At 59.6% G+C, this 113,814-nt stretch carries 104 protein-coding genes and 4 pseudogenes (2 of these 108 only partly in view); 49 read left to right on the top strand and 59 right to left on the bottom strand.

All coding sequences use genetic code 11. The features are described 5' to 3' along the window. From rapZ to RHP74_RS04820, 9 genes are all read right to left on the bottom strand, one after another. On the bottom strand, positions 1-293 hold the 5' end (the start) of the coding sequence (gene rapZ / locus RHP74_RS04780; RefSeq protein ID WP_145306962.1) for an RNase adapter RapZ. It extends 565 nt beyond the left edge of the window; 293 of the gene's 858 nt are visible here — the first part of the coding sequence; its start codon is at positions 291-293; its stop codon lies beyond the left edge, outside the window. Positions 294-295: 2 nt separating this feature from the next. Further along, on the bottom strand, positions 296-760 hold the full coding sequence (gene ptsN, locus RHP74_RS04785) for a PTS IIA-like nitrogen regulatory protein PtsN (RefSeq protein ID WP_056742951.1): 465 nt from the start codon (positions 758-760) through the stop codon (positions 296-298). A 12-nt stretch (positions 761-772) separates the two neighbouring features. Continuing rightward, positions 773-1,081, bottom strand: coding sequence for a ribosome hibernation-promoting factor, HPF/YfiA family (hpf, locus tag RHP74_RS04790; protein ID WP_007941242.1), 309 nt, complete (start codon positions 1,079-1,081; stop codon positions 773-775). Positions 1,082-1,155: 74 nt separating this feature from the next. Further along, positions 1,156-2,649: an RNA polymerase factor sigma-54 gene (locus tag RHP74_RS04795; protein ID WP_010463324.1), complete on the bottom strand. Its 1,494-nt coding sequence runs from the start codon at positions 2,647-2,649 to the stop codon at positions 1,156-1,158. Positions 2,650-2,833: 184 nt separating this feature from the next. Next, complete coding sequence (gene lptB, locus RHP74_RS04800; protein ID WP_010463322.1) at positions 2,834-3,559, bottom strand: LPS export ABC transporter ATP-binding protein; 726 nt, start codon at positions 3,557-3,559, stop codon at positions 2,834-2,836. Further along, positions 3,559-4,107 carry a lipopolysaccharide transport periplasmic protein LptA gene (lptA, locus tag RHP74_RS04805; protein WP_042932376.1) on the bottom strand — a complete coding sequence of 183 codons (549 nt, stop codon included), beginning with the start codon at positions 4,105-4,107 and terminating at the stop codon, positions 3,559-3,561. The genes lptB and lptA overlap by 1 nt, the downstream gene beginning before the upstream one ends. Further along, positions 4,094-4,666 (bottom strand): LPS export ABC transporter periplasmic protein LptC, encoded by a 573-nt coding sequence (gene lptC / locus RHP74_RS04810; RefSeq protein WP_010463318.1) that lies wholly within the window; start codon positions 4,664-4,666, stop codon positions 4,094-4,096. Before lptC ends, lptA begins: the two co-directional genes overlap by 14 nt. Before the next feature lie 7 nt (positions 4,667-4,673). Next, positions 4,674-5,198 carry an HAD family hydrolase gene (locus RHP74_RS04815; protein WP_007941249.1) on the bottom strand — a complete coding sequence of 175 codons (525 nt, stop codon included), beginning with the start codon at positions 5,196-5,198 and terminating at the stop codon, positions 4,674-4,676. Further along, positions 5,198-6,172 (bottom strand): KpsF/GutQ family sugar-phosphate isomerase, encoded by a 975-nt coding sequence (locus tag RHP74_RS04820; RefSeq protein WP_010463314.1) that lies wholly within the window; start codon positions 6,170-6,172, stop codon positions 5,198-5,200. The genes RHP74_RS04815 and RHP74_RS04820 overlap by 1 nt, the downstream gene beginning before the upstream one ends. A 277-nt stretch (positions 6,173-6,449) precedes the next feature. Here RHP74_RS04820 and RHP74_RS04825 point away from each other — a divergent pair, with 277 nt between their 5' ends. From RHP74_RS04825 to hisC, 10 genes are all read left to right on the top strand, one after another. Beyond that, entirely contained in the window at positions 6,450-7,259 is an 810-nt protein-coding gene (locus RHP74_RS04825; protein WP_010463312.1) for an ATP-binding cassette domain-containing protein, read from the top strand. Beyond that, a complete protein-coding gene (mlaE, locus tag RHP74_RS04830) occupies positions 7,259-8,056 on the top strand; it encodes a lipid asymmetry maintenance ABC transporter permease subunit MlaE (RefSeq protein WP_311098112.1) in 798 nt (265 codons plus the stop codon). The genes RHP74_RS04825 and mlaE overlap by 1 nt, the downstream gene beginning before the upstream one ends. Further along, positions 8,056-8,523: an outer membrane lipid asymmetry maintenance protein MlaD gene (gene mlaD / locus RHP74_RS04835; protein WP_010463308.1), complete on the top strand. Its 468-nt coding sequence runs from the start codon at positions 8,056-8,058 to the stop codon at positions 8,521-8,523. Before mlaE ends, mlaD begins: the two co-directional genes overlap by 1 nt. Positions 8,524-8,534: 11 nt before the next feature. After that, entirely contained in the window at positions 8,535-9,188 is a 654-nt protein-coding gene (locus RHP74_RS04840) for a phospholipid-binding protein MlaC (protein WP_010463306.1), read from the top strand. Continuing rightward, on the top strand, positions 9,185-9,490 hold the full coding sequence (locus tag RHP74_RS04845) for a lipid asymmetry maintenance protein MlaB (RefSeq protein ID WP_010463303.1): 306 nt from the start codon (positions 9,185-9,187) through the stop codon (positions 9,488-9,490). Before RHP74_RS04840 ends, RHP74_RS04845 begins: the two co-directional genes overlap by 4 nt. 114 nt (positions 9,491-9,604) lie before the next feature. Then, positions 9,605-9,844 (top strand): BolA family protein, encoded by a 240-nt coding sequence (locus RHP74_RS04850; RefSeq protein WP_007912386.1) that lies wholly within the window; start codon positions 9,605-9,607, stop codon positions 9,842-9,844. A gap of 22 nt (positions 9,845-9,866) precedes the next feature. Next, on the top strand, positions 9,867-11,132 hold the full coding sequence (murA, locus tag RHP74_RS04855; protein WP_010463300.1) for a UDP-N-acetylglucosamine 1-carboxyvinyltransferase: 1,266 nt from the start codon (positions 9,867-9,869) through the stop codon (positions 11,130-11,132). Positions 11,133-11,260: 128 nt separating this feature from the next. Continuing rightward, positions 11,261-11,896: an ATP phosphoribosyltransferase gene (gene hisG, locus RHP74_RS04860; RefSeq protein WP_007901570.1), complete on the top strand. Its 636-nt coding sequence runs from the start codon at positions 11,261-11,263 to the stop codon at positions 11,894-11,896. Positions 11,897-12,022: 126 nt separating this feature from the next. After that, positions 12,023-13,348 carry a histidinol dehydrogenase gene (gene hisD, locus RHP74_RS04865; protein WP_083375015.1) on the top strand — a complete coding sequence of 442 codons (1,326 nt, stop codon included), beginning with the start codon at positions 12,023-12,025 and terminating at the stop codon, positions 13,346-13,348. Between the two features lie 2 nt (positions 13,349-13,350). After that, positions 13,351-14,403 carry a histidinol-phosphate transaminase gene (hisC, locus tag RHP74_RS04870; RefSeq protein WP_311098115.1) on the top strand — a complete coding sequence of 351 codons (1,053 nt, stop codon included), beginning with the start codon at positions 13,351-13,353 and terminating at the stop codon, positions 14,401-14,403. Between the two features lie 74 nt (positions 14,404-14,477). Here hisC and RHP74_RS04875 read toward each other — a convergent pair whose 3' ends face one another. The 4 genes from RHP74_RS04875 to algW all read right to left on the bottom strand — a co-directional run bounded on the left by RHP74_RS04875 (position 14,478) and on the right by algW (position 19,240). Further along, positions 14,478-14,867, bottom strand: coding sequence for a hypothetical protein (locus RHP74_RS04875; RefSeq protein WP_304817625.1), 390 nt, complete (start codon positions 14,865-14,867; stop codon positions 14,478-14,480). A 279-nt stretch (positions 14,868-15,146) separates the two neighbouring features. Beyond that, positions 15,147-15,875, bottom strand: a complete 729-nt coding sequence (locus RHP74_RS04880) for a DUF4198 domain-containing protein (protein WP_010463290.1) — start codon at positions 15,873-15,875, stop codon at positions 15,147-15,149. Positions 15,876-15,887: 12 nt separating this feature from the next. Continuing rightward, entirely contained in the window at positions 15,888-17,993 is a 2,106-nt protein-coding gene (locus tag RHP74_RS04885) for a TonB-dependent siderophore receptor (RefSeq protein WP_311098116.1), read from the bottom strand. Between the two features lie 86 nt (positions 17,994-18,079). Next, a complete protein-coding gene (algW, locus tag RHP74_RS04890; RefSeq protein ID WP_010463285.1) occupies positions 18,080-19,240 on the bottom strand; it encodes a Do family serine endopeptidase AlgW in 1,161 nt (386 codons plus the stop codon). Between the two features lie 102 nt (positions 19,241-19,342). Here algW and RHP74_RS04895 point away from each other — a divergent pair, with 102 nt between their 5' ends. From RHP74_RS04895 to cysN, 4 genes are all read left to right on the top strand, one after another. Next, positions 19,343-20,101, top strand: a complete 759-nt coding sequence (locus RHP74_RS04895) for a Nif3-like dinuclear metal center hexameric protein (protein WP_145306953.1) — start codon at positions 19,343-19,345, stop codon at positions 20,099-20,101. A gap of 247 nt (positions 20,102-20,348) precedes the next feature. Next, the gene (gene cysD, locus RHP74_RS04900) at positions 20,349-21,266 is read left to right on the top strand and encodes a sulfate adenylyltransferase subunit CysD (RefSeq protein ID WP_010463281.1); all 918 of its coding nucleotides are present in this window, start codon (positions 20,349-20,351) and stop codon (positions 21,264-21,266) included. Positions 21,267-21,370: 104 nt separating this feature from the next. After that, positions 21,371-21,712, top strand: a complete 342-nt coding sequence (locus RHP74_RS04905) for a four helix bundle protein (RefSeq protein WP_010463279.1) — start codon at positions 21,371-21,373, stop codon at positions 21,710-21,712. 53 nt (positions 21,713-21,765) lie between these two features. Then, a complete protein-coding gene (cysN, locus tag RHP74_RS04910; RefSeq protein ID WP_010463277.1) occupies positions 21,766-23,664 on the top strand; it encodes a sulfate adenylyltransferase subunit CysN in 1,899 nt (632 codons plus the stop codon). 179 nt (positions 23,665-23,843) lie between these two features. Here cysN and RHP74_RS04915 read toward each other — a convergent pair whose 3' ends face one another. Genes RHP74_RS04915 through RHP74_RS04925 form a run of 3 tightly spaced genes read right to left on the bottom strand, consistent with a single transcriptional unit; the run spans position 23,844 to position 27,245 of the window. Next, a complete protein-coding gene (locus tag RHP74_RS04915) occupies positions 23,844-24,746 on the bottom strand; it encodes an acyltransferase (RefSeq protein WP_077747431.1) in 903 nt (300 codons plus the stop codon). After that, positions 24,747-26,846: a phosphate acetyltransferase gene (gene pta / locus RHP74_RS04920; protein WP_010463273.1), complete on the bottom strand. Its 2,100-nt coding sequence runs from the start codon at positions 26,844-26,846 to the stop codon at positions 24,747-24,749. Positions 26,847-26,906: 60 nt separating this feature from the next. Next, complete coding sequence (locus tag RHP74_RS04925) at positions 26,907-27,245, bottom strand: DUF3565 domain-containing protein (RefSeq protein WP_042932938.1); 339 nt, start codon at positions 27,243-27,245, stop codon at positions 26,907-26,909. Here RHP74_RS04925 and RHP74_RS04930 point away from each other — a divergent pair. The 3 genes from RHP74_RS04930 (at position 27,214) to RHP74_RS04940 (ending at position 29,596) form a co-directional block, all read left to right on the top strand. After that, positions 27,214-27,699: a peptidylprolyl isomerase gene (locus RHP74_RS04930; RefSeq protein ID WP_010463269.1), complete on the top strand. Its 486-nt coding sequence runs from the start codon at positions 27,214-27,216 to the stop codon at positions 27,697-27,699. The two genes, RHP74_RS04925 and RHP74_RS04930, sit on opposite strands and share 32 nt — an antisense overlap. 123 nt (positions 27,700-27,822) lie before the next feature. Then, the gene (locus tag RHP74_RS04935) at positions 27,823-28,305 is read left to right on the top strand and encodes a glutathione peroxidase (RefSeq protein ID WP_010463268.1); all 483 of its coding nucleotides are present in this window, start codon (positions 27,823-27,825) and stop codon (positions 28,303-28,305) included. Positions 28,306-28,492: 187 nt separating this feature from the next. Then, entirely contained in the window at positions 28,493-29,596 is a 1,104-nt protein-coding gene (locus RHP74_RS04940; protein WP_010463266.1) for an NADH:flavin oxidoreductase, read from the top strand. 116 nt (positions 29,597-29,712) lie between these two features. On the opposite strand, the gene RHP74_RS04945 is transcribed toward RHP74_RS04940, so the two are convergent. Continuing rightward, positions 29,713-30,912 carry a glycosyltransferase family 1 protein gene (locus RHP74_RS04945; protein WP_077747434.1) on the bottom strand — a complete coding sequence of 400 codons (1,200 nt, stop codon included), beginning with the start codon at positions 30,910-30,912 and terminating at the stop codon, positions 29,713-29,715. Between the two features lie 40 nt (positions 30,913-30,952). Then, the gene (gene cysZ / locus RHP74_RS04950; RefSeq protein ID WP_010463261.1) at positions 30,953-31,705 is read right to left on the bottom strand and encodes a sulfate transporter CysZ; all 753 of its coding nucleotides are present in this window, start codon (positions 31,703-31,705) and stop codon (positions 30,953-30,955) included. Between the two features lie 314 nt (positions 31,706-32,019). Here cysZ and trxB point away from each other — a divergent pair, with 314 nt between their 5' ends. After that, on the top strand, positions 32,020-32,982 hold the full coding sequence (trxB, locus tag RHP74_RS04955; protein ID WP_010463259.1) for a thioredoxin-disulfide reductase: 963 nt from the start codon (positions 32,020-32,022) through the stop codon (positions 32,980-32,982). Positions 32,983-33,076: 94 nt separating this feature from the next. On the opposite strand, the pseudogene RHP74_RS04965 reads toward trxB, so the two are convergent. The 5 genes and pseudogenes from RHP74_RS04965 to RHP74_RS04985 all read right to left on the bottom strand — a co-directional run bounded on the left by RHP74_RS04965 (position 33,077) and on the right by RHP74_RS04985 (position 38,541). Next, positions 33,077-34,359 (bottom strand): annotated as a pseudogene (locus tag RHP74_RS04965) (NAD(P)/FAD-dependent oxidoreductase). A gap of 150 nt (positions 34,360-34,509) precedes the next feature. Continuing rightward, positions 34,510-35,343, bottom strand: coding sequence for a transporter substrate-binding domain-containing protein (locus RHP74_RS04970; protein ID WP_077747458.1), 834 nt, complete (start codon positions 35,341-35,343; stop codon positions 34,510-34,512). 46 nt (positions 35,344-35,389) lie between these two features. After that, positions 35,390-36,118, bottom strand: a complete 729-nt coding sequence (locus tag RHP74_RS04975) for an amino acid ABC transporter ATP-binding protein (protein ID WP_010463253.1) — start codon at positions 36,116-36,118, stop codon at positions 35,390-35,392. Between the two features lie 69 nt (positions 36,119-36,187). Beyond that, positions 36,188-37,162, bottom strand: a complete 975-nt coding sequence (locus RHP74_RS04980; RefSeq protein WP_010463251.1) for an amino acid ABC transporter permease — start codon at positions 37,160-37,162, stop codon at positions 36,188-36,190. Positions 37,163-37,290: 128 nt separating this feature from the next. Beyond that, positions 37,291-38,541, bottom strand: a complete 1,251-nt coding sequence (locus tag RHP74_RS04985; protein WP_311098124.1) for an aspartate aminotransferase family protein — start codon at positions 38,539-38,541, stop codon at positions 37,291-37,293. 400 nt (positions 38,542-38,941) lie between these two features. Between RHP74_RS04985 and RHP74_RS04990 the strand changes: the two genes are divergently transcribed. After that, entirely contained in the window at positions 38,942-40,273 is a 1,332-nt protein-coding gene (locus RHP74_RS04990) for an IS110 family transposase (protein ID WP_304875483.1), read from the top strand. 164 nt (positions 40,274-40,437) lie between these two features. Here the strand turns inward: RHP74_RS04990 and RHP74_RS04995 are convergent, their stop codons facing one another. From RHP74_RS04995 to RHP74_RS05020, 6 genes are all read right to left on the bottom strand, one after another. Next, a complete protein-coding gene (locus tag RHP74_RS04995) occupies positions 40,438-40,776 on the bottom strand; it encodes a HopJ type III effector protein (protein ID WP_077750181.1) in 339 nt (112 codons plus the stop codon). Then, positions 40,769-41,065 (bottom strand): DUF1244 domain-containing protein, encoded by a 297-nt coding sequence (locus RHP74_RS05000; protein WP_008150700.1) that lies wholly within the window; start codon positions 41,063-41,065, stop codon positions 40,769-40,771. The genes RHP74_RS04995 and RHP74_RS05000 overlap by 8 nt, the downstream gene beginning before the upstream one ends. A gap of 97 nt (positions 41,066-41,162) precedes the next feature. After that, positions 41,163-41,534, bottom strand: coding sequence for a dihydroneopterin triphosphate 2'-epimerase (gene folX / locus RHP74_RS05005; protein ID WP_007970304.1), 372 nt, complete (start codon positions 41,532-41,534; stop codon positions 41,163-41,165). Positions 41,535-41,536: 2 nt separating this feature from the next. After that, entirely contained in the window at positions 41,537-42,112 is a 576-nt protein-coding gene (gene folE, locus RHP74_RS05010; RefSeq protein ID WP_010463237.1) for a GTP cyclohydrolase I FolE, read from the bottom strand. A 22-nt stretch (positions 42,113-42,134) separates the two neighbouring features. Further along, positions 42,135-42,845: a dihydromonapterin reductase gene (gene folM / locus RHP74_RS05015; protein ID WP_010463235.1), complete on the bottom strand. Its 711-nt coding sequence runs from the start codon at positions 42,843-42,845 to the stop codon at positions 42,135-42,137. A gap of 81 nt (positions 42,846-42,926) precedes the next feature. Then, positions 42,927-43,496 (bottom strand): antibiotic biosynthesis monooxygenase, encoded by a 570-nt coding sequence (locus RHP74_RS05020; RefSeq protein WP_010463233.1) that lies wholly within the window; start codon positions 43,494-43,496, stop codon positions 42,927-42,929. 210 nt (positions 43,497-43,706) lie between these two features. On the opposite strand from RHP74_RS05020, the gene RHP74_RS05025 reads away from it, so the two are divergent. After that, positions 43,707-44,666: a MerR family transcriptional regulator gene (locus tag RHP74_RS05025; protein ID WP_102594611.1), complete on the top strand. Its 960-nt coding sequence runs from the start codon at positions 43,707-43,709 to the stop codon at positions 44,664-44,666. Between the two features lie 2 nt (positions 44,667-44,668). Here RHP74_RS05025 and RHP74_RS05030 read toward each other — a convergent pair whose 3' ends face one another. Both RHP74_RS05030 and RHP74_RS05035 read right to left on the bottom strand, forming a co-directional pair. Beyond that, the gene (locus RHP74_RS05030) at positions 44,669-45,274 is read right to left on the bottom strand and encodes a hypothetical protein (RefSeq protein ID WP_010463228.1); all 606 of its coding nucleotides are present in this window, start codon (positions 45,272-45,274) and stop codon (positions 44,669-44,671) included. 54 nt (positions 45,275-45,328) lie between these two features. Continuing rightward, positions 45,329-45,808 (bottom strand): PAS domain-containing protein, encoded by a 480-nt coding sequence (locus RHP74_RS05035; RefSeq protein WP_154503143.1) that lies wholly within the window; start codon positions 45,806-45,808, stop codon positions 45,329-45,331. A 99-nt stretch (positions 45,809-45,907) separates the two neighbouring features. Between RHP74_RS05035 and RHP74_RS05040 the strand changes: the two genes are divergently transcribed. After that, positions 45,908-46,363, top strand: a complete 456-nt coding sequence (locus tag RHP74_RS05040) for a flavodoxin (RefSeq protein ID WP_311098132.1) — start codon at positions 45,908-45,910, stop codon at positions 46,361-46,363. On the opposite strand, the gene RHP74_RS05045 is transcribed toward RHP74_RS05040, so the two are convergent. Further along, positions 46,344-47,240, bottom strand: a complete 897-nt coding sequence (locus RHP74_RS05045) for a LysR family transcriptional regulator (RefSeq protein WP_311098134.1) — start codon at positions 47,238-47,240, stop codon at positions 46,344-46,346. The two genes, RHP74_RS05040 and RHP74_RS05045, sit on opposite strands and share 20 nt — an antisense overlap. A 96-nt stretch (positions 47,241-47,336) precedes the next feature. Between RHP74_RS05045 and RHP74_RS05050 the strand changes: the two genes are divergently transcribed. The 9 genes from RHP74_RS05050 to RHP74_RS05090 all read left to right on the top strand — a co-directional run bounded on the left by RHP74_RS05050 (position 47,337) and on the right by RHP74_RS05090 (position 61,546). Continuing rightward, positions 47,337-47,723, top strand: coding sequence for a CidA/LrgA family protein (locus tag RHP74_RS05050; RefSeq protein WP_010463220.1), 387 nt, complete (start codon positions 47,337-47,339; stop codon positions 47,721-47,723). Continuing rightward, positions 47,713-48,399, top strand: coding sequence for an LrgB family protein (locus RHP74_RS05055; protein ID WP_010463218.1), 687 nt, complete (start codon positions 47,713-47,715; stop codon positions 48,397-48,399). Before RHP74_RS05050 ends, RHP74_RS05055 begins: the two co-directional genes overlap by 11 nt. A gap of 131 nt (positions 48,400-48,530) precedes the next feature. Continuing rightward, complete coding sequence (locus RHP74_RS05060) at positions 48,531-49,313, top strand: class II aldolase/adducin family protein (RefSeq protein ID WP_010463216.1); 783 nt, start codon at positions 48,531-48,533, stop codon at positions 49,311-49,313. Beyond that, positions 49,313-50,215 (top strand): alpha/beta fold hydrolase, encoded by a 903-nt coding sequence (locus tag RHP74_RS05065; RefSeq protein ID WP_154503155.1) that lies wholly within the window; start codon positions 49,313-49,315, stop codon positions 50,213-50,215. The genes RHP74_RS05060 and RHP74_RS05065 overlap by 1 nt, the downstream gene beginning before the upstream one ends. Positions 50,216-50,326: 111 nt before the next feature. Further along, the gene (locus RHP74_RS05070; RefSeq protein ID WP_010463212.1) at positions 50,327-51,238 is read left to right on the top strand and encodes an SDR family oxidoreductase; all 912 of its coding nucleotides are present in this window, start codon (positions 50,327-50,329) and stop codon (positions 51,236-51,238) included. A 541-nt stretch (positions 51,239-51,779) separates the two neighbouring features. Then, positions 51,780-53,573: a DUF1302 domain-containing protein gene (locus tag RHP74_RS05075; protein ID WP_042932362.1), complete on the top strand. Its 1,794-nt coding sequence runs from the start codon at positions 51,780-51,782 to the stop codon at positions 53,571-53,573. A gap of 23 nt (positions 53,574-53,596) precedes the next feature. Continuing rightward, positions 53,597-54,964, top strand: coding sequence for a DUF1329 domain-containing protein (locus RHP74_RS05080; RefSeq protein ID WP_311098138.1), 1,368 nt, complete (start codon positions 53,597-53,599; stop codon positions 54,962-54,964). Positions 54,965-55,104: 140 nt separating this feature from the next. Next, complete coding sequence (locus RHP74_RS05085; RefSeq protein WP_311098140.1) at positions 55,105-57,660, top strand: LuxR C-terminal-related transcriptional regulator; 2,556 nt, start codon at positions 55,105-55,107, stop codon at positions 57,658-57,660. Between the two features lie 388 nt (positions 57,661-58,048). Next, the gene (locus RHP74_RS05090) at positions 58,049-61,546 is read left to right on the top strand and encodes a dermonecrotic toxin domain-containing protein (RefSeq protein WP_311098142.1); all 3,498 of its coding nucleotides are present in this window, start codon (positions 58,049-58,051) and stop codon (positions 61,544-61,546) included. A 52-nt stretch (positions 61,547-61,598) separates the two neighbouring features. Here the strand turns inward: RHP74_RS05090 and RHP74_RS05095 are convergent, their stop codons facing one another. Further along, positions 61,599-62,402, bottom strand: coding sequence for an IclR family transcriptional regulator (locus RHP74_RS05095; protein ID WP_010463197.1), 804 nt, complete (start codon positions 62,400-62,402; stop codon positions 61,599-61,601). A gap of 165 nt (positions 62,403-62,567) precedes the next feature. On the opposite strand from RHP74_RS05095, the gene hmgA reads away from it, so the two are divergent. The 3 genes from hmgA to maiA are packed head-to-tail and all read left to right on the top strand — an operon-like array spanning position 62,568 to position 65,828. Further along, complete coding sequence (gene hmgA, locus RHP74_RS05100; RefSeq protein ID WP_311098144.1) at positions 62,568-63,872, top strand: homogentisate 1,2-dioxygenase; 1,305 nt, start codon at positions 62,568-62,570, stop codon at positions 63,870-63,872. A gap of 3 nt (positions 63,873-63,875) precedes the next feature. Beyond that, positions 63,876-65,180 (top strand): fumarylacetoacetase, encoded by a 1,305-nt coding sequence (gene fahA, locus RHP74_RS05105; protein ID WP_010463193.1) that lies wholly within the window; start codon positions 63,876-63,878, stop codon positions 65,178-65,180. A 12-nt stretch (positions 65,181-65,192) separates the two neighbouring features. Beyond that, a complete protein-coding gene (gene maiA, locus RHP74_RS05110; protein ID WP_102594595.1) occupies positions 65,193-65,828 on the top strand; it encodes a maleylacetoacetate isomerase in 636 nt (211 codons plus the stop codon). Positions 65,829-65,942: 114 nt separating this feature from the next. On the opposite strand, the gene RHP74_RS05115 is transcribed toward maiA, so the two are convergent. After that, positions 65,943-66,746, bottom strand: coding sequence for a transglutaminase family protein (locus RHP74_RS05115; protein ID WP_311098147.1), 804 nt, complete (start codon positions 66,744-66,746; stop codon positions 65,943-65,945). A gap of 183 nt (positions 66,747-66,929) precedes the next feature. Here RHP74_RS05115 and RHP74_RS05120 point away from each other — a divergent pair, with 183 nt between their 5' ends. Then, positions 66,930-67,949 carry a Glu/Leu/Phe/Val dehydrogenase dimerization domain-containing protein gene (locus RHP74_RS05120; protein ID WP_311098149.1) on the top strand — a complete coding sequence of 340 codons (1,020 nt, stop codon included), beginning with the start codon at positions 66,930-66,932 and terminating at the stop codon, positions 67,947-67,949. A gap of 175 nt (positions 67,950-68,124) precedes the next feature. Here RHP74_RS05120 and RHP74_RS05125 read toward each other — a convergent pair. Then, a pseudogene (locus tag RHP74_RS05125) lies at positions 68,125-68,364 on the bottom strand (YebG family protein); the annotation flags it as partial. A 355-nt stretch (positions 68,365-68,719) separates the two neighbouring features. On the opposite strand from RHP74_RS05125, the gene RHP74_RS05130 reads away from it, so the two are divergent. Next, the gene (locus RHP74_RS05130; RefSeq protein WP_077750195.1) at positions 68,720-69,220 is read left to right on the top strand and encodes a phosphate-starvation-inducible protein PsiE; all 501 of its coding nucleotides are present in this window, start codon (positions 68,720-68,722) and stop codon (positions 69,218-69,220) included. Here RHP74_RS05130 and RHP74_RS05135 read toward each other — a convergent pair. From RHP74_RS05135 to RHP74_RS05145, 3 genes are all read right to left on the bottom strand, one after another. Next, on the bottom strand, positions 69,217-69,534 hold the full coding sequence (locus RHP74_RS05135) for a DUF3509 domain-containing protein (protein ID WP_010463182.1): 318 nt from the start codon (positions 69,532-69,534) through the stop codon (positions 69,217-69,219). The genes RHP74_RS05130 and RHP74_RS05135 overlap by 4 nt on opposite strands. 216 nt (positions 69,535-69,750) lie before the next feature. After that, on the bottom strand, positions 69,751-71,052 hold the full coding sequence (locus RHP74_RS05140) for an HAAAP family serine/threonine permease (RefSeq protein WP_311098153.1): 1,302 nt from the start codon (positions 71,050-71,052) through the stop codon (positions 69,751-69,753). A 62-nt stretch (positions 71,053-71,114) separates the two neighbouring features. Further along, positions 71,115-72,491 (bottom strand): L-serine ammonia-lyase, encoded by a 1,377-nt coding sequence (locus RHP74_RS05145; RefSeq protein ID WP_077750196.1) that lies wholly within the window; start codon positions 72,489-72,491, stop codon positions 71,115-71,117. Between the two features lie 135 nt (positions 72,492-72,626). Here RHP74_RS05145 and RHP74_RS05150 point away from each other — a divergent pair, with 135 nt between their 5' ends. The 8 genes from RHP74_RS05150 to RHP74_RS05185 all read left to right on the top strand — a co-directional run bounded on the left by RHP74_RS05150 (position 72,627) and on the right by RHP74_RS05185 (position 80,863). Then, positions 72,627-73,574, top strand: coding sequence for a LysR substrate-binding domain-containing protein (locus tag RHP74_RS05150; RefSeq protein ID WP_010463175.1), 948 nt, complete (start codon positions 72,627-72,629; stop codon positions 73,572-73,574). Positions 73,575-73,787: 213 nt separating this feature from the next. Further along, on the top strand, positions 73,788-74,195 hold the full coding sequence (locus RHP74_RS05155) for an HPF/RaiA family ribosome-associated protein (protein WP_010463173.1): 408 nt from the start codon (positions 73,788-73,790) through the stop codon (positions 74,193-74,195). A 265-nt stretch (positions 74,196-74,460) separates the two neighbouring features. Next, a complete protein-coding gene (locus RHP74_RS05160; protein WP_154503170.1) occupies positions 74,461-74,766 on the top strand; it encodes a DUF3649 domain-containing protein in 306 nt (101 codons plus the stop codon). Then, on the top strand, positions 74,763-76,343 hold the full coding sequence (locus tag RHP74_RS05165; RefSeq protein ID WP_311098156.1) for a PepSY-associated TM helix domain-containing protein: 1,581 nt from the start codon (positions 74,763-74,765) through the stop codon (positions 76,341-76,343). The genes RHP74_RS05160 and RHP74_RS05165 overlap by 4 nt, the downstream gene beginning before the upstream one ends. Beyond that, complete coding sequence (locus tag RHP74_RS05170) at positions 76,344-76,667, top strand: DUF3325 domain-containing protein (RefSeq protein WP_311098158.1); 324 nt, start codon at positions 76,344-76,346, stop codon at positions 76,665-76,667. Next, complete coding sequence (locus RHP74_RS05175; RefSeq protein WP_010463165.1) at positions 76,667-77,230, top strand: RNA polymerase sigma factor; 564 nt, start codon at positions 76,667-76,669, stop codon at positions 77,228-77,230. Before RHP74_RS05170 ends, RHP74_RS05175 begins: the two co-directional genes overlap by 1 nt. Next, the gene (locus RHP74_RS05180; protein ID WP_311098160.1) at positions 77,227-78,216 is read left to right on the top strand and encodes a FecR family protein; all 990 of its coding nucleotides are present in this window, start codon (positions 77,227-77,229) and stop codon (positions 78,214-78,216) included. Before RHP74_RS05175 ends, RHP74_RS05180 begins: the two co-directional genes overlap by 4 nt. A 217-nt stretch (positions 78,217-78,433) precedes the next feature. Beyond that, entirely contained in the window at positions 78,434-80,863 is a 2,430-nt protein-coding gene (locus RHP74_RS05185) for a TonB-dependent receptor (RefSeq protein ID WP_311098162.1), read from the top strand. A gap of 118 nt (positions 80,864-80,981) precedes the next feature. Here the strand turns inward: RHP74_RS05185 and RHP74_RS05190 are convergent, their stop codons facing one another. After that, on the bottom strand, positions 80,982-81,857 hold the full coding sequence (locus RHP74_RS05190; RefSeq protein WP_311098164.1) for an AraC family transcriptional regulator: 876 nt from the start codon (positions 81,855-81,857) through the stop codon (positions 80,982-80,984). Between the two features lie 138 nt (positions 81,858-81,995). Here RHP74_RS05190 and RHP74_RS05195 point away from each other — a divergent pair, with 138 nt between their 5' ends. Then, complete coding sequence (locus RHP74_RS05195) at positions 81,996-82,898, top strand: DMT family transporter (RefSeq protein WP_200667763.1); 903 nt, start codon at positions 81,996-81,998, stop codon at positions 82,896-82,898. 21 nt (positions 82,899-82,919) lie between these two features. Here the strand turns inward: RHP74_RS05195 and RHP74_RS05200 are convergent, their stop codons facing one another. The 4 genes from RHP74_RS05200 to RHP74_RS05215 all read right to left on the bottom strand — a co-directional run bounded on the left by RHP74_RS05200 (position 82,920) and on the right by RHP74_RS05215 (position 87,036). Beyond that, positions 82,920-83,429: a DUF2165 family protein gene (locus RHP74_RS05200; RefSeq protein ID WP_010463155.1), complete on the bottom strand. Its 510-nt coding sequence runs from the start codon at positions 83,427-83,429 to the stop codon at positions 82,920-82,922. 142 nt (positions 83,430-83,571) lie between these two features. Continuing rightward, positions 83,572-84,546 carry a D-glycerate dehydrogenase gene (locus RHP74_RS05205; RefSeq protein WP_145306917.1) on the bottom strand — a complete coding sequence of 325 codons (975 nt, stop codon included), beginning with the start codon at positions 84,544-84,546 and terminating at the stop codon, positions 83,572-83,574. Positions 84,547-85,365: 819 nt separating this feature from the next. Continuing rightward, the gene (locus RHP74_RS05210; RefSeq protein WP_311098167.1) at positions 85,366-85,743 is read right to left on the bottom strand and encodes a DUF6124 family protein; all 378 of its coding nucleotides are present in this window, start codon (positions 85,741-85,743) and stop codon (positions 85,366-85,368) included. A 324-nt stretch (positions 85,744-86,067) separates the two neighbouring features. Next, positions 86,068-87,036, bottom strand: a complete 969-nt coding sequence (locus tag RHP74_RS05215; RefSeq protein ID WP_145306911.1) for a LysR family transcriptional regulator — start codon at positions 87,034-87,036, stop codon at positions 86,068-86,070. Positions 87,037-87,306: 270 nt separating this feature from the next. Between RHP74_RS05215 and RHP74_RS05220 the strand changes: the two genes are divergently transcribed. From RHP74_RS05220 to RHP74_RS05235, 4 genes are all read left to right on the top strand, one after another. Further along, positions 87,307-88,818 (top strand): efflux transporter outer membrane subunit, encoded by a 1,512-nt coding sequence (locus RHP74_RS05220; RefSeq protein WP_010463146.1) that lies wholly within the window; start codon positions 87,307-87,309, stop codon positions 88,816-88,818. 175 nt (positions 88,819-88,993) lie between these two features. Further along, positions 88,994-91,186: an FUSC family protein gene (locus RHP74_RS05225; RefSeq protein ID WP_010463144.1), complete on the top strand. Its 2,193-nt coding sequence runs from the start codon at positions 88,994-88,996 to the stop codon at positions 91,184-91,186. After that, entirely contained in the window at positions 91,176-91,376 is a 201-nt protein-coding gene (locus tag RHP74_RS05230; RefSeq protein ID WP_007896379.1) for a DUF1656 domain-containing protein, read from the top strand. Before RHP74_RS05225 ends, RHP74_RS05230 begins: the two co-directional genes overlap by 11 nt. A 25-nt stretch (positions 91,377-91,401) precedes the next feature. Then, entirely contained in the window at positions 91,402-92,250 is an 849-nt protein-coding gene (locus RHP74_RS05235) for an HlyD family secretion protein (protein WP_010463139.1), read from the top strand. 28 nt (positions 92,251-92,278) lie between these two features. On the opposite strand, the gene RHP74_RS05240 is transcribed toward RHP74_RS05235, so the two are convergent. From RHP74_RS05240 to yaaA, 16 genes and pseudogenes are all read right to left on the bottom strand, one after another. After that, entirely contained in the window at positions 92,279-92,677 is a 399-nt protein-coding gene (locus tag RHP74_RS05240) for a hypothetical protein (RefSeq protein ID WP_010463136.1), read from the bottom strand. Positions 92,678-92,799: 122 nt separating this feature from the next. Beyond that, positions 92,800-93,624, bottom strand: a complete 825-nt coding sequence (locus tag RHP74_RS05245) for an SDR family oxidoreductase (protein WP_311098173.1) — start codon at positions 93,622-93,624, stop codon at positions 92,800-92,802. A gap of 33 nt (positions 93,625-93,657) precedes the next feature. Then, entirely contained in the window at positions 93,658-94,122 is a 465-nt protein-coding gene (locus tag RHP74_RS05250) for a hypothetical protein (RefSeq protein ID WP_010463133.1), read from the bottom strand. A gap of 201 nt (positions 94,123-94,323) precedes the next feature. Next, positions 94,324-95,775 (bottom strand): mannose-1-phosphate guanylyltransferase/mannose-6-phosphate isomerase, encoded by a 1,452-nt coding sequence (locus RHP74_RS05255; RefSeq protein ID WP_010463132.1) that lies wholly within the window; start codon positions 95,773-95,775, stop codon positions 94,324-94,326. A gap of 214 nt (positions 95,776-95,989) precedes the next feature. Continuing rightward, on the bottom strand, positions 95,990-96,643 hold the full coding sequence (locus RHP74_RS05260) for an alginate O-acetyltransferase AlgF (RefSeq protein WP_042932354.1): 654 nt from the start codon (positions 96,641-96,643) through the stop codon (positions 95,990-95,992). A 17-nt stretch (positions 96,644-96,660) separates the two neighbouring features. Beyond that, entirely contained in the window at positions 96,661-97,836 is a 1,176-nt protein-coding gene (locus RHP74_RS05265; protein ID WP_102595393.1) for an alginate O-acetyltransferase, read from the bottom strand. An 11-nt stretch (positions 97,837-97,847) separates the two neighbouring features. Continuing rightward, on the bottom strand, positions 97,848-99,413 hold the full coding sequence (locus RHP74_RS05270) for an MBOAT family protein (RefSeq protein ID WP_311098179.1): 1,566 nt from the start codon (positions 99,411-99,413) through the stop codon (positions 97,848-97,850). A gap of 213 nt (positions 99,414-99,626) precedes the next feature. Next, entirely contained in the window at positions 99,627-100,760 is a 1,134-nt protein-coding gene (locus RHP74_RS05275) for a mannuronate-specific alginate lyase (RefSeq protein ID WP_010463124.1), read from the bottom strand. Between the two features lie 11 nt (positions 100,761-100,771). After that, a pseudogene (locus tag RHP74_RS05280) lies at positions 100,772-102,219 on the bottom strand (alginate O-acetyltransferase). A 10-nt stretch (positions 102,220-102,229) separates the two neighbouring features. Continuing rightward, positions 102,230-103,818, bottom strand: a pseudogene (gene algG, locus RHP74_RS05285) (mannuronan 5-epimerase AlgG). A 26-nt stretch (positions 103,819-103,844) separates the two neighbouring features. Further along, positions 103,845-105,332, bottom strand: coding sequence for an alginate export family protein (locus tag RHP74_RS05290; protein ID WP_010463117.1), 1,488 nt, complete (start codon positions 105,330-105,332; stop codon positions 103,845-103,847). Beyond that, positions 105,329-106,735, bottom strand: a complete 1,407-nt coding sequence (algK, locus tag RHP74_RS05295) for an alginate biosynthesis TPR repeat lipoprotein AlgK (RefSeq protein ID WP_010463115.1) — start codon at positions 106,733-106,735, stop codon at positions 105,329-105,331. Before algK ends, RHP74_RS05290 begins: the two co-directional genes overlap by 4 nt. Positions 106,736-106,744: 9 nt before the next feature. Next, complete coding sequence (locus tag RHP74_RS05300; RefSeq protein ID WP_077748266.1) at positions 106,745-107,914, bottom strand: alginate biosynthesis protein Alg44; 1,170 nt, start codon at positions 107,912-107,914, stop codon at positions 106,745-106,747. A 36-nt stretch (positions 107,915-107,950) separates the two neighbouring features. Next, entirely contained in the window at positions 107,951-109,432 is a 1,482-nt protein-coding gene (gene alg8, locus RHP74_RS05305) for a mannuronan synthase (protein WP_370654476.1), read from the bottom strand. A gap of 227 nt (positions 109,433-109,659) precedes the next feature. After that, positions 109,660-110,976: a nucleotide sugar dehydrogenase gene (locus RHP74_RS05310; RefSeq protein ID WP_010463110.1), complete on the bottom strand. Its 1,317-nt coding sequence runs from the start codon at positions 110,974-110,976 to the stop codon at positions 109,660-109,662. An 808-nt stretch (positions 110,977-111,784) separates the two neighbouring features. Beyond that, entirely contained in the window at positions 111,785-112,564 is a 780-nt protein-coding gene (yaaA, locus tag RHP74_RS05315; RefSeq protein WP_010463107.1) for a peroxide stress protein YaaA, read from the bottom strand. Between the two features lie 265 nt (positions 112,565-112,829). Between yaaA and RHP74_RS05320 the strand changes: the two genes are divergently transcribed. Continuing rightward, on the top strand, positions 112,830-113,814 hold the 5' portion of the coding sequence (locus RHP74_RS05320) for a polysaccharide deacetylase family protein (protein WP_042932353.1). Its footprint extends 140 nt past the window's final position; the window shows 985 of its 1,125 coding nt (coding positions 1-985); the start codon lies at positions 112,830-112,832; the stop codon falls past the right edge of the window.

Below are 113,814 nucleotides of genomic sequence, written 5' to 3' on the forward strand. Positions count from 1 at the left end.
AGCAACGTTTCTTCGTCGGCGTCCAGGTACAGCACATCACACTTGATATGCCGGCTGCGGACTTCTTCAAGCAATTCCGGAAACCGCGACAGGTGACTAGGCAGGTTGCGAGCATCGATGGATACCGCGACCAGCGGTTGTGCCAGCTCGGTATGAATCAGCGCGCGCTCGGCCAGTTCCGGCAGCAATCCGGCGGGCAGGTTGTCGATGCAGTAGTAGCCGTTGTCCTCGAGAACATCGAGTGCGGTACTTTTACCTGAGCCGGATCGGCCACTGACGATGATCAAGCGCATGGTTAATGACCGTTTTGCTCGTCCAGGACAACCTGATACAAGGCTTCATTGCTCGGGGCGCTGCGCAGTTTTTCGCGCACTTCCTTGCGGTCGAGCATGCTGGCGATCTGGCGCAGTAACTCCAGGTGCGCATCGGTAGCGGCTTCCGGGACCAGCAGAACGAACAGCAGGTCGACCGGGGCGCCGTCGATGGCGTCGAAATCAATGGGTGCATCAAGGTGCATCAGGGCGCTGATGGGCGAGGTGCAGCCCTTCAGGCGGCAGTGGGGAATGGCGATGCCGTTGCCAAAACCGGTTGAGCCGAGTTTTTCACGGGCAATCAGAGCCTCGAAGACATCTTGCATCTCCAGATCCGGCACTTCTTTGTGGATAAGGTTGGCAATTTGCTCGAGGGCTTTCTTTTTACTGCCGCCCGGCACGTTCACGAGGGAACGGCCGGGGGTCAGGATGCTTTCAAGTCGGATCATGGGTTGGGAGTGTTAACGACCGGTCGCGCCCTGGAGGAGGCTTTGGGTCTTTTCCTTATGCTTTTTGAGTTGTTTATCCAGCTTGTCGGTCAGTGCGTCGATCGCCGCGTACATATCGGTATGCTCCGCGTTTGCGACCACTTCATTGCCGGGAATATGCAGCGTGGCTTCGATTTTCTGCTTGAGCTTTTCGACCGTCATTGTGACCTGCACGTTGGTGATCTTGTCGAAATGCCTCTCTAATCGTTCGAGTTTTTCGCCGATGTAGGTGCGAAGAGGTTCGGTCACTTCCAGTTGGTGTCCACTGATGTTGACTTGCATACAGCTTCTCCTTCGTTGCCAGTGCATAAAGCGGCAGGCAGAAATGCCTGCCACTGGAACGCTGTGGCGTGGCTCTACATCAACCGCTTGCGTTCGCTCGAAGGCGCGATCCCGAGGGATTCACGGTACTTGGCGACGGTGCGGCGAGCCACCTGAATGCCTTGTGCCTCCAGTAAACCAGCGATCTTGCTGTCACTCAACGGCTTTTTCTGATTTTCAGCAGCAACCAGTTTTTTGATGATCGCGCGGATCGCCGTGGACGAGCATTCACCGCCTTCGGAGGTGCTGACGTGGCTGGAGAAAAAGTATTTCAGTTCATATATGCCCCGAGGGGTATGCATGAATTTTTGCGTGGTGACCCGTGAAATCGTCGACTCGTGCATCCCCACCGCTTCGGCGATGTCATGCAGGACCAGCGGCTTCATCGCTTCGTCGCCGTATTCAAGAAAGCCGCGCTGATGCTCGACGATCTGAGTGGCTACTTTCATCAGGGTTTCGTTGCGGCTTTGCAGGCTCTTGATGAACCAGCGGGCCTCTTGCAACTGATTGCGCATGAAGGTGTTGTCGGCGCTGGTGTCGGCGCGGCGCACAAAACCGGCGTATTGGGCGTTGACCCGCAGCCGTGGCACCGATTCCTGGTTCAGCTCGACCAGCCAGCGCTCATTGTCCTTGCGCACGATCACGTCAGGGACAACATATTCGGCTTCACTGGACTCGATCTGCGAGCCCGGGCGCGGGTTGAGGCTCTGCACCAGCTCGATGACCTGGCGCAGCTCATCTTCCTTGAGCTTCATGCGACGCATCAGCTGGCTGTAATCGCGGCTGCCGAGCAGGTCGATGTAGTCGGTGACCAGGCGTTTCGCTTCGGCCAGCCAAGGCGTCTTGGCAGGCAGTTGGCGCAATTGCAGCAGCAGGCATTCGCCCAGGTTGCGGGCGCCAATGCCGGCCGGTTCGAATTGCTGGATGCGGTGCAGGACGGCTTCGATCTCGTCCAGTTCGATGTCCAGTTCCGGATCGAAGGCCTCGAGAATTTCCTCGAGGGTTTCGTCCAGGTAGCCCTGATTGTTGATGCAGTCGATCAGGGTCACGGCGATCAGACGATCGGTGTCGGACATCGGTGCCAGGTTCAGTTGCCACAACAAATGGCTTTGCAGGCTTTCACCGGCCGATGTGCGGGTGGTGAAATCCCACTCGTCGTCATCGTTGCTCGGCAAGCTGCTGGCGCTGGTCTGGTAGACGTCTTCCCACGCGGTATCAACGGGCAGCTCGTTGGGAATGCGCTCGTTCCAGTCGCCTTCCTCGAGGTTATCCACCGTCGGGGCGGTTTCCTGGTAGGAGGGTTCCGAAATGTCGGCGTTGGGGAGCTGTTCGGCTTTGTCGGCCAAGGGGTCGGCGTTATCGAAGTCGTCGCCTTCTTCCTGGCGTTCGAGCATCGGATTGGACTCCAGGGCCTCCTGGATTTCCTGTTGCAGGTCCAGGGTCGACAATTGGAGCAGGCGGATGGCCTGTTGCAGCTGCGGTGTCATCGTCAGCTGCTGGCCCATTCTCAAGACTAGCGATGGTTTCATGGCAGGGGCTTAACACCTTATTCGCCGGCGCACATGCGCCATCCACTACAGGGCGCCGGAGCGCCAAACATAAGCAAATTATATGCCCGAAACTGCAGCGTTTGCCTAGAGCGCTGTAACAATAAAAAAGTATTGATTTTTTATCGAGACGAGCGCTCGGACAATCAGCCAGACACCTTACTGCTTAAAGGCGGAATTCATGGCCCAGATACACTTCCTTAACCAGTTCGTTGGCCAGGATGGTGGCGGAGTCACCTTCGGCGATCAGTTGACCATCGTTGACGATGTAGGCGGTTTCGCAGATATCCAGGGTTTCACGGACGTTGTGGTCAGTGATCAGCACGCCAATGCCTTTGGCCTTGAGGTGGTAGATGATCTGCTTGATGTCGCCCACCGAAATAGGGTCCACACCGGCGAATGGTTCGTCGAGGAGGATGAATTTCGGGTTGGTGGCCAGTGCCCGGGCGATTTCCACCCGACGACGTTCACCACCGGACAGGCTCATGCCTAGGTTGTCGCGGATGTGGCTGATGTGGAATTCCTGCAGCAGGCTTTCCAGTTCCTTGCGACGCTCGGCCTTGTCGAGTTCCTTGCGGGTCTCGAGGATGGCCATGATGTTATCGGCGACCGAGAGTTTGCGGAAGATCGACGCTTCTTGCGGAAGATAGCCGATACCGGCCTTCGCACGACCGTGCATTGGCTGGTGGCTGACGTCCAGGTCGTCGATCAGCACGCGACCCTGATCGGCCTGCACCAGGCCGACGATCATGTAGAAACAGGTGGTCTTGCCGGCGCCGTTAGGGCCTAGCAGGCCGACGATTTGACCGCTGTCGATGGACAGGCTGACGTCACGCACGACCTGGCGGCTCTTGTAGCTCTTGGCCAGATGCTGAGCTTTCAGAGTTGCCATTAAGGAGCCTTTTTCGCGTCGTTTTTCGGCTTGGGCTGGATCACCATGTCGATGCGCGGACGCGACTCGGTAACCTTGCTACCCGTAGCACGCCCGGCGCTCGCAAGCTTTTTCTGGGTGTCGTAGACGATTTTTTCGCCCTGGGTGACGTTGTTGTCCTTGTCGACGACTTTTGCCTTGTCGATCAGCACGACGCGGTTTTGCGAGGCGTGGTACTGGATGGTCACGCCCCAGCCCTGAACAGGCTTGGTGTCGCCGGCCGTCTGCATCTGCTCGAAGTAGGCGAGGTTGCCCACCGAGGTCACCACGTCGATGTCGCCAGCCGGGGTACGGGTGATGGTCACGGTATTGCCGGTGACCTTCATCGAGCCCTGAGTGATGATCACGTCACCTTTATAGGTGGCAACGCCATTCTTGTCGTCCAGTTGGGCGTCGTCGGCCTGAATGCGGATAGGCTGCTCTTGATCGTTCGGCAGAGCCCAGGCGCTCACGCTTCCCAGTGCTGCGCCCAGACTGAGCAAAATAGGGAGAGTTTTAACGAGCCTCATACTGTCCTCTTACGTTCGATAGCAGGTGTATCCTGCTTTCTTTCAAATACGCTTTCATTCCGTTGCCTGTCGATACACCGCCAGCGCCGTCGATTCTAACGGGTTGATCGGTCTGCGCATATTGCTGCTGCGGGAACACCGTCATTCGGGTGGTGGTAATCAGGGTTCGGCGGTTTTTCTCGTCGAAACGGGTGATGCGCACCGAGTCGATCAGCTCGACCTGAGTGCCGTCCGGGTTGACTTCGCCGCGCTCACTCTGGACGTGCCACGGAAACTGCGTACCGCGAAACATGTTCAGGTCAGGGTTGGTCAGCAACGTCACCTCGCTCGCTTTCAGGTGTTCGACCTTGTCGGACGTCATTTCGTATTGCAGTTTGCCGTCCGGCAGGTACTGAACGCTGTGGGCGTTGAGGGCGTAATAGTCGATTGCGCTTTCATCGACCGTGACCACCGGCTTGTCGAGGAAGCGTTCCGGGCTGATGTTCCAGTAGCCGACCGCGGCGAACAGCGCCGCGATGCAGCCGAACACCAGGATGTTACGAATCTTTTTGCTCAGCATAATGGGCTCACAGGTACGCGGCGTTGGCCGCATCGAGGCGGCCCTGGGCGCGCAGGATCAATTCACAGAATTCGCGAGCGGCACCCTCGCCACCACGGGCCAGGGTGATGCCATGGGCGTGTTCACGCACGAAGCTGGCAGCGTTTGCTACGGCCATGCCCAGACCCACGCGGCGAATCACCGGCAGGTCCGGCAAGTCGTCGCCCAGGTAGGCGACCTGTTCATAGCTTAGGTTGAGTTGGGCAAGAAGTTCGTCGAGCACCACCAGTTTGTCTTCACGACCCTGGTAAAGGTGTGGAATGCCGAGGTTCTTCGCCCGCCGTTCGACCACCGGGGTCTTGCGGCCGCTGATGATAGCGGTCTGCACGCCGGCTGCCATCAACATCTTGATGCCTTGACCGTCGAGGGTGTTGAACGTCTTGAATTCGCTGCCGTCTTCGAGAAAGTACAGGCGCCCGTCGGTCAGTACGCCATCGACGTCGAACACCGCGAGTTTGATCTGTTTGCCACGTTGCAGCAGGTCCGTGCTCATTACATTACTCCCGCACGCAGCAAGTCGTGCATGTTCAAGGCGCCGACCGGGCGGTCTTCGCTGTCGACCACGACCAGTGCGTTGATCTTGTGGTCTTCCATGATTTTCAGGGCTTCGGCGGCGAGCATTTCGGCGCGAGCAGTCTTGCCGTGCGCGGTCATGACCTGATCGATGGTGGCGCTGTGGATGTCGATGCTGCGGTCCAGTGTGCGGCGCAAGTCACCGTCGGTGAAGATCCCGGCCAGTTTGCCATCGGCTTCCAGGATCACGGTCATGCCCAGGCCCTTGCGAGTCATTTCCATCAGCGCATCCTTGAGCAGCGTACCGCGCTGAACCTGCGGCAGCTCCTGGCCAGCGTGCATGACGTTTTCGACTTTCAGCAGCAGGCGTCGACCCAGCGCGCCGCCTGGATGGGAAAAGGCGAAGTCTTCAGCGGTAAAGCCCCGGGCTTCCAGCAGCGCAACGGCCAGGGCATCGCCCATGACCAGCGCGGCGGTGGTCGACGAGGTCGGTGCCAGGTTCAGCGGGCAGGCTTCGTGCTCGACGTGAACGTTGAGGTTGACCTCGGCGGCCTTGGCCAGCGGCGAGTCCGGGTTGCCGGTCACGCTGATCAATTTGATGCCCAGACGCTTGATCAGGGGCAGCAGGGTGACGATTTCATTGGTGGAGCCGGAGTTCGACAGCGCGAGGATGATGTCGTCGCGGGTGATCATGCCCATGTCGCCGTGGCTGGCTTCGGCCGGGTGCACGAAAAAGGCCGTGGTGCCGGTGCTGGCCAGGGTGGCGGCGATCTTGTTGCCGATGTGCCCCGATTTGCCCATGCCGACCACGACCACGCGGCCTTTGCTGTCCAGAATCATCTCGCAAGCGCGTACAAAATCTGCGTCGATATGGGGCAGCAAGCCTTGTACGGCTTCCAGTTCGAGGCGGATGGTGCGTTGTGCAGATTGAATCAGGTCGCTGGATTGGCTCATGTCAGAAATCGTATAGCCTGATGAAAAGGCGGCGATTATAGCGGTAATGATCAAAACCCTCACGCAAGTTCGTCACGCTTTGTCATTCCCTGTTACTGAATCCCTTCTGAACAAGGCTTTTTGCCTGTCAAGTTGCTGAACATGGGCCGGCGTGGGCCTTGGGCGCTTGGCCTTTGCAGTGATATAGTTCGCCGCCAGTTCGGCCTGCCCGTGGAGGCATGTGCTTTCGTCAGAAAGACAGGCGTCCGAGTGTGAGGCTGCATCGCAAGGAGTTTAGATGAGTGCCGATAACGCCTACGCGGTCGAGCTGAAGGGACTGTCCTTCAAGCGCGGTGCGCGCAGCATTTTCAATAACGTCGATATCCGTATCCCGCGCGGCAAGGTCACCGGCATCATGGGGCCTTCCGGGTGTGGCAAGACCACGCTGTTGCGGTTGATGGGCGCGCAGTTGCGGCCCACCAAGGGCGAAGTCTGGGTCAATGGCCAGAACCTGCCAAAGCTGTCGCGCAGCGATCTGTTCGATGCGCGCAAGCATATGGGTGTGCTGTTCCAGAGCGGCGCGCTGTTTACCGACCTCGACGTGTTCGAGAACGTCGCCTTTCCGCTGCGCGTTCATACCGAGCTGCCGGAAGAAATGATCCGTGACATCGTCCTGCTCAAATTGCAGGCCGTGGGGTTGCGTGGCGCCATCGAGCTGATGCCCGACGAACTGTCCGGTGGCATGAAGCGCCGTGTCGCGCTGGCGCGGGCGATTGCCCTCGATCCGCAGATCCTCATGTATGACGAACCCTTTGTCGGCCAGGACCCTATCGCCATGGGCGTGTTGGTGCGCCTGATCCGCTTGCTCAACGATGCGTTGGGCATCACCAGTATCGTGGTCTCCCATGATCTGGCCGAGACCGCCAGCATCGCCGACTACATCTATGTGGTGGGCGACGGCCAGGTGTTGGGGCAGGGCACTCCCGAGGAGCTGATGAACTCGCAGGAACCGCGGATTCGTCAATTCATGACCGGCGATCCCGACGGTCCGGTCGCATACCACTTTCCAGCGACGGATTACCGCGCAGATCTTCTGGGGAAGCGTTGATGCGCAAGATTTCACTATTGGAACGCGTGCGTCGGTTCGGCCATGCCGGCATCGATGTGCTGTCGGTGTTCGGCCGTTCGGCGATTTTCCTGTTTCATGCCTTGCTCGGTCGCGGTGGTATCGGCGGCGGCTTTGGCCTGCTGATCAAGCAACTGCATTCGGTGGGCGTGATGTCCCTGGTGATCATTGTGGTCTCCGGGGTGTTCATCGGCATGGTGCTGGCGCTGCAAGGCTTCAACATCCTGTCCAGCTACGGTTCGGAGCAGGCGGTGGGGCAGATGGTTGCGCTGACGCTGTTGCGCGAACTCGGCCCCGTGGTCACGGCACTGCTGTTCGCCGGGCGTGCAGGTTCGGCGCTGACCGCCGAAATCGGCAACATGAAGTCCACCGAACAGTTGTCCAGTCTGGAAATGATTGGCGTCGACCCGCTCAAGTACATCATTGCCCCGCGCCTGTGGGCCGGCTTCATTTCCCTGCCAGTGCTGGCGATGATTTTCAGCGTGGTGGGTATCTGGGGCGGTTCGTGGGTGGCTGTCGACTGGCTGGGTGTCTATGAAGGTTCCTACTGGTCCAACATGCAGAACAGCGTGACGTTCACCGATGATGTGCTCAACGGCATCATCAAGAGCATCGTCTTTGCCTTCGTCGTGACCTGGATCGCCGTATTCCAAGGCTATGACTGCGAGCCCACTTCCGAGGGGATCAGTCGTGCCACTACCAAGACCGTGGTGTACGCCTCTTTGGCTGTGCTCGGCCTGGACTTTATTTTGACCGCCTTGATGTTTGGAGATTTCTGATGCAAAACCGCACCCTGGAAATCGGTGTCGGCCTTTTCTTGCTGGCTGGCATCCTGGCTTTGCTGTTGCTAGCGTTGCGGGTCAGTGGCCTGTCCCCAAGTGCCACCACCGATACTTATAAACTTTATGCATATTTCGACAATATCGCCGGTTTGACGGTCAGAGCTAAAGTGACCATGGCCGGTGTGACCATCGGCAAGGTCACGGCGATCGATCTGGACCGCGACAGTTTCACCGGTCGAGTGACGATGCAGCTGGAAAAGCGCGTAGATAACCTGCCGACCGACTCCACTGCATCTATCCTGACCGCTGGCCTGTTGGGCGAGAAGTACATCGGTATCAGCGTGGGCGGCGAAGAAGGCTTGCTCAAGGATGGTGGAACCATCCACGACACCCAGTCGTCGCTGGTGCTCGAGGACCTGATCGGTAAATTCCTGCTCAATACCGTTAGCAAAGACGCCAAATGAGGAGCTTTTGAATGATCTCTACCTTGCGACGTGGCCTGTTGGTATTACTCGCGGCCCTGCCGTTGATGGCTAACGCCGTGGCAGCGCCCTCAGCGCACGAAATCGTGCAGGACACCACGACTCGGTTGCTTGCAGACCTGTCGGCCAACAAAGAGAAGTACAAGCAGGACCCACAAGACTTTTACACGGCGCTGAACACCATCGTCGGGCCGGTCGTGGATGCCGAGGGCATTTCCAAAAGCATCATGACGGTCAAATACTCGCGCAAAGCAACGCCGGCGCAGATGAAGACCTTTGAAGAAAACTTCAAGAGAGGTCTGTTCCAGTTCTATGGCAACGCCTTGCTCGAGTACAACAATCAGGGCATCACCGTCGACCCTGCCAAGGATGAGTCCGGAGACCGTACCAGCGTTGCCATGACGGTCAAAGGCTCCAACGGCTCGATCTATCCTGTGTCTTACACACTCGAGAAGATCAACGGCGAGTGGAAACTGCGCAACGTGATCATCAACGGCATCAATATCGGCAAGCTGTTCCGCGATCAGTTCGCCGATGCGATGCAGCGCAATGGCAATGACCTGGACAAGACCATCAACGGTTGGGCCGGGGAAGTCGCCAAGGCCAAGGATAAAACCGCAGACGCCTCCGAGAAGTCTGCCCAATGAGTGTGTCGGCCATTCGCATGAGCGAAACCGGCGAGCTGCGACTGAGCGGCATGCTGGATTACCGCACCGGCCCTGGTCTGCGCAAGCAGGGGCAGGCGTTGATCAAGTCCAGCAAGGCCGCCGAACTGGTGGTTGATTGTTCGGCAGTGTTGAAGTCCAGCAGCGTAGGCTTGTCCCTGCTGCTGTGCTTCATGCGCGATGCAGAGGCGGCCGGCAAGGCGCTGAGCATCCGCGGAATGCCAGAAGACATGCGTGAAATCGCTCAGGTCAGCGAATTGACCGAGCTGTTGGCGCATCCCTAACCAGCATCTATAAAGAAGCCCCCCGTCAGAGTCCTGCTTCGCGGGGTTCGCAGGCGCGGGGCTTTTTTGTATGATGTCCGACCCGCGCGCACAGGGCGCCGATTGAGGTTGAGCATGCAGGCCGTAGAAGTGAAGAGCTTCCTTGAAGGAAAGCTGCCCGGAACGTTGGTAGAAGTTGAGGGCGAAGGCTGCAATTTCCAGCTGAACGTGATTAGCGATGAACTGGCGGCGTTAAGCCCGGTGAAGCGTCAGCAGCAGATCTATGCCCATTTGAACCCATGGATCACCGATGGCAGCATCCATGCGGTCACTATGAAATTTTTCAGCAGCGCGGCCTGGGCCGAGCGCACCTGAGCCCAAGGGCGTCGAGATTCTTATGGATAAATTGATTATTACTGGCGGCGTTCGTCTTGATGGCGAAATCCGCATCTCCGGGGCGAAGAACTCTGCCCTGCCGATCCTGGCTGCAACCCTGTTGTGCGATGGCCCGGTAACGGTTGCCAACCTGCCGCACCTGCACGACATCACCACCATGATCGAGCTGTTCGGCCGCATGGGCATTGAGCCGGTGATCGACGAGAAGCTCAGCGTCGAAATCGACCCGCGCACCATCAAGACCCTGATCGCACCGTATGAGCTGGTGAAAACCATGCGCGCATCGATCCTGGTGCTGGGCCCGATGGTTGCCCGTTTCGGTGAAGCCGAAGTCGCCCTGCCTGGCGGTTGCGCCATTGGTTCGCGTCCGGTTGACCTGCACATCCGTGGTCTCGAAGCCATGGGCGCGGTCATCGACGTCGAAGGCGGCTACATCAAGGCCAAGGCGCCAGAAGGCGGCTTGCGCGGTGCGCACTTCTTCTTCGACACCGTCAGCGTGACCGGTACCGAAAACATCATGATGGCCGCCGCCCTGGCCAAGGGCCGCAGCGTGCTGCAGAACGCAGCTCGCGAACCTGAAGTCATCGACCTGGCGAACTTCCTGATTGCCATGGGTGCCAAGATCACTGGCGCCGGCACCGACACCATCACCATCGATGGCGTTGAGCGTCTGCACCCGACCACCTACAAAGTGATGCCTGACCGTATTGAAACCGGCACCTACCTGGTGGCGGCAGCCGTCACCGGCGGTCGCGTGAAGGTCAAGGACACTGATCCGACCATCCTCGAAGCGGTTCTTGAGAAACTCAAGGAATCGGGCGCGGAAATCACCTGCGGCGAAGACTGGATCGAGCTGAACATGCACGGCAAGCGGCCAAAAGCCGTCAACGTGCGGACCGCTCCGTACCCGGCGTTCCCGACCGACATGCAGGCGCAGTTCATCTCCCTCAACGCCATTGCCGAAGGCACGGGCGCCGTGATCGAGACGATCTTCGAAAACCGCTTCATGCACGTTTACGAACTGCACCGCATGGGCGCCAAGATCCAGGTCGAAGGCAACACGGCCATCGTCACCGGTACCGAAAAGCTGAAAGGCGCGCCAGTGATGGCCACCGACCTGCGTGCTTCGGCCAGCCTGGTAATCTCGGCACTGATCGCCGAAGGCGACACCCTGATCGACCGCATCTACCACATCGACCGTGGTTACGAGTGCATCGAAGAGAAACTGCAGATGCTCGGCGCCAAGATTCGCCGCGTACCGGGCTAGTTTCTGCTGCATGGGCGCAGGGACGCGCCCGTTGAATTTGTTTCAAGTCGAGCCAGTTTCTGGCTCGATGTGTGTCCGGCGCCGTTTGCGACCGGGCATCAGTAGCCTGATAAGGACTGACGTTTCCCATGTTGACCATCGCACTGTCCAAGGGCCGCATCCTTGACGACACCCTGCCGCTTCTGGCTGAAGCGGGCATCGTGCCGACCGAGAATCCGGACAAGAGCCGCAAGTTGATCATCCCCACGACCCAGGCCGACGTGCGCCTGCTGATCGTGCGCGCCACCGATGTGCCGACCTACGTCGAGCATGGTGCCGCGGACCTGGGCGTCGCCGGTAAAGATGTGCTGATGGAATATGGTGGCCAGGGTCTTTACGAACCGCTGGACTTGCGAATTGCCCTCTGCAAGCTGATGACCGCCGGCCGTGTCGGTGATGTCGAACCCAAGGGCCGCCTGCGGGTGGCGACCAAGTTCGTCAACGTTGCCAAGCGTTACTACGCCGAGCAGGGCCGTCAGGTCGACATCATCAAGCTCTACGGCTCGATGGAGCTGGCGCCGCTGATCGGTCTGGCGGACAAGATTATCGACGTGGTCGACACCGGTAACACCTTGCGTGCCAATGGCCTGGAACCCCAGGATTTCATCGCTGACATCAGCTCCCGGCTGATCGTCAACAAAGCGTCGATGAAAATGCAGCACGCCCGTATCCAGGCGTTGATCGACACCCTGCGCAAGGCAGTGGAGTCTCGACACCGCGGCTGATTCACCTGCGCGACGTTAAGTCGCGCCCGTCTATCCGCCTCATAGCCAGAATTCTCAGGTGCCCAAGCGGAAACGACTGCTAAGTTAGGGCGCCTGAGTTTTTGCCATTCCTATGAGGCTCTCGCTATGACCGCACCGACTGCAATTCGCCGACTCAATGCTGCTGACCCGGATTTCGCGCATCATCTGGATCATCTGCTGAGCTGGGAAAGTGTGTCTGACGACTCGGTCAATCAGCGAGTGCTGGACATCATCAAAGCCGTGCGCGAGCGTGGCGACGCAGCGCTGGTGGACTTCACCCGGCAGTTCGACGGCCTGGACGTTGCGTCCATGGCGGATCTGATCCTGCCGCGCGAACGCCTGGAACTGGCCCTGACCCGCATCACCGTGCCTCAGCGTGAAGCACTGGAAAAAGCCGCGGCCCGCGTGCGCAGCTACCACGAAAAACAGAAACAGGATTCCTGGACCTACACCGAAGCTGATGGCACGGTGCTGGGCCAGAAGGTCACGCCACTGGATCGCGCCGGTCTGTACGTCCCGGGCGGCAAGGCGTCGTACCCATCCTCCGTGTTGATGAATGCAATTCCGGCCAAGGTCGCCGGTGTGACCGAAGTGGTCATGGTGGTGCCGACACCGCGCGGTGAAATCAACGAGCTGGTGCTGGCGGCGGCGTGCATCGCCGGTGTTGACCGCGTTTTCACCATTGGCGGCGCGCAAGCGGTTGCCGCATTGGCTTACGGTACCGAAAGCGTGCCGAAGGTCGACAAGGTGGTTGGCCCGGGCAATATCTATGTCGCCACCGCCAAGCGCCATGTGTTCGGCCAGGTCGGCATCGATATGATCGCCGGTCCGTCGGAAATCCTCGTGGTGTGCGATGGCCATACCGATCCGGACTGGATCGCCATGGACCTGTTCTCCCAGGCCGAGCACGACGAAGACGCCCAGGCGATTCTGGTCAGCCCGGACGCCGAGTTCCTCGACAAGGTCGCGGCCAGCATCGCCAAACTGCTGCCGACCATGGAGCGCGCCCAGATCATCGAAACCTCGATCAATGGCCGTGGTGCGTTGATCAAGGTTCGCGACATGGAGCAGGCCATCGAAGTGGCCAACCGCATTGCGCCGGAACACCTGGAGTTGTCGGTCGCCGATCCGCAAGTCTGGCTGCCGCTGATCCGTCACGCCGGCGCGATCTTCATGGGCCGTCACACCTCTGAAGCCCTGGGCGATTACTGCGCAGGCCCGAACCACGTGTTGCCGACGTCCGGCACCGCGCGGTTCTCTTCGCCGCTGGGTGTGTACGACTTCCAGAAACGCTCGTCGATCATCTTCTGCTCCGAGCAGGGTGCGTCCGAACTGGGCAAGACCGCTTCCGTGCTGGCCCGTGGCGAGTCGCTGACTGCCCACGCCCGCAGCGCCGAATACCGCATCGTTGATGAGCAAAAGGGGAACTGAGCATGAGTAAATTCTGGAGCCCGTTCGTCAAGGATCTGGTGCCTTACGTGCCGGGCGAGCAGCCGAAACTGGCGAAACTGGTGAAGCTCAACACCAACGAAAATCCTTACGGCCCATCGCCAAAAGCGCTGGCGGCGATGCAGACCGAACTCAACGACAACCTGCGCCTGTACCCGGACCCGAACAGCGATCTGCTGAAAAGCGCCGTGGCTACGTATTACGGCGTGCAGACCAACCAGGTGTTCCTCGGCAACGGTTCCGATGAAGTCCTGGCGCACATCTTCCACGGCTTGCTGCAACACGACAAAGCGGTGCTGTTCCCGGACATCAGCTACAGCTTCTATCCGGTCTACTGCGGGTTGTATGGCATCCAGTTCGACGCGGTGCCGCTGGACGAGCAGTTCCAGATCAACCCGGCGGACTACGCCAAGCCAAACGGTGGGATCATCTTCCCGAACCCGAACGCACCGACCGGTTGCCTGCTGGCACTGGACGCGGTTGAGCAAATCCTCAAGGCCAGCCCGGATTCGGTGGTTGTGGTGGATGAGGCCTACATCGACTTCGGTGGCGAGACGGCGATCAGCCTGGTGGACCGTTATCCGAACCTGCTGGTGACTCAGACCTTGTCCAAATCCCGCTCGCTGGCCGGCCTGCGGGTGGGCCTGGCGGTGGGGCATCCGGATTTGATCGAGGCGCTGGAGCGGATCAAGAACAGCTTCAACTCCTATCCGCTGGATCGCCTGGCGAATGTCGGGGCGGCGGCGGCGTTCGAGGATCGCGAGTACTTCGACAAGACGTGCCGGTTGGTCATCGAGCATCGTGAGTGGGTGGTAGCGCAACTTGAAGCGAAGGGCTTTGAAGTGCTGCCGTCGGCGGCGAACTTCATTTTTGCCCGTCATCCAAAGCACGACGCGGCCGGGCTGGCGGCGAAATTGCGCGAGCAAGGCGTGATCGTCCGGCACTTCAAGCAAGAGAGGATTGCCCAGTTCCTGCGGATTTCCATCGGCACGCCGGAACAGAACCAGGCACTGATTGATGGTTTGGGGAATTTGTAAGACGTCGGTCGGTAATGGGTGCACTGATCGGGCTCGGTATAGTGAGCACCGATCAATGCGTTTGAGGTGAAGGATCAGCCTTGAATGTCAAACTCGCCCGTAATCGTCCGGGGCGATGGATCATCTATGCTGCATTCAAATTCACCTTTGGCGTTTTTCATGTTCTCGGTGAATGTCACTGTTATCCAACCGGTTTTAACCTGGTGTTTGTTCTCACCATCATGGAAGGTCCACTCCATATAATTATCGGTGAAATCGTCTGGGTATTGTTTTGTTACTCGCTGATCGTCGCCGATTCCAGGCGGAAATCCGATATAAATTGTACCTTTGTCTTTTTCCCCGCTGATATATCCGCCAGGAGTTACTCCGGTAAACTTGTGAAGCGTAACGTTGGTTGCAACAAAGTTGGTAACAATCCTTGCAGTAAAAGTACCCGAGTCCTTCTTAGATTTTTGTGTGGCCATGAATAAAGCTCCCTTCGGTCAAATTAAGAGTGGAAGACAAAAGCGTCATTCCTCCTGCGGTATTAACGTTAACGACGGGAGCTTTCGAAAGGTACTGTCATAAATGACAGTTCATTAGCTTTATTTGGAATAACTTTCTGTTCTTGAATATCAAATACTTCAGGTGTGGCAGGAAGATAGTTCTGGCCGCGAAGAACCCTGACGCGATGTAGCTGTTACGCCACGCCATCGTTCTCCACGGGCAAGTCGGACCGCCGCACCGTGCGCCCCTACAGAGGGTTACTCGTGATGCGGTTCGCCCAGAAACGTCAGCGAACTGAACACCCCCCGCGTCGCCACATCCGGATTGTCCTTCAGCACGATCTCCATCTGCGCCGAAATCACGTTCAACCCTTCATTACGCACCACCACCTGCGCACGCCCGTCCTTATCTGTCTCGGTACTCAACGTATTCGGCGCACTTCGATAGTCGCCAATCAACTTCACCCCCGCCGCCGGCTTCCCATCCAATAACACCTGCACGGGCAGCAACTTGCCCGGTCCGACCGTCAGAGGATCAACCTCCGGCAGAATCAGCAGTTTCATCTGATCAAGCTTGGGTAACTTCGCCCCAGGCTGATAAATCGCCAGGCTGTATTTGAACGTCTGTGTCGACTCGATGGCCCCCGGCACTTTGCTGCGTCCTTCGTTGATCCATTTTTTATCCGCCGTTTGCGACCACATGCCGTTGTCAAGCGCCACCGCCATCACGGCAGGCGGCTTCAGCGGTTGCAGACGTGCGTGATCGGCCAGGCGCTGGACGGTCACCGGGATCATTTTGCCGTTGACGTCATAAGCCCAGGCGCCGCTGATTTTTTGTGCCTTGAAGGCGTTGTCTTCGGCGCCGTGGCCGTAAATCACTTCGATGTTGCCGCGACGTTGTTCGGTCCAGAGGCCATGGGCCGAGACCTGGCCGGTAAACAACAGGCCGAGCAGCAGGCTTAGCAGTGCGGGTTTGAGGTTTTGCATGGGAACTTCCTTTTACAGATTGAGTGTGAGGCTGACGGTGAAATTGCGCGGCTCACCGGGGTTGACCCAGTAATTGCTGTAGGAGCGCTCGTAGTATTTCTCGTCGAAAAGGTTGTTCAGGTTCAGGCCGACAGTGACGTTTTTGCTGGCCTTGTAATGGGCCAGAAGGTCGACGGTGTGGTAGGACGGCAGCTCGAAATCGCTGCCGGATTCGCCTGAACGATCGCCGACGTAAGTGAACGCCGCGCCGACGTCGGAGCCTCGTAAATGGCCATCCTGAAATTCATAAACGCCCAGCAGGCTGCCGCTGCGCTTGGCGACGCCGAGGATTCGGCTGCCGGTGGGAATTACCTTGTCGCCCTCGGTGACCTCGGCGTCGATGTAGGCGAAGGCACCGATCACCCGCACGGCGTCGGTCACTTGCCCGGTGACTTGCAGGTCGAATCCCTGGCTGCGGGCCTTGCCCATGGCGCGGCTGGTGTCCGTGCCCGGGTCTAGTGCAAGGACGTTTTCCTTTTCAATATGGAAGGCGGCGAGGGTGGTGCTCAAGCGGTCGTCGAACAGCTCGCTCTTGATCCCGACTTCGTAACCGACGCCTTCTTCCGGGTCGAAGGATTGGCCGCCAGCGTCCAGGCCGTTGTTCGGCTTGAACGAGGTGGAGGCGTTGGCGAACAGCCCGACTTCGGGTGTCAGCTGATAAAGCAGGCCGGCCCGTTGGGTCAGTGCGTCGTGGCTCTGGCGGCTGGTGGCACCGCGGGTGTGATCGTCGATGCTTTGCTCGAAATGTTCGAAGCGTGCACCGAGCATGCCGCGCAGTTTGTCGGTGAAGACAATCTGGTCCTGCAGGTTCAGCGCCCGGCTTTCGACGTGTTCAAAAAGGTCGGTGCCGGAGCGCTTACCGTTGGGTTTCGGCTGACCGTAGACGGGTTGATAAATGTCGATAGCGTAGGGGCCGCCAGCAATGGTCGTGACCCGTTCGTTCTTGCGGAAGTTTTCATACTCGCTGCCAATCAGCAGTTCGTGCTGCCAACTGCCGAGGTCGAACAGACCGCGCAATTCGAGTTGGGTGATGCTGTCGTGCCAGTTTGTGTCGCGCTCGCGATAGCGCCGATTCACAGTGTGGCCGTCGGCATTCAGCGGGCGACTTTCGGAAGCGTAGCCCCAGAGTTTGCCTTCCTTGTAATGGCTGGCCAGGCGCAGCTTCCAGTTGTCATTGAGATGGTGTTCGAGGGCTGCTTGCAGCAGGTTGTTGTGGTTGTCGATGTTGCCGTCATTGGGTTCGCCAAGGAACGTCGAACGGGACACGCCACTCCATTTGTTGTTCGGCGCGACGATGCCGCGATCGAACGTGGAGCTGTGACGGACGAATTCGCTCTCCACCAACAGGCTGGTGTCCGGGTTCAGTTGCCAACTGAAGGAGGGCGCGACAAACACTCGCTGGCTGTCGACGTGATCGCGGAAGCTGTGGTTGTCCTCGACGGCCAGGTTGATTCGCGACAGCACGTTGGCGTCGTCATCCAGCGGCGTGTTGACGTCGAGCGCGGTGCGATAGCGGTCCCAACTGCCGGCGCTGGTTTGCAGGGTGGTGAATGCTTCGGGCTGGGGTTTCTTGGTGACGATGTTCACCGTGCCGCCCGGATCTCCGCGCCCGTAGAGACTGGCGGCGGGTCCTTTGAGTACTTCGATGCGCTCGATGTTAGCGACGTCCGGGGTGCTCGGATAACCCCGGTTGGCGCTGAAGCCGTCCTTGTAGAATTCCGAGGTGGTAAAGCCGCGCACGCTGTATTCGTAAAGCGTCAGGCCTCCGAAGTTGTTCTGCTTCGACACACCGCCAGCAAAATCCAGGGCGCGCTCGACACTGGTGCTGCCCAGGTCATTGAGCACACTGACGGGAATCACGCTGATGGATTGCGGGATGTCGCGGATCGCGGTATCGGTTTTGGTCGCGCTGGCAGACCGCGTGGCACGGTAGCCCTGGACCGGGCCGGTGGGCGATTCGTAGTCGGAGGTGACGCTGATGGCGTCCAGTTCGAGGGTGCCGGGCTCTTCGGCGAAGACCGGATCCACCAGCAGGCCGAGGGCAAGACCTGCCACGGAAGCCATTGTGCGAGACGACATGTTATGTTGTTCCAATAGTGATATTGAAACAATATAACATGCCTAATGAGAATGTCTGCTGTTAGCCAGAGATCCTCGGACCAGGGTCAGTTTTCTTCTTTCTCTTTAACCGGCGCCGGCGGCGGACGCAGGCCGATTTCAGCCGTGAGCTTGAGCTCTTTGCCGTTGCGCATCACCTGAATGGTGACCTTGTCGGTCGGTTTGATCCGCGCAACCTGGTTCATCGAACGCCGACCATCACCGGCCGGTTCGCCGTCGATGCTGAGGATCACGTCACCCAATTGCAGGCCAGCCTTCTGCGCCGGACCGTCACGGAAAATCCCTGCGACCACAATGCCCGGGCGCCCCGACAGACCAAACGACTCCGCCAGTTCCTGACTCAACGGTTGCACTTCGATGCCGAGCCAGCCGCGAATCACCTGCCCGTGTTCGATGATCGACTTCATCACTTCCATGGCCAGTTTGACCGGGATCGCAAAACCGATGCCTTGCGAGCCGCCGGACTTGGAGAAGATCGCCGTGTTGATGCCGGTCAGATTGCCGTTGGCATCCACCAGCGCACCGCCGGAGTTGCCGGGGTTGATCGCAGCGTCGGTCTGGATGAAATCTTCGTAGTTGTTCAGGCCCAATTGGTTACGGCCAGTGGCGCTGATGATGCCCATGGTCACGGTCTGACCGACGCCGAACGGGTTGCCGATGGCCAGGGCGACGTCACCGATGCGGATGTTGTCGGAGCGACCGACGGTGATCGACGGCAGGTTTTTCAGATCAATCTTCAGCACCGCGAGGTCGGTTTCCGGGTCGCTGCCGATGACGCGGGCCAGGGTTTCGCGACCATCCTTGAGCGCGACCACGATCTGGTCGGCGCCGCTGGTGACATGGTTATTGGTCAGCAAATAACCTTCCGGACTCATGATCACCCCGGAACCCAGGCTCGACTCCATGCGCTTCTGTTTGGGCGAGTTGTCGCCGAAGAAGCGCCGGAACTGCGGGTCTTCAAACAAGGGATGGTTCGGTTTGTTGATGACTTTGGTGGTGTACAGGTTCACCACCGACGGCGCGGCGATGGTGACCGCGTCGGCATAGGACACCGGACCTTGCTGCGTCGTGGTGGTTTGCGGGGCTTGCTGCAGGTTGACGTCGAGGCTCGGAAGCCCGACCCACTGCGGGTAACGCTGGATGATCAACAGAGCGATAAGCACGCCGGCCAACAGCGGCCAGCCGGAAAAACGCAGCGCCTTGAGCATTAAGCACGTCCTGAGAGGTTGCAGGCGGCATGAGACCGCCCATAATGTCGCGCATTATACGAGGCGCAGCTCGCCTCTGAACGGGGTATTTAGGAGTCTTTTATGGCCGTCGCCTTGAGCACCCTGGTCGAAGAAGCCGATCGTTACCTAAACAGTGCCAGGATTGCCGATTACTGCCCCAACGGCTTGCAGGTCGAAGGTCGGCCGCAGGTGATGCGCATCGTAAGCGGCGTCACGGCAAGCCAGGCGCTGCTGGATGCCGCGGTCGAAGCTCAGGCCGATCTGGTGCTGGTGCATCACGGCTATTTCTGGAAAGGCGAGAATCCGTGCATCACCGGTATGAAGCAGCGTAGGTTGAAAACCCTGCTCAAGCACGACATCAGCCTGCTGTCCTATCACTTGCCGCTGGACCTGCACCCGGACGTCGGTAACAACGTGCAGCTGGCGCGTCAGCTCGACATCACGGTCGAAGGCCCGCTGGATCCGGACAATCTCAAGGTTGTCGGCCTCGTTGGCTCGTTGAGCGAACCGATGACGCCCCGTGATTTCGCTCGCCGAGTGCAGGAAGTCATGGGCCGCGAGCCGTTGCTGGTCGAAGGCAGCGATATGATCCGCCGGGTCGGCTGGTGCACCGGTGGCGGCCAGGGTTACATCGATCAGGCCGTGCTGGCTGGCGTCGACTTGTACATCAGCGGTGAGGCGTCCGAGCAGACCTTCCACAGCGCCCGGGAAAACGACATCAGCTTCATCGCCGCCGGCCATCACGCCACCGAGCGCTATGGCGTGCAGGCGCTGGGTGATTACCTGGCCCGGCGGTTTGCCCTTGAGCACATCTTCATCGATTGTCCGAATCCGATCTGATTACCACCAAAAATCAAATGTGGGAGTCTGCTGGCGATCGCTGCATCACATGCGACATTGATGTGACAGATACACCGCAATCGCGAGCAAGCTCGCTACCACTGGGTCTTTGGTGCCCAAACGAGGGGGTATATTCATATACCCTTTCGATCTAGCTCGCGTCCTGATTAGAAGAGGACGCTGTGCTAGGATTCCTCGCTCGAACACGGCCCGCTGGCCGTCCATAAGATCGTTTTCGTGAGTAGCCATGGTCGACAAACTGACGCATCTGAAACAGCTGGAGGCCGAAAGCATCCACATCATCCGCGAGGTCGCCGCCGAGTTCGATAACCCGGTGATGCTGTACTCCGTCGGTAAAGACTCCGCCGTGATGCTGCACCTTGCGCGCAAGGCATTCTTCCCGGGCAAACTGCCGTTCCCGGTGATGCACGTCGACACTCGGTGGAAGTTCAAGGAGATGTACGCGTTCCGCGACCGCATGGTCGAAGAACTCGGCCTTGACCTGCTGGTACACGTGAATCCCGATGGCGTCGCGCAGGGCATCAACCCGCTGACCCACGGCAGTGCCAAGCACACCGACATCATGAAAACCGAAGGCTTGAAACAAGCTCTCGACAAGTACGGCTTCGACGCCGCTTTCGGTGGCGCTCGCCGCGACGAAGAGAAGTCCCGTGCCAAAGAGCGCGTGTACTCCTTCCGTGACACCAAGCACCGCTGGGACCCGAAAAACCAGCGCCCGGAACTGTGGAACGTCTACAACGGCAACGTCAACAAGGGCGAATCCATTCGTGTGTTCCCGTTGTCGAACTGGACCGAACTGGACATCTGGCAGTACATCTACCTCGAAGGCATCCCGATCGTGCCGCTGTATTTCGCCGCTGAACGCGACGTCATCGAGATGAATGGCACCTGGATCATGATCGACGACGAACGCCTGCTCAATCACCTGAGCGACGAAGACAAGGCGCGCATCGTCAAGAAGAAAGTCCGTTTCCGCACGCTGGGTGACTACCCGCTGACCGGTGCGGTCGAGTCCGAGGCCACCAGCCTGACCGACATCATTCAGGAAATGCTCCTGACGCGAACTTCCGAACGCCAGGGCCGGGTCATCGATCACGATGGCGCAGGCTCGATGGAAGAAAAGAAACGTCAGGGGTACTTTTAAGCTTCGAGTTACAAGCGGCAAGCTGCAAGTTAAGGGCGGTATGCGTAATTTCGTAGTTTGGTGCTTGTGGCCGGTTGCTGCGAGCCGTTATCGGATGACTCGCAATGGATTTCGAGAAGCTGATTGTCTGGCAGAGAAGTAAGTGTTTGGCGGTAAGGATCTACAGGGAGTTTGCGAGATGTGGGGATTTTGGCTTCAAGGATCAAATTACCCGCTCCGCACTATCGGTGCCTTCCAATATTGCTGAAGGGATGGAGCGTTGTGGTGCCAAGGAAAAAGTACATTTTCTTTGGGTGGCAAAAGCCTCGTGTGGTGAGTTGCGCACTCAGATCCTCATCGGCCGTGATATTGCCTACATTACTGATCCTCTGGCTGACGATTGGATTAAAGAAACCCGCGAGCTTTCAAGAATGCTATGCGGCTTGATCAACAAAATTTCTGAGTAGCTGTACGCCGACAAGCTTGCCGCTTGAAGCTTACAGCTTGGAGCTCGAATGCAATGAGTCACGCATCTGATTTGATCAGCGAGGACATCCTCGCCTACCTGGGCCAGCACGAACGCAAGGAAATGCTGCGCTTTCTGACCTGTGGCAACGTCGACGACGGCAAGAGCACCCTGATCGGGCGCCTGCTGCACGACTCCAAGATGATCTACGAAGATCACCTGGAAGCCATCACCCGCGACTCGAAAAAAGTCGGCACCACCGGCGAAGACATCGACCTGGCGTTGCTGGTCGACGGCCTGCAGGCCGAGCGTGAGCAGGGCATCACCATCGATGTCGCCTACCGCTATTTCTCTACCGCCAAGCGTAAATTCATCATCGCCGACACCCCCGGCCATGAGCAGTACACCCGCAACATGGCCACCGGTGCGTCCACCTGTGACCTGGCGATCATCCTGGTCGACGCCCGCTACGGCGTGCAGACCCAGACCCGCCGCCACAGCTTCATCGCCTCGTTGCTCGGCATCAAGCACATCGTGGTCGCCATCAACAAGATGGACCTCAACGGCTTCGACGAAACCGTGTTCGAGTCGATCAAGGCCGATTACCTGAAGTTCGCCGAAGGCATCGCGTTCAAGCCGACCACCATGGCCTTCGTGCCGATGTCGGCATTGAAAGGCGACAACGTGGTGAACAAGTCCGAGCGCTCGCCGTGGTACACCGGCCAGTCGCTGATGGAGATTCTCGAGACCGTCGAGATCGCCAACGACCGCAACTACACCGACCTGCGTTTCCCGGTGCAGTACGTCAACCGTCCGAACCTGAACTTCCGTGGTTTCGCCGGCACTCTGGCCAGCGGCGTCGTGCACAAGGGCGACGAAGTCGTTGTGCTGCCGTCGGGTAAGAGCAGCCGCGTGAAATCCATCGTCACTTTCGAAGGTGAGCTGGAACACGCAGGTCCTGGTCAAGCGGTGACGCTGACCATGGAAGACGAGATCGACATCTCTCGCGGCGACTTGCTGGTGCACGCCGACAACCAGCCGCAAGTGACCGATGCTTTCGACGCCATGCTGGTGTGGATGGCCGAAGAGCCGATGCTGCCGGGCAAGAAATACGACATCAAGCGCGCCACGAGTTACGTGCCGGGTTCGATCACCAGCATCGTCAATCGTGTTGACGTGAACACCCTGGAAGAAGGTCCTGCCAGCTCGTTGAACCTGAACGAGATCGGTCGGGTCAAGGTCAGCCTCGACGCAGCCATCGCACTGGACGGTTACGCCAGCAACCGCACCACCGGTTCGTTCATCGTCATCGATCGGTTGACCAACGGCACCGTGGCCGCCGGCATGATCATCGCCCAGCCGTTGGCGCATGGCAGCAGCACGCACCACGGCAAACTGGCGCACGTGGCCACCGAAGAACGCGCCCAGCGTTTCGGTCAGCAACCGGCCACCGTGTTGTTCAGCGGCTTGTCGGGCGCGGGCAAAAGCACCTTGGCTTACGCGGTTGAACGCAAACTGTTCGACTTGGGCCGTGCGGTGTTTGTCCTTGATGGTCAGAACCTGCGTCACGACCTGAACAAAGGTCTGCCACAGGATCGCGCCGGGCGTACCGAAAACTGGCGTCGTGCCGCGCACGTTGCGCGTCAGTTCAACGAAGCCGGTCTGTTGACCCTGGCGGCCTTCGTGGCGCCGAGTGCTGAAGGTCGTGAGCAGGCTCGGGAACTGATCGGCAAGGAGCGTCTGCTGACGGTCTACGTCCAGGCCTCGCCGACGGTCTGCGCCGAGCGTGATCCGCAAGGCTTGTACGCGGCGGCGGGGGATAACATCCCGGGCGATTCCTTCCCGTATGACGTGCCGCTGGACGCCGACCTCATCGTCGACACCCAGTCGCTGTCGCTGGAAGAAAGCGTCAAGCAAGTGCTGGATCTGCTGCGTAAGCGTGGCGCGATCTAAGCGTTAGCCGTTAATAAAAAACCCGCCAATGAGTGATCATCGGCGGGTTTTTTTGTTTCTGTTCGGACGCCTTCGCGGCAAGCCTCGCTCCTACGGGTTTGTGTCGCGTCATAGGTTGCGATCACCCCAAATCCGTAGGAGCGAGGCTTGCCCGCGAAGAGGCCGGCACAGGCGCCTGATTACTTCGCCGGATACTCCCGATGCATCTGCCCAAGCAACGCATCCTTGTCTTCCCACAACTGATTGATCCAGCCCTGAAACTGCAAGCGATACTCCCCATCCTGGTCGTAGTTCTTGCCAATGAACTGCGGCGGAATCTTCAGTTCCTGAAAGTGCACCACCACATCCTTCACATTCCCGCACAGCAGATCCCAGTAACCGGGACGCCCGGCCGGGTAGTGAATGGTCACGTTGACGATCGACTCAAGCTGTTCACCCATCGCATCCAGCACAAACGCAATGCCGCCAGCCTTGGGCTTGAGCAGGTACTTGAACGGTGATTTCTGCTGTGCATGCTTGCCTTCAGTGAACCGGGTGCCTTCGACGAAATTGAAAATCCCCACCGGGTTATGGCGAAACTTGTCGCAGGTCTTGCGGGTGGTTTCCAGGTCTTTGCCTTTCTTCTCCGGGTGCTTTTCCAGGTAGGCCTTGGAATAGCGCTTCATGAACGGAAAACCGAGCGCCCACCAGGCCAGGCCAATCACCGGCACCCAGATCAGTTCCTGTTTGAGGAAGAATTTCAGCGGCTGGATGCGCCGGTTGAGCACGTACTGCAACACCATGATGTCCACCCAGCTCTGGTGGTTGCTGGTGATCAGGTACGAGTGCTTATAGTCCAGCCCTTGCAGGCCACTGAGGTGCCAGCGGGTGCGGCAGACCAGGTTCATCCAGGCCTTGTTGTTGCTGATCCAGGCTTCATGGGTGTGGCTCATCAACCAGAGCGAGAAACGCTGGGTGAGGGCAAAGGGCAACACCTTGATGATCGCTACGCAGAACAGAAACGAGCACAGCAGAATGGTATTTAACGCCAGCAACAACGATGCAATCACGCCGCGCACGGCGGCAGGTAGAAAAGCCAGCATTTAAAGATCCAAAGGTCGGTTGGCAGCTTGAATCGCGGTCAGCGCGATGGTGTACACGATGTCATCGACTTGCGCGCCGCGCGGCAGGTCGTTCACGGGTTTGCGCAGGCCTTGCAGCATCGGCCCGAGGCTGACGCAATCGGCACTGCGCTGCACAGCTTTGTGCGTGGTGTTGCCTGTGTTCAGGTCGGGGAACACGAACACCGTGGCGCGCCCGGCGACCTGACTGTTCGGCGCCAGTTGCCGGGCCACGGTTTCGTTGGCGGCGGCGTCGTATTGCAACGGGCCGTCGATCAGCAGCGAATTCTGTTGTTCGTGGGCGAGCAGCGTCGCTTCGCGAACCTTTTCGACTTCTTCTCCGCTGGCCGATTCACCGCTGGAGTAGCTGATCATCGCCACGCGCGGGGTGATGCCGAATGCGGCTGCCGAGTCGGCGCTTTGCAGGGCGATCTCGGCCAGTTCGCTGGCGCTCGGGTGCGGGTTCATCACGCAGTCGCCGTAGACCAGCACTTCTTCGGGAAACAGCATGAAGAACACCGACGACACCAACGTGCAGCCCGGCGCCGTCTTGATCAGCTGCAGGGCCGGGCGGATGGTGTTGGCGGTGGAGTGGATGACCCCGGAGACAAGACCGTCGACTTCATCCAGCGCCAGCATCATGGTGCCGATCACCACGGTGTCTTCCAGTTGTTGCTCGGCCATCGGTGCGTTGAGGCTTTTGCTTTTGCGCAGCGCAACCATCGGTTCGACGTAGCGCTCGCGAATCAGGTCCGGGTCGAGAATCTCCAGACCCGGCGGCAGCTCGATGCCCTGGGCGCGGGCCACGGCTTCGACGTCTTCCGGTTTCGCCAGCAACACGCAGCGGGCAATGCCGCGCGCCTGACAGATCGCCGCCGCTTGCACGGTCAGCGGCTCGCTGCCTTCGGGCAGGACGATGCGCTTGTTGGCGGCCTGAGCACGCTGGATCAGTTGATAACGGAACACCGCGGGCGACAGGCGCATTTCACGCGGAGTGCCGCAACGCTGGTGCAGCCAGTTGGCATCCAGATGACTGGCAACGAAGTCGGTGATGATCTCCGCACGCTCGCGGTCGTCGATCGGGATTTCCTTGTTCAGACCGTTCAACTGGTTGGCGGTGTCGTAGGAGCCGGTGCTCACCGACAACACCGGCAAGCCCGCCTGCAATGCGCCACGGCACAGGTCCATGATGCGCGGATCGGGCAGGGTGTCGCTGGTCAGCAACAGGCCGGCCAGCGGCACGCCATTCATGGCGGCGAGGCTGACGGCGAGGATGATGTCGTCGCGATCGCCGGGGGTCACCACCAGCACGCCGGGCTTGAGCAGCTCCACAGTGTTGCGCATGGTGCGGGCGCAGATGATGATTTTGGTCATGCGCCGGGTTTCATAATCGCCGGCATTGAGAATCTGCGCGCCCATCAGGTCGGCGACGTCGCGGGTGCGCGGCGCGTTCAATTCCGGCTGGAAAGGAATGCAGCCGAGCAGGCGAAAATCACCGCTGCGCAGCAACGGCGAATGTTCCTTCAAGCGCGAAGCGAACGCCTCCATGCTTTCGTCGGTCTTGACCTTGTTGAGGATCACGCCGAGGACTTTCGGATCTTTGGGGCCTCCGAACAATTGCGCCTGCAATTCCACGCGGCCAGACAGTTCGGTCAGCACTTCGTTTTCCGGTGCCGAGACCAGGATCACTTCGGCGTCGAGGCTTTTTGCCAAGTGCAGATTCACCCGCGCGGCGTAACTGGCGCTGCGGGTCGGGACCATGCCTTCGACGATCAGCACGTCCTTGCCGACGGCCGCTTGCTGATAAAGGGTGATGATTTCTTCGAGCAGCTCATCCAGCTGACCGTCGCCAAGCATACGCTCGACGTGAGCCAGACCGAGTGGCTGCGGCGGTTTCAAGCCGTGGGTGCGCGCTACCAGTTCGGTGGAGCGTTCCGGGCCGGTGTCACCCGGATGCGGCTGGGCGATCGGTTTGAAAAAGCCGACTTTGAGGCCGGCGCGCTCAAGGGTGCGCACCAGCCCGAGGCTGATGGAGGTCAGTCCCACACCAAAATCGGTGGGTGCGATAAAAAAAGTTTGCATGCGGATTCTCTAAGGGTGCATGGCAATGGCGATCATCTATAGCTGACGATCTACCGAAATTCAGTCGCCAAGGTTATCGCTAACCGAGGCCTGTGCGCACCAACCGCAATCAAAGGGCTGGCCTATTTTTTCAATACGTTGCGCGGGGTCCAGGACCCAGGCGCGAGATTGCCACGGCGGCTGGTGGCGCAGGTGCTGGGTGTGACCGCAGGAAAGCTCGGCCACCCAGTGCCCGTCCTCATCTTGATGGAAGCCAGTGACCGTCGAGCCTTTCGCCGTCATCCGTCTGTCCGGGTTGTGTTCGCTTTCGGGCGATTGCTTCGCTAAACTTGGCCATTCTTCATTCTTATGCAAAAGGTCTCGCCCCATGCTGATCGCCGCCAATAAGGCTGTCTCCATCGACTATACCCTGACCAACGACGCTGGTGAGGTCATCGACAGCTCCGCCGGCGGCGCACCGCTGGTCTACCTGCAAGGCGCAGGTAACATCATCCCGGGCCTGGAAAAGGCACTGGAAGGCAAAGCAGTCGGCGACGAGCTGACCGTAGCCGTTGAACCTGAAGATGCCTACGGCGAATATGCTGCCGAACTGGTCAGCACCCTGAGCCGCAGCATGTTCGAAGGCGTCGACGAACTGGAAGTGGGCATGCAGTTCCACGCTTCCGCGCCGGACGGCCAGATGCAGATCGTTACCATCCGCGATCTGGACGGCGACGATGTCACCGTCGACGGCAACCACCCGTTGGCCGGTCAGCGCCTGAATTTCCAGGTCAAGATCATCGCCATCCGTGACGCCAGCCAGGAAGAAGTCGCTCATGGTCACGTCCATGGCGAAGGTGGCCATCACCACTGATTTTCTGCGCTAAGCTCAGAGAACTGGAGAGGCGCCCGAGGGGCGCCTTTTTAGTCCGCGGCTGTCCCTGGCGACATCGCCAAGTGGCTGTTTCGAGTAGAACACGGGAATCTGGAGTTCGTCATGAGTGCTTTTCACGACCTTAAATTGACAGCCCTGGATGGACAGGAGCTACCGCTGGCACCCCTCAAGGGGCACGTCGTGCTTGTGGTCAACGTCGCTTCCAAATGTGGCTTGACCCCACAATACGCGGCGCTGGAAAACCTCTACCAGCAATACAAGGACAAAGGCTTCAGCGTGCTGGGCCTGCCGTGCAACCAGTTTGCCGGGCAGGAACCGGGTACCGAGCAAGAGATCCAGGAATTCTGCAGCCTCAACTATGGCGTGACCTTTCCTTTGTCCAGCAAGCTGGAAGTCAACGGTCACGATCGTCATCAGCTGTACCGTCTGCTCGCGGGCGAGGGTGCGGAGTTTCCGGGGGACATCACCTGGAACTTCGAAAAATTCCTGCTGGGCAAGGACGGACGTGTGCTGGCGCGGTTCTCGCCGCGCACAGCGCCGGATGATCCGACGGTCATCCATGCGATTGAAAAAGCGCTGAGCTAAATAAAGAAACATCAAAAGATCGCAGTCTTCGGCAGCCTTACGGGTGTTCACCTTCCCCTGTAGGAGCTGTCGGAGGCTGCGATCTTTTGCTTTTGGATCTTAATCACCCAAATCAATAGTGCTGTTCAAGGTTTGCGACTCTCCATATTATCGCCGTCATAAAGTCATTTACCCCGTGGAGCGTCCCATGCCCGTCAAAGCCCTGTTCAAACCGTTCCACCTCGGCAGCCTCGAACTGCCGACCCGCGTCGTCATGGCACCGATGACCCGCTCCTTCTCCCCGGGCGGCGTACCCAATTCCAAAGTGATCGAGTACTACCGTCGTCGCGCCGCTGCCGGCGTCGGCCTGATCATCACCGAAGGCACCACCGTCGGGCACAAGGCCTCCAACGGCTACCCGAACGTGCCGCATTTCTACGGTGAGGCCGCGCTGGCCGGCTGGAAGAAAGTGGTCGACGCAGTCCACGCCGAGGGCGGCAAGATCGTTCCGCAGTTATGGCATGTGGGCAGCGTGCGCCGCATCGGCACGGAGCCGGATGCCAGCGTGCCGGGTTACGGTCCGTCGGAGAAATTGAAGGACGGTCAGGTCGTGGTTCACGGCATGACTAAACAAGATATCCAGGACGTGATCGCCGCGTTCGCCCAAGCCGCTAAAGACGCCCAAAGCATTGGCATGGACGGCGTGGAAATCCACGGCGCCCACGGTTACCTCGTGGACCAGTTTTTCTGGGAAGGCAGCAACCAGCGCACCGACGAATACGGCGGCAGCCTGGCCAACCGTTCGCGTTTTGCCATCGAATTGATTCAGGCTGTGCGTGCAGCCGTCGGCGAAGGCTTCCCGATCATCTTCCGTTTCTCGCAGTGGAAGCAGCAGGATTACACCGCGCGCCTGGTGCAAACACCGGAGGCGCTGGGGGAATTCCTCAAGCCGCTGTCCGACGCCGGCGTGGACATTTTCCACTGCTCGACGCGTCGGTTCTGGGAGCCGGAGTTCGACGGTTCCGAGCTGAACCTGGCCGGCTGGACCCGCAAGCTCACAGGCAAGCCGACCATCACAGTGGGCAGCGTTGGCCTGGATGGCGAGTTCCTGCAGTTCATGGTCAACACTGACAAGATCGCGCAGCCGGCCAGCCTGGAAAAACTGCTGGAGCGCTTGAACAACGACGAGTTCGATCTGGTGGCGGTAGGGCGTGCGCTGCTGGTCGACCCGGACTGGGCGCAGAAAGTGCGTGATGGTCGTGAGGAAGACATCCTGCCGTTCAGCCGTGAGGCGTTGATGACCCTGGTTTAAGCAGCGACTGGAAGGGCCTCTTCGCGAGCGGCTCGCTCCCACAGGTTTTGTGCATGACGCAGAACCTTTGTGGGAGCGAGCCTGCTCGCGAAGACGGATTCAATGTCACCCACCAGTCAGGATAAGGTCTGTGCCTCAGGCACCGCCAACTCCCCCACACAAGCTCCCCGCAACTGCCCCTCGAACTGCTCGATAATCGCCGCCCAGCCCTGACGACTCGCATGCTGGCGCGCATTGAGCCGCACGCAACGCAAGGTTTCGCGCTCCTCCAGCAACCACGTCGCAGCATCGCAGAACGCCTCTTCGTCGCCCGGCATCGCCAACACGCCGTTATAGCCATGACGGATATGTTGAGCGGCGGCCGCCTGATCGTAGGCCACCACGCCCAATCCCGAGGCCAGCGCTTCAAGCACCACATTGCCGAAGGTTTCGGTCAGGCTCGGAAACAGAAATACGTCCGCTGACGCATAGTGACTGGCCAACGCTTCGCCTCGTTGTGAGCCGCAGAAAATCGCGTCAGGCAGCTCCTTCTCCAAAAAACCTCGCTGCGGCCCGTCGCCGACCACGATCAATTTCAGTTTGCGCTGTGGATAAGTGGCCTTCAGGCCGTCAAAACAGCGCTTGAGCAAGCCGAGGTTTTTCTCCTGCGCCAGGCGTCCGACGTGGATGACCGCGATGTCTTTCTCGGCGAGCCCCCACTGTTCGCGTAAAGATTGCAGGCGTTTGACCGGATGAAACAATTGGCTGTCGACCCCTCGGGACAACAACGCCAGACGTTCGAAATGGCGCCGTTCCAGTTCCAGTCGCTGGCTGATGCTGGGCACCAGAGTCAACGTCGAACGGTTGTGAAACCAGCGCAGGTAATGAGTCAGCAAGCGCGACAGCAAGCCGAGCCCGTATTGATTGGAGTACTGCTGGAAATTGGTGTGAAAGCCGCTGACCACTGAAATCCCCAAACGCCGCGCCGCTCGCAACGCCGACAATCCCAGCGGCCCTTCCGTGGCGATGTAGAGCACGTCCGGACGATGACGTTTCCAGCGCCGCAGCAGCTTGTGCATCGACGACTGACCCCATTGCAAACCCGGATAGCCCGGCAATGGCCAGCCGCGACACAGCAACAGCTCATCGCTGCTGGCCGCCAGAAGATCGCAGCCCTGACGCGGCCGCACCAGTTCGACCTGATGCCCGCGCGCGCGCAAGCCATCGCACAAGCGGCCGAGGGTATTGGCCACGCCGTTGATTTCCGGTGGGAAGGTTTCGGTGATGAGGGTGATATGCAGAGCTGTCGTCATGACCCCAGTGTCGGCTGGGGGCATGTCGTCATTGTGGCGTTTCGATGATGGATTTGTGACGGTGTCAGCGTTGGGTCACCAGATTCTCTGCGCCGCGCTCACGCACCCAGAACAGCGTCGCACCGGCCACAGCCGCCGGCATCATCAGGATGTTGACCACCGGAATCAGCAACACCAGGTACACGATCCCGCCAAAACTCATGCTCTGCCAGCGCTTCTCGCGCAGCCAGGCGAGCATTTCGTTCCAGCCCAGTTTGTGGTTGTCCGCCGGGTAGTCGATGTACTGGATCGCCATCATCCACACCCCGAACAGCAGCCACAGCGGCGCGGCGATGATGTTGACCACGGGGATGAACGAGAGAATGAACAACCCGATTGCCCGCGGCAGGAAGTAGCCGAGTTTGCGCATTTCCCGGGACAGAGTGCGCGGGATCATGGCGACCAGTTCACCCCAACTGAACGCCGGGAAGTCATCGGTGCCACGCACCACCACTTCGACCTTCTCCGCCAGGAAGCCGTTGAACGGCGCGGCGATGACGTTGGCGAGCATGGTGAAGGTGAAAAACACCATCAGAACCACCAGCACGACAAAAATCGGCCAGAGGACGTAACTGAGAAAACTCAGCCAGTCGGGCAGGGACGGCATCAGCGTATCGACCCACAGGCTGAATTGATGGCTGGCCAGGTAGATCAATCCGACGAACAGCACGAGGTTGATCACCAAGGGCAACAATACGAACAAACGCAGGCTGGGGCTCAAGACCAGCTTGAGGCCTTCGCGCAGGTATTGCGGGCCGGACAGAACGGGGGCGGGCATAACGTGCTCCGAGCAAAGGGTAAACGCGCCGACCTTACCGGCTTTGCCTGACAGGCGAAAGCGCGGCAGCGACATCGACATTAACTGTAACAAAGGCGCCTATAAATCCATCGTGACCGGATAGAGACCGCCTATGAGCTGGATTGTTAAACCGTATTTCCTTAATCTTCGCCCCCTCGATACGCTGCACCCATTCTTTTTACAGGACTGTCGAACCCGAGCCTTCCCCAAGGCTTTCAACGGTCCTTTTTTATTCCCGCCGGCAACCCGGCGTTCCGCGCCAGGTGTTCCGGGCCGGTCAACAGGAGCAGGTCATGTCTGAAGTCCGTCATTCGCGAGTGATTATTCTCGGTTCCGGCCCTGCCGGTTACAGTGCCGCGGTCTATGCCGCCCGTGCCAATCTCAAGCCACTGCTGATCACCGGCATGCAGGCCGGCGGTCAACTGACCACCACCACCGAAGTCGACAACTGGCCGGGCGACGTCCACGGCCTGACCGGCCCGGCGCTGATGGACCGCATGAAAGAGCACGCCGAGCGTTTTGAAACCGAGATCGTTTTCGATCACATCAATGCCGTGGACTTCGCTGCCAAGCCGTACACCCTGATCGGCGACAGCGCGACTTACACTTGCGACGCCCTGATCATCGCCACCGGCGCCAGCGCCCGTTACCTCGGCCTGCCTTCGGAAGAAGCGTTCATGGGCAAAGGCGTATCGGCCTGCGCAACTTGCGACGGTTTCTTCTACCGCAACAAGCCAGTGGCTGTGGTCGGCGGCGGCAACACCGCTGTTGAAGAAGCGCTGTACCTGGCCAACATCGCCAGCACCGTGACCCTGGTCCACCGTCGCGAAACTTTCCGCGCCGAGAAGATCCTGATCGACAAGCTCAATGCCCGCGTTGCCGAAGGCAAGATCATCCTGAAGCTGAACGCGAACCTGGACGAAGTCCTGGGCGACAACATGGGCGTCACCGGTGCCCGCCTGAAGAACAACGACGGCAGCTTCGACGAGCTGAAAGTCGACGGCGTGTTCATCGCCATCGGCCACACCCCGAACACTTCGCTGTTCGAAGGCCAGCTGACGTTGAAAGACGGCTACATGGTTGTGCAGGGCGGCCGCGACGGCAACGCAACGGCCACCAGCGTCGAAGGCATCTTCGCTGCCGGTGACGTGGCTGACCACGTTTACCGTCAGGCCATCACCTCGGCCGGCGCCGGTTGCATGGCGGCACTGGATGCCGAGCGTTACCTCGATGATCTGCAGAACGCCAAGTTCTGAAATCGTTGAAATGAAAAAACCGGCTTCGGCCGGTTTTTTTGTGCCCACAGCAAAAGCGTTCACCAGACCCCTGCAGGAGCGAGGCTTGTGTTGGTCAACCGCGAAACCGTTCCTGGACGAAGTCCATGACCTTCAGCGATTGATAGATCGCATTGGCGGCAACGCGACCGAACGGCCCACCGTTCCAGTCCAGCAAGTACGGCTTGAACAGTTCATGCCGAGCAGTTTCCCCGCACACCGCTTCAGCAATCACCCTGCCGCCAATCGAACCGGTATTCAGTCCATGACCGCCAAATGAAGTGCACGCCCAGACACCTGGTTCCAGCCACCCCAAGTTGGGCATTTTGTTGGTGGAATACCCATCAGACCGGACCAGGCTAATTCGATCCTGACCGGCGCCAGTTGCGGATACACCGACACCATGTCGGCCTTGAGCATGGCCGCCAGGGCTTTTTCATTCTGTTCGTGACGGGTCGTGATACGTCCGCCCCACAACAGGCGATCGCCTTCGACAATGCGGTAATAGTCCGAGGCGCGACGGTCATCGGAAAACGCGGCGCCTGACTCGAGAACGCTTTTGATCGAATCGCCCAGGTGTTCGGTCAGCACCACGTAGGTGGCAATCGGCAGGTAGGCGCGGCTGAGCTTTTGCAGCTCCGGCCCGCCGTAACCGCCGGCGCAGAACACCAGGTCCTGACAGCGCACGCTGCCGTGAGCGGTCTGGACAATCTTGTCGTTCCCTTCGCGACGCCAGGTGAGCATTTTGGAGTGTTCGAAAATGCGACTGCCCGCCGCTTCAATGGCAAGGGCCAGGCCCAGGCAATAATTCAACGGGTGGAAATGCAGGGCGTTCGGGTCCTCCACACCCTGGAAATAACGTTGGGTGTGCGCCCGTTCGCGGACCTGGGCGGTGTCGAGGAAGTTGAGTTCGTAAGCGAAGTCGCGGCGCATTGTGTCGATGTGGTTTTTCACGCTGGCGCTGTCGTCGTAGCGCTTGACCCGGATTGTGCCGGCGGACGGATTGCAGCCGGTGAGGGCCAGTTCGGTGATGTTGCGGCGGACAATCTCTACCCCTTCAACCGACATCTGGAACAGCGTTCTGGCGTTTTCCAGCCCCAGTTTTTTGCGGATCGCGCCAGACCCTTCGGCCCAGCCCGGCGAGACCACGCCGCCATTGCGGCCGGAGGCTCCCCACGCGACCTGATGGGCTTCGAGGATGATCACACGCTTGCCGCGCCGGATCAGTTCGAGGGCGGCGGTGAGGCCGGCGATGCCGGCACCGATGATGCAGACGTCGCAGGTTTCGTCGGTGTTCAATTCGGGCCTGGCCGCACGGGGCAGCGAGGTTTGGGAATACCAGGTGTTGGGGAAGGACATGGTCGATCCTTGATAAGTTGCCGGACATTCAAGCGAGGGCTGGCCTTCGTGGGAGCGAGCCTGCTCGCGATGGCGGTCGAAAATTCAACATTAATGCTGAATTTGATGGCCTCATCGCGAGCAGGCTCGCTCCCTCAGGGGAGGGCGGTGTTACTTGATGGTCGAGTAGTCGACGCCGTACCACTTGTCCGACAGTTTGGTCAGCGTGCCGTCCTTGTGCATTGCGCCGATGATTTCACTCAGTTTCGCCTTCAGCTCCGGGTCACCCTTGTCGGTGGCAACGGCCAACGGTTCGTAGAACACCACGCCGTTGTCGACAGCGCGTAATGGGTAACCCTTCTTGACGGCCGCATCCAGCGTGCTGCGTTGGGTGAGGATGGCGTCCAGTCGAGCACCGTCGCCCAGGCGCAGATCGTCCAGCGGTCCGACGGAGCCGGCGTAGGTCTTCATTTTTTCGGTTTTAACGTCGTAGACGACGGGTGGCACGTCAGTGGTTTCGATGGCCAGTGCCTGGCTGAAATAGTCCTCGGACGTCGTGCCGCCCTCGACGCCGATGGTTTTGCCATTCAACGCCTTGTGGTCGGTGACCGTGGATTTGTTGTGCACCGCAAACACGTAGGGCACGTAGTAGTAGGTGCCGGGGAAGTCGAGAATCCGCGCACGGCTCTTGGTGGCGGTCATCGAGCCGACGGACACGTCCCAGCGGCCATTCCACTTGCCGGCGGTAATCACATCCCAGTCGGGCGTGATGAATTTGGCCTCGACGCCGAGACGCTTGGCGATCTCCTTGGACACGTCGATATCAAAACCGTCGATTTCATTCTTGTCGTTGATGAACCCCTGCGGGGGCCAGGTCGCCGAGGTGGCGACGGTCAACGTCTTGCTGCTTTCGATCTTGTCCAGGACGGCACCGGCGTTCGCGGCGCCGACGAACAACAGTGACAAGGCGGCAGCAAGGGTGATTGCGGGTTTTTTACTGAGCATGTCCATCTCCACTTTTCGTTATTGTTATGCGGGGGTAAAGCGCTTCTCAGTGCCCGATGATCTGCGACAGGAATTTCTGTGCGCGTTCGGTCTGCGGGTTTTTGAAAAACTCGGCCGGGGTGGCTTGTTCGATCACCTGGCCCTGATCCATGAACAGCACTCGGTCGGCGACCTTGCTGGCAAAGCCCATTTCGTGGGTCACGCAAATCATCGTCATGCCGTCGGTGGCCAGCTCGCCCATCACGTCCAGCACCTCGTGGACCATTTCCGGGTCCAGCGCCGAGGTTGGTTCGTCGAACAGCATCACTTTGGGGTTCATGCACAGCGCCCGGGCAATGGCCACGCGCTGCTGCTGGCCGCCGGACAGTTGCGACGGATATTTGTGGGCATGCTCGGCAATCCGCACCCGCTCCAGATAGACCTGTGCGCGTTTTTTCGCCTCGGTGGCCGACACGCCTTGCACCAGTTGTGGGGCCAGAGTCAGGTTGTCCATCACGCTCAAGTGCGGGAACAGGTTGAAGCTTTGGAACACCATGCCGATTTCGCTGCGCACGGCGCTGACACTTTCCGCTTCGCTGGTGAGCGTAATGCCGTTGACCTGAATGTGGCCCTTCTGGAAATTTTCCAGGTGGTTGATGCAGCGAATCATTGTCGATTTGCCCGAACCCGACGGGCCGCACACCACCAGGATTTCGCCAGTGGCGACGTTCAGGTCGACGTCGCGCAGGGCGTGAAAGTTGCCGTACCACTTGTTCAGGCCGGTGATTGAAATCATCGAGGGACTGGTCTGCGCAGCAGGGGCCAGGTCGCGTTGTTGGGCGGTATCGGTACGAGTCATCACGCATCAACCCCTTGCCACGGATCGATTGACCCGTTTTTCGATTCGCGCCTGGACCCGTTCCAGAATGAACGACAGGGCCCAGTAAATCATCGCGGCGGTGATCAGCATTTCCAGGTGGCGGAAGTCTGCGCGCCCCTGGGTCTTGGCCAGGTACATCAGTTCCCAGACACCGATCACCGACACCAGCGAACTGTCCTTGAGCATGGCGATGAACTGGTTGCCGGTGGGTGGAATGATCACCCGCAAGGCCTGCGGCATGATGACCCGGCTCAGGGTCTTGAACGGGCTGATGTTCAGCGCCCGCGAGGCTTCCCACTGGCCGACCGGAATGCTCTGGATGCCGGCCCGGAAAATCTCGGTCATGTAGGCGCCGTAACACAGGGACAGCGCGAGGATACCGGCAGGCACCGCATCGACCACGTAGCCCAGTTGCGGCAGACCCAGGTAAATCAGGTAGATCTGAATCAGCAACGGCACGCCGCGAAAGAACGAGGTGTAGAACGAGGCGAGGGCATTGGCCAGGCCGTTGTTCGACAGCTTGGCCACTGCGCCGACCAGCGCCAGCACAAAGGCCAGGACGATGGCCACTGCAGAGATGTACAAGGTGGTTGCAGCGCCCTGGATGATCAGGAAACCGATCTTGTCGAGGATGAAGCTGTAAGACAGGTCGAAGGTGTCGAAGAACGCCAGAAACAGGATCAGTAGTTCGATCCACACCACCGTAGTCTGCACTTTGAACTTCAGGCGCCCGAGGACGTGGAAGTTCAAGGTGCCCAGTACGGCAATGCCCAGCCCGATGGCGACGTTGCGTGCCGTCAGGCTGTCCGGGGCATTGCCCAGCAGCGGATGCAGAAAATGACTGAGGGCGCTGTTGCCCAGGTTCATCAGGTAGGCGCCGAGGAACAGCACCACGGCTACGCCGAGCAGGAATTGAGGATCGTTAGACTTTTTCTTATAAATTATATTGTCGTGATACATGTCTGCCTCAGCTTGTCGGTGGTGATGTTCTCGCTAGGTAAAAGGGTCTTTGGTCAGTATTGCGACGTCGATTCCGGGACCACAAGCGAACTTAATTCGCTACGTCAGTCCCGGAACGCACTTCGCTGTCAGGACAGTCTTGCCAGGCACGCCTCGAGGATATCCAGCCCTTCCTCCAGCACCGCCGACTCGGTGGTCAACGGCGCCAGTAGCCGAATGATGTGCCGTGATTTGCCGCTCGGCATCAACAGCAGACCCGCGTCACGCGCCAACGCCAGCAATTGTGTGAGCTGCGCCGAGGCGGGGGAGCCGTCGGCATGGGTCAACTCGATACCGCGCATCGCACCGACGCCGGTCAAACGACCCAGATACGGTGAAAGTTTGCTTGCGCGCCAGGACTCGTAACGGCTGACAATCGCTTCTTCCTGTTGCGACCCCCAGGCTTGCAGGTTGGCATCCGTCATTTCATCCAGCGTTGCCAATGCGGCGGCGCAGGCGATGGGGTTGCCCGAATAGGTGCCGCCCAGTCCACCTTTGGGCAAGGTGTCGAGCAGCGACTTGCGCCCGACTACCGCGCCCAGTGGCACGCCGCCAGCGATGCTTTTGCCCAGCAGGATCAGGTCCGGCTCGATGCCCAGGCGCGAAAAGGCAAAACGCTCGCCGGTGCGGCCGAAGCCGGACTGGATTTCATCGGCGATCAGCAGAATATTTTTTTCATCGCAGAACGTGCGCAGCGCCTGTGCGAACTCGACATCCATCGCCAGAAATCCCGCTTCACCTTGAACCGGTTCGACGATAAAACAGGCCACGTCATTGACGTCGATTTCGACGCTGAACAGTCGATCCATCGCCTTCAGCGCTTCGGCGCAGGTCACGCCGTTGTCCTTGCTTGGAAAGGGCAGGTGATACACAGGCCCCGGCAGCGCGCCGACTTTCTGTTTGTACGGTGCGACTTTGCCGTTGAGGTTGAGGGTGGCGAGCGTGCGGCCATGGAAGGCACCGTCGAAGGCAATGACGGCTGTGCGACCGGTCGAGCCGCGGACGATCTTCAGGGCGTTTTCCGCCGCTTCTGCGCCGCTGTTGGTGAGCATGCCACTGACAGCGTAGTCCACCGGAATGAACGCCGTCAGGCGATCCATCAGTTCGATGTAGGGCACATGCGGTGCGGCGTTGAACGCGTAGTGCGTCAGCCGCGTGGCTTGTTCGCGAATGGCCTCGACGATGCGCGGATGGCAATGGCCGAGGTTCAGTACGCCGATGCCGCCGACGAAGTCGATGTAGCGTTTGCCATCGGTGTCCCAGACCTCGGCGTTTTTGCCGTGGCTGAGCGTGACGGGATGAACGACATTGATCGACTGGCTGATGGTTTCGCTGCTCATGGATGACCGACTCTGAAGAAGGGATGCTTCTTTTTATCTAAGCCGTGAGCAGTGGGTGGGGGCAAACGAAATAAAGTGGCCGGGTCAATCTTAAAAGTCGGGATGTGTGCGAATAGGAGATGGGCAGGCAAAGCGTAACCTGTGGCGAGGGAGGCCCCGCGCCGTCTTCGACGCCGCGCTGTCGCGCAGCAAACAGGTTCATCGTAAAGTTTGAAGAACGCGCGCGGGGCAAAGGCCGTAACCAGCACTGGTGTGACAGCACCCGAGAGGGAGAGTGGCCTGCACGGTATCGGCGTGGAGTCGCTGACGGCATGGCGTAAGCCATGACCTCGTATAAGAGAGTGAATCCGTTCGCCACCGTGTACCCCGCGCGCGTTGTTCAATCCTGCGAGGAATTGTCATGGCGCGCAAGAACCAAAAGCGTTTTGAGATTATCCATCATCACTGTGCCGGCATTGATGTCGGCCTTCGCGAACACTGGGTCGCCGTGGATTCAGGGCGATGTGATTCACCTGTTCGTCAATTCTCCACCTTCACCGACGACTTGATTGCTTTGGCCGACTGGCTCCAGTCACTGAACATCAACGTGGTGGCCATGGAGGCGACGGGGGTCTACTGGATCCCCCTTTTCGAAGTGCTGGATGCACGCGGATTCGAGGTTTACCTCGTCAACTCGCGCGCCACCCGGCAGACCTCAGGTCGCAAGTCCGATGTGCTCGACTGCCAGTGGATTTGGCAGCTCATGACCCATGGTCTGCTCAGCGGTGCGTTTCGCCCTTCGGATGAAATCTGCTCAATGCGCTCTCTGGTCCGTCAGCGAGCCAATAAAGTCTGCGATCAAGCCAAGTCCATCAATCGCATGCAAAAAGCCTTGAGCCAGATGAACATCCAGCTGGCCCAAGTCATCAGCGATATCACCGGGGTGACGGGCCTGAAGATTTTGCGGGCTATTGTCGGCGGCGAGCGTAACCCTGAACAACTCGCAACGATGAAAGACGGGCGCATCAAGGCAGATCAGGCGACCATTGCCCGCAGTTTGCATGGCAACTGGCGAGCCGAGCACTTGCATGCTCTGAGTCAGGAATTGGCCTGCCATGACTTTCTGGAAACCCAGATCGCCGAGTGTGACCGGGCCATCGCCCAGGCACTTGAGCGACTACCTGTTCTTGAGCATGAACCAGTGGCACCCGGCAAGCCGCTGCGCAGCCCGCACCGCTCGACCGACCAACAGCAAGCGTTGCACCGGGCATTGAACAAGGTAATGGGTGTGGACCTGACGGCTATTCCCACCATCGGGATTGATACGGCGCTGGTATTAGCCAGTGAATTGGGGCCGGATTTGTCACGTTTTCCCACCTCTCAGCACTTTTGTTCCTGGCTGGGCGTGGCACCGCCTACGCGGATATCAGGAGGTAAACCGCTTCCAGGGAAAGCACCGAAAATCATTAATCGAGCAGCTCAAGCGCTTAAGCAAGCGGCTTCCAATGGGCGACAGGACAAGAGTTTCATCGGCGCCAGCCACCGCGCCCGCCTGACGCGGATGGACACCCGTTGCGCGATCAAAGCCACCGCACACCAATTGGCGCGGCTGATTTACGCCATGCTGACCAAGGGGCAGCCCTATGTTGAGAAGGGAATTGAAGAGTTTGAAGAAAAAAGCCGCAGCCGACAGCTGCGCGCTCTGGAGCGAAAAGCGCGCAAGCTAGGCATGCAACTGGTCAAAGCAGCATGATTTTTCAAGAGCAAAAACAATGGGTTATTTTTTGTTTGATAAGAGCTTGCTCCCGCTGGGTCGCGCAGCGGCCCCAAAAAAGAGGGACCGCTACGCAGTCCAGCGGGAGCAAGCTCCCTCGCCACAGGTTCTGTGTCGCTCGTGAAGCGTTTCGCGGACTTTGATTAACGGCGAGTCAGCGGCTGTTGGGTGAATTTCACGCCCGCCAGACCCTGCGCAATCAACGCACGAATGTTGCCGTGGTCGTTGCCTTCAGGCGTGGCCACGACCGAGCGGTAATGCTCGCCAAAGGCCAACAGCGCCTCTTCATCGGTCAGGCCTTCCAGCAGCGCCAGGCCCAGGGTCTTGCACGAACCTTCGTTCTGCCCGGCGGCGTTTTCCACGCCGCCGTTGTTGAAAGCCTGAGGCTGGTAGTCGTAACCGGTGGCGATGAACGCCAGGGTGTCGGCGAAAACATGCTCACCGCTCTTGAGGCTGGCGCGCAGGGTGTTCAAATCACTCATTGGGTTTTCCTTTGGCGAACGCCGCTTGTTGTTCGGCGTTGGCTTCTTGCTGGTATTGGGCTTTCCACTCGGCGTAAGGCATGCCGTAAACCACTTCGCGGGCGTCATCGAGGCTGACCTCGATCTGGCGTTCGTCGGCGGCGGCCTTGTACCACTTGGACAGGCAGTTGCGGCAGAAGCCCGAGAGGTTCATCAGGTCGATGTTCTGCACGTCCTTGCGGCTGTCCAGGTGGGCGACCAGCCGGCGAAAGGCGGCGGCTTCAAGTTCCAGGCGTTGTTGATCGGTCATGGGGGCCTCTGCGAAGCAGCTTCGAGCGGTAAGCTTCAAGCTGCAAGATGGGTTGCGATGGCTTGTAGCTTAACGCCTGAAGCTTGAAGCTTGAAGCTTAGCGGCTTGCAGCGAGCGTAATCGACACCGACTCGGCGAATCGCAGGGCGTGGGGTTTGTCGACTTCAACTTCGGCGTACAACACCGACGCGTTGGCCATGACCAGATCGAGGATCTCCTGGGTCAGGCGTTCGAGCAGGGCGAAGCGATTGCCTTCCACGTGGGCGATGATCGCCTTGGTGATGGTCCGGTAATTCAGCGCGTGATCGATGTCGTTGTCACGCACCGCTTCCTGAGCGGCATACAGGATGGTCAGGTTGATCAGTACATCCTGTTTGTTGAGGATTTCATCCTCGTTGATCCCGATGAAGGTCCGCAGGCACAGGTCCTTGACCCGGATGCGTGCCATTCCTGGTTGAAGTTGTGGCATTGCTACTTGCTCCGTCCAATCAATTGCAGGAACTCCTGGCGGGTGGTGCTCGACTCGCGGAAGGCGCCGAGCATCACCGAGGTGTTCATGGTCGAATTCTGTTTCTCGACGCCGCGCATCATCATGCACATGTGCCTGGCTTCGATGACCACCGCGACACCGGCCGCGTCAGTCACCTGTTGCACCGCATCGGCGATCTGTCGGGTGAGGTTTTCCTGTATCTGCAGGCGGCGGGCGAACATGTCCACCAGCCGCGCGATCTTCGACAGGCCCAGCACCTTGCCCGTCGGAATATAAGCCACATGGGCCTTGCCAATGAAGGGCAGCAGGTGATGTTCGCACAACGAATACAGTTCGATGTCGGCGACGATGATCATCTCGTCGGTGTCTGACGCAAACAGTGCGCCGTTGACGATCTCCTCGACACTCTGGTCGTAGCCGTGGCAGAGGTACTGCATGGCTTTGGCTGCGCGAACCGGGGTGTCTTGCAGTCCTTCGCGGTCGGGGTTTTCGCCGAGACCGATGAGAATTTCGCGATAGCTCTCGGACAGGGCGTTCTGGTGCAGGGATAACGTCATGGAACATCCTCGCGGGGGCTGCTTATTTGAGGTGCCGTCCGCCATTGACGGTCAGGGTCGTGCCAGTGACATAAGGGTTGTCGAGCAAATAACGCAGGCTCTGGTAGATCACTTCGCTGCCGGGTTCGATGCCCAGCGCGGACTTGGCCAGGGCCTTGGCGCGGTATGCCGCGTTGTCGTCGGGGTTGAACATTAGCAGGGCTGGCGCGATACCGTTGACCTTGATTGTCGGCGCGTATTTCGCGGCGAAGGACAGGGTGAGGCTGTCGAGCCCGGCTTTGCTGGCGCAGTAGCCAATGTGTTTGCTGCTGCCCTTGCGGGTCACGTCATCGCTGATGTGCACGATGTCGGCGGGGCTTGAGCGTTCGAGCAAGTCGGCACAGTGCAGGTTGATCAGGTAGGGCGCCAGCATGTGCACGCTGAACATGCGGGTAAAGGCCTCGGCGTCGGTGTCCGGGGTTTCGGCCAGCCATTCGGAAGCGTTGTGGACAATGGCTCGCAGGCTGTCGGTGTGGGTTTTCAGTTGGGTGATGAACGCGAGGATCCCCGCTTCAGTGGAGAAGTCGGCAAATACCGCGGTGGCGCCCAGGTCGCGCAATGTCTGCACGCCTGGGCGTTCGCTGCGGTAACTGAAGATCACCGGATGGCCGTCTTCGAGCAAACGTTGCGCACAGTGCAGGCCGACACGCTGGCCGGCACCGGTGATGAGGATCGGAGCTGCGGAAGAGGTCATGAACGGCTCGCGTCGCGGTAAGAGCAAAACTATACCAGCGCACAGCGGCATTCACCTATCGCGGGGCTCCCACAAGGAGGATCAGTGGTTTTGGGGAGTGGGCTTGGCGGGCAACGGGCGTGCTGGCGTGCTGTTCAACCAGCTGGCCAGCAGGCGGGTCGATAGCGGAATGAAGAAGTAGACCATCAACGGCGTCAGGCACAAGGTGCTGATGAGCACGCGGGGCAGCAGGCTCATGTCGTCGAGCAACGGCCCCAATACAAAGTTGAACAGCAGGGAAACCGGAAAGAATGCCAACCAGATTGCCACCGCCTGCTTCCAGCGGGGTGGGCGCTGGCCGACCGCGCCGAACCAGCCTTCAATGCCACTCACGCGATGTTCCGTCTTGTGCGCAAACAGATCGCTGCCGCGCGCCAGCCATGCGGTACGCGAAGCGGAATGCTCCCAGGCGTGCATGGTTTGCTCGTTGGCAAAGCGGAAAATAATCTGGAATTCGTTATCGCCGGGCGGCGGAGCGAGCACACCTGAGCCGAGATAACCGGGGAAGTCGGTGGCCAGTTGTTCGCCTTCGCGCAACCAGGCCATCAGGTCCTGATAACGCCCATCGGCGACGCGGCGCGCAACCATCAGCGTGACGGGTGAGGTAGACATGGTGAATCTCCGTATAACAGATGCGTCACTCCGGGTAAGAGTTTCGCCAGGCGCAGCGCCGGGGTGATGGGCTGCGTCTTGAGACAAGCAAGGATTATTCCTGATTCTGACGGATACGCCAGCGACATTCGTCGTTTATCAGTCTTGAACAAGCATGGGGTGGAAGAGTTAGAATGGGATCCAATTTTGCGCGCGGACTTCAATTGCCACATGCCTGTCCTGACTGAAGGTGTCCCAGATTTGCAGCGAGGAGCTGCACTGGAACAGGAAGAGCTGTTTCCCATCCGTGAAGTAGCGCGCCTGACGGGAATCAACCCCGTTACGTTGCGGGCATGGGAGCGACGATATGGCCTGATTCAGCCCACACGCACCGAAAGCGGGCATCGGCTGTACTCGATGGCGGATATCGAAAAGGTCCGCAGCATTCTCGGCTGGATTGATCGCGGCGTCGCGGTCAGCAAGGTCGGCAAGATACTGGCCAAGACCGAGCCGCTAAAAGCCCTGGCGAAAATCATTCCCGACGAACTCGTTCAGGCTGACTACGCCCAGTGGCAGCAGGAGGTTCAGGTGGCGGTGACGGCGTTTGACGAGGTTAAGCTGGAGCAAGTCTATGGACAGATTTTTTCCAGTTACCCCCTGACCGTGGTGTTCCAGGACATCCTGATGCCGATCTGGAAGCTGATGCTGCAGCGCCATCACGCGTTCGGTCAGACCAGCGAATGGCTGTTTCTGGATGGTTTCCTGCGTTCTCGTGTGTTGCAGCGCATGTTGCTGGTGCGCGTCATGCAGCCTCGACGCGTGATTGTCTGCGCCTTGGCCGATCAGGCTCATGAACTCGAAGTGCTGGTCACGGCGCTGTACCTGAGCAGTGTCGACTCGGCTATTCAACTGCTGTCGATCGGTCAGCCCTTCGACGAGTTGACCCTGGTTTGCGAGCGTATCAAGCCCACGGCACTGGTGCTGGTGTCCAACCACGCGCCGGCCCCCGAGTTGCCTCGACGTCTGAATCGACTGGCCTTGAGCCTGGATTGTCAGTTGCTGCTGGCTGGCGATGCGTCGGACCTGGCACAGGACAGCCTGGCCGGATCGTCGATCGGTTGTCTGGGAAATGAGGGGATGGTGATGCGTCAGCGTTTGAAACAGTTCCTGGCAGGAAACCTGGATACCTGAGATCAGATGTGCAGGGCGGGATGTGTCAGACGATGTTGCTGAAGGATGTACTGACGCAGACGTTCGGTCTCATCCTTGTCGCTCTGGCTTAATTCGTAAGCGTAGAAACCTTGCTCGGTTTCACGCTCGAAGGTGCCGCGCAATGCAATCCGCTCATAGCCTGACGGACTGAACCACAACGCGAAGTGTTTGGGCGGTTTGGTCTTGTTGCGAACTTCCAGCAAAACCCCTTTGAACGATATTTCATGCACCCACATCGTGCCGGGCTGGCCTTTGGCATTTTCCAGCGCCACCGGCTCTTCAAGCGTCAGGCGCCATGGTCGTACCATTGGCCCGTCTTCATAAATACTCGGCACGCCCAGACGCAAATGCAGCGCATGAAATTCGTCTTCCACCAGGTGCAGCGGAAAGGTCATTTGCTGGTTTTCGAAATTGGCCTGGATGGTGACTTGCTCATGGGCAGCCAGGCGCGTGAGCAAATCACGGATTTGAGATCCACCGTTGACGAGCAGACTCGACGTCGCATCCCGCACATTGAGCTGGGGGTTGTGTTGCATGGTCTGGATGAAATCCAGCTCATCCTGTGTCAGGAGTGCGTCGCGTTGCATGGCTTGCTCGAAAGGAATAGTTACAAAGTCATCGGTGATTGTAGTTAATGACCATTAATTCGCTGTTTTGTTTTTACCGTTCGTCGCTTTCAGCGCGGCAAGCTCTGCCTGCATCTCAGCCAATTGTGCTTCCAGTTGCGCAACTCGCTGCTGTGCCTTGACCTGCACCGTAACGTCTTTCTGCACGCCTATAAAATAAGTTTGCTCATCGCTCTCGTTCTTCACTGTAGAAAGGGACAGTTCATTCCAGAACGGGGTGCCGTCCTTTCGGTAGTTTCTCAGGATTTCCCGGCAGGAACCGCCAAGGGTCAACGCTTTGCGAATCGCGGTGAGGGCTTCTTTTTGATCCCGGTCACCGGCCTGCAGGAAACGGCAATCCTGGTAAAGAATTTCTTCGCTGGTGTAACCCGTCAGCCGCTCGAACGCCGGGTTTACGTAAATCAGGATGTTGTCCTGGTCACCTTCCTTTTCGGCAATCACTATGCCGTCGTTGGAGGCGTTGATTACCATTTGCAACAGTTGAGCGTTGATCATCGGAGAATCCTTTCCGTATTGATAGGGATTTGCATTCTAAAAGATCAAACGAGCCCGTGCTGTTAATATCTGTGTCTTTTACAGCTTCAGGATCGATTGATGAAAGTTGCCATCATTTCCGGCTCGGTGTACGGCACGGCAGAAGAAGTTGCCCGCCACGCCGCCTCTCTTTTAAACGGCGCGGGTTTCGAAACCTGGCACAACCCGCGCGCGACACTGGCCGATGTCCAGGCCTTCGGCCCGGAAGCATTTCTGGCGGTGACGTCGACCACCGGCATGGGTGAATTGCCGGATAACCTGCAACCCCTGTATTCGATGATCCGTGACCAATTACCTGCTGCCTGGCGCGGTTTGCCGGGAGCGGTGATCGGCTTGGGCGATGCAAGTTACGGCGATACGTTCTGCGGCGGCGGCGAGCAGATGTGTGAGTTGTTCGCCGAACTGGGCCTGCGTGAAGTGCTGCCGATGTTGCGTCTGGACGCCAGCGAAAGTGTGACTCCGGAAACCGATGCCGAGCCTTGGCTGGCCGAGTTGATCAGGGTGCTGCGGAGCTGACCGGCCGCTCGCGCAGCAGGGCAAGCCAGGCTTGTGCAGCCTTCGACAAGTACGCCCCCTGCCGCCAGATAAAGGCAATGTCCCAGCGTAACGAATCCGGGGCATTCAAGGTCAGGCGCACCACGCCTGGCCGCACCAGCCCACGCGCCACCACGCTGGGCAGCAGCACCACGCCTTGGCCGGCGGCCACCAGTGCGGCAAGAAAATCCGCCTGGCCGCTGCGCCCACCTTCCTTGGGTGTGAACCCCAGCTGATGACAAGCCTGCAGCAACCGGTCGTTGAGCACGAAGCTGCGCTGATACAGCAGAAACGGCGTATCGGCCAATTCCTCCAGTCCGATCACCGTCTTGGTCGCCAGCGGATGATCGGCGGGCAGCAGCGCATCCAGCGGCTCATCGCAGAAAGGCTGAAAGGCGAACTGCGGATCCTTCGGCAACAGACTGCCACCGAGTTCGAGCTCACCACTCAACACCGCCTGTTCGATGTTCAGGCTACCGCCCTCCAGTAACTGAATGCTGATGTTCGGGTAGCGCCGCCGGTACTCGGCAAACAGCCCGGCGAACAGCGCATCACTGCCCAACAGTGGCAGTCCCAGACGCAATTCCCCGCGAGCCAGTTGGCTCAAATCGTCCAGCTCGCTGAGCAACTCGTTGCGCAGCCGCAGCATGCCTTCGGCCCGTTGCAGCACCACGCTGCCGGCGGCGGTCAGGCGCAGCTGCGACCCCAAACGTTCGAGCAGCTGTGTGCCCAGGCTTTGTTCCAGCTGGGCGACTTGCTTGCTCACCGCCGATTGGCTGATGTGCAGAGTCTTGGCGGCTTGGGTAAAACCCCCTTGGTGCATCACTTCGACGAAGCTGCGTAGCTGCTTGAATTCCATGCGCCTGATTCCAGATTGGAATAGAGCCGAGTCTAACAATTCGTTTCGGGGATAGCAGCCCGCTCCGTAAAATGAGCATCTGTGAGGACCGAAACCATGAATTCATCCATCTTCAAACGCCTGGCTCGATTGACCGCTGAACTGGCCGTGCTGCTCGGCATCTACCTGCTCGGCTGCGAAATTGCCGCGGGGTTGGCTTGGCCGATCCCGGGTGGCGTCATCGGCATGGCGCTGTTGCTGCTGGCTTTCGCGGTTGGCGGGATCAAACCGGCGGCGTTGCAAATGGGGGCCGGCCTGTTGATGGCCGAGATGCTGCTGTTTTTTATTCCTGCGCTGATGAGCCTGCTCGATTACGGCAGCCTGATGCGCGACGACGGTTGGCGGATTCTGCTGGTGATCGGCGTGAGTACGCTGATGGTGATGCTGGTCACCGCGTTTACCGTGGAAGGGGTGGTGCGGTTGCGGAGGTCCCATGAAGCTTGAGCTGATGCCGATGTTCTGGCTGGCCTTCACGCTGTCGGCCTATTTATTCAGTCGCTGGATCTACCGGCGCACCGGGCGTTATCTGCTGTCGCCGCTGATTCTGGTTCCGGCGCTGCTGCTGGCCCTCGCTGTGCCGCTGCATACCGCGTACTCGGAGTATTCGAGCAACACCCATTGGCTGATGTGGGTGCTGGGGCCGGTGACCGTCGCGTTCGCCGTGCCGATCTGGCAACAGCGGCAGATGCTGATGCGGTATTGGTCGGCGTTGTTGCTCGGAATGCTGGCGGGCAGTGCGGCGTCCATCGGCACCTCGTTCGGTCTGGCCAAGGCGCTGGCGCTGGACAGTTCGGTGACGATGTCGCTGGTGCCACGCTCCATCACCACGCCGTTTGCCATGCCGCTGGCTCACGACCTCGGTGGCGTGCCGGAACTGACGGCGGTGTTCGTGATGTTCACTGGCGTGTTCGGGGCGATGCTCGGCGGCATTCTGCTGAAGTGGCTGCCGTTGCGCAGCGCCCTTGCGCGCGGTGCGTTGTTTGGCGTCGGCGCGCACGGTGCCGGTGTCAGTCGGGCCCATGAAGTGGGCGGTGAGGAAGGCTCGGTCGCGGGGCTGGTCATGGTGCTGACAGGGCTTTTGAACCTGTTTGCCGCCCCCTTGTTGGCGGCGGTCCTTTGACATGGATCCAGTCTTTTTCCTGAACTGACTCGTTAGGCCACCAAGCTGGCTGCCAATGCAACTACGCGAAATCCGGGGGCGACTAGACTGCGGTAACGACAGTAAAACTATAAGAACAGGAGGTCCTTGCCGTGAAAGTTGCTCCCGTCCAATCCCCCCAGAGTGTCAAAGACCAGGTCAGTGCCGCCGAGTGGCAGACCCGCGTCGACCTGGCGGCCTGTTATCGTCTGGTTGCCTCGCATGGTTGGGACGATCTGATCTTTACGCATATCTCGGCCAAGGTGCCGGGCACCGAAGATTTCCTGATCAACCCGTTCGGGCTGATGTTTCACGAGATCACTGCGTCGAGCCTGGTCAAGGTCGATCAGGCCGGCAACAAGCTGATGGACAGCCCTTATGAAATCAACCCGGCGGGTTACACCATTCACAGCGCCGTGCATGAAGTGCGTCACGATGTGGTGTGCGTGTTGCACACTCACACCGCTGCGGGTGTGGCGGTGTCGGCACAGAAGCAGGGCATTCTGCCGATCAGTCAGCAGTCATTGTTTGTGCTGTCCAGCCTTGCGTATCACGCCTACGAAGGCGTTGCCCTGAACCATGAAGAGAAGGCGCGCCTGCAAGCCGACCTGGGTGAAAACAATTTCCTGATGCTGCACAACCACGGCCTGCTGACCTGTGGCAGCACCATCGCCGACACGTTCCTGATGATGTTCACCTTTCAGCGCGCCTGCGATATCCAGGTGCTGGCGCAGAATGGTGGCGCCGAGCTGATTGCTATCGAGCCGCAGATTCTGGCGGGCGCCAAGGCGATGATTGCCGGCGTGACCAAAAGTGCTCAAGGGATGGGCGGCGCGTTGGCCTGGCCGGCGTTGCTGCGCAAACTCGATCAACTAGACCCGGGTTATAAATTCTAATGGCACTTGCCGAGATCCCCCTGTGTGTCTGGCGAAAGCGCGGCCAGACGTTCGTATTCCGTGGCCAGACCATCCATTACTGGACGGCGGGGCAGGGTGAGCCGTTGCTGCTCATCCATGGTTTCCCGACTGCCAGTTGGGACTGGCATTACTTGTGGCAACCGCTGGCGCAGCGCTATCGGGTAATTGCCTGCGACATGCTCGGCTTCGGCGACTCGGCCAAACCGGTCAACCATGAATACAGCCTGTTGGAGCAGGCCGATCTGCAACAGGCGTTGCTCGCGCACCTGAACGTCGAACAGCCGGTGCATGTGTTGGCCCACGATTATGGCGACAGCGTGGCTCAGGAGCTGTTGGCCCGGCATTACGAGACGCGCGTCGATATCGCCAGTTGTGTTTTCCTCAACGGCGGCCTGTTTCCTGAAACCCATCGCCCGGTGTTGATGCAAAAACTGTTGCTCAGCCCCTTGGGCTGGATGATCGGGAGAGCTTTTACCCGCGACGGACTGGTGAAAAGTTTCCGGCAGATATTTGGTCCGCACACTCGACCCACCGAAAGCGAGATGGACGATTTCTGGGGCCTGATCGACAGCAATCACGGCCCGCGAATCATGCATAAGCTCATCGCTTATATTCCTGAGCGGCGTGTTCAGCGCGAGCGTTGGGTCAGCGCCATGCAGCGTGGCGAGGTTCCGCTGCGGGTCATCGATGGTGAAGTCGATCCGATTTCCGGTGCGCACATGGTCAAGCGCTATCGGGAACTGGTCCCCAACCCGGACACGGTGCTGCTGCCTGATATTGGCCATTACCCGCAGACTGAAGCGCCGGCGCAGGTGCTCAAGCATTATCAGGCGTTTCGGGATCGGCTGGTTTCTCCGCCGCGCAGGGCGGCCTGTTCCTGACTATCCCCCAGCCTTATCAAGCACTATTCAGCTTTACCTGTGTTTATTGTGACCAGCAGCGTGGTGCATGACACTCGGACGTATTGTCCCTGGTCTGCTGGAGTTCCCCCCATGAATGAGTCTGTGCGCTTCGAAGATAAAGTTGTGATCGTCACGGGGGCCGGCGGCGGCCTGGGCCGGGCTCACGCGCTGCTGTTCGCCAAACAGGGCGCCAAAGTGCTGGTCAATGATCTCGGCGGCTCGGCGCAAGGGGAAGGCGCCAACGCCTCGGCAGCCGACCGCGTAGTGGCGGAAATTCGTGAGGCGGGCGGCATCGCCGAAGCCAACCACGACTCCGTTACCGATGGCGACAAAATCGTCCAGCATGCCCTCGACGCCTTCGGCCGCATTGATGTCGTGGTCAATAACGCCGGGATCCTGCGCGACAAGACCTTCCACAAAATGGACGACGCCGACTGGGACCTGGTTTACCGCGTTCACGTCGAAGGCGCCTACAAAGTCACCCGCGCCGCCTGGCCGCACATGCGCGAGCAAAACTACGGCCGCGTGATCTTCACCGCATCCACCTCGGGCATCTACGGCAATTTCGGTCAGTCCAACTACGGCATGGCCAAGCTTGGCCTCTACGGCCTGACCCGCACACTCGCCATCGAAGGTCGCAAGAACAACATCCTGGTCAATGCCATCGCACCGACGGGTGGCACCCGCATGACCGAAGGCCTGATTCCGCCGCAAGTGTTCGAGCAACTCAAGCCGGAACTGGTGAGCCCGTTGGTGGTGTACCTGGCCAGTGAAAACTGCCAGGAAACGTCCGGGTTGTTCGAAGTCGGTGGCGGCTGGATGGGCAAGGTGCGCTGGGAACGCAGCCTGGGCGCCGGATTTGATCCGCGGGTGGGCTTCTCGCCGGAGGATGTGGCGGCGCAGTGGGAGCAGATTTGTGATTTCGAAGGGGCGGCGCATCCGAAGGACAATATTGAGGCGCTGAAGGAGATGATGGGGAATTTGCAGAGGTATTCGATTTGACGTTGATGTATTGCGCGGGGCTTGCCTGAGTCCTGCCAAGTCCCCCGATTTTCCCCTCGTCACAAAACCCTCGCCCATAAAAAAGGCCGCTGCAAACGCAGCGGCCAAAGCAAGACGTTGGATCAAGGAGCTACAAATCAACGTCAGTGAACACAGGGCGATCAATCGAAAAAGCGTCGATTCATCTGGATTCTGTCGCCAATGGCGTGGACTGAACACGCGCCATCGTTTCCTGCTTTCTGGCGGTTTGCCGTGAAAGCCCGGCAAGAATAAGCCGTTGAGCTGAAAGGAAAAACAGCGATTCACGACATGCACTGTTGCAGTCTGAGCAATAGTCCGACGCGCCACGTCCCCTGTAGCAGCTGCTGCCATGCATTCTGCTGATAGTCCCCCATCCAGCCCATCCATACCCGACGCAAACCCCCGTCCCATCCGGCTATTCATCCTTTAGAGGTACACCACGAATACCTCCTTGGTGCGCTTATCGCTCCCAACGTGCGGCAGTAGGGTGGGGCCTTCTGTCACTCACCGGGGAAGACGCATGACAAAAACAACAATGCGCGCCATCTTCACACCGCAAGCGCTGGCCGCTGCGGTTGCCTTGGGCTGCTGTGCCCAGGCGCAGGCTGTTGCGTTCAACATTGGCGAAATCGAGGGTACGTTCGACTCCTCGCTGTCCGTCGGCGCGAGTTGGGGCATGCGCGATGCCGATAGATCTTTGGTGGGCACCGTCAACGGCGGGACCGGTCAGTCTTCGACCGGTGATGACGGCCGGCTGAACTTCAAGAAAGGCGAAACCTTCTCCAAGATCTTCAAGGGCCTGCACGACCTCGAATTGAAATACGGTGACACCGGCGTCTTCGTCCGTGGCAAGTACTGGTACGACTTCGAGCTGAAGGACGAAGACCGCGAGTTCAAGCCGATCAGCGACAGTGGCCGCAAGGAAGGCGCCAAGTCCTCCGGTGCGCAGATTCTCGATGCCTTCGTTTATCACAACTATTCCATCGCCGATCTGCCGGGCACCGTGCGCGCCGGCAAGCAGGTGGTGAGTTGGGGTGAAAGTACCTTCATCGGTAACTCGATCAACAGCATCAACCCGATCGACGTCTCAGCGTTCCGTCGGCCGGGCGCCGAGATCAAGGAAGGGCTGATTCCGGTGAACATGCTGTTCGCCTCCCAGGGCCTGACTGATCAGCTCTCGGTGGAAGGTTTCTATCAACTGGAGTGGGACCAGACCGTCGTCGACAACTGCGGCACCTTCTTCGGCAACGACGTGGTGGCGGATGGTTGCAACAACAATTACACCGTCGGCAGTCCGGCGATTGCACCCTTGGCGCCCTTGGCATCGGCTTTCGGTCAGCCACTCCAGGTGACCCGCGAGGGCGTGGTCGTTCCCCGGGGTGGCGACCGTGATGCGCGGGATTCCGGGCAGTGGGGCACAGCATTGCGCTGGCTCGGTGACGACACCGAGTACGGCCTGTATTTCATGAACTACCACAGCCGCACGCCGACGGTCGGCACCACCACGGCCGGCCTGTCGACACTGGCCAGCCTGCCGGGGATGGTGAGTGTGGCCAACCGTCTGGCGCCGGGCAGCGGTGCGGGGCTGGCGCAAAGCGTGATGCTGGGGCGCGGTCAGTACTACCTCGAATACCCGGAAGACATTCGCCTTTACGGCGCGAGCTTCTCCACTACCTTGCCGACCGGCACCGCGTGGAGCGGCGAGATCAGCTATCGGCCGAATGCACCCGTGCAGGTCAGCACCAACGACCTGACCCTGGCCTTGCTCAACCCGATTGCCGGTGGCGCTGCATCACCGATCGCCACCACCCCGGGCGCTGACAATAAAGGCTATCGCCGCAAGGAAATCACGCAGATCCAGAGCACCCTCACGCAATTCTACGATCAAGTGTGGGGTGCCCAGCGCTTGACCCTGGTCGGCGAAGCGGCGGTGGTTCACGTCGGTGGCCTGGAGTCGCGCAGCAACCTGCGTTACGGCCGCGACTCGGTGTACGGCCAGTATGGTTTCGGCGGCGATACCGACGGTTTCGTCACCTCGACCTCCTGGGGCTACCGTGCCCGGGCGATCCTCGATTACGCCAACGTGATCGGCGGGATCAACCTCAAGCCCAACCTGTCCTGGTCCCATGACGTCGCGGGTTATGGCCCCAACGGGCTGTTCAACGAAGGCGCCAAGGCCGTCAGCGTCGGTGTCGATGCCGACTACCGCAACACCTATACCGCGAGCCTGAGTTACACCGATTTCTTCGGTGGTGACTACAACACCCTGGAAGACCGCGATTTCCTGGCACTGAGCTTCGGCGTGAACTTCTGATCTGGCTGAGAAGGATGAATTTGATGCGCAAGATGATTCTGCAATGCGGCGCCCTGGCCTTGAGCCTGCTGGCGGCCAACGTGATGGCGGCGGTGTCGCCGGACGAAGCGAACAAGCTCGGTACCTCCCTCACGCCGCTCGGCGCCGAGAAGGCCGGTAACGCCGACGGTTCGATCCCGGCATGGACCGGTGGCATCCCGAAAAACGCCGGTGCGGTGGACAGCAAAGGCTTCCTGGCTGACCCGTTCGCCAGCGAAAAACCGCTGTTCGTGATCACCCCCGCCAACGTCGACAAGTACAAGGACAAACTCTCGGAAGGCCAGGTGGCGATGTTCAAGCGCTACCCGGAAACGTACAAGATCCCGGTCTACCCGAGTCACCGCACCGTGGCCGTGCCACCGGAAATCTACGAGTCGGCCAAGCGCAGCGCGCTGAACGTGAACAGCATCAACGACGGTAACGGCCTGGCCAACTTCACTGGCAACCGCTACTACGCGTTCCCGATTCCGAAGAACGGCGTGGAAGTGTTGTGGAACCACATCACCCGATATCACGGCGGTAACCTGCGCCGCATCATTACCCAGGTGACGCCGCAGACCAACGGCAGCTACACGCCGATCCGCTTTGAGGAAGAGATCGCCGTTCCGCAATTGATGAAGGACCTGGACCCGGAAAAAGCCGCCAACGTGCTGACCTTTTTCAAGCAGTCGGTAACGGCACCGGCGCGTCTGGCGGGGAACGTGCTGCTGGTGCACGAAACCCTCGATCAGGTGAAAGAACCACGCCTGGCATGGGTCTACAACGCCGGCCAACGTCGCGTGCGCCGCGCCCCGCAAGTCGCCTACGACGGGCCGGGCACTGCCGCTGACGGCCTGCGCACATCCGACAACTTCGACATGTTCTCCGGCGCGCCGGATCGCTACGACTGGAAACTGGTCGGCAAGAAGGAAATGTACATCCCCTACAACAGCTACAAACTCGACTCGCCAAGTCTCAAGTACGACGACATCATCAAGGCCGGTCACATCAACCAGGACCTGACCCGCTATGAGCTGCACCGGGTCTGGGAAGTGATCGGCACGGTCAAGCCGAACGAGCGGCACATTTACGCCAAACGCCACATGTACATCGACGAAGACAGCTGGCAAGTGGCGCTGGTGGATCACTACGACGGTCGCGGTCAACTGTGGCGAGTGGCCGAGGGGCACGCCCAGTATTACTACGATCACCAGACCCAGGCGTACACACTGGAAGCGCTCTACGACATCATTGCCGGTCGATACATTGCGCTGGGGATGAAGAACGAAGAGAAGCACAGCTTTGAATTCGGCTTCGAAGCCAAGGCGGCGGACTACACGCCATCGGCGTTGCGTGCCGAGGGCGTCCGGTAAGGGCGTTGATACATTCGCAGTGCAGAAGGCGACCGGTGGGTCGCCTTTTTTATGGCTGCCAATCAGCGTTCTGAATACTTCTCAACAAGCGGGTTGGAGAGGGCTAGGGTTGCCGGACAATTATAAATAGGCACGCCGCAATGACCGCCATGACCCCGTGTCTTGACCGTTCTGGATTCCTGCCCCGTCTGTCCTCTCATCACCTGTCGCGTGATCGATTGACCGGTCCCTTGCTAGCGTCCACGTCCCGGGTGAAATTACTCTGCGCGCCCGCCGGCAGTGGCAAGACTGCGCTGCTCGCCGACTGCCTTTTACAGGCGCCGCCGCCATGCCGGGTGTGCTGGTTGCCGTTATCTGGCATAGCGATGAGCACGGTGGATTTTCGTCAGCGAGTGGCAGAAGCGCTGGGGCTGGCTTCGGCAGAAGAGCCGGCGATGCTCGGTGCGCTGGCTCGATTGCAGGCGCCAACCTGGCTGTTTCTCGATGACTATTGCCGCGTTCCGAACCCGGAACTCGATCAACTGCTGGATCGCATGCTGGCCGTCAGCAGCCCGGCGCTGACCTGGTGGCTGGGTGCCCGCCGTCGCCCGCAATGCAACTGGCCGCGGTTGCTGCTCGATGATGAATTGTACGAATGCGAGCGCGCCACGCTGGCCTTCAATCAAACGGAGATTGCCTCGCTGTTGCGCCACCTGACACCGGCCGATGCCAGCACCGCTGCCAGCAAGATTATCCAGCGCAGTGGTGGCTGGTGCGCCGGTGTACGCATTGCGCTGCTGCAAAAATGCGACTGGTCGCGCAACGATCCGCATCACAGCCGACCTGACACATTGCTCGATTACCTCGAGCACGAACTGTTTTCCGGCCTGACCCCGGAGTTGACGGAAGCCTGGCGGGTACTCGCGCATTTGCCACGCTTCAACGCTCGGCTGTGCGATCACCTGTTTGGCGCAGGGGAGGGCGCGCAATGCCTGAAGACGTTGCAGGATCTGGGGTGCTTTATCGAGCCCTGGCAGGACTCCGCCGACTGGCTGCAGATCTTCTCCCCACTCACGCAATTGATGCGCGATGAACAATGGCCGGCCGGACGTTCCTGGCATCGCCGTGCCTGTCAGTGGTTTGCCGCCGAGCAGGACTGGAAAGCTGCGTTCGAACAGGCCTTGCTGGCCGAAGAGTTCGAGGTCGCGGTCAGCCTGTTGCAGCATTTCAGTTTCGAGCATTTATTCGAGGAGCAGACCGTCGTGCTGTTGTTGCGGTTGTACGAGCAACAAGGTGACGCGCTGATGTACGGTTCGCCGCAACTGGTCGGGTTGATCACGGCGGCGTCGTTGTTTGCCGGGCGGTTTGAGCAAGCCGCCGATTGCATCGAGCAGTTGTCACGATTCATCCCGCAGCCCTCGGCGATTCTGCAGCGGCAACTGATCGCACGGTGGCAGGCGCAGCAGGGTTGGCTGCTGCATCTTCAAGGGCGGATGGACAGTTCAAGCGCGCATTTTCTCGATGCGCTGAATGTGCTCGGTCCTGACCTCTGGCCTGTGCGCTTGATGTGTCTGTCGGGTTTGACGCAACAGGCCCTGCTCAGGGGCGAGCTCGAAGTGGCGCAAGCCATCAATCGCGATGCGTTGTGCCTGGCGCGTGCGCAAGGCTCGCTGGTTTTCGAAGGGCTGCTGGAACTTGATCATGCGCAATTGCTGGAGCAACGTGGTGCTCCTCAACGAGCCGACCATTTGCTCGCCAACGTTCAGAGCATGCTCACTCAACAGCAGCGGATTGCCGAACCCCTGCTGGGGCGAATTGCCTTGCACCGTGGGCGCTTGAGTTTGTGCCAGGGCTTGGATACGCAGGCTGTTGCGTGTTTCGAAGCGGGGCTGTCTATCTGTATGCGCAACCACGACAAACGGGTGCTTTACGGTTTCCTCGGTTTGGCGCAGGTGGCGGCCAATCAGCGCGACTATGCCCAAGCATTTGTCTATCTTCGCGATGCCGAGCGCTTGATGCAGCAACGGCAGATTCCCGACACCGTTTACCGCGGTGTGCTATTGCAGATCAGCAGTCAATTATGGCTACAGCAGGGGCGCCCGGAACTGGCCCATGAGGCGCTCAGTCGAGTACTGCGCCACTATCGTGGCCCGCATGCACGGCAGGCGCCTCCCGCGACCCTGATGTTGATCGCACGGATCGATTATCTGTTGGTGTTGGCAAAGGTCGACCTGCACCAGGCCAAAGACCCGCTGAGCCATTTCGCCGAGGCACTCGAACAATCGCAGCTCGCAGGCATGCTGGCGCTGGAGGTCGAATTGCTGTTCGGCGCAGCCGAAGTCGCGTGGCAGAACGGTGACAGCGTCGGTGCCCGAGATTGGTTGCGCAAAGGGTTGAATCTTTCTGAGCACCATGGGCTTCGCCAAGCGCTTGTTGAGTTGCAATTGCGAAAGCCTGATCTTCTGCCAGTACTGGATGATGGTTGGGATCGTTCGGAAAAAAATCTGCAGGTGAGTGAAGTCAATCCGCTCAGTCAGCGTGAAGTGGAGGTGCTCAAGCTGATTGCTCTGGGCAATTCGAATCAACAAATAGCCGAGCAGTTGTTTATCTCCTTGCATACTGTGAAAACACATGCACGGAGAATTCACGGGAAGTTGGGCGTGGAACGCCGGACTCAGGCGGTTGCGAAAGCCAAGAGTGTCGGTTTATTGGATTGAAGAGTGCAAAACGTTTTATTGAGGGAGGCGCCCACAGAGTGAGAATAGTCGGTTCTGTTTTACGTTGTTTTCAGGTTGGGAAAAATTGCACTGGGAGATGTTTCATCTTATATGTAAGGTCTGGTGTTTTAATGATTGATTGAAGTTTGGGGTGAGGCGGTTGTCACAGTGTAAAACTCAGCGGTGGCTGAGTGCGTCGCTTTGTTGTGAGGGGTACGGTTTCATCTATTTCGTTTTTTCTTTATGTGTCGCTTCTTTGTTTAAGTTGCTTGTACAAATGTTGAAAGATTTTTTGAGTTTTTAATAATAAGGCGATCTGTTTTAGTTTGGTCTCAAGTTAATCGGCAGCAACGTGCCGTTTTTTATGATCAAACTAACGAGATTTCTAATGCAAGACGAGCAAGCAACAAATGCAATGCTGGAACAAGTACGTGAAGCACGTAACAATTTACTCGAAGCACTCAGGAAAATTCCTTCGTTCAAGGCGGTTCTTCAGGTTGTCCTGACGACCGAATTTCAGAAGATGGATTCAGAGGGCTCTATAGCACGCCGTTTTGTAAATCTTCGTTCGGGTGCAAGTCCAACATCTGCGGAACCCACCGGCAACCTGCTAGATGTGTTTTTTGAGTGCTTAAAGCGCGGCAGGCCACCCCAATACACTGCTGATATATATGGGATGTATGAGCTGGATAATATCGGCGCAGAAACCTTCAGGCTGAAATATCTGGATGTGGCAAACGTCGGAAAAATGATCGCCGAACTGATGCAAAACCTGCCTGAGAAATGCAGTTCCGTATTAGGTGAATATTGGCGCGTATCCTCTCTGGTTGATAGTAAAAATCGTCCTTTACCGTCGCCTAAACAGGAGTTGCGCACTCTTCAGGCGCGACTTTTCTGGCGCGAACTGGACCTGGCGGCCAGCGAGAATCTGGTGTCCAAAGGCGACGTCGCGACCATCAATGGTTTAATCGGTTCGGGGCTGCCAAGTACCTGCTATGCCGTTTCGGTTGAAAAACAACAGGGGGTTTTTTCGACGCTGGCATCCACCTTTGTGATTTCTCTTTCTGGCGCTGTTGCAAATGAACTGAATCCAGCAGTCAGTCAAGAGGTTGTTCTTTATTCACCATTCGGTGGATTGGAAAAATTCGGCACCGTGAGTGACCTTCATAAAACGTTGCAACAGCGGTTATCCGATGCGTCAAACCGCACCGAACTTTTGCAGGGGCTGCCGGAGGACGAGCGAGCTCTGGTATCGAGTGTTCCAGCGATTCGCTACGCGAGAATCCTTGAAGATCTGTTTGAGCATTGCAATAACGGCGTGCTGGCGAGGCAAAGTCTTGATGTCATCTATCAAGTACGAAAATTAGTGACCGTCGGCGCGCATACCGAGGCGGCGTGGGTACCGCTGGATTCTGTTCTGTCCATGGATACATTTGTACGCTCTGAAAATGCGCGAAATGTGCTCTTGATCAAGGCGATGCTGGAGAACGCTCGGCCCGAGTGGTTTAAGAAGGCCTATGTCACCAATCAGCAGCTATATGTCGGTCTGGAGAAGAACTTGCTTGAAAGCCAGATTCAGCTTCATGAGTTGACCAAGGACGTGGTGACTCTTGCAGCTTATGCCCGACAGGCCGTAGAGGCGTTTATCTCGCCGGGAACCGACGAGCGAATCGATCCTGACACGGTGTTCGTGAATATTCAGCACTCGGTCAGGATGGCGAATGGTAAACGGGTAGAACACATTGAGCGGAAAACACTGACCCAAGCGTTCATGTATGGGGCACATGATCAGGCAGGGCGCTACACGATTACGCTGGAGAAAAACTATGACCTCGCCAGACTGACGCCTGAAAACATAATGCGAGCCATTGAAACGCTGGATCTGCGTCTGGCGTACAGCCCCGCACGGCAGCGAGTATATGGCCAGCAGAACGTCAAGGAAGCGATGCGGGAAGTGTTGGGTCGAAAGACGGCTTTGACCCTGTTCGGCGCCATCTTGCAAAAACACGTCACCTCGACTGCGCAGGATATTGTTCAGCGTTACAACTTTGGTGATCCCTCTATTGAAGCGTCTGGGATTGCGTTAAGCGCTTTCTATAACTTCAAGCCCTTGAAGGATCTTATTGTCTACCGGAGGAAAGGAGGAGACTCGAATCTCAAAACGTACGTGCTCTATGCACCGGGCTCCCCGATGAATAAAGACTGGTACGAATTCTCCGATCTGGACAGTCTGCAACGGTATATAGGGTTGTGGGCCCTTGAAGAAGAGGGACGCACCTACCTTCGAACCCAAGTGCATGTGAGTGATCGGCATAACCTGGAACATGAAGTGTTCGGCAAGGAATGGCCGCGTGGTGAACCGAGGGAGAGGATTCAGGGCAGAGCATGGTGGGACCAGGTCAATCTTGTTGCCTGGGTTGAAAGTGAAATGTTAAAGGGCAGTATTCAAAGTGTCCTTGACTGGGAAGACGCGGAAGAAAAGGCCGTCACGCCCCATTGGTACCGAAACGCCCCTACGTCTGATCGCCGGCTGTTCAATCGATTGACCACGGACTTCAAGGCCATCTATAACGCGTCAAAAGACATATTTCATATTGAGGGCTTTCAAAAGTTTTCTCGTGAATTGGTCATGAACCGTTTGAATGAGTATCTGGGCCGGGCGGGCGATCGCCGAATCGATCCTGATCGAGTCATGGTGAAGTTTCATAAAGGCGCAATGACGCTGACACAGTTATTTATCAATTGGCATCTGTGGCGCAGCGATACGAATGTGTTCGAGAAAATCTTACTGCCTGGATCGAATACGCTTAGAGACAGTATCCGGGTGTCTGAGTTCTGGTGGAAGGACACGGGCGAGCCAATGACTGAGCTGAATTCCAGTACGCTCAATCAGCTAATCGACTTGATGCCAGGCAAGCATTACAGCCATTATCTGAAATCAAACTTTCTATGGACGCCGGATATTGATCTGCGGGCAAACCTGTATCGGGAGCTCAAGAAAAACGAGATGTTCAGGGCGGCACTGACGCAAAAGCTCAATGGCACGTTGCCGTCGGCGCATTATGATTGGCTGATCGAGTCAATCAAGGGGCTGGATCGAGACACAAGGACGCCAGACGGTGTTTCACCCGGCAGTGAACCTGGCGAAGGGGTTTATGAATTCTGGCTTGAAGGTGCCCGCATAGCGGGGGGGTACGTTTTTGGTGAGGGGCATGTGAAGTTTGCCTATATCCCGAATTCGCCTGGCAAGTCCTTTATCTGGGTCGGTGATTTATCCAAGGCTATCCAGAACGATCGACTTTTGGGCGAGCATCTTCGGAGTCTGGCCGGTTTACGTGGACTGGACAGGGTCGGCGCCTACATCAGCAAGTCCAGAGATCCGCAAGGTTCGCTGCCAGTACCGGGGTTGGGCGGAACCCATCCGGTCTACAACTTCAAGGCCGAGTACGAAAGTCTGATTAATCGAGCACTTGATGATCTGGATGTCCTGACCACCACGCCAGTCGAAGCGTTTTGGCAGGAGACCAAGATTCTTCTCGAAGTGGCATTGGATGTGATCTCGATCTTTGTCCCGCCGGTGGGATTCGCCGTCAGTGTGTTGAAGATCAGTCATTCGATCGTGCAAGGCATCATTGCATCCAGCCATGGGGATTCTGCAGGCGCCAATGCGCATTTTGCTGCCGCATGGCGTGGGGCAATCCTCATGTACCTGGGTAAGGTCGCTTCGGTAGGATCGGCGGCCTCTGCACTTGGTCTGCTGTCCACAATCAGGGATCTGACCGACGTGCTCTCGGCCGTCACGGGCGTTCCGGTTGGAATCAGTTATGTCACTGCGGTGGCTGTGCCGCACTGGACCCCCGAGAGTTCGACCCGCGTGATCGGTTGATGGTCGGGACCCACATCAAGGCGTTATCCAGAGCATAAATGATCGGAGCTGATCAGTTCCGATCTTCAGACATCGGCGGTGTCTCATACCCCATCCGCCAACTCACGGCCCGCGTCGCCGCCAGCAATCGCTGCGCCGCCGGGCCGTTTTCGTCAGCGTGAAACAGTGAGGTCGGGCCGACAATGGTCAAGACCGCCGCCACGTTCCCCACCGCGTTGAATACCGGTGCCGACAAGGCGTCCACCCCCGGCATCAATAACCCATGCACATGATGCAGGCCACGTTCGCGGATCTGTTCGCACAACTGCGCATACGCCTGATCATTCGCCAAGGCGTGGTCGGCAGTGTCTTTCAGTTCCTGATCGCGCAAGTCCACGGTTTCGCGCTTGGGTAGAAACGCGCCAAACACCAGGCCGGTGGACGAACTGAGCAACGGCAGCACCGAACCCAATTGCGTCACCACCGTCACCGCACGCACCGCCGGTTCGATGTGCACCACGGTCGCGCCTTGATTGCCCCATACCGCCAGAAAGCAGGTTTCGTTCAGTTCATCGCGCAACTCGGCCAAGGGCAGGGCGGCGACTTTCAGCACGTCCATACTGTTGAGAGCGGCGAGGCCGACGCGCAAGGCTTCACGGCCCAGGCCGTAGTGGTTGGTTGCTGCGTTTTGTTCGGCAAAACCGCTGGCGATCAGCGCCTGCAAATAACGATGGACCTTACTCGCTGGCATCTGCACGTGTTCGGCCAGGCGCGACAATGAGGTCGAGGGCGACAACTCGGCCAGGGCCTTGAGGATGTCGGTACCGACCTCGGCCGAGCGGACTTTCTGCTTATCGTTGTTGCGCGGCGTTTCCATGGAGGCGATGTGATCCCGGGACGAATGGGCGTCTTTATAGCTTGACGGTCAATACCAATCAAATTACGTTATGCGTAATCGAATTACGATAAAAATAACCCTGGCGTGCCGAGACCTCTGCAGCAGAGCGACAGGCCATTGCCTACTCCCTGTTCAGGAGGCTCCATGAACCTCGATTCAACGGCGCCAGCGCTGGCTTATCAGTCAGGCTTCGGCAACGAACTCAGCAGCGAAGCGTTGCCCGGCGCACTGCCCGTCGGCCAGAACTCCCCGCAAAAAGCCCCTTACGGCCTCTACACTGAACTGTTCTCCGGCACCGCGTTCACCATGGCCCGCAGCGAAGCGCGACGCACCTGGATGTACCGCATTCAGCCGTCGGCCAACCACCCGGCGTTCGTCAAACTGGAGCGGCAACTGGCCGGTGGTCCGTTGGGTGAAGTGACTCCCAATCGCCTGCGCTGGAACCCGTTGGACATCCCGACCGAGCCGACCGACTTCATCGACGGGCTGGTGAGCATGGCCGCCAACTCGGGCGCGGACAAACCCGCCGGGATCAGCATCTACAGCTACCGCGCCAACCGTTCCATGGAACGCGTGTTCTTCAATGCCGACGGTGAACTGTTGCTGGTGCCCGAGCAGGGTCGCCTGCGCATCGCCACCGAACTGGGCCTGCTGGACCTGGAGCCGCTGGAAATCGCCGTGCTGCCGCGCGGTCTGAAATTCCGCGTCGAATTGCTTGACCCGCACGCTCGCGGCTACATCGCTGAAAACCACGGCGCACCACTGCGCCTGCCGGATCTGGGGCCGATCGGCAGCAATGGTCTGGCCAACGCGCGAGACTTCCTGACCCCCGTCGCGCATTACGAAAACCTCAAGCAACCGACCACCCTGGTACAGAAATTCCTCGGCCAGTTGTGGGGCTGCGAGCTCGATCATTCACCACTGAACGTGGTCGCCTGGCACGGCAATAACGTGCCTTACAAATACGACCTGCGCCGTTTCAACACCATCGGCACGGTCAGTTTCGATCACCCGGATCCCTCGATCTTCACCGTCCTGACCTCGCCGACCAGTGTCCACGGTCTGGCCAATCTGGACTTCGTGATCTTCCCGCCACGCTGGATGGTGGCCGAGAAAACCTTCCGGCCACCGTGGTTCCACCGCAACCTGATGAACGAATTCATGGGCCTGATCAAGGGCGAGTACGACGCCAAGGCCGAAGGCTTCTTGCCCGGCGGCGCGTCGTTGCACAGTTGCATGAGTGCTCATGGCCCGGATGGCGAAACCTGCACCAAGGCAATCAACGCTGACTTGGCGCCGGCGAAAATCGACAACACCATGGCGTTCATGTTCGAGACCAGCCAGGTGCTGCGCCCGAGCCGTTTCGCCCTGGATTGCCCGCAACTGCAAACCAATTACGACGCCTGCTGGGCCTCGCTGCCCGCCACTTTCGACCCGACCCGGAGATAACCCATGACTCAGACTTCCATCACTCGTAGCTGGGTTTCTTCCGCCAACGGCCACGCTGATTTCCCACTGCAAAACCTGCCGCTGGGCGTGTTCAGCGTAAAAGGTTCGGCACCGCGCAGCGGTGTGGCCATTGGCGAACATATTTTTGATCTGGAAGCGGCACTGGACGCCGGCCTGTTCGACGGCCTGGCAAAAACCGCCGTAGAAGCCACCCGTGGCGGCCAGCTCAATGCGTTTTTCGAATTGGGCCGCGAGGCTCGCGTGGCGCTGCGCGAACGTCTGCTGGAACTGTTCGCTGAAGGCAGCACCCTGCATGGCAAGATCGAAGCCCAAGGCGCAAAACTGCTGCCACTGGCGGCGAATTGCGAGATGCACCTGCCGGCGAAAATAAACGATTACACCGACTTCTACGTCGGCATCGAGCACGCACAGAACGTCGGCAAACTGTTCCGTCCCGACAACCCTTTGCTGCCGAACTACAAGTACGTACCGATTGGTTATCACGGTCGTGCCTCGACCATTCGCCCCTCCGGCACCGACGTTCGCCGCCCGAAAGGCCAGACCTTGCCGGCCGGTCAGACCGAGCCGACCTTCGGCCCGTGCGCACGTCTGGATTACGAGCTGGAACTGGGCATCTGGATCGGCCCGGGCAACGAGATGGGCGACTCGATCGCCATTGGTGATGCGGCCGATCACATTGCCGGTTTCTGCCTGCTCAACGACTGGTCGGCGCGCGACATCCAGGCTTGGGAATACCAGCCGCTGGGGCCGTTCCTGTCAAAAAGCTTTATCACCAGCATCTCGCCGTGGGTAGTGACGGCCGAAGCGCTGGAGCCGTTCCGCCGTGCTCAGCCGGCACGTCCGGAAGGCGATCCACAGCCGCTGCCGTATCTGTTCGACAAGCGCGATCAAGCCGCAGGAGCGTTCGATATCGAGCTGGAAGTGCTGTTGCTCACCGAAGGCCTGCGCGAGCAAAAACTCCCGGCCCATCGCCTGACCCTCAGCAACACCAAACACATGTACTGGACCGTGGCGCAAATGGTCGCGCACCACAGCGTCAACGGCTGCCAGTTGCAGGCCGGTGACCTCTTTGGTTCGGGCACGTTGTCGGGGCCGGAAAGCGGTCAATTCGGCAGCTTGCTGGAAATCACCGAGGGCGGGAAAAAGCCGATCGAGCTGGCGTCGGGCGAGGTGCGCAAATTCCTCGAAGACGGCGACGAAATCATCCTGCGCGCCCGTTGCAGCCGCGACGGTTTTGCCTCCATCGGTTTCGGCGAATGCCGTGGCAAAGTGATCGCGGCGCGCTAAGAGGATCCGGTCATGGAGCTTTATACCTACTACCGTTCGACGTCGTCGTACCGGGTGCGCATCGCGTTGGCGCTCAAGGGCCTGGATTACCAGGCACTGCCGGTCAACCTGATCGCACCGCCAGGTGGCGAGCATCGGCAAGCGCCGTATCTGGCCATCAACCCACAAGGGCGCGTGCCGGCCTTGCGAACCGATGAAGGCGGCCTGTTGATCCAGTCGCCGGCGATCATCGAGTACCTGGAGGAACGTTATCCACAGGTGCCGTTGCTGTCCAAAGACCTGGCCGCGCGCGCTCATGAGCGTGGTGTTGCGGCGGTAATCGGCTGCGACGTGCATCCGCTGCATAACGTCAGCGTGCTCAACAAGCTGCGGCAGTTGGGCCACGATGAACCGCAGGTGGTGGAGTGGATCGGGCACTGGATCAGCCAGGGGCTGGCGACGGTGGAACAGTTGATCGGTGATGACGGTTACTGTTTTGGCAACGAACCGGGCCTGGCGGATGTGTACCTGATCCCTCAGCTCTATGCCGCCGAACGTTTCAATATTTCGCTTGAGGCGTATCCACGGATTCGCCGAGTGGCGGCGTTGGCAGCTACGCATCCGGCGTTCATCAAGGCGCATCCGGCGAATCAGCCAGACACCCCTTAAAGCCCCGCGCGCCCCCCTGTAGGAGCGAGGCTTGCCCGCGAAGAACGATAACGAGGTCGTGCTGACAGACCGAGGCGCCCGGTTCGCGGGCAAGCCTCGCTCCTACAGGGGGCGTTAGTGGACGATTGAGTTGGGCGGCAAATGCCCCAGTCGTTCAGTCAGGCGAATCCGCTGGATCGGGTCATCACTGAGCAGCAGCGCATGCTCCAGGTCGAAGCGCTCGGCGTTCGGGCAGTCCAGCCGTTGATAGAGGCTGGCCCGGGCGAGGTAATCGACGGCGTTGGCGTTGCCCAGTGCCAGCACGCGTTCAGCGTCGATCAAGGCGCCGATGTAGTCATCGTGGGCAAGGTGCAACTGACGCAGATTGCGTGACAGCCGTTGCAGCATCTGCACAGGGTCGGCGGTCAGCATGTGCTCGGCGTTGAGTTGCATGTTCGGGCCGTACTGGCGTTGCAGCAGTTCACGGCAATCATTGGGGTACAAGCGGCGGCCACCGCAGGGGTCCAGCAGATGATCGGCGCCCGGCACCCGCAGCAGGAAATGACCGGGGAAATTGACCCCGACCAAAGGGATCTCCAGGCGCTTGGCCAACTCCAGTGCGATCAGCCCCAGGGACAACGGCTGGCCGCGCCTGAGTTCCAGCACTTTGTTGAGCAGGGCCACTTGCGGGCGCAACGGGGTGAAATCGTCCTGGGCGAACCCCAGGTCATTCATGCGCCGCAGCAGCGGCTGGGCCAGTTCGCTCACCGGCAGCATCGGCAAGCCATGGCTGACCCGCTGTTGCAGGTCTCGGAAGTCTGCCAGCACTTTCTCGGCATCCACCTCTTTGTCATGTTCGGCCGCCATCCACAGCGCGGCCTCGAACAGCGCGGGTGGTGATCGTTGCAGGCAGTCAAAAAAACGTTGGCGCGGCGTCATCGAAATCTCCGGGCAATGCCTCGTTTTAGCCCCGTCGCCGGCATTCGTCCAGTACCGCACACATGAGGTCGCAGGTTATGCCCGAAAGCCTGCAATGCAGCGCCGCTTATTCCGGTGCGCTTCTGCAAATTTTGGGCGCAAGCCTATACTGGCGACTACAAGAAGTGATTCGGGAGCCCGACGATGTTCGCTCTCATGCAAAGCACTCGCCTTGAATCGCTGCATCTGAGCGTCGACCCGGTCACCGGGTTGAAGGCGGTCATTGCCATTCATAGCAGCCTCCTGGGGCCTGCCCTGGGGGGATGTCGTTACCTTGCCTATCCCAGCGACGAGTCTGCGGTTGAGGATGCCATTCGCCTGGCGCAGGGCATGAGTTACAAAGCTGCGTTGGCCGGCCTGGCGCAGGGCGGCGGGGTGGCGGTAATTGTTCGACCGGTCCATGTGGAAAACCGCGCGGCGCTGTTCGAAGCCTTCGGCCGCTGCATCAATCAGCTCGACGGGCGCTACATCACGGCGATCGACAGCGGCACCTCGGTGGCGGACATGGATTGCATCGCCCAGCAGACCCAACACGTCACCAGCACCACCTCGGCGGGCGACCCCGCGCCACACGCAGCGATGGGGGTGTTCACCGGCATCCGTGCCACCGCCATGGCCCGTCTGGGCAGCGATAACCTCGAAGGCCTGCGAGTGGCCATCCAGGGGCTGGGTAACGTCGGTTATGCCTTGGCCGAACAGCTGCATGCGGCCGGTGCCGAACTGCTGGTCAGCGACATTGATCATGGCAAGGTGCAATTGGCGATGGAGCAATTGGGCGCTCACCCGATCGCCAATGACGCGCTGCTCAGTACGCCGTGCGACATTCTCGCGCCCTGCGGCCTGGGCGGTGTGCTCAACAGCCACAGCGTGACGCAACTGCGCTGCTCGGCAGTGGCCGGTTCTGCGAACAATCAGCTGACCCATCTGGAAGTCGCCGATCAACTGGAGCGGCGCGGCATTTTGTATGCGCCGGACTACGTGATCAATTCCGGCGGGCTGATCTACGTTTCACTCAAACACCGTGGCGAAGAGCTCACAACCATTACCGCCCACCTGTCGAAAATCGCCTCGCGGCTGACCGAAGTCTTCGCCCATGCCCAGGCGGAAAAACGCTCTCCGGCGCGGGTGGCGGACGAGTTGGCGGAAAAAGTGCTGTACCGCTGAGCCATGCCTTTACTGCAGACATGAAAAAGGCCCTGAGCCATTGGACTCAGGGCCTATTCAATTCGGGCATTGTTTACTTCGGTGTCTTGGCGGCTTTGGCTGGCTTGGTCGGCGCAGCGGCTTCACCCTCTTCGACCGGTTCAACCTTTTCAACCACTTCAACCGGCGCATTCAGCAGTTCGGACAACGCGTCCGGCTGGCTCTTGAATGCCTTGGCAAATACATCGCGATTCTTCGCCATGTAGATCCCGGCTTCTTCCACTTGCTGTTCGGTCAGGGACGGAACGGCTTTCTGCAACACTTCAGCCAGCAATTCAGCCAGTTCGAGCATTTTGTCATGACGGTCAGCTTCGGCTTTATCCATGAACAAGCGCTCCAGATCTCGGCTGCTGCGGTATACCACTTCGACGGCCATTCACCACCTCACATGCCTTCACATTAGTTGTCTGTTTCGACCACTGTATTTATATACAGCGAAAAGGATAAGCGAATCCCTGCGCTTTGGGTAGTGGCTTTTTAATGTAGACCGAAATCAGCATTTGTCAGTTAAACCGTGTTGCTCCATTCGCGGGCAAGTCTCGCTCCTACAGGTTGATGTGATCTGTAGGAGCGAGGCTTGCCCGCGAAGGGCCCGACGAGACACCAAAAAAGTGCCCCGTGGCAGCCCATCGCCATCTCACCCAACAGCCCCTGGCCTTTTTTCTGCATGCAGAACAACCGTCACGTCAAAACCGCATTATCCGCTCGAACCGAGCTAAGGAAGAATCATCGTGAAAATCAACTGGGCCGAGAACCTGCGGCAGAACGTGCATCAATTGGCAGAGTCCCTGGGCAACCTGTTCGTCGAGACCTTTCACTACCTGGCGCTGTTCGCCATCGGTGCAGTGACCGCATGGGCGGCGGTGATGGAATTTCTGGGGATGATCGAAGAAGGGCACATCAAGATCGATGACATCCTGCTGCTGTTCATCTACCTGGAACTGGGGGCGATGGTCGGGATTTACTTCAAGACCAACCACATGCCGGTACGTTTCCTGATCTACGTGGCGATCACGGCGCTGACGCGGCTGCTGATCTCCAACGTCTCGCATCACAATCCGCCGGACCTGGGGATCATCTACCTGTGCGGCGGGATTCTGCTGTTGGCGTTTGCGATCCTGGTGGTGCGTTACGCTTCGTCGCAGTTCCCTTCGGTGAAGATCGAGCACCCGCAACGCAAGATCGGTACGGGTTCCGGTGAGCATCCAGACGTCGAGAAGGGCGAGATTTAAAGGCCCATAGTCGGGCGAGGCCGGGCTTTGGCCAAGGGTGGCGGCAGGTTGCGATTGTCGCCATCGGTCATGGCTTCGAGGATGGCCACGGCGCTGTGGCCCTGTTCAATGGCGATGCCGAACTGAATGCTTTGCACCAGGCGCTTGAGGCGCTTGGGGTCATTGCGCTGTTCGGCGCTGATCATCCGCTTGGCAACCACATGGCCGCTGTTGGAGAGGGTCAGCATGATGCTGCCGTCCAGACCCTGAATGCTCAGGTTGATCTGATAATCCGCTGCAAAGGCATCGGTAATGAGCTGAAAAGGGTTGTCCATGATGCGTCACCGCCTGATTGAACGTGCAGTTGTTGACCGGCCATGATCGGGTTGGTTCGCGTTACCGGACCATCGGCAAGCCGCTCGCTGAGGTTTTCAAAAGTCCTTTTGCCTCGCAGGTGATGTAGCAAGGGCCATGCCGGAAAAATTGTCGAACAATGATCGCGGCCAAAAAAAGGCGGGCACCTTGGCCCGCCTTCTTTTTGCCTGCCCGTTTCAGGGCATGAACGAGTAGATGATCGCAGACAGTGCAATCAAACCGATCAACACCACGAACACGTTCGACACTTGCCCGGAGTACTGGCGCAAGGCCGGCACGCGGCGGATGGCGTACATCGGCATCAGGAGCAACAGGCACGCAATGATCGGCCCGCCGAGGGTTTCGATCATGCCGAGGATGCTCGGATTGAACGTCGCCACGGCCCAGCAACTGAGGATCATGAACAGCGCCGTGATGCGGTTCAGCCAGCTCGCCGACATCACCCGGCCACGGCCGCGCAGGCTTTTCACGATCAGGCCCTGAAAGCCTTCGCTGGCTCCGATGTAATGGCCGAGAAAGGATTTGGTGATCGCCACCAGCGCAATCAGCGGCGCGGCATAAGCGATGACCGGGGTCTGGAAGTGGTTGGCCAGGTACGACAGGATCGAGATGTTCTGCGCCTTCGCCGCCGCCAGGTCAGCCGGGGACAGTGCCAGCACGCAGCTGAAGCAGAAGAACATCACCGTCACCACCATCATCGCGTGGGCGATGGCGAGGATGCCGCTGCTCTTGCGTTCGGCCTGTTCGCCGTAACGCTGTTTCTGGTCAACGGCGAACGCAGAAATGATCGGCGAATGGTTGAACGAGAACACCATCACCGGGATCGCCAGCCACAGGGTTTTGAAGAACAGCGGCAACGGCATGCCTTCGCTTGCGGTGGCGAAGAACGCGCCGTTCCAGTTCGGGATCAGGCTGACGCCGAGCAGCAGCAACGCCGCGACGAACGGGTAAACCAACACGCTCATGCATTTGACGATGACGCCCTGGCCGCAGCGCACGATCGCCATCAGACCAAGAATCAACACCAGCGACAGAATCGCTCGCGGTGGTGGGGCGATGTGCAACTGATGCTCCATGAAGCTGCTCAAGGTGTTGGTCAGCGCCACGCTGTACACCAGCAGAATCGGGAAGATCGCGAAGAAATACAGCAGCGTGATCAGCTTGCCTGCACCGATGCCGAAGTGTTCTTCAACGACTTCGGTGATGTCCCCGGAACGGCCGGACAGCACGAAGCGGGTCAGGCCCCGGTGAGCGAAGTAGGTCATCGGGAATGCCAGCACTGCCAGGATCAGCAGCGGCCAGAAGCCACCCACGCCGGCGTTGATCGGCAGGAACAGCGTTCCGGCACCAATCGCCGTGCCATAGAGGCCGAGCATCCAGGTGGTGTCGTGTTTGCTCCAGCCCTTGTGGGTTATTTCGCTATTGCGTGTCAGGTCTACAGCGGGATTTTCGGCAGCAGGTGTACGTACATCGGTCATCGTTTGGCCTCGTTATTGTTCTTGCTCGGGCTCACGTGTTGCAGGCGGTCAGGGAATGCTCCTCAGCACTCCACCCAGCTCACTGCCAGGCCGCCCCGTGAAGTCTCTTTGTATTTGTCATGCATGTCGGCGCCGGTATCGCGCATGGTGCGGATCACCCGGTCCAGGGAAATGAAGTGTTTGCCGTCGCCGCGCAGGGCCATTTGCGTGGCATTGATGGCCTTCACCGCCGCGATGGCGTTGCGCTCGATGCACGGCACTTGCACCAGGCCGCCGACCGGATCGCAGGTCAGGCCGAGGTTGTGTTCCAGGCCGATTTCGGCGGCATTTTCCAGTTGCTCGGGCGTGGCGCCGAGCACGTCGGCCAGGCCGGCGGCGGCCATGGCGCAGGCGGAACCGACTTCACCCTGGCAGCCGACTTCGGCACCGGAGATCGACGCGTTTTTCTTGCAGAGAATGCCTACGGCCGCCGCGGCCAAAAAGAAGGCGACCACGTCATCGTCCGACGCGTCCGGGTTGAATTTCATGTAGTAGTGCAACACTGCCGGAATGATCCCTGCTGCGCCGTTGGTCGGTGCCGTGACCATGCGCCCGCCCGCCGCGTTTTCTTCGTTCACGGCGAGGGCGAACAGGTTCACCCACTCCATGGCCGACAGCGTGGAGGTGATGACATTCGGTTTGCCGATTTCCAGCAGGCTGCGGTGCAGTTTCGCCGCGCGGCGCGGAACATTCAGACCACCGGGCAGGATGCCTTCGTGACGCATGCCTTGCTCGACGCACTCACGCATCACCGACCAGATGTGCAGCAAGCCCTGACGGATCTCGGCTTCGCTGCGCCAGGCCAGTTCGTTGGCCATCATCAACTCGGAAACCCGCAAGCCGTGCTGGTTGCAGAGCTTGAGCAATTCGGCGGCGCTGGAGAAATCGTAGGGCAGCACCACATCGCTGGCCGGCGCAATGCCGGACTCGGCTTCCGCCGCTTCGATGATGAAACCGCCGCCGATCGAGTAGTACGTTTGCTCCGACAGCTCACCGGTTTCGCCGAAGGCTGTCAGCGACATGGCGTTGGGGTGGTAGGGCAGACTCTCATCGAGCAGCAGGAGATCGCGTTGCCAGTTGAAGGCAATGGTCTTGTTGCCGGCCAGAGTCAGTTCGCCGGTTTCGCGCAAGGTCTGGATTCGGCTGTCGATGGTGGTCGGATCGATGCTGTCCGGCCATTCGCCCATCAGGCCCATCACGCAGGCGCGGTCGGTCGCGTGGCCGACGCCGGTGGCGGAAAGGGAGCCGTAAAGGCGGATTTCTACCCGACGGACGGCGTCGAGCAAATTCTGGTCAATCAGTGCCTGGGCGAAGGTCGCGGCGGCGCGCATCGGGCCGACGGTGTGGGAACTGGATGGACCGATGCCGACTTTGAAGAGATCGAAAACACTGATAGCCATGCTAAAGCCTATACAAGCAATGGAAGAGAAATCGCTGCCATTTTTGTAGGACAAGCGCAATGTCGGCGATACTGCCGACCTCGGTCCTACATGACCAACGAAACTTCCTAAGACAGCCTTTAGCAGGACTAAACAATGAGTCGCCAATTGCACGCCCAGACTTACGTCTGGCTGCACGTGTTTTCCTGTGCCGCGCGGCACTTGTCCTTCACCCGCTGCGCCGAAGAGCTGCACATCACGCCGGGTGCGGTCAGTCAGCAAATCCGCCAACTGGAAGAGCGGCTGGGCTTTCGCTTGTTTCACCGTCGTGCGCGCGGCGTGGAATTGAGCGCCGAGGGCCAGCGACTGGCCATCACCGTCAACGAGGCTTACGGCAGCATCGATGCGGAATTGCGACGACTGGACGCCGGAATGATCAGCGGAATTCTGCGGGTGCGTTCGATTCCATCGTTCCTGAGCAAGTGGCTGACCCCGCGCCTGCCACGCTTGCAGCAGCGCTTTCCGGACATTCAATTGCGCCTGGTGGCCGAGGACAGCAGCGTGCCGTTGCATGAAGGGGACTTCGACCTGGCGATCGACCTGAATGACGGCAGTTATCCCGGGTTGTTATCCACAACCTTGCTCGACGAGCAGATCTTCCCGGTCTGCGCCCCGAGCCTGCTACGTGGCCGACCGCCGCTGCACGGTCCGGCGGGCCTGGTGCACTTTCCGTTGCTGCACGACATCACCGCCTGGCGCGGCAGTTACGAATACGCGGAATGGGAGTTCTACCTCAATGCCATCGGCTTCGAAGGCGCGGACGTGCGGCGCGGGCATACCTTTAATCGCAATCACCTGACCATCGAAGCGGCGATTGCCGGCATGGGCGTGGCAATTGCGCGGCGCACGTTGCTTAACGATGAACTGGAGCGGGGGACGTTGATTGTGCCGTTCGGGCTGGCGGTGCCCAATCACAAGCGTTACGTGCTGCTCTATGCGCCAGGCGCGCTGAGCCATCCGGGCGTACGTGCGGTGCATGACTGGCTGGTAGAAGAGGCGGGGATTTTCCGCAGTCTGCACCCGCTGGCGGAGCGACAGATGTGAGCAATTGTGACTGAGGAGAGAGGCGACCCAACTCCCGACCTTAACAGCGCTTTTGGTGGTTGTCCGACTTTTTTTGCGAATCCATATTTATCTTTTTTTAGGGGTTGAAATGTTCTTCGCGCAGACCGATTGTGTAAGTAAGAGGTCACGGTGATGACGCCCAAGGGCCAGCCGATGCGCCTCTCGCGAGCTAGCTGAAATAAGGGATGAACTATGCAAATCCAAGTCAACAGTGATAACCATATTCAAAGCAGCATCCGACTGGAGGAGTGGGTACGTACTACCATTGAGAGCACGCTCGAACGTTATGAAGAGGACCTGACACGCGTCGAGGTTCATCTGCGGGACGAGAATGGCGACAAGCCAGGTCCCCATGACATGCGCTGCCAACTGGAAGCGCGGCCAAAAGGCCACCAACCGATTTCTGTCACTCATAAAGCCGACACCCTGGAGCAAGCAATCGACGGTGCGGCGGAAAAACTCGAACATGCGCTTGAGCATCTGTTCGGCAAACTGCGGGGCAAACCACGTGCCGCTTTGGTGCCGTTCGAAAGACCCACTGCCGATGCGCTGCTGGAAGATGAATTTCTCGAGAACGAACAGGCTGCGCAAAACGGCTGAAGCCTGATCCACATTTAACCTTTCCGCTCTCCACCCTTAAAAACGGGCCTGCACATGCAGGCCCGTTTTCGTTTTGCCGATCAATCAACTGATCGTTCCCGAGCCCGCGGATCAGCGGCTCGGCACCCCTCGCATCGCAATCGGACTGTCCGGAACAGTCGATCTCATAGGAACTCTTTTGCGTATGAGAATATTTATCATTAATATTGCGGTCTTGTTGGCCCCATGACTTTCATGCGGCCTCACCTGGTTTCAAGGTCGAACCATGAAAGGCAAAACCCGCACGCTCCCCGTTCCTTATCGATTGGCCGTCACTTCTCGAGTGCTGGCCGCGGTATTGGGCGGCTATATCGTCGCAGCGCTGGCCAGTGTCAGCTTGAGTTCATGGTTGCCGATGGCCCGGGCCGAAGCGGTGGTGACCGGGATGATGAGCTCGTTTCTGGCCTACCTGATCGCGGTGCTCTGGTGTTTTGCCTGTCGCAGTGCCTGGCGAGCCTGGTTCGGATTGATCTTGGCGAGCCTGCTGCTGGCGGCGGTGTCGGGGTTGGCTAATTGGATGGGCCACGCATGAAAGAGGGATTTCGTCAGGCGATGGCCTGGTTGCACACCTGGGCCGGGTTGACCTTCGGCTGGTTGTTGTTCGCGATTTTCCTGACCGGCACGCTCGCCTATTTCAAGGACGAGATCAGTCACTGGATGCAGCCCGAGATACCGGCGCGTGCGGTGACCTCCGAAGCCAGTCTGACGCTGGCGCAAAACTACCTCCAGCAACACGCGGCCGGCGCCTCGCGCTGGTTGATCGACCTGCCGAGTGCCCGGGAACCGGGCCTGTCAGTGCGCTGGCAACAGACCCCGGCCAAGCCCGGCGAGCGCGGGCAATTCACCGAGAAACTGCTCGACGCGCAAACCGGCAGCGAAGTGCAGGGCCGCGAATCGATGGGCGGCGATTTCTTCTATCGCTTCCACTTCCAGCTGCAAATGCCCTATCCGTGGGGCCGCTGGTTGTCGACCATCGCGGCCATGGTGATGTTCATCGGTTTGATCACCGGGATCATCACCCACAAGAAAATCTTCAAGGACTTCTTCACCTTCCGCCCGCGCAAAGGCCAGCGTTCCTGGCTGGACGGGCACAACGCGGTGGGCGTTCTGGTGTTGCCGTTTCACCTGATGATCACCTACAGCAGCCTGGTGATTTTCATGGCGATGGTGATGCCGGCGAGCATCCTGGCTTCGTACAAAGGCGATCCCCGCGCGTTTTACGCGGAGGTATTCCCGGCCTCCGGCACGCCCGAACTGGCCGGCAAACCGGCGGAACTGGCACCGATGGCGCCGTTGCTGGAGCGGGCGCGCGCGCAGTGGTCGGGCGGCCGGGCGGAACGGCTGACGGTGAACAATCCGGGGGATGCGTATGCCTCGATTGTCGTCTCAAGGGATGATGCAGACCGCGTGATTTATGACGCCAGCAGCGCGGTGACCTTCCACGGCGTGACCGGCCAGCAACTCAGCGCCACGCCACAGCAACCGGTGCCGATGGCCATCGCCGGCAGTTTCTATGGCTTGCACATGGGCCATTTCGCGAGCCCCGTGCTGCGCTGGCTGTACTTCATCTGCGGGTTGGCGAGCACGGCGATGATCGGAACCGGTCTGGTGATCTGGCTCGGCAAGCGTCAGCTCAAACATGTGAAAAGCGGCGTAATGCCCTTCGAACTGCGGCTGGTGGAAGTGCTGAACATTGCCAGCATGTCCGGGCTGGTGGTCGCGGTGGCGGCATTTTTCTGGGCCAATCGGTTGCTGCCGGTGGAGATGGCCACCCGGGCGGATTGGGAAGTGAACAGCTTCTTCATCGTCTGGGGCTTGAGCGTGGTTCACGCTGTGTTCCGTTGTGGTCGCGCGGCATGGATCGAGCAATTGGCACTGGCCGCGTTGCTGTTCTGCGGGGTGCCGCTGTTGAACGCGCTGGCCACCCCGTATCACTTGGGCGTGACGCTGGCTCAAGGTGACTGGACGCTCGCCGGGTTCGATCTGACCTGCCTGGTCAGTGGCCTGTTCCTGGCCTGGGCTGCCTGGAAAATGCAGCGCACCGGGCAGACCGTTCACGTCGCCAAAGAACGCGCCCGATTGATCATGCTTGAGCAAAAGGTGAACTGAATGCTGTTGGCCCTGCTGCTCTGCTACGGCGGTTTCACCGCGCTGTGTTTATCAATGGATCGGCATTACGGCGAACTGCTGGGGCGCCAGTCGTCTGCCCGGCGACGCAAAACGTTCAAGCTGGGCGGCTGGTTGCTGCTGGCAGTTTCGTTATGGGCGGCGGTGGCGAAAACCGGTTGGGGGCTCGGGTTGGTGGAGTGGTTTGCGGTGTTGATGCTCAGCGCCTTGATGCTGGTGTTGTTGATACCTTATCGCCCGCGACTGGCCCTGGCGTTGGCTGGGTTGAGCCTGCTTGCCAGTCCCGTCGCCGTGTTGGCGCAGTGATGACCAGCGATCCCCCGGAATCCCGCGACGACGAATATCGCGGCGCCCGTGCGCATTTCCTTCAGGTGTTCCTGTCCCAGCGTTCGCAGATGGAAGCGCTGGTGAGCCGGCGTGTCGGCTGCCGCGCGACCGCCGCCGATCTGGTGCAGGACTTGTTTCTGCGTTTCTGGCGGCGTCCGCTGGTGCAGGTCGAGGAACTCAGCACTTACCTGCTGCGTTGCGCCGGCAACATCGCCATCGACCATTTGCGCAGCGAAGGCACGCGGGTGCGGGTCAACGAAGGCTGGATGCCGGATCAACCGGACAGCCAGGGCAGCGAACCACAAGCGGCGCTGGAGGCGGGCAACGACCTGCGTCACGTCGAAGCGGCGTTGCGCGCATTGCCGGAACGTACCCGGCAAATCTTTCTGCTCAACCGCATCCATGGCCGCAAATACGCGGAGATCGCCAAGGCCATGGGCCTGTCCCAAAGCGCCGTGGAAAAACACATGATGCGCGCCCTCGATGCCTGCAAGGCCAGTTTGCGGGAACCGCCAACGCGCACGCCAGGGAAAGCACCGTGAATCAACTCGACCGCGTCACCCCGACGCCCGCTCAAGAGCAGGCTGCACTCGCCTGGCTGAGCCTGTTGCACGACCAACCGAGCAGCGGCGATCAACTCACTTTCAGCCGCTGGCTCCAGGCCGATCCTGCCCACGCCGAGGCTTATGCCCAGGCGCAAGTGCTGTGGGAGTTGAGCGAAATGCCCGCACGAACCCTGGCCAATGAGGACGCTTTCGCCTTGCAGGGTTACCTCGATGCGATGAACCGATCCCGACGCACCCGCGTGCGGCGCTGGTCTGGCGCGCTGGCCATGGCCGCGTGCCTGGTGCTGATGATCGGCATCGGCGCGGGTTGGCAGCCGATGCGCTGGATCGATGATCTGGGGGCGGACTATGTGTCTGCGCCAGGTGAAATTCGCACCGTGACGCTGGCCGATCAGTCGCAAGTGACGCTGGACGCCGACAGCGCCATTGCCGTGGATTTCAGTGGCGGCGAGCGCCACGTTCAGCTGCGTCGCGGTGCCGGATTCTTCAGCGTGACCCACACGGGCGATCCGTTTGTGGTCGACGCTGAAAAGGGCCAGGCCCGGGTGCTCGGCACTCAGTTCGAAGTACGTTTGCAGCCCCATGGTGCGCAGGTCACGGTCCTGTCAGGACGGGTCGGCGTGACAGCGGACGGGCACGCCGAGCAGCAGATTCTGACCGCTGGCCAGCAAGTGGCGTATGGCGAAGGTTCGGCGCAAAAGCTGCGTGTGGTTGACAGTGAAGCGCAACTGGCCTGGCGTCAGGGTTGGCTCAATTACTACAAGGTCACCCTGGCCGATGTGGTGCAGGATCTGGGGCGTTATTACCCGGGGCGGATTGTGCTGCTCAACGATGAGCTGGCCGCGCGGCGGGTCAGTGGCAGTTTTCCGAGCAAGGATCCGCAGGCGGTGTTGGGTTCGTTGCAGGGCGTTTTGGGGTTTGAGCAGACCAAGGTGATGGGGCATCTGATTATTTTGCGGTGAGGCTGCCGGCCCCATCGCGGGCAAGCCCGCCCCCCTACAGGTTCGCGCGATCCTTGTAGGAGCGAGGCTTGCCCGCGAAGGCGTCAGGCTTAACGCCACATCACCCCGCAAAAAATTATTTTCAAAATTATGATGAGGTAAACCCAACCCCCATCCGTGTAGTGACTGAAACTGCGAGTCATTCGCATCCCGTAGGTTCTACACAGGTCAATGAGCAATGAAGTCCAGGGCAAAACCGGGTTCGGTCAAACAGTGGTTGGGTGCGTCTGCACTGAGTATGTCGGTGTTGGCCTTGCTGCCTTCGAGCGTTGCATCGGCCGCTGAGGCGGGTAATACGCAGCCGCTTACGCCGTTCAGCTTCGCCATCGCGGCCAAACCGCTGCCCCAGGCCTTGAGCGACTTCAGCCGCGTCACCGGTATCAGCGTGGTCTACACCGATGAAGCGCCTTACGGGCTCACCGCCCCGGCGGTCAATGGCAAGTTGAGCGCCGAGCAGGCCCTGCAGCGTTTGCTCAGCGGTTCGGGCCTCACCTTCCGCCGTAGCGATGCTCACACCCTGGTGCTTGAACCGCTGCCCAGCGCCGGCACGTTGAATCTGGGCACCACCACCATCCACTCGGTGGCCGATCAGTCCATGAGCTATCAGCCGCCGCCCACCAGCTCGGTGATGCGCTCGTCGGCCTTGCTCCAGGACATCCCGCAGACCGTCAACGTCATTCCGGCCCAGGTCATTCGCGATCAGGCGCCGCGCAATCTGGATGATGCGCTGGCCAACGTCAGCGGCATCACTCAGGGCAACACGCTGGCGAGCACCCAGGACTCGGTGATGACCCGCGGTTTCGGCGACAACCGCAACGGCTCGATCATGCGCGACGGCATGCCGATCGTGCAGGGCCGCGGCATGAATGCGACCGTGGACCGGGTCGAAGTCCTCAAGGGACCGGCCTCGCTGCTGTACGGCATCCAGGACCCGGGCGGCGTGGTCAACATGGTCAGCAAGAAACCCGAGCTTGAGCAATACAACGCCCTGACACTGCGCGGTTCGACCTACGGCGACGGTAAAAACGGCAGCGGCGGTGGCCTCGACAGCACCGGCGCACTGGGTGATTCCGGCTTTGCATACCGTATGGTGCTGGACCACGAAGACGAAGATTACTGGCGCAACTTCGGCACCCACCGCGACACGCTGGTGGCGCCGTCACTGGCGTGGTTCGGCGAAAGCACCACGCTGTTGTTTTCCTACGAACACCGCGAGTTCCTGACCCCGTTCGACCGCGGCACGGTCATCGATCCGCGCACCAACCATCCGTTGGACATCTCGCGCAATGAACGCCTGGACGAGCCCTTCAACAACATGGAAGGCCGCTCGGACCTTTACCACTTCGAGGCCGATCACGAGCTCAACGACAATTGGAACGCTCATTTCGGCTACAGCTGGAACCGTGAAACCTACGACGCCAGCCAGGTGCGCGTCACCGCCATCGACACCCGACGCGGCACGCTGACCCGCAGTATGGACGGCACTCAAAACGCGATCAGCACCGACCGTTTCACCACCGCCAGCCTCGAAGGCAAGGTGAACGTATTGGGTATGCAACACGACCTGGTGTTCGGCATCGATGACGAATACCGCAAGATCTACCGCGAAGACCTGATCCGCCAGAAAAGCCTGAACACCTTCAGCTACGTCAACCCGGTCTATGGCCGCGAAGTCGCCGGCACCACGGTCAGCCCGGCGGACAGTGCGCAGACCGATGAACTGCGCAGCGATTCGATCTTCCTGCAGGACTCGATCCACCTCACCGATCAATGGATTTTCGTCGCAGGCGCACGCTTCCAGGAATACGACCAATACGCCGGCAAAGGCGTGCCGTTCCAGGCCAACACCGACAGCAACGGTCAGAAATGGGTGCCGCGCGCCGGTCTGGTCTATCGGTTCACCGATGAACTGTCGTTCTACGGCAGCTACACCGAATCGTTCAAACCCAACTCAACCATCGCGCCGTTGAGCGGCAGCAGCACCGTGCTCGACGGCAGCATCGCGCCGGAAGAAGCCAAGTCCTGGGAAATCGGCGCCAAGCTCGACATGCCAGGGCGCGTGACCGGCAACGTCGCGCTGTTCGACATCAAGAAACGCAACGTGCTGGTGGCCAACTCCGAAGGCCCGGTGACGATTTACAGCGCCGCCGGCGAGGTGCGCTCCCGGGGTCTTGAAGTGGATTTGAGCGGCCAGCTCAGCGACCGCTGGAGCCTGATCGGCAGCTATGCCTACACCGATGCCGAGGTCACCGAAGACCCGACCTACAAGGGCAAAAAACTGCAAAACGTCGCGAAGAACAGCGGCTCGCTGTCGGCGGTCTATGACTTCGGCACCATTGTGGGCGGCGATCAACTGCGGGTCGGCGCGGGCGCGCGGTATGTTGGCGAGCGGGCGGGTAACGCGGTCAACGATTTCGACCTGCCGAGCTACACCGTGGCCGATGCGTTCGCGACCTACGACACCAAGGTCGAAGGGCAGAAGGTCAAGTTTCAGCTCAACGTGAAGAACCTGTTTGACCGCACCTACTACACCTCGGCGGCGAGCCGGTTCTTTGTGTCGATGGGGGATTCGCGGCAGATCTCGTTGTCCAGCACACTGGAATTCTGATCGCAGACCGCGTAATCGTTCTTCGCGGGCAAGCCTCGCTCCTACACGTTTTACGTTGTCCTTGTAGGAGCGAGGCTTGCCCGCGAAGACGGCATGACGGGCGCTGCAAATTTCGGGACTAACGCAAAAACGCCTGCCGATACTCCCCAGGTGTCCCGCCCAAAACCTGCCGAAACCGATTGGTGAAATGGCTCGCACTGGCAAAGCCGCACGCCAATGCAATCTCTCCCAAAGGCTGCGATGTCGAACGCAACAACTCCCGCGCCCGGCCCAGTCTGCGCGCCAACACATACTGATGCGGCGGTAAGCCAAAGCTCTCCCGAAACATCCTCGCAAAGTGATACTCCGACAGCGTGCACAACGCCGCCAATTGCCCCAGGCTGATCGCCTCGGCCAACTGATTGTCGATGTACTCCACCAACTGCCGCCGCTGGTGCGCCGCCAATCCGCCTTTTAACCGCAAGCCCTCACGCATCCCGACCTGGCCGAGCAACACGTGGCTGAGCATTTCGTGAGCCAGGCTGCTGGTGAGCAGGCGCTCGCCGGGTTCGTCCCAGCTGAGGGTGAGCATCTGCCGAAAGCGTCGGGCCTGCGCTGGATCGTCAAGGAAAGTGGCTTCGCGCAATTGCAGTTCGCGAGGCTCGCGGTCCAGCAGCGTGACGCAGCCGAGGGCGAATTGTTCGGGGCTGAAATACACATGGGCGAGGCGAATGTCGCCGTTGATCACCCAGCCCGACTGATGCTCGGCCGGCAGGATGCACAGCTTGTCCGGGCCGCCCTTGGTGCCGGGCTGGTCGCGGCGGAACGTGCCGGTGCCGCCAGCGATGTAGCACGACAGTGTGTGGTGGCTCGGCGCTTCGTAATCCTGGGCGTCGTGATGGTTGGTCCACAAGGCTGCAGCCATGCCGTCACCGAGCTCGGCGCTTTGCTCCAGACGAGCATTGGGCGAGCGGTTGAGGGCTTGAAAGACTTGCAGGGTTTCCAGTGTGGGCATGATGGCTTCTCTCCAACGCCTTGCATCCTACTCCGTAGGCCCTGTGCTGCCAGCCTCTGCCACGACAAAAGCGCAAGTTTATGCAAGTGCGCCCACGCTGGTCGCAGGACACTGAGTTCCTATTGAGGAGCCTTAGTCATGAACCTTTCGCTGTATTTATTGACCGTGCTGATCTGGGGCACCACCTGGATTGCCTTGAAATGGCAGTTGGGTGTGGTGGCCATTCCCGTGTCGATCGTTTATCGCTTCGGCCTCGCGGCACTGGTGCTGTTCGTCCTGTTGCTGCTCAGCCGGCGCCTGCAAGTGATGAACCGTCGCGGGCATTTGATCTGTCTGGCACAGGGCTTGTGCCTGTTCTGCATCAATTTCATGTGTTTCCTGACGGCCAGTCAGTGGATTCCCAGCGGGCTGGTCGCCGTGGTGTTTTCCACGGCCACGTTGTGGAACGCGCTCAATGCACGGGTGTTCTTCGGCCAGAAAATCGCCCGCAACGTTTTGATGGGCGGTGCGCTGGGCTTGGCCGGGCTTGGCCTGTTGTTCTGGCCTGAGTTGGCCGGCCACACCGCCAGCCCGGAAACCTTGCTCGGCCTGGGCCTGGCATTGCTCGGCACCCTGTGTTTCTCGGCCGGGAACATGCTCTCGAGCCTGCAACAGAAGGCCGGTTTGAAGCCGTTGACCACTAACGCCTGGGGCATGGCGTATGGCGCCGCGATGTTGTCGGTGTGGTGTCTGGTCAGGGGCATTCCGTTCGACATGGAATGGAACGCGCGTTATATCGGCTCGCTGCTGTACCTGGTGATTCCGGGTTCGGTCATCGGCTTCACCGCGTACTTGACGCTGGTCGGGCGTATGGGCCCGGAGCGAGCGGCCTATTGCACCGTGCTGTTCCCGGTCGTGGCGCTGAATGTCTCGGCGTTTGCCGAAGGCTATCAATGGACCGCGCCAGCATTGGTGGGGCTAGTGTTGGTGATGCTTGGCAACGTACTGGTGTTCCGCAAACCCAAGGCGCCGATAGCGCAAGGCAATGGCAAACTCGCCTGAATACGTCGGGGCCGAGTGCGCTTAGCGCTCGGTCCGGAGTGCGACGAATATCAGCAGCGGAAGTATGAAGTCGACAATATGCCGGGCCCAGTCCTTGGCATTCCAGGTTTGTGATTCGTCCATGTTGAACCATTCAACGCCGATCACTTGCAGGCAAACGTAGTAGACAAATATGGCGATCAATAATCCGATGATTGAAAACTTTTTGGCCTCATGGAATTCCTCGGCCGGCGCATTCCTGTAATGGAAAAGATAATAGGCACCAATCAGGCAGAAGGCCGTATAGATCACTTCAAGTGTAATGATGAACCAATAGATTCGGTGGTGGAGCATGGGTGAGGTGATTGCCCGGTAGTTCAGGTTGATATTTTCCCGGGTGGTGTCCATGCTCAGAATATGACTGACGTACTCATAGTTGGATGCGTAGTCGGTGAAGTTGCTGTACATCACCAGCAGGCCAAAAAAGCTTATATAAGTCATTAGTGCCAGCTTGCTGTATCTGATGATCTTGTCGGTAGTAATACTGTTCAAGGCTAGAGTGCTCCATCACTGTTTTCCGTGGGTCGGATAAGTGATAGTGAGTGTATAGCGCTTGAACTATTTTAGTGGGCTGACTGAATTGCAAGTTATGTAAGGAGCGGGCAGAGACTTTATAAGTCTCTGCCCGTTTTAGTTAGCCTTTCCACACTTGCGGGTTGACCAGGTCTTGCGGGCGCTCGCCCAGCAGTGCGCTACGCAGGTTAGCCAACGCACGGTTGGCCATGGCCTCGCGGGTTTCATGGGTGGCGGAGCCGATGTGCGGCAACGTCACCGCGTTTTTCAGCTGGAACAACGGCGACTCGGCCAATGGTTCTTTCTCGTAGACGTCCAGCCCGGCGCCGCGAATGCGGTTGTTTTGCAGCGCTTCGATCAGGGCGGGCTCATCCACGACCGGGCCGCGCGCGATGTTGACCAGGATGGCGCTCGGCTTCATCAGGGCCAGTTCGCGGTGGCTGATCAAGTGCCGGGTTTTCTCGCTGAGCGGTACCACCAGGCAAACGAAATCGGCTTCGGCCAGCAGTTCGTCAAGGCTGCGAAATTGCGCGCCGAGTTCTTGCTCCAGCTGAGTCTTGCGGCTGTTGCCGCTGTAGAGGATCGGCATGTTGAAGCCCAGTCGCCCGCGACGGGCAATGGCCGCACCGATGTTGCCCATGCCGACGATGCCCAGGGTTTTGCCGTGTACATCGCAGCCAAACAGCGGTGCGCCGACGGTGGCTTGCCATTGTCCGGCCTTGGTCCAGGCATCGAGCTCGGCGACGCGGCGGGCGCTGCTCATGAGCAGGGCGAAGGCCAGGTCGGCGGTGCTTTCGGTGAGGACATCCGGCGTGTTGGTCAGCATGATCCCGCGTTCGTTGAAGTAGGCGACGTCGTAGTTGTCGTAGCCGACGGAGACGCTGGAGACGACTTCGAGTTTGGCGGCGTTTTCCAGTTGTGCGCGGCCAAGTTTGCGGCCGACACCGATCAGGCCGTGGGCGTGGGGCAGCGCTTCGTTGAACTGGGCGTTGATGTCGCCGTTTTTCGGGTTGGGGACGATGACGTCGAAGTCTTGCTGGAGGCGCTCGACCATTTCCGGGGTGACGCGGCTGAAGGCGAGGACGGTCTTTTTCATGGGAGGAGGGCTCGTCGGGGCTTGGTGAATGCCAAGCACGCTAACATTCTTCCCCGTTGTTGCGCGAGTCCGCGGATTGCCCGGGAGTTTCTGTGGGCGCTGGCCTGTCAGCGATGGCGGCCTTCGGGCCGACCATGTTGTGGTTGACCGGGTACATATCCATTCCTGCGGTTACGGCGGCTGGCGGTTTCGCCCTTACGGCGACTCACTTTTTTTTCAAACGCCAAAAAAAAGTAAGCAAAAAAAGGCTCGCCCCAAACGTCCGGCCCCTCGCCTGGGCTCGGCGTTCCTTCGCTCCGGTATCCATCCGGGGACACTGCCCTCCGGTCTGCTTCGCGACGACCTACATGCAGCGTGTTCGACTGCGTCGAACGGCGCTGCGCGCCACTCCCCGGATGAACACCTCCACTCAGCCTCCCGACGGGGCGGGTGGATCAAGATCAAGAGCTGCAGGCGAGCTAACGCTCGGCCTGATGAGTGGTGAGAAGCAGGTGTACGTCGATCTGCTTTATGTGGGAGTGAGCCTGCCCGCGATGGCGGCCTGACAGCCGACCAATTTCTTGCAGATGTACACCAACCCCCTGTGGGAGCTGGCCTGCCAGCGATGGCGTCCTGACAGCCGACCAATATCTTGCAGGTATACGCCGAACCCCTGTGGGAGCTGGCTTGCCAGCGATGGCGGCCTGACAGCCGACCAATCTCTTGCAGATGTACGCCGAACCCTTGTAGGAGTGAGCCTGCTCGCGATGGCGGAGTGTCAGACGACATCAATGCTGGATGTCAGACCGCCATCGCGGGCAAGCCCGGCTCCTACAGGTATTAGCTGTGTGGCGCAGGTTTTGGTACTGCGACGTTATCCAGCATCCGGTTTGCGGCCAGTTCAGCCAGCATGACGATCTGTTGAATGGCCATCGCCTTGTGCCGGTACGGGCCTTCCAGATGGTCCGCGAAGTCGCTCGCCATCACGCTGGCCTGGGCCAATGACTCGCAGGTGTGGGCCAGCAGGTCTTCGTCTTTGATGTCCGGTGCGATCACAAACATGGTGCTGGGTTTGCGGATGGCTGGGGATTTGAGGGCGGCGGGGTTGAGGTAGTGATCCAACGCGCGTTCGGCAGCGTCGTTGAGTTTTTTGGAATCGAGGGATTCGTAAGGGGAAACGTCGTCGGTTTTCGGAGGGTTCGGTGTTTCTTTGATCATAAAAAGTTACTCGAAATGGGATTAATCGAGCTGCCATTTTCGTTTCCAAGCGAAGGGGTGGCAGCCATGCGCGGTTTGGAAAACCGATATCCCATCAAAACCGGCAGACCCGAAGGTCTCCCGCGCACAGCCGCCATAACAAGGAATTGCGGGCAGAAAAAAGCGCCGCAGTATGCCATGTGCTGTGATGGGAATCAGGTTTCCAAGCCTGGCCGCTGATTTTGCAGCGACCCACAAAGCCTACCCATTTCCCGTCTGACCCAACAACCGACAGAACCCGTCGGAAACATTCCCCAAAATCACCGCGTCTGTAGGACCGTGAAATCAGTTCGCCACCCGAGCCGCACCCAGACTCCCACTCAATTCATACGCCACCAATTCCGCCTGATGCGCCGCCAATATCTCCGGCAACGACCCGCGCAAGTACTCGACCCAGGTCTTGATCTTCGCGTCCAGGTACTGGCGCGACGGGTAGATCGCATACAGGTTCAGTTCCTGCGAGCGGTAGTTCGGCATTACTCGCACCAGCGTGCCGTTGCGCAGGCCTTCAATCGCCGCGTACACCGGCAACACACCGACGCCCATGCCGCTGATGATTGCGGTTTTCATCGCGTCAGCCGAGTTCACCAGGAACGGCGAGCTGTTGATGGTGACCATTTCCTGGCCTTCCGGGCCGTCGAAAGTCCATTTCTCCAGCGGGATCACCGGGCTCACCAGGCGCAGGCACGCGTGGTTAAGCAAGTCGCTGGGCTTGTGCGCGCAGCCGTTGGCTTTCACATACGCCGGCGAGGCGCAGACGATGCTGTAGGTGATGCCCAGGCGCTGGGAGACGAACCCTGAGTCCGGCAGTTCGCTGGCGAGCACGATGGACACGTCGTAGCCCTCGTCGAGCAGGTCCGGCACGCGGTTGGCCATGGTCAGGTCGAAGGTCACGTCGGGGTGGGTCTTGCGATAACGGGCGATGGCGTCGATCACGAAGTGCTGACCGATGCCGGTCATGGTGTGCACTTTGAGCTGCCCGGCCGGGCGCGCGTGGGCGTCGCTGGCCTCGGCTTCAGCCTCTTCGACGTAGGCCAGGATCTGCTCGCAACGCAATAGATAGCGTTTGCCGGCCTCGGTCAGGGCGATGCGACGGGTGGTGCGGTTGAGCAGGCGGGTTTGCAGGTGGGCTTCCAGGTTGGAGACCGCGCGCGAGACGTTGGCCGTGGTGGTGTCCAGTTGCACGGCGGCGGCGGTGAAGCTGCCGGCCTCGGCCACGTAACTGAAGGCGCGCATGTTTTGCAAAGTGTCCATGGGGTGCTCTCGGGTGCGATGGCAAATTGTGACACAAGGTTTCAGAGTCTGAGACCCCGACCAAGGGATTATCGCGTTAACGGTAACAAAGATTCACAGGATTCCCAGCTTATCGCCGTACAGGCCGCCCCCTAGAATTGCGCCGGTCATTGTAGGAGCGAGGCTTGCCCGCGAAGGCGGCGTGACAGTCACCAACGATGTCGCCGCCTTCGCGGGCAAGCCTCGCTCCTACAGGACCTCGTACGCCCCTTCTCTCAGGAAATCGCAGCAGTGCCGCGTCGCATCAACAGAGCGCTTCAGACGCTCAGTGTTCTGGCTTTATCCCTGACCCTCGGCGGCTGCATCGGCACCGGAGGAATTGCCCCGCAGGGCAAGGCACTGGAGGCCAATTCACTGGCCACCGACGACGCCATCCAGAGCGCCGCGCAGGACGCTCACTGGCCCACCGCACAATGGTGGCAGGCCTATGGCGACCCGCAATTGAACCGCTGGATCGATCTCGCCGTACAAGGCAGCCCGACCATGGCCATGGCCGCCGCGCGGGTGCGACAGGCCAGGTCCATGGCCGGCATCGCCGAGTCTGCCGAGTCGTTGCAGATTAATGGCGAATCCACCCTCAAGCGCCACAACTGGCCGACCGATCAGTTTTACGGGCCGGGCGAGTTGGCCAACACGACCACCTGGGACAACAACGCTGCACTGGGTTTCAGCTACGCCCTCGACCTTTGGGGCCGCGAAAGCAACGCCACCGAGCGCGCCGTGGACATGGCGCACATGACGGCCGCCGAAGCGCGTCTGGCCCAGCTCGAATTGCAGAACAATATCGTGCGCGCCTACATCGAACTGTCGCTGCACTACGCGCAACGGGACATTGTCGAGGCGACCCTGAAACAGCAGCAGCAAATTCTCGATCTGGCGCAAAAACGCTTGAACGGCGGCATCGGCACCCATTTCGATGTCAGTCAGGCTGAAACGCCGCTGCCGGAAACCCATCGCCAGATCGACGCGCTGGACGAGGAAATCGCCCTGAGCCGTAACCAACTGGCCGCTCTGGCGGGGAAAGGTCCAGGCGAGGGCGCGCAGTTGCAACGGCCCACGCTGTCATTGGCCGCGCCGCTGAAACTGCCGTCGTCATTGCCCGCGCAATTGCTTGGGCAACGCCCGGACGTGGTCGCCCGCCGCTGGCAAGTGGCGGCCCAGGCGCGGGGCATCGATGTCGCCCATGCCGGTTTCTACCCCAACGTCGATCTGGTCGGCAGCCTCGGCTACATGGCCACTGGCGGTGGGGCGATGGAGTTTTTGACCGGCAAGAAACTCAACTACAGCGTCGGCCCGGCGATCTCGTTGCCGATCTTCGACGGCGGGCGCTTGCGTTCGGAGCTGGGCGAAGCCTCGGCCGGGTATGACATCGCCGTGGCCAAGTACAACCAGACGCTGGTCAACGCGCTGAAAAACATCTCCGACCAGTTGATCCGCCGCGAGTCCATGGACAAGCAGCAAACCTTCGCCGCCGAGTCGGTGGCCGCTGCGCAGAAGACTTATGACATCGCGATGGTCGCCTGGCAGCGCGGGCTCACCGACTACCTTAACGTGCTCAATGCCCAAACCTTGTTGTTCAAGCAGCAGCAGGTCCAGCAGCAGGTTCAGGCCGCACGCCTGAGTGCCCACGCCGAATTGGTGACAGCGCTGGGTGGCGGGCTGGGTGCAGGAAATGATGTGCCGAAGGACAGCCAGACCCAGGCACCGAAAACCCCGGCCCTTTTAAAGAGCCTCTCGAATTGAACACGATGTTCCAGGTACATCCGCATTTGTGGCGAGGGAGCTCGCTCCCGCTTGAGTGCGCAGCACTCACAACATGTGAGGTGGCTGCCCGAATATTGGGGCCGCTACGCAGCCCGGCGCGAGCAAGCTCGCTCGCCACAGAATCTCTTTTGCCTCACGTGCTTCCAGGATACTCATGACTCCCTCGCCCGCACCTCTGCGCTGGCTGTATTCCCTTGAATGGCGCCGTGGTTTTTTTGACTGGGCACGCAGCGACGGCGTGACCTGGGTCTACATTTTCAAAGTGCTGTTCGCCGCGTTCCTCACCCTGTGGCTGGCGATGCGCCTGGAGTTGCCGCAACCGCGCACGGCGATGATCACCGTGTTCATCGTCATGCAACCGCAAAGCGGCCAGGTGTTCGCCAAGAGTTTTTACCGCTTTCTCGGCACGCTGGCCGGGTCAGCGGTGATGGTCGCGTTGATTGCCTTGTTCGCCCAGAACACCGAACTGTTCCTCGGTTCGCTGGCGATCTGGGTCGGCCTCTGCTCGGCCGGCGCGGCGCGTTATCGCAATTTTCGCGCCTACGGTTTCGTGCTCGCCGGGTACACCGCCGCGATGGTCGGTTTGCCCGCGTTGGCCCACCCGGACGGCGCGTTCATGGCCGCGGTCTGGCGGGTGTTGGAGATCTCGCTGGGGATTCTTTGCGCCACCGTGGTCAGCGCCGCGATCCTGCCGCAAACCGCCAGCGCGGCGATGCGCAACGCCTTGTATCAGCGCTTTGGTGTGTTCGCCTTGTTCGTCACCGATGGCTTGCGCGGTCGCAGCAAACCCGAGGCTTTCGAAGCCAGTAACGTGCGCTTTATTGCCGAGGCTGTCGGCCTGGAAGGGCTGCGCAGCGTCACCGTGTTCGAAGACCCGCACATGCGTCGACGCAACGGACGACTGAGTCGCTTGAACAGCGAATTCATGGGCATCACTACGCGCTTCAACGCTTTGCACCAATTGCTCGAACGCTTGCGCAGCAGCGGCGCTGACCACGTGGTGGCGGCGATCAAACCGGGGTTGCAGGATCTTGCGGAATTGCTCGATGGCTTCAGCGGTCGCGCCTTGACCAGCCCCGATGCCGCACGCCTGGCCAGCGCCTTGGCGACTTACAAGGAAAACCTGCCGGCGCGGGTTCGCAGCCTGCGGGCGACCTTTCAGGAAAGTGGTCCGAGCGACGCCGAGCAGCTCGATTTTCATACCGCCTACGAACTGCTCTATCGCTTCGTCGACGAGTTGCACAGTTATGCACAGACCCACGCTTCACTGGCCGATCACAGCCATGCGCGCGAACAATGGGACGAGCCGTTCACCCCGCAAACCAACTGGATGGCCTCGGCGGCGTCGGGGATACGGGCGGCGTTCATTCTGGTGGTGCTGGGCAGTTATTGGGTGGCGACGGCGTGGCCGAGCGGGGCGACCATGACGCTGATCGCTGCGGCCACCGTCGGTCTGTCCGCGGCGACACCGAACCCGAAACGCATGGCGTTCCAGATGGCCTGCGGCACATTCCTCGGGGCACTGATCGGCTTCGTCGAGATGTTTTTCATCTTCCCGTGGATCGACGGTTTTCCCTTGCTGTGCGTGATGCTCGCGCCGGTGATCGTGCTCGGTTCGTTCCTCACGTCGCGGCCGCAATACGCCGGTGTCGGCCTCGGCTTGCTGATCTTCTTCAGCACCGGTTCGGTGCCGGACAACCTCACCGTCTACAACCCTTACGCGTTCATCAACGACTACATCGCCATGGTGCTCGGCATGCTGGTGTGCGCGGCGGCCGGGGCGATCATTCTGCCGCCGAACAGCCGCTGGTTGTGGCGCAGGCTCGAGCAGGATTTGCGTGGGCAAGTGGTGTATGCGATCAGCGGCAAGCTCAAGGGCCTGGCTTCGAGTTTCGAAAGCCGGACCCGGGACTTGCTGCATCAGGCTTACGGCCTCGCGGTGGGTCAGCCGCAGGTGCAACGGGACTTGCTGCGCTGGATGTTCGTGGTGCTGGAAGTCGGCCACGCGATCATCGAGTTGCGCAAGGAACAGGCGATTCTGCCGGTGCATCCGGCCTACGCCGAATCCCAGCCGTGGCGCCAGGCAATCCGCGTGATGGGGCGCTCGCTGGTGCGGCTATTTCTGCAACCGAGCCCGAGCAATCTGGAACGCGGCCTGATCGCGGTCGACCATGCCATCAGCCGCGTGCAAGCCACCGACGAACCGTTCGCGCCGCACTTCGACACCTCCGCGTTGCGGCGGGTGAAGAGCTATTTGCACTTCATCCGCACCTCGCTGCTGGACCCGCAATCACCGCTCGCCGCCTACGCCGGGACCCGGCCCCAAGGACTTGAACATGCCTCGTGAAATCGCCTTCCACGGCGTGTACATGCCCACCATGACGCTGATGTTTTTCATCGCCGCGGCGCTGGCCTGGGCGCTGGACCGGTTCCTGTCCGGGTTCGATCTGTACCGCTTCTTCTGGCACCCGGCGCTGCTGCGCCTGAGCCTGTTTACCTGTCTGTTCGGCGCTCTGGCGCTGACGGTCTACCGTTGACTCTCTATTTCTGAAGAAGGCCCTGATGAAAAAGCTTTTCAGCCTGCTCGCCACGTTGCTGGTGCTAGCCCTCGCGATATGGATCGGCCGGACCCTTTGGGTGCATTACATGGACACGCCGTGGACCCGCGACGGCCGGGTGCGCGCCGACATTATCAACGTCGCCGCCGACGTCACCGGGGAAGTGGTGGACGTGCCGGTGCGCGACAACCAGCAAGTGAAGAAGGGCGATCTGCTGATGCGCATCGACCCCGAGCACTACCGCATCGCGGTCAAACAGGCGCAGGCCCTGGTGGCCTCGCGCAAGTCGACGTGGGAGATGCGCAAGGTCAACGCCCATCGCCGCGCCGACATGGACGCCTTGGTGATCTCGAAGGAAAACCGCGACGACGCCAGCAACATCGCCGACTCGGCCCTGGCCGATTACCAGCATGCCCAGGCACAACTGGAAGCGGCTGAACTGAACCTCAAACGCACCGAGGTCCGTGCTGCGGTGGACGGCTATGTCACCAACCTCAACGTGCATCGCGGTGACTACGCGCGCATCGGCGAAGCGAAAATGGCTGTGGTCGATATGAACTCATTCTGGGTGTATGGCTTCTTCGAAGAAACCAAACTGCCGCATGTGCGGGTGGGCGACAAGGCCGACATGCAGTTGATGAGCGGCGAGGTGTTGAAGGGGCATGTGGAAAGCATCTCCCGTGGCATCTATGACCGGGACAACCCGGAGAGCCGCGAGCTGATTGCGGATGTGAACCCGACGTTCAACTGGGTGCGCCTGGCGCAGCGAGTGCCGGTGCGGATTCACATTGATGAAGTGCCGGAAGGTGTTCTTTTGGCGGCGGGGATTACGTGCACGGTCGTGGTTAACTGACTCGGTCCGTCAGGCATAAGACAAAGGCTCAGCCCTTGCAAAACGTCTCATGCAAATGTCGCCAAACCACCTTGCCACCGGCCTGTTTCTCAAACACTACTGTCGAGCGGCGATCCGAGTGCAGGCCCGTTGCATCGGTCTGCTGCTCGCGATAACCCACCACCGCGCCACCGTCGTACAGTGCAATACCCCGCAACTCGCTGAGCTCGATCCTGAAGCCAAGCTTCTTCCCGCCGGCCAGCAAGAACAACTCGCTCAACGCTTCGAAATCCAGCACCCGGCCGAGGGGCGAGATCATGGAAAACTGTGGTGAAAACCGGCTCAGCAGTTGTTCAAGTGCCGAGTCGTCTCGTTCTTCGGCCAGCCATTGTTCGATGGCGACGTGGGCCTGGATGACTTCGTCGAAGTAGTCGGTGTAGTCGGTCATGGTTGTTTCCTGAGTTTTTGCAGCGTCTGGTCTGACGTCTTCGCGGGCAAGCCTGGGCAAATATTGCGAACGACGCGAGCCTGTAGGCGCGAGGCTTGCCCGCGAAAAACGATAACGCAGTCCTACAGTTGCCCCCTAAGCCCAAACCGCTTCATCAACCCCGCCTCCAGCAACCCTTTAGGCAGCAACCCCGCCAACAACGGCAACGCCCGGCTGCCGTTGCCCAGACGAATCAGGCGCGGAGGTTTGCTCTGCTGCACAGCCTTGAGCAAACCACCGGCAAACTCCTTGGCCGGGGTCGGTTTATCCTGAGAGGCCTTGGCCCGCGCACGAATGCCTTCGCGCAAGGGAAACCACGGCGATTGCTCGGTGATCAACTGCTCCGCCTCATGCCCGGCATTCTTGGCGAAGCTGGATTCGATGGCGCCCGGCTGTACTTCCATCACGCGCACACCGAACGGCGCCAGCTCCATGCGCAATGCATCGCTCAAGGCATGGACAGCGGCTTTCGAGGCGCAATACGCGCCGGCAAACGGGGTGACCAACACCCCGGAAACGCTGCCGATGTTTACCACGATCCCTTTGGCCCGACGCAACACCGGGAACAGCGCGCGGGTCACGCCAACAATCGCGAACACATTGGTTTCGAATTGGCGCTGCATCGCCGGCACACCGCCGTCGAGCAGCGGCCCCATGGCGCCATAGCCGGCGTTGTTGATCAGCACATCGAGGCCGCCATGTTGCTGGTTGATCCGCTCGCTCAACTGTTCCAGCGCCGCGCCGTCGTTGACGTCCAGCTGTACGGCCGTGAATCCGGCGGCGGCCAACGCGGCCACATCTTCAGCCTTGCGGGCGCTGGCCCAGACTTCGTATCCGGCCCCTTTGAACACATCGGCGAGGGCGCGGCCGATGCCGCTGGAGCAACCGGTAATCAACGCAACGGGCATGGCGCGGTCCTTGTGCAAAAAGAAGTAGGGGGATCAGTCGGAGAAACTACCCTGCAAACGCTCGGCGCGAAACTCCAGGGTTTGCGGGCGATAGCCAGGGCGCAGCGGCGGCAGGGGCAAGCAGTCTTCCCAGGTGGCGCCGGCTTGCAGTTCGCCGGGGCCGCGATAGCGCGGGGCGGTGTATTGATTGTCGGCCAGATTAACCGTATCGCCCGGCGCATACGCGGCGACACGCCAGCGCAACTCGGTCAGCGGCACGTCGTTGCCGTTGTTCATGGTCAGTTTCAACGGCCGGTCTGCCGGGCAGTGTTCCGGCGCGTAGGTGATGCGCAACTCCAGGCGCGCCAGTTGCTTGACCTCGCGGTTGTCCATCCAGATCACCCACGTGGCCACCAGACCCAGGCCGATGGCGGCCGCCACCGAGACGGGCAAGGCCTTGGCCGGGTAGCGCAGCAACAGGATCAGCCAGGTAATAACCAGCAAAACGCCGATGAACATGTTTGAACGCTCCTTGAACTCATGGCCACCATCCTACCGAAGGGCTGAGGGAATGGACATTGCGCGTTCCAATGGGACGCGGAGCATCCTGGGCTGAACTCCCACGCAGAGCGTGGGAACGAACAAAAAAGCCCCCGACCAACCCGCTGCGGATAGGGAAAACGCAGCGGACTGGACGGGGGCTTTTGTTTTACTGAACGCTTACTGCGCGATGGTTTTCACCGACACGCCGCGTTCGATCGGGGTGGAGCGACCGTAGATATCTTCGAACCGCTCGATATCGTCTTCACCCAGGTAGCTGCCCGATTGCACTTCGATGATCTCGAGTGGAATCTTGCCCGGGTTGCGCAGGCGGTGAACCGAGGCGATCGGGATGTAGGTCGACTGGTTCTCGCAGAGCAGGAACACGTTTTCGTCGCAGGTCACTTCGGCCGTGCCGCTGACCACGATCCAGTGTTCGGCGCGGTGATGGTGCATTTGCAGGGACAGGCACGCGCCCGGCTTGACCGAGATGTGCTTGACCTGGAAACGGCCGCCCATGTCCACCGAGTCGTAGGAGCCCCACGGACGATAGACTTCGCAGTGGTTCTGGGTCTCGCTGCGGCCCTGCTCGTTGAGGGTGTTGACCATCTGTTTCACGCCTTGGACCTTGTCCTTGTGGGCGATCATCATGGCGTCCTTGGTTTCGACGACCACGATGTTTTCCAGGCCGATCACCGACACCAGTTTGCCGTTGCCGTGGATCATGCAGTTCTTGCTGTCCTGAATGACCACGTCGCCTTTGGTGACGTTACCGTTGGCGTCTTTTTCGTTCACTTCCCACAGCGACGACCAGCAACCGACATCGCTCCAGCCGGCGGTCAGCGGTACGACGCAGGCGCGCTGGGTTTTTTCCATGACCGAATAATCGATGGAATTGTCCGGGCAGCAGGCGAAAGTCGCTTCGTCGATGGTGACGGTGTCGGCATCCTGTTCGCTGCGTTCAAGCGTCAGCAGGCAGGTGTCGTAGATGTCTGGATCGTGTTTTTTCAGCTCTTCCAGGAAGCGGCTGGCACGGAACAGGAACATGCCGCTGTTCCAGAAGTAACCGCCGGACTGGACGAACTCGGTGGCGCGCTTGACGTCCGGTTTTTCGACGAAGTGCGAGACGCGGCTGACGCCTTCGGGCAGCAGGGAGTCAGCGGTCGATTTGATATAGCCGTAGCCGGTTTCCGGTTTGGTGGCCGGAACGCCGAACAGCACCATTTCGCCGTTTTCGGCAGCGACGGTGGCCAGGGCCAGCGCACGTTGCAAGGCTTTCTGGTCATCCAGCACGTGGTCGGCCGGCAGCACCAGCATCAACTCGTCGCGACCTTCATTGACCAGCATCATCGCGGTCAGGGCCACGGCCGGCGCCGTGTTGCGGCCGAACGGTTCCATCAGGATGCGCTGGGTTTCCAGTTTACGGTTGCTCAGCTGCTCGTTGACGATGAAGCGGTGGTCTTTGTTGCAGACCACGATCGGGGTGTCCATGCCTTCAAACACCAGGCGTTCCAGGGTTTGCTGGAACAGCGTGTGTTCGCCGGTCAGGGCGAGGAACTGTTTAGGGAATTGCTTACGCGAAAGCGGCCAAAGACGTGAGCCGCTACCACCTGACAAGATCACCGGAATCATGTTGTTACTCCTTGAAAATCGTATGGGTCAGAGCTACTGCGTTCTGTCGTTTCACTCTTGTTCTTATTCCGTGTCCCGACTGGCACTGCGGTTCAATGTGGGAGCGAGCCTGCTCGCGAAGGCGGCGTATCAGTCGACATCAATGTTGAATGTCAGACCGCTATCGCGAGCAGGCTCGATCCCACAAGGGAACAGCGTCAGTCAGGCAAAATGTTTAGCGCGTCGAAACCGGGCGTTTTACCCAGACTGGCGACAGGCTGCTGCCTTTACCGGTGACGTACAGCACGGCGGCTTCACCGCGTTCCAGGGCAACCGGTTTCACGTCGCCGACTTTGGTCGCGCCGTCGTACAGGGCCAGGCTGACTTTGACCGGGTTGATTTCACGTTCGCCACGGCCCTTGGCCGCTACGGATGGAACCACTTCGGTCTTGCCATCAGCGGTTTTCAGGGTCAGGGCCTTGTCGCTGAGGTTCTGCACGCGAACCAGGGATTTCTGCTTGTTCTTGAACGGCGGCTCTTCGATCAGTTGCGGCGCGCCGCTGGCGTTGTTGACCAGGGTGTAATAGTGATCACCGGCCAGTTTCACCGGCAGGGTCTGGCTGCCGACCTTGGCGCTGTAGTCGCCGCCCGGCATGAAGCTGAAGTCGGTACTGGACAGCGGCGCGACTTCGGCCAGGTTGGTGCTGCCGACGGTGGCGCTGACTTCAGCGTTACCGGCGTTGTAGACACGGACGAAGCTCGAACCTTTCGGTGCAGTCGGGCCGTAGAGTGCAGCGTCACCAGCGAAGGCGGACATCGACAACACGCTCATGCCAGCAACAAGTGCGAAGGTCTTGGCGAGACGGCGAGGAGTAGTAGTGAAAGTCATGGTAGTACCTCTCTCTTTCAGTTTTGCGCCCGGTCGGGCGTCTCGGATTTAGTGTTTGCGGCTACGTTTTGTTGGCGGGCGCCGGCTTCTTTGAGCTCTGCGACCCACTGCGGGTCGGCGTCGCCTATTTCGTTGTTCACAGGCAGATAACGTTCAGGGAACTCCCAGATCAGCACCTGTGGCGGGCTGTTCTTGAAAGCATCACTTTTCAGGTAGCTGAGCATCGGCAGAATCGGGCCGTGGCCGTCTTCGGCGTAATTGACCACGTCGCTGTTCAGCGCTTGTTTCAGCGCCCCGACGAAGTTCCAGTTAGGGTTGGCGCTGTAGCTGGTGCCGATCAGGGCCACCGGCACTTCGGTGTTGGCGAACAGCGCGTCATCACCGGCAGGCTGGTCTTGCGCGACCACGGTGTTGCGCTTTTGCAACGGCTCGGTCTTCGGCATCAGGTTTTCGAACAGCGGGTCCAGCGGCAGGAACAACCGCAGGTCGCCTTTGTGCGTGACCTTCTCCGCAGGTTCGGTGACGAAGCGTTGCGGCTCGCCGCTGAGCGGGGTTTTCTCGGCAATGGTTTTGGCCAGGGTCTCGGCGGCGATTTGCGCGCCTTCCGGGGTCCAGTGGGTGTCGGTGCGAAGGAACACTTGCTGACCGTCGAGCTTGGCTTTGAGCATCGGGCCGAACAGGTCAGGCGCGATGATCTTGTTGGCTGCCACGCGAGCGTGGAAGTCTTCATAGAGGTTGGCGTGAATGCTCGAAGGTTTCACTGCGCCCAGGTGTTCCGGGTACAGGCGAGTCTTGGCCGGCACAATCGCCATCACCAGTTTCACGCCTTTGGCCTTGAGTTCCTGGCGTACGCCTTCTACGAGCGCGTAGTTGCCTTGCAGGTTCAACTCTTCGTTGACGATCGGGTTGAATTCTTCATCGCTGTACAACCATTGATCGCGGCCGAGCACAACGCCCGGACGACCTTCGTTGAACAGTTTGAAATCCAGCGCGGCCCAAAGGTTGGTGCCCAGGCGCTTGATCGGGAACTCCTCGTCGTAGTGCGTTTCCACAGCCTTGGCCCAGCGGCCATTGAGCACCGTCGCATCGGCGTTGGTGCTGAAGCCGAAGAAGCTGCGCGTCGACCACAGGCCCAGCACCAGCAGGGTCACCATGAACAGGGCGATGTAGAAGATACGTAATGAGCGGGTCATGGTCAGATCCCTCAGAACTGGAAGTAAAGGAACGGCGAGAAGCTTTGCGCCGAGAGTTTGAAAATCGAGGCGATGAACAGCACCAGTACCAGCGTGCGCATCACGTAGCGGGACCAGTCCGCGGTCCAGTAGGCCGGTTGCACGGTGGCTTCAACGCCAACGGTGTAGCCAGGCTCGTGGATGCTGGTCGGGTTGTCGCCCGGTACGGCTTTGATCATTCCAGGCGTGGCAGCGGCCGGGCCGTCGGCCTCGACGTTGACCACAGGCTTGGTCTTCTCAGGCGGCAGGTTGCTGTAGAAATCGCGGATGCCGAAGAACGCCAGGGTCATGTAAGCCACCACCAGGGTCGCCACTTGCAGGCCGGTGAGGCTGGCCGCGTTGAGTTCCGACAACGACCATTCGCCGAAGCTGAACATCGCGCCGTACATGCGACCGGCGACGTGCAGGTTTTCCGAACGGAAGATCACCCAGCCCATGACCACGAGCAGGAAAGTCAGGGCCCAGCGGATCGGGTTGATGCTGCGTGGCGAGGTGTTCAGGCCCAGGGCCTTTTCGATCGCCAGCCACATGCCGTGCCACGCACCCCAGACGATGTAGGTGATGTTCGCGCCGTGCCACAGACCACCGAGCAGCATGGTCAGGAACAGGTTGCGATAGGTCATCAGCGTGCCTTTACGGTTACCGCCGAGGGTGATGTACAGATAGTCACGCAACCAGGTCGACAGGCTGATGTGCCAGCGACGCCAGAACTCGGTGATCGACTGGCTGATGTACGGCTGCTTGAAGTTTTCCATGAAGCGGAAACCCATCATCAAGCCCAGGCCGATGGCCATGTCGCTGTAGCCGGAGAAGTCGAAATACAACTGCGCGGTGTAGGCGAGGGCGCCCAGCCAGGCGTCGCCCGTGGTCGGGTTCTGCAAGGCAAAGCAATGGTCGGCCACCACCGCGAGGGTGTCGGCGATAAAGACCTTCTTGATGAAACCCTGCATGAACCGCGTGGCACCTTCGGAGAACTTGTCGAGGGTGTGGGTGCGGTTGTTGAACTGGTCGGCGAGGTCGCGAAAACGCAACACCGGGCCGGCGATCAAGTGCGGGAAGATCGCCACGAATGCGGCAAAGTCGATCAGGTTGCGGGTCGCCGGGGTGTCTCCTCGATAGACGTCGATGATGTAGCTGATGGACTCGAAGATGTAGAACGAGATCCCGATCGGCAACAGCACGTGGGTCAGGATGAACGGCGACAGACCGACCGACGTCATCATCGCGTTGATGCTGTCGACGCCGAAGTTGGCGTACTTGAAGTAGCCGAGAATGCACAGGTCGACGGCCACGCCCAGCAGCAACCAGCGTTGTGCCGGTTTGGTCCGAACGCCTGCGGCACCGACTTTGAGGCCGATCCAGTAGTTCCACAACGTGACGGCCGCGAACAGCGCAAGGAAGTCCACACGCCACCAGGCATAGAACACGTAGCTGGCGAGCAGCAGCAGCAGGTTGCGATAGCGTATTCCGCTCAAGTAGTACATGCCGAGAAAGATCGGCAGGAACAAAAACAGGAACACGTTGGATGAAAATACCATCCCGGTCTCTCCATGTTTAACCAACAGTCAAGGGCCAACGGCCCCCCCAAACCCCCCGTGAAAAACCGGAGGGCATTACTCAAATCTCAAACCTGACACTGACCCTCTGTAGGAGTGAGCCTGCTCGCGATGAGGGCGTGTCAGTCGACATGAATGTTGAATGTCAGGCCGCAATCGCGAGCAGGCTCACTCCTACAAGGTTTTGTGCTTTGGCTACGAACCTTTTTTGCCTTTCTCGTTGGCCGGGTCGTAGACCTTGGTCAGGTCACCCCCGAGGCGGAAGGTCTTGAACGGCTGCATCTCGTGTTTTTTCTCGAGCACATCCGGCGAGCAGGTGTAGAGCGTGCAGAACGGTTCGAGCCAGGCGAATTTCGAGTCGACCTTGAGGTCGGTCATGTCCTGTTCCTTGCCGTTCTTTTTCTCGAACTCGTCCGGGTCTTTAACCCCCGACAACACCCTGTCACCCAGGCGTTTCAGCGCGCCGTTATTTTCCTGACGCAAGTCCACACCGTTGACCTGAGCGAAACTGGCGATCATCGCGAGCGGCGGCAAAGCGTAGTTGTGATAGGCGAGGGCGCGTTGCTGGCGCTTGAGTTCGTTGGGCAGGAAACCCTGGGCGTCAATCTGATTGGCGCCGACTTTGTATTCCTTCACTGCCCAGTCGAACAGGTCGCGACGGTTTGTGGCGATGGACGTTGCCATCACCGACCAGGCGGACCAGTACGAGTGGTTGTTGGTTTTTTCCAGCGGCAGGTTGTCCCAATCGCTGACCACCTGATCCGCCATTTTGCTGAACCAGGCTTCGATCAACTGCGACTCTTGCTGATGGTTGGCCAGCGGTTGCGAATCGGAGAACTTCAGGCGAATGTAAGCCGACGCCATGCTGCCCAATGCCCATTTGCGCATGGACTTGCCGGTGTGGTTGAAATCCTTGGACATCAACGCATCGGACTTGGCCCAGGCGGTCAACCAATTCAGGGTGCATTCCAGTTGTTCCGGACGACCGTCACGCATGTACTGCATCACGCGCTTGCTGGTGCCGCGCTCCATCTTGGTGATGTCGGCGGTGGTGTCGCGGAAGGCTTTTTCCGAGGCCTCGTTCAGGGTCGAACGGGCCTTGTCGGAGCCTTCATACTTGCTGCGAAATTGCAGTGAGCCGGTGTACGGCGTCGGCATCGCATCACAGCCTTCGCTCTTGTCGCCGGTTTTGACTTTTTCAATCGGCGCGAAGTAACCCTGTGGCGGGCGCAGTGGCGCGGCGGCCTGGGTGGCGCCGGCGAACATCGCCAACGTCAGCAGGGAGGGCGCGAGTAACTTTTTCAAAGTTCGGGTTTGCATGCATGTCATAAGAGGTTGCCTCATTGCCCGGCTTGAGCGGTGCGCTGCCCAGCGCCAGGGAATACATTGCGTTTGCAGATTTTCGCTTCGACTTTCTGTGGCGTGGCACCTGCTTCAGGCCCTGGATCTCGACGGCCAGCAGATTCTGCGTGGCCCAGTCTTCGTCCGTGCGCAACTCGAAGGCAAAGCGCCCGTCGGTGTCGGAAGTTTCCGGTTTTTCGATTTTGATGTCCTCGTGGCGACCGTTCATGTACCAGAGGGTGGCTTGCAGGATTTTCACCGACGCATCGGCGAACTGGATGTCGACCTGGTGACTGCCGTTTTGCAGGTTCAGGTTCTTGCTGTTGACCATTAATTCGTTCTTGCCCGGTTTCAACGTGGTGCTGCCGGTCATCTGTGCATCCTTTCCTTCGCAACCGTTGTCCAGCAGCGCCATCATCTGGCGGTAGATGGTTTCCTGGTCGAGGCGATAGAGCGGCGAGAATTCCCAGATCAGAATCTTCGGCGGCTTGGTCTGGAACTCTTCGCTGCCCAGGTACTGCAGCATCGAACCTTCCAGGCCACCGCCGGGGAACGCCACGTTGAGGATGTCGGCGCCGATGGCCTCTTGGAGGAAACCGGCGAAGTTGTAGTTCTTGCCACTGTGGCTGGTGCCGACCAGGGTGATCTCGGGATTGCCGGAGTCACTGAACAGGTCGCCGTCGGCCGCTTCGCCCTTGGGCTCGGTGGTGAACTGATCCATGTACTGGATCGCGTAGCTGGTGCCACAGAGTTGACCGGCCATGTTGTGTAATGTTCCGGTCTTGCCCATGCGACCCGACTTATGGCTCTCGAATTCGCGCTTGGGAATGTCAGCGAACTCAGGCAGTTGCTTGATTTTCTCGCCGACGATTTTCGCCGTGCGCTGGGCGCCATACGGCGTCCAGTGTTGGTCGCCGCGGAAGTAGAAGTCGTGGGCCGGCAAGGTGTCGGGCAGCGATTCGTTGGTCAGCGGCGACAGGTCCGGAACCACGTAGCCCATGGCGGCGAAACGACCGAGCATGGTCTTGTAGTTCTTCAGCGCCTTGTCGAAATCGTATTTGGCTTTTTCTTCCGGATTCAGTTTGTTGCGGTTCACCAGACCACGGGTGGGCTGGTAAACGATGACCAGTTCCACGCCTTTGCTCTTGAACGCATCGTGCAGCTCTTTCATGCGTTTGTAGCCGGCGGGGGTAGTGTCGAATTCGGTGCGCAAGTCTTCCTGGGTACGGAACAGCCAGTCGCCCTGAGCCTGCACCAGCGTGGTGAAGTTCTGCTGATAACGCGTGGTGTAGTTCTTCGCGTCATGGGCTTCGGGGCACAGGTTGCAGCACGGTTCGGCGCTGAAGCTCGGGGCTTTGACTTCATCGGCACGGACGCCGGCGCTGGCCGCGAGAATGCCGGCGGTCAGGGCCGACAGGCTGAGTAATTTGATCAAGTGTGGGTGCATAAAATTATCCTCAGTCCTGCATTTCGGTCTGGCGTTCGACAGGGTCGATCAGCACGGCTTTCTGCTGGCGCACCAGCAGATCGAGAATTTCATCCTGGCGCTCGCCAAGGATCCCGTTGAAGCTGATGCCGCTGGATTTGGTCGGGGCGAGCATGACACGCGATACAACTCGACGCTCAGCGGCGAGTCGATGGACAGCGGTCCGCTGCCGTTGCCGGCCAGTTCGCCACCGACGATGATCAGCGACACCTGGGCGTCGAACGGGTCGAGCTTGATGTCCCGGTCGGTGTCGCTCAGGTCTTTGATGTGGCCGTAGACGCCCGTCAGGCCGTTGGCCATGGCGAGGTTTTCGTAGAGGCGGATATTCACGCTGTTACGAATACGGATGCCGTGGCGGCGATTGCTGATCACCTTGTTGCCCCACAGCAGGTTGTCAGCACTCTCGTAGAGGGTGATGCCGTCGGTGTGGTTCTTGTAGATCTCGTTGTAGGCGATGACGTTGTTCACGCTGTTACGGTCAATCACCATGCCTGACAACTTGTTGTCGTAGCTGCGGTTGTTGAAGATGAAACTGTCGTTGACCTCACGGGAAATAATGATCCCGTGCTTCTTCTTGGTCCCGAATACGGTGTTGTCCGCGATGATCAGTCCGTGGGAACGGTCATGCGGGTCAATGCCGTAGACGATGTTGTCTTTGTAAGTGTTGCCCTTGACCACGAAGTCGCGGGTCTCGTAGCAGTAGAAGCCGTACCACATGTCCGAGAACTCGGAGCCGACGATCCAGCCGGTCGGTTCAGGACGCTTGAGCACCTTGGCCATGTTCGGCGTGTACTGGGAAATACTCACGCCGTAAGACTTACTGTTGGCGTAGCCGAAACTGGCGATCTTGCTGTTGGCGATGTAGGTCTGGGTGCCGCCCCAGGACAGCAGGAACGGACGGAATTCCTTCGGCGACTTGAAGGCCGCCGGGCCGTTTGCCTTTTCGCTCCAGCCAGTGATTTTGGTATCACGCACAAACAGCTGGCCGTCGTTGACCAGGAACGAACCGGACTCTTGGGACAGGCGCAGTTCCTGGGTCTGCTTGTCGATTTCCAGGATGCCTTTCTCACCTACCACGATCGGCAACTTCGCCAGGAACACACCCGGCGAGGTTTCGCTGAAGTACTGCTTGGGCAGTTTCTTGGCCAGATCCTTGAGGTTCATGTAGCCGTCGTCGACGAAGATCGCCTGTGGGATGCCGTGCTGACGCACCACCCACTCGGCCATCTTGTTATCGCCGCCGATGAAGTCCTTCAGGGCGTTCTCCTGCATCATCCGGCGCACGCTGATTTTGCCGGCCTTGGTGCGCACGACTTTCGCGGCGATGGCTTCGGCGGTGTAGCCGGAGGTGTCCGGCAGTTTCGGTGCAGCCAGTTCCAGCGGCTCGGTCGGCGCGCTGTTGACGGTGTAGGTCTTGGCCTGTTGCAGCCCCTTGGCAATGGTCGCCGGCTGCCCTTTCTGCGCGGGCGCTACCGGCTCCGCAGTGGCGAAGGCCGCCGAGCTGGCCAGCAGCATCGCGCCGGCCAGCAAGGTCAACGAGCCTCTCTTCGGACTGTTCATGTCAGGAACTCCCTTCGCGGTTCGCATCAGAAGCGCCAGATCACGTCGATAAACGCGCGGTGCATGTACGAATCGACGCCTTTGCCATACGCATCGCCCGGCTTGAACACACCGCCACGCAAGCGCACGAGGGCCGAAGGCTCGTCGATCGACTGACTCAGGGAGGCCGGCAGCAGGCCTTGCTTGAAGTACTTGGTGACGACCACGTCCATTTCCTGGCCGAGGTCTTTGTTGCCATCTTCCAGCGGCAGGGACGTGCTGGAGAGCACGGCGCCGGTCACGTCGTCGGTGTCGTTCTGCACGGCGTTGATGCCGTTGCTGCCGACCGGCTTGTTGCCGTCGACACGCCAGAATTTGTGGTAGATCACGCTGGCGTCGTATTCGTCGTTGAGCATCCACGAACCGAACAGCGTAGCGGTCTGCATGTTGTTCATTTCGCCACGGAAGGCTTCGCCGAAACGGTGAACCCGCGAACGGGTACCGGTGTAGTTCGAGCGATTGCTTTCCAGGCCGTTCTGTTCGTAATCGGCGCTGGCGCGGGCATAGGCTGCACCGACTTGCCATTGCGGATCGAGGCGCAGACGCACGCCCAGGTCAGTGGCCCAGCCATCGACGTTGCCGCTGGTCTTGGCTTGTGCCGGCGGAGTGCCGTCGGCGTTCAGCGGATTGACCGTGTCGCGGTCGCCGCTCATGCCAGTGACGCTGCCCCAGTAATTGACGGTGTTGGTGTTGCGCCAGTTGTAGGCATCGCTGTCGGCGGTCAGGCCGATCCAGCTGATGTCGCCGTTCTCTTTCTTGTCCAGAGAATCGGCCGGAACACCAGGTTGCGGATAGTCAAGCTTGCCGTCATCGTGGGTGTGATGACCACGAATGCCGACCCAGTTGCCCGGCGTCCACTGATACGCCGCATCAGCGTAAGCGTGCAGGCGATCCTTGTCTTTCGGGGCCAGCTCGGTGAGGTCGGTGCGGTATTCGCTGAAGCGTTCGGCCACACCGGCGTTGGCACGCAACAGGGTGGTGTCGAAGGTCCAGTTCAGGGCTTCGATGTTGGTGTCGCGCCATTGGCCGTCGTCGTTGCGCAGGCGCTGGCGACCGAGCTTGAGGATCTCGCCAGGGTACGGCGTCAGGCCGCTGTAGCCGACCCAGAACTCGCGCATCGCCAGGTAGTTTTTCTTGCTCTTGCGATCACCGTTGTCGGTGGTCTGGGTGCCGTCGCTGTCGGACTGCTGCAGCGTGTCGGTCTCGATGATGTCGGTGGACGTCACGGCCTGACCCATGGCGTAGCCGCTCCACGCGCCGCTTTCGCCGTAGATCCATGGACGCAGGTCGAGGCCGACGCCGTTGACGTCGCCGCCGCTTGCGGTGCCCAGATCGGTGTCGTCTTGGGACTGGCCGGTGATTTTCACATCAAGGCCGTAGTTCTTGCTTTCAGTCAGGGCCGCCAGGGTCGGGCACGACCACAACAGGGCGAACGACAGGCCAATACCGGCCTTCACGAATGGATTCAGCTTCATAGGGATTCCTCGCCGTCTTCTTCTTGCAGGGCATGCAGTTCCAGCGTGTTCTGGCTCAAGGCACCACGAACGTCCTGTTCTTGTTTCAACAGGCGTTTGGCCTCGGCGAGCTGGGCAGGCGGCAGTTGGGCTTCGAGTGTTTGCGCAAGCTCGGTGGCTTGCGGGGTGTTCTGTGTCTTGGCCAATTGGCTGAAGACGTAAGCGTTAAGCGGGTCGGGCTTGGTGCCCTTGCCTTGGGAAAACAGTTGGGCAATGGCGAAGTCGGCGCTGTTCTGGCCGTTGCGCGCAGCCTTGAGCAGGTGGTCCAGCGCTTTCTGCGAATAGACCTGGCCCAGGTAACCGCGACGGTAGATCTGGCCGAGGTAGTAATCGGCGGCCACTTCTCGGTCGACGGCTTTCTTGAAGTGTTCTTCGGCAGCCTTCGCGTCGGCCGGCACCATTTTGCCTTCGTAATAGAGCTTGCCCAGCAACAGTTCTGCGCGCGGCTGGTCGGCGGCGCGGCCGTTGTCCAGATACTTCATCATCGTGTCGACGTCGCCCAGTTCCGGGAAGTCGTAGAGCAATTGTGCGAGGCTGACCCAGGAAGCGGGGTAGCCCGGAGCGATGCCTTCGAGCAGCGACTGAGCGGTTTTCTCGTCGGTCTTGCCCAGGCTCGCATCGCCCAATACGCGAGCCACACTGTCCACGCGTTGAGCGGTGACCGTGCCGCGAGCGTGAGCGGCTTGCATCTGCTTGATCAGCTCGGCCTGTTGCTCAGGCTTGGCCTGTTTCTGATAGACCGTGGCCAGTTCGACGTAGCAGATGTCGGTGGTGTTCAACGCCGCTTTGCAGATGGTTTCCACTTCGTCCAGGTGCTGGTCGTAAGTGCCCTGCGTGCGATAGAGCAGCACTTGAGCCAGGCCCGCTTCCGGTTTGCCCTCGGCGCGCCATTGGCTGATCTGCTGCTGGGCGTTGACGTTGGGGAAACTGTGCGGGTATTGCAGGTACAGCATCGCCAGCGGGATCAGGGTGTTGCCTTCACCAGCGGCCGAGGCTTTTTTCAACAGGCCTTCGGCTTCGTGCTGTTCGGCTTCGGTGGAGCCGGGTTTGGCCACCAGCAGACGACCCAGGCGAGCCTGGGCCCGCGGCGAGACGCTGGCCGCGGCGCGATAAGTCGCCTCGGCCTGTTTGATCTGCGCCGGGTCACGGCTATCGACCTGGATATCGGCCAGGCCAACCTGTGCTTCGCTGTAGCCCAGGTCTGCCAGTTGCTGGTAATTCTGCGCCGCCAGCGCGGTGTCACCGCGCTTGAGGGCTTCGTTAGCCAGACGTTGGTCTGGAAGGCCGGCACAACCGGCCAGAGCAATTGCCATGGCCAGGGTCAGCGGGACCGGCAGGATTCTGAGTGGGCTAGTCACGGGCATGTCCTCTGCTTAAATACCGGCGGCCATGGCTTTGTCGATCAGCCAGTTCAGGTTCGGACCACGGGTGCTGTTCACTTCAACCGGGCGACCGGCGAACTTGCTGTCGAGTGGCTCGTCAGGCTGGATCAGCACGCGGATGTCCGAGGAAAGGTCGGCGCTTTTCAGGCTGGTGCTGCTGACGATCTTGCCGCTGCGGGTTTTGTCTTCACCGGCGATCTGGAAGCTGACCGTGTTGCCTGGCAGCACATCGCCGAACTGGCGATAGGAGAAGCGCGCTTCAACATTGGCTTCGCTGTTGCGCGGCACCAGTTGGAAGATCACGTCGCCTTTGCTGGCGTACTGACCGTCGGCGACCAGTTGCTGGGCCACGGTGCAATCGCACGGCGAGGTCAGGGTGCCGGTCATTTGCTTGCCGAACAGTTCTTCAACCTTGGCCGGTTGCAGTTGGTTGTCGTCCAGATGGCCCTTGAGTACGTCGAGCATGCTGGTGCTGAACGTTGCGAGCGGCGCGCCTTTGGCAGCAACGCCGTCGGCCTTGATCAGGCTCTGTACGGTGCCGTCGCGGGGCATGGTGATGTTCATGCCTGCCACGCTGACCAGGCCCGCCTGGGCGTGGCTGACGAAGTACATGCCGTACACCGACTTGAAGATGAAACCGAACGCCGCGAGGCCGACGATGAAAATCGCCAGGCTGAAGGTCACGGCGCGCAGACGACCGAACGCGGTCATGCCGTGGCCACCGTCCTTCATCTTGCGCGCTTTGGTGAAGTTGTCGCGCTGCAGGGTCGCCAGCACTTCACCCATGCTGACGATGTCGCCGGCCAGGTGCGAGGTGATCAGGTGACGCAGGGTGGAAATATCCTGGGGTTCCAGGTTCTGGAACTGACAACCGATGCGGCCGGTCTGGCGGTCGACGGAGCGGATCAGCAATTCCACGTCCATGGCCAGACCGAGGTTATCGATGACGAATTGCAGGCGCGCCTTGTACACATCGCCGGTTTTCAGCGGCAGCTGACCGGCGTTGAAGGCCAGGCCGCCAGCGGAGAGGTCGATCACTCGAGCTTCTACCGGGGTCCGGTCGGGACCGAAGAAACGCAGCTTGGCCGGGATTTTCACTCGGGCGTGTTGGCGCTGGGCTTCTGACTCATGCACTACGTTGGCGTTGACGGCGGTATTCATAGGGGCGTTTTCCTGGTTAATTCAATAAGGGGGCGGTCAGACCATCATCAGCAGCACGGCAACAAAGATGCTGCCGGCGGAGAAGGTCATGGTCCGAGACGACCAGGTGTTGAACCAACGTTGAAAGCTGGCGAGGTCACGGGTCAGGGAAGTGGGCTGGCGAGTCCAGGACTGTTGGTCGAGGCGGAAGAACACGTAGATCTTCACCAGCGCGCCGACGATCTGGTTGTAATAGAGAATCGCCGGGTAGGCCGGGCCGATCCGGTGACCGGACAACGACAGCAGCACGGTCAGGATCAGGCGGGTAATGCCGATCCACAGCAGGTACACCAGGATGAACGCGGTGCCGTACTTGAAGCTGGCGATCAGCGCGACCGTCAAGCCCAGCAACGAGGTCCACATCGACACGCGCTGATCGAACAGCACCACCGAGGTGAACAGGCCGAGGCGTTTAACCCCCAGGCCCAGGGCGCGGGCGTTCTGGCGCAGGTTGTTGCCGTACCAGCGGAACATCAGTTTGCGACTGGCCTTGATGAAGCTTTTTTCCGGCGGATGCTCCACGGTGTGGATCGCGGCGTCCGGCACGTAGAACGTGTCGTAGCCCAGGCGCATCAGGCTGAACCAGCTCGACTTGTCGTCACCGGTCAGGAACTTGAAGCGGCCCAGGCGCCAGTGTTGCAGCGAGTCGCTTTCCACGTCGGCGATGAAGTCCGGGTTGGTGACCACGGTTGCGCGAAACACCGACATCCGGCCGGTCATGGTCAGTACGCGCTTGGACAAGGCCATCGAGCACATGTTGATGTGGCGCTGGGCGAATCGCAGTTTGTGCCATTCGCTCATGATGTAGCCGCCGCGCACTTCGCAGAACTCGTTGGTGGTCAGGCCGCCGACATTGCCGAACAGCTGGAACCACGGCACGGTCTTGAGCACGGTGCCCTCGGCGAGCACGGTGTCGCCATCGATCACTGCAACCACTGCGCGGTCGTCCGGCAGGTGGCGGGAGATGGCGCGGAAACCGTAGGCCAGGCCATCACGCTTGCCGGTGCCGGGAATGCGCACGAAGTCGAGCTTGACCCGATCCGGCGGATTCATCTTCGTCCAAAGGCTTTTCACCAGCTTCTCATCGGACATTTCGACGATGGAGCAGACCATGGTGGTCGGCAGGCCGCAGTCGATCGCTTCGCGAATGACGGAGGCGTAGACCTGGGCGGTGGTCAGCGCGTCGATACGGAAGCTGGTGACCATCAAGAAAACATGGGACGGGTTTGCCGCGTCACCCAGCTTGCGCACTTTGCGCCGCAGGTGCGGGTAGACCACGTACAGAAACAGCATCCCGCGCACAAAGTGCGTGGCGCCCATCGAGTAGCGCCAGATGCCGATGAAACCGATGAGGAAGATAAAATCCTTCGAATCGGAATCGAATGTGGACGCAGGCAACGCCATGGCGATGCCCATCAATAAACTTAGGTAAAACAGCCAACCGGCGGCCTGAAGTAGGCCGTGCTTTAGCCTGTGCATAATCTGCATCCGTCTCTATCTCGGGCGAGCCTGTGGGGTGGCCCGATGGGGTTAAGGCAGGCATAAAAAACCGTAGGAGCGAGGCTTGCCCGCGAAGGCGGTGTGCCTGACACACCGCGTTGCCTGGTTCGCCGGCAAGCCTGGCTCCTACAGGAGCGAGGCGGTGTACCTGACACATCAAGTCGTCTGGTTCGCCGGCAAGCCTGGCTCCTACAGGGAACGGCTTGTTACCAGCAGATGCCTTCGGTACGACCGCTGACGCTGGTGGCTTTGGACATGAAGCCAACCAGGTCGACGACTTGCTTGCCGTGTGGAGCGTTCTGCGCCAGGGCGCGGAATTTCTCGTCACGGTTGCCGAGGATGATCACGTCGGAGTTGGCGATCACGTCGTCAAAGTCAGCGTTGAGCAAGGACGAGACGTGAGGGATCTTCGACTCGATGTAATCCTTGTTCGCACCGTGGACACGGGCGTATTCGACGTTGCTGTCGTAGATGCTCAGGTCGTAGCCCTTGCCGATCAGCATTTCCGCCAGATCTACCAGCGGGCTTTCGCGCAGGTCATCGGTGCCGGCCTTGAAGCTCAGGCCCAGCAGGGCGACTTTGCGTTTGTCGTGGCTGGAAACGATGTCGAAGGCGTTCTGCACCTGGGACTCGTTACTGCGCATCAGCGAGTTCAGCAGCGGCGCTTCCACGTCCAGCGAGCCGGCGCGGTAGGTCAGGGCGCGAACGTCCTTCGGCAGGCAAGAGCCGCCGAACGCGAAGCCAGGACGCATGTAGTACTGGGACAGGTTCAGCGTCTTGTCCTGGCAGACCACCTCCATCACTTCACGGCCATCGACGCCGACAGCCTTGGCGATGTTGCCGATCTCGTTGGCGAAGGTCACCTTGGTGGCGTGCCACACGTTGCAGGTGTACTTGATCATCTCGGCGACAGCGATGTCCTTGCGGATGATCGGTGCGTCGAGCTCTTCGTACAGCGATTGCAGAACGTCGCCCGAGGCCTTGTCGAACTCGCCGATGACGGTCATTGGCGGCAGGTCGTAATCGGCGATCGCGGTGCTTTCACGCAGGAACTCAGGATTCACTGCAACGCCGAAGTCGACACCGGCTTTCTTGCCGGAGCAGTCTTCGAGGATCGGGATGACAACGTTTGCGACAGTGCCCGGCAGCACGGTGCTGCGAACCACGATGGTGTGGCGGGTGGTCTTGTCACGCAGGACAAAACCGATCTCGCGGCATACCGCTTCGATGTAGTTCAGTTCCAGGTCGCCGTTCTTCTTGCTCGGCGTACCGACGCAGATCATCGACAGGTCGGTGTCGCGAATCGCTTCGGCGAAGTTGGTCGTGCCGCGCAATTTGCCCGTCTCGATACCCTTCTTCAGCAGTTCGCCCAGACCCGGTTCAACGATCGGCGAACGGCCGGCGTTGATCATATCGATTTTGTCTTTGGCAACATCGACGCCAACGACGTCATGGCCCCGTGCAGACAGGCAACCGGCACATACTGCGCCGACGTAACCCAAACCAAATATGCTGATGCGCATCGCAATTACCTCTGTGTTTATCAAGCCATTACATGGCCGGAGTTAATGGTGTTCATCGTTATAGTGCACTCGCAAGTGCGGCCTTACGGGCGCCGCAGTGCCGCGTGCAGGCATACAAAGTTCCGAGTGTCTAAATAAGTGCACTCAAGATGTGCGCAACTAGGCCTTATTATTCTGATATGCCCTGTTATGCAGCCGATCTTCTAATCAGAGGACCGTGTGCAAAGGTCTTGCGCGCTCAATGCCAGGCAATAAGCCCGTAAATCAAGCGGTTGGGTGCTCAGGTGAGCACGTTTATAGGGGCGCAGCCTTGGCCTTGAAGGGGATATTGATAAGCGTATCTCCTGTCCTGTATGTGTTGCCCAAATTAGAGGTCCGGTCTGCAGAAGTTAATGTGACAACTTCGCTATGTGACGCTCTTCTCTGCGTAAGTTATCTCGTACATGCATCGAGAAAATCGTTACCGGTGGTATGAGCTACGCATTTGGACATAGTTCCGGCCCGCCCATCGCCGATTCTGAAATTTCTTGAAATATTGGGAAAGATGGCACTGCTCTCAGATTGATAGCACTTGCCGTTTGGCCCTTTATATATAGGCTTATTATTGAGTCAGATAGTTTTGTGCCACTACTGATAAAAAATTTCAGTGCCACTACTGAAAAAAAACATCAAAGTCGAGTGAAACTAAAGTTAGAAAATCAGGTGATGGATTTCTGGCGCCAATAAGTCGGCGAACAAGGCGGGGAATTGTTGGACGATCAGACGTCGACGCACGACGATTTTTTGCCGTCGTGCGCCGGTCAGGTGCTTACTCTGGCGCGTGATCGCGCAGGAACACCAGATGGTCCGGTTTAGACTGTTCGGCGCTGTAGCGATAGCCTTGAACGTCAAAGTTTTTGAGGTCTGCCGGGTCGTTGACGCGCTCTTCAATGACAAAACGACTCATCATTCCGCGCGCTTTTTTCGCGTAGAAGCTGATGATCTTGTATTGGCCGTTCTTAAGGTCCTTGAAGTCGGTATTAATAATGCGTGCGTTAAGGGCACTGCGTTTGACCGCCGAGAAGTACTCGTTGGAGGCCAGGTTCAACAACACGTCGTCGCCCTGATCGGCCAGGGCTTCGTTCAGCCATTCGCTGATCCGGGTGCCCCAGAACGCGTACAGGTCCTTGCCACGGGCATTCGCCAGTTTGGTGCCCATCTCCAGACGATACGGTTGCATCAGGTCCAGAGGACGCAGCAGGCCGTACAGGCCTGAGAGCATGCGCAAGTGCTGTTGCGCGTAATCGAAATCGGCTTCGCTGAAAGTTTGTGCGTTGAGGCCGGTGTACACGTCACCCTTGAAGGCGAGCAATGCCTGCTTGGCGTTTTCCGGTGTGAACGCTGGCGTCCAGCTGCCGAAACGCGCGGCGTTGAGGCCGCCGATCTTGTCGGAGACGTGCATCAACTCACTGATCTGCGCGGGCGTCAGGTCGCGCAGTTGCATGATCAATTCCTGGGAGTGGTCCAGGTATTGCGGCTGGGTGAAGCGCTGGGTCGCCGGCGGTGTTTCGTAGTCGAGGGTCTTGGCGGGGGAAATCACCATCAGCATGAAGTCGTCTCCTTTAATCGTGGGGGCGATTCTAGGGGGTTGGACCGGTTGACTCCAGCTATCAAGTCCATAGGTGATCGGTGGTGTTGCACAAACCCTGCAGGAGCAAGGCTTGCCCGCGAAGGCGGTGTGCCAGTTACCGGTGATGCCAACTGACACACCGCCTTCGCGGGCAAGCCTCGCTCCTGCGGGGGTCAGTGCGGCTGCGGGAATGTGGGCAGGATCAGCTATAGTGCCGCGCGGGTTTTGTTATGGAGACATCCCATTGCGTATCGTTTTTCTATTATCGGCCTGGCTATTGAGCTTTGGTGCCATGGCGGCGCCGGGCGATGTGGCGACGCTTGATCGCAGCACCTGGCCGGAAAAGCTCAGCAGCCCGACGCTGTTCGACGTGGCATCACGCGCCGAAATCCTCATGTTTTCGCGGGTGCTGCTGGCGAGCGAGTCGCTGGATGAAGCGAGCCTGGCCCAGCGTCTGGGCCTGCGCAAGATTAATCTGGAGGCCGTCAACAACCTGCGCCAGCGCCTGTGGCAGCGACTGCTGACCAACTACAACTTCGCCCAGCAGAGCTGCGATCAGGATGCTTCCTTCTGTTTCCTCGTCGAGGACATGGACACCCTGCGCCAGCAAGCGGCCAAGTTTCAGGTCAGCGACGACAGCTATTACATCAAGTGGTCGGAGCCGAGCCGGTTGTTCCACGCCCAGTATCTGGACGAGCAACTGCGCAAGGCGGCCCTGTTTCCGCAGAGCAGCAGCGAAGTCGATCGTTTTGGTGACTATGAGCGCAACGGCGAAGAGATGCATGACCGGCTGTTTTTGCTGACGTTCGACAGCGCCGCCAATATCACGCCGGACAACACCGGCTGGGTCACCGAGTACCTGCGCAAATCGAACATGAGCGGCACCTTCTTCGTCCTGGGCAAAGACATTCAGGCGCGTCTGGCCGAGCGCTCGGTGGCCAGTCTGCAAGCGACCTATTCAACGCAGTGCATTGGCGTGCAAGGCTGGGAGTTTCGCTCCCACAGCCACTGGCAGGACTGGCAGGACTCGGTGCGCCGCAGCGTCGAGCTGGTCAAAAGCAAACTGCCGGAGAATTACGTGCCGCTGTTCCGTCCGCCCGATGGCCAGCGTCGTTCTGACGCCGAAGGCTTCTTCAAGGCTCAGGGTTTGCAGGTGGCACTGTGGGACATCGATGCCCAGGATGGCGCCGGCAAGCTCAAGGGCAACCCGAGCGCCCAGCGCGTGTTGA

This window comes from Pseudomonas sp. SG20052 (assembly GCF_031766055.1).
GTDB classification, from domain to species: Bacteria; Pseudomonadota; Gammaproteobacteria; order Pseudomonadales; family Pseudomonadaceae; genus Aquipseudomonas; species Aquipseudomonas mandelii.

Excerpts from the sequence above, each read along its gene's own strand:
- RHP74_RS04850 (WP_007912386.1), top strand. The coding sequence starts at position 9,605 with ATGCAGGCCGTAGAAGTGAAGAGCTTCCTTGAAGGAAAGCTGCCCGGA.
- RHP74_RS05230 (WP_007896379.1), top strand. The coding sequence starts at position 91,176 with ATGCCTCGTGAAATCGCCTTCCACGGCGTGTACATGCCCACCATGACG.
- lptC (WP_010463318.1), bottom strand. The coding sequence starts at position 4,666 with ATGCTGAGCAAAAAGATTCGTAACATCCTGGTGTTCGGCTGCATCGCG.
- RHP74_RS05150 (WP_010463175.1), top strand. The coding sequence starts at position 72,627 with ATGAGTCGCCAATTGCACGCCCAGACTTACGTCTGGCTGCACGTGTTT.
- fahA (WP_010463193.1), top strand. The coding sequence starts at position 63,876 with ATGACTCAGACTTCCATCACTCGTAGCTGGGTTTCTTCCGCCAACGGC.
- trxB (WP_010463259.1), top strand. The coding sequence starts at position 32,020 with ATGTCTGAAGTCCGTCATTCGCGAGTGATTATTCTCGGTTCCGGCCCT.
- RHP74_RS05300 (WP_077748266.1), bottom strand. The coding sequence starts at position 107,914 with ATGAATACCGCCGTCAACGCCAACGTAGTGCATGAGTCAGAAGCCCAG.
- algW (WP_010463285.1), bottom strand. The coding sequence starts at position 19,240 with ATGCTCAAGGCGCTGCGTTTTTCCGGCTGGCCGCTGTTGGCCGGCGTG.
- RHP74_RS05115 (WP_311098147.1), bottom strand. The coding sequence starts at position 66,746 with ATGACGCCGCGCCAACGTTTTTTTGACTGCCTGCAACGATCACCACCC.
- RHP74_RS05160 (WP_154503170.1), top strand. The coding sequence starts at position 74,461 with ATGAAAGGCAAAACCCGCACGCTCCCCGTTCCTTATCGATTGGCCGTC.
- RHP74_RS05210 (WP_311098167.1), bottom strand. The coding sequence starts at position 85,743 with ATGATCAAAGAAACACCGAACCCTCCGAAAACCGACGACGTTTCCCCT.
- RHP74_RS05205 (WP_145306917.1), bottom strand. The coding sequence starts at position 84,546 with ATGAAAAAGACCGTCCTCGCCTTCAGCCGCGTCACCCCGGAAATGGTC.
- RHP74_RS04980 (WP_010463251.1), bottom strand. The coding sequence starts at position 37,162 with ATGTATCACGACAATATAATTTATAAGAAAAAGTCTAACGATCCTCAA.
- pta (WP_010463273.1), bottom strand. The coding sequence starts at position 26,846 with ATGCAAACTTTTTTTATCGCACCCACCGATTTTGGTGTGGGACTGACC.
- mlaE (WP_311098112.1), top strand. The coding sequence starts at position 7,259 with ATGCGCAAGATTTCACTATTGGAACGCGTGCGTCGGTTCGGCCATGCC.
- RHP74_RS04990 (WP_304875483.1), top strand. The coding sequence starts at position 38,942 with ATGGCGCGCAAGAACCAAAAGCGTTTTGAGATTATCCATCATCACTGT.
- RHP74_RS05235 (WP_010463139.1), top strand. The coding sequence starts at position 91,402 with ATGAAAAAGCTTTTCAGCCTGCTCGCCACGTTGCTGGTGCTAGCCCTC.
- RHP74_RS05270 (WP_311098179.1), bottom strand. The coding sequence starts at position 99,413 with ATGGTATTTTCATCCAACGTGTTCCTGTTTTTGTTCCTGCCGATCTTT.
- algK (WP_010463115.1), bottom strand. The coding sequence starts at position 106,735 with ATGCCCGTGACTAGCCCACTCAGAATCCTGCCGGTCCCGCTGACCCTG.
- RHP74_RS05260 (WP_042932354.1), bottom strand. The coding sequence starts at position 96,643 with ATGACTTTCACTACTACTCCTCGCCGTCTCGCCAAGACCTTCGCACTT.
- RHP74_RS04795 (WP_010463324.1), bottom strand. The coding sequence starts at position 2,649 with ATGAAACCATCGCTAGTCTTGAGAATGGGCCAGCAGCTGACGATGACA.
- RHP74_RS05265 (WP_102595393.1), bottom strand. The coding sequence starts at position 97,836 with ATGACCCGCTCATTACGTATCTTCTACATCGCCCTGTTCATGGTGACC.
- RHP74_RS04985 (WP_311098124.1), bottom strand. The coding sequence starts at position 38,541 with ATGAGCAGCGAAACCATCAGCCAGTCGATCAATGTCGTTCATCCCGTC.
- RHP74_RS05215 (WP_145306911.1), bottom strand. The coding sequence starts at position 87,036 with ATGGACACTTTGCAAAACATGCGCGCCTTCAGTTACGTGGCCGAGGCC.
- RHP74_RS05135 (WP_010463182.1), bottom strand. The coding sequence starts at position 69,534 with ATGGACAACCCTTTTCAGCTCATTACCGATGCCTTTGCAGCGGATTAT.
- hisC (WP_311098115.1), top strand. The coding sequence starts at position 13,351 with ATGAGTAAATTCTGGAGCCCGTTCGTCAAGGATCTGGTGCCTTACGTG.
- RHP74_RS04880 (WP_010463290.1), bottom strand. The coding sequence starts at position 15,875 with ATGCAAAACCTCAAACCCGCACTGCTAAGCCTGCTGCTCGGCCTGTTG.
- RHP74_RS04815 (WP_007941249.1), bottom strand. The coding sequence starts at position 5,198 with ATGAGCACGGACCTGCTGCAACGTGGCAAACAGATCAAACTCGCGGTG.
- RHP74_RS05310 (WP_010463110.1), bottom strand. The coding sequence starts at position 110,976 with ATGCGCATCAGCATATTTGGTTTGGGTTACGTCGGCGCAGTATGTGCC.
- RHP74_RS04995 (WP_077750181.1), bottom strand. The coding sequence starts at position 40,776 with ATGAGTGATTTGAACACCCTGCGCGCCAGCCTCAAGAGCGGTGAGCAT.
- RHP74_RS04925 (WP_042932938.1), bottom strand. The coding sequence starts at position 27,245 with ATGGAGACAGCCTTATTGGCGGCGATCAGCATGGGGCGAGACCTTTTG.
- lptA (WP_042932376.1), bottom strand. The coding sequence starts at position 4,107 with ATGAGGCTCGTTAAAACTCTCCCTATTTTGCTCAGTCTGGGCGCAGCA.
- RHP74_RS04840 (WP_010463306.1), top strand. The coding sequence starts at position 8,535 with ATGATCTCTACCTTGCGACGTGGCCTGTTGGTATTACTCGCGGCCCTG.
- RHP74_RS05095 (WP_010463197.1), bottom strand. The coding sequence starts at position 62,402 with ATGGAAACGCCGCGCAACAACGATAAGCAGAAAGTCCGCTCGGCCGAG.
- RHP74_RS05120 (WP_311098149.1), top strand. The coding sequence starts at position 66,930 with ATGTTCGCTCTCATGCAAAGCACTCGCCTTGAATCGCTGCATCTGAGC.
- RHP74_RS05000 (WP_008150700.1), bottom strand. The coding sequence starts at position 41,065 with ATGACCGATCAACAACGCCTGGAACTTGAAGCCGCCGCCTTTCGCCGG.
- hisD (WP_083375015.1), top strand. The coding sequence starts at position 12,023 with ATGACCGCACCGACTGCAATTCGCCGACTCAATGCTGCTGACCCGGAT.
- RHP74_RS05070 (WP_010463212.1), top strand. The coding sequence starts at position 50,327 with ATGAATGAGTCTGTGCGCTTCGAAGATAAAGTTGTGATCGTCACGGGG.
- cysN (WP_010463277.1), top strand. The coding sequence starts at position 21,766 with ATGAGTCACGCATCTGATTTGATCAGCGAGGACATCCTCGCCTACCTG.
- folM (WP_010463235.1), bottom strand. The coding sequence starts at position 42,845 with ATGACCTCTTCCGCAGCTCCGATCCTCATCACCGGTGCCGGCCAGCGT.
- maiA (WP_102594595.1), top strand. The coding sequence starts at position 65,193 with ATGGAGCTTTATACCTACTACCGTTCGACGTCGTCGTACCGGGTGCGC.
- RHP74_RS05090 (WP_311098142.1), top strand. The coding sequence starts at position 58,049 with ATGCAAGACGAGCAAGCAACAAATGCAATGCTGGAACAAGTACGTGAA.
- RHP74_RS04975 (WP_010463253.1), bottom strand. The coding sequence starts at position 36,118 with ATGATTTCAATCACCGGCCTGAACAAGTGGTACGGCAACTTTCACGCC.
- RHP74_RS05065 (WP_154503155.1), top strand. The coding sequence starts at position 49,313 with ATGGCACTTGCCGAGATCCCCCTGTGTGTCTGGCGAAAGCGCGGCCAG.
- RHP74_RS05240 (WP_010463136.1), bottom strand. The coding sequence starts at position 92,677 with ATGACCGACTACACCGACTACTTCGACGAAGTCATCCAGGCCCACGTC.
- RHP74_RS05185 (WP_311098162.1), top strand. The coding sequence starts at position 78,434 with ATGAAGTCCAGGGCAAAACCGGGTTCGGTCAAACAGTGGTTGGGTGCG.
- murA (WP_010463300.1), top strand. The coding sequence starts at position 9,867 with ATGGATAAATTGATTATTACTGGCGGCGTTCGTCTTGATGGCGAAATC.
- RHP74_RS05190 (WP_311098164.1), bottom strand. The coding sequence starts at position 81,857 with ATGCCCACACTGGAAACCCTGCAAGTCTTTCAAGCCCTCAACCGCTCG.
- RHP74_RS04825 (WP_010463312.1), top strand. The coding sequence starts at position 6,450 with ATGAGTGCCGATAACGCCTACGCGGTCGAGCTGAAGGGACTGTCCTTC.
- hpf (WP_007941242.1), bottom strand. The coding sequence starts at position 1,081 with ATGCAAGTCAACATCAGTGGACACCAACTGGAAGTGACCGAACCTCTT.
- RHP74_RS04970 (WP_077747458.1), bottom strand. The coding sequence starts at position 35,343 with ATGCTCAGTAAAAAACCCGCAATCACCCTTGCTGCCGCCTTGTCACTG.
- RHP74_RS04940 (WP_010463266.1), top strand. The coding sequence starts at position 28,493 with ATGCCCGTCAAAGCCCTGTTCAAACCGTTCCACCTCGGCAGCCTCGAA.
- RHP74_RS04930 (WP_010463269.1), top strand. The coding sequence starts at position 27,214 with ATGCTGATCGCCGCCAATAAGGCTGTCTCCATCGACTATACCCTGACC.
- RHP74_RS05250 (WP_010463133.1), bottom strand. The coding sequence starts at position 94,122 with ATGTTCATCGGCGTTTTGCTGGTTATTACCTGGCTGATCCTGTTGCTG.
- cysZ (WP_010463261.1), bottom strand. The coding sequence starts at position 31,705 with ATGCCCGCCCCCGTTCTGTCCGGCCCGCAATACCTGCGCGAAGGCCTC.
- RHP74_RS05170 (WP_311098158.1), top strand. The coding sequence starts at position 76,344 with ATGCTGTTGGCCCTGCTGCTCTGCTACGGCGGTTTCACCGCGCTGTGT.
- RHP74_RS05025 (WP_102594611.1), top strand. The coding sequence starts at position 43,707 with ATGCCTGTCCTGACTGAAGGTGTCCCAGATTTGCAGCGAGGAGCTGCA.
- RHP74_RS05225 (WP_010463144.1), top strand. The coding sequence starts at position 88,994 with ATGACTCCCTCGCCCGCACCTCTGCGCTGGCTGTATTCCCTTGAATGG.
- RHP74_RS04935 (WP_010463268.1), top strand. The coding sequence starts at position 27,823 with ATGAGTGCTTTTCACGACCTTAAATTGACAGCCCTGGATGGACAGGAG.
- cysD (WP_010463281.1), top strand. The coding sequence starts at position 20,349 with ATGGTCGACAAACTGACGCATCTGAAACAGCTGGAGGCCGAAAGCATC.
- RHP74_RS04885 (WP_311098116.1), bottom strand. The coding sequence starts at position 17,993 with ATGTCGTCTCGCACAATGGCTTCCGTGGCAGGTCTTGCCCTCGGCCTG.
- folE (WP_010463237.1), bottom strand. The coding sequence starts at position 42,112 with ATGACGTTATCCCTGCACCAGAACGCCCTGTCCGAGAGCTATCGCGAA.
- RHP74_RS05245 (WP_311098173.1), bottom strand. The coding sequence starts at position 93,624 with ATGCCCGTTGCGTTGATTACCGGTTGCTCCAGCGGCATCGGCCGCGCC.
- RHP74_RS05030 (WP_010463228.1), bottom strand. The coding sequence starts at position 45,274 with ATGCAACGCGACGCACTCCTGACACAGGATGAGCTGGATTTCATCCAG.
- RHP74_RS05080 (WP_311098138.1), top strand. The coding sequence starts at position 53,597 with ATGCGCAAGATGATTCTGCAATGCGGCGCCCTGGCCTTGAGCCTGCTG.
- hmgA (WP_311098144.1), top strand. The coding sequence starts at position 62,568 with ATGAACCTCGATTCAACGGCGCCAGCGCTGGCTTATCAGTCAGGCTTC.
- RHP74_RS05165 (WP_311098156.1), top strand. The coding sequence starts at position 74,763 with ATGAAAGAGGGATTTCGTCAGGCGATGGCCTGGTTGCACACCTGGGCC.
- RHP74_RS05155 (WP_010463173.1), top strand. The coding sequence starts at position 73,788 with ATGCAAATCCAAGTCAACAGTGATAACCATATTCAAAGCAGCATCCGA.
- RHP74_RS04905 (WP_010463279.1), top strand. The coding sequence starts at position 21,371 with ATGGATTTCGAGAAGCTGATTGTCTGGCAGAGAAGTAAGTGTTTGGCG.
- RHP74_RS05075 (WP_042932362.1), top strand. The coding sequence starts at position 51,780 with ATGACAAAAACAACAATGCGCGCCATCTTCACACCGCAAGCGCTGGCC.
- alg8 (WP_370654476.1), bottom strand. The coding sequence starts at position 109,432 with ATGCACAGGCTAAAGCACGGCCTACTTCAGGCCGCCGGTTGGCTGTTT.
- RHP74_RS05290 (WP_010463117.1), bottom strand. The coding sequence starts at position 105,332 with ATGAAGCTGAATCCATTCGTGAAGGCCGGTATTGGCCTGTCGTTCGCC.
- RHP74_RS05050 (WP_010463220.1), top strand. The coding sequence starts at position 47,337 with ATGAATTCATCCATCTTCAAACGCCTGGCTCGATTGACCGCTGAACTG.
- hisG (WP_007901570.1), top strand. The coding sequence starts at position 11,261 with ATGTTGACCATCGCACTGTCCAAGGGCCGCATCCTTGACGACACCCTG.
- RHP74_RS05175 (WP_010463165.1), top strand. The coding sequence starts at position 76,667 with ATGACCAGCGATCCCCCGGAATCCCGCGACGACGAATATCGCGGCGCC.
- RHP74_RS04895 (WP_145306953.1), top strand. The coding sequence starts at position 19,343 with ATGGCCGTCGCCTTGAGCACCCTGGTCGAAGAAGCCGATCGTTACCTA.
- RHP74_RS05055 (WP_010463218.1), top strand. The coding sequence starts at position 47,713 with ATGAAGCTTGAGCTGATGCCGATGTTCTGGCTGGCCTTCACGCTGTCG.
- RHP74_RS05085 (WP_311098140.1), top strand. The coding sequence starts at position 55,105 with ATGACCGCCATGACCCCGTGTCTTGACCGTTCTGGATTCCTGCCCCGT.
- RHP74_RS05045 (WP_311098134.1), bottom strand. The coding sequence starts at position 47,240 with ATGGAATTCAAGCAGCTACGCAGCTTCGTCGAAGTGATGCACCAAGGG.
- ptsN (WP_056742951.1), bottom strand. The coding sequence starts at position 760 with ATGATCCGACTTGAAAGCATCCTGACCCCCGGCCGTTCCCTCGTGAAC.
- RHP74_RS04915 (WP_077747431.1), bottom strand. The coding sequence starts at position 24,746 with ATGCTGGCTTTTCTACCTGCCGCCGTGCGCGGCGTGATTGCATCGTTG.
- RHP74_RS04875 (WP_304817625.1), bottom strand. The coding sequence starts at position 14,867 with ATGGCCACACAAAAATCTAAGAAGGACTCGGGTACTTTTACTGCAAGG.
- yaaA (WP_010463107.1), bottom strand. The coding sequence starts at position 112,564 with ATGCTGATGGTGATTTCCCCCGCCAAGACCCTCGACTACGAAACACCG.
- RHP74_RS05195 (WP_200667763.1), top strand. The coding sequence starts at position 81,996 with ATGAACCTTTCGCTGTATTTATTGACCGTGCTGATCTGGGGCACCACC.
- mlaD (WP_010463308.1), top strand. The coding sequence starts at position 8,056 with ATGCAAAACCGCACCCTGGAAATCGGTGTCGGCCTTTTCTTGCTGGCT.
- RHP74_RS05020 (WP_010463233.1), bottom strand. The coding sequence starts at position 43,496 with ATGTCTACCTCACCCGTCACGCTGATGGTTGCGCGCCGCGTCGCCGAT.
- RHP74_RS05255 (WP_010463132.1), bottom strand. The coding sequence starts at position 95,775 with ATGATTCCGGTGATCTTGTCAGGTGGTAGCGGCTCACGTCTTTGGCCG.
- RHP74_RS04820 (WP_010463314.1), bottom strand. The coding sequence starts at position 6,172 with ATGAGCCAATCCAGCGACCTGATTCAATCTGCACAACGCACCATCCGC.
- RHP74_RS05040 (WP_311098132.1), top strand. The coding sequence starts at position 45,908 with ATGAAAGTTGCCATCATTTCCGGCTCGGTGTACGGCACGGCAGAAGAA.
- RHP74_RS05140 (WP_311098153.1), bottom strand. The coding sequence starts at position 71,052 with ATGACCGATGTACGTACACCTGCTGCCGAAAATCCCGCTGTAGACCTG.
- RHP74_RS05145 (WP_077750196.1), bottom strand. The coding sequence starts at position 72,491 with ATGGCTATCAGTGTTTTCGATCTCTTCAAAGTCGGCATCGGTCCATCC.
- RHP74_RS04945 (WP_077747434.1), bottom strand. The coding sequence starts at position 30,912 with ATGCCCCCAGCCGACACTGGGGTCATGACGACAGCTCTGCATATCACC.
- RHP74_RS05275 (WP_010463124.1), bottom strand. The coding sequence starts at position 100,760 with ATGACATGCATGCAAACCCGAACTTTGAAAAAGTTACTCGCGCCCTCC.
- RHP74_RS05035 (WP_154503143.1), bottom strand. The coding sequence starts at position 45,808 with ATGATCAACGCTCAACTGTTGCAAATGGTAATCAACGCCTCCAACGAC.
- RHP74_RS04845 (WP_010463303.1), top strand. The coding sequence starts at position 9,185 with ATGAGTGTGTCGGCCATTCGCATGAGCGAAACCGGCGAGCTGCGACTG.
- folX (WP_007970304.1), bottom strand. The coding sequence starts at position 41,534 with ATGCCACAACTTCAACCAGGAATGGCACGCATCCGGGTCAAGGACCTG.
- lptB (WP_010463322.1), bottom strand. The coding sequence starts at position 3,559 with ATGGCAACTCTGAAAGCTCAGCATCTGGCCAAGAGCTACAAGAGCCGC.